The following is a 115,343-nucleotide window of genomic DNA, read 5'->3' as shown; positions in this document are numbered from 1 at the left end:
ATAGGTTCGAGGTGGAAGCATAGCGATATGTGGAGCTGACGAATACTAATCGATCGAAGACTTAATCAAATATTAAACCAGTTTTGATTGGTAAATTTTAAATTTTACTTACTATTCAGTTTTGAATGTATAATTTCATACATTTCATTGTCTGGTGACAATGGCAAAGAGGTCACACCTGTTCCCATGCCGAACACAGAAGTTAAGCTCTTTAGCGCCGATGGTAGTCGGACTTACGTTCCGCGAGAGTAGGACGTTGCCAGGCAGTCCATTTTGACCTTCGGGTCGTTTTTTCATGGAAGTTTTACCCTTTTACAATTTAATTTAAAAAAGTTATTGACTTTCTAAGTCAAAACCTGTAAAATTAATTCTTGTGTTGAAGAAATGAACATTGAAAACTGAATCGCAATATGTCAACGTTAATTCCGAACACAACATTAAATTGTTGGTTCAAACGTGTTAGAGATAACACACAAATTAGTATTTTATGAGCTAATCAAACATCATAATCATTTATGGAGAGTTTGATCCTGGCTCAGGATGAACGCTGGCGGCGTGCCTAATACATGCAAGTCGAGCGAACGGATAAGGAGCTTGCTCCTTTGAAGTTAGCGGCGGACGGGTGAGTAACACGTGGGTAACCTACCTATAAGACTGGAATAACTTCGGGAAACCGGAGCTAATGCCGGATAACATATAGAACCGCATGGTTCTATAGTGAAAGATGGTTTTGCTATCACTTATAGATGGACCCGCGCTGTATTAGCTAGTTGGTAAGGTAATGGCTTACCAAGGCGACGATACATAGCCGACCTGAGAGGGTGATCGGCCACACTGGAACTGAGACACGGTCCAGACTCCTACGGGAGGCAGCAGTAGGGAATCTTCCGCAATGGGCGAAAGCCTGACGGAGCAACGCCGCGTGAGTGATGAAGGTTTTCGGATCGTAAAACTCTGTTATTAGGGAAGAACAAATGCGTAAGTAACTGTGCGCATCTTGACGGTACCTAATCAGAAAGCCACGGCTAACTACGTGCCAGCAGCCGCGGTAATACGTAGGTGGCAAGCGTTATCCGGAATTATTGGGCGTAAAGCGCGCGTAGGCGGTTTCTTAAGTCTGATGTGAAAGCCCACGGCTCAACCGTGGAGGGTCATTGGAAACTGGGAAACTTGAGTGCAGAAGAGGAAAGTGGAATTCCATGTGTAGCGGTGAAATGCGCAGAGATATGGAGGAACACCAGTGGCGAAGGCGACTTTCTGGTCTGTAACTGACGCTGATGTGCGAAAGCGTGGGGATCAAACAGGATTAGATACCCTGGTAGTCCACGCCGTAAACGATGAGTGCTAAGTGTTAGGGGGTTTCCGCCCCTTAGTGCTGCAGCTAACGCATTAAGCACTCCGCCTGGGGAGTACGACCGCAAGGTTGAAACTCAAAGGAATTGACGGGGACCCGCACAAGCGGTGGAGCATGTGGTTTAATTCGAAGCAACGCGAAGAACCTTACCAAATCTTGACATCCTTTGAAAACTCTAGAGATAGAGCCTTCCCCTTCGGGGGACAAAGTGACAGGTGGTGCATGGTTGTCGTCAGCTCGTGTCGTGAGATGTTGGGTTAAGTCCCGCAACGAGCGCAACCCTTAAGCTTAGTTGCCATCATTAAGTTGGGCACTCTAGGTTGACTGCCGGTGACAAACCGGAGGAAGGTGGGGATGACGTCAAATCATCATGCCCCTTATGATTTGGGCTACACACGTGCTACAATGGACAATACAAAGGGCAGCTAAACCGCGAGGTCATGCAAATCCCATAAAGTTGTTCTCAGTTCGGATTGTAGTCTGCAACTCGACTACATGAAGCTGGAATCGCTAGTAATCGTAGATCAGCATGCTACGGTGAATACGTTCCCGGGTCTTGTACACACCGCCCGTCACACCACGAGAGTTTGTAACACCCGAAGCCGGTGGAGTAACCATTTTATGGAGCTAGCCGTCGAAGGTGGGACAAATGATTGGGGTGAAGTCGTAACAAGGTAGCCGTATCGGAAGGTGCGGCTGGATCACCTCCTTTCTAAGGATATATTCGGAACATCTTCTTTAGAAGATGACAGAGGGATAACATTGACATATTGTATTCAGTTTTGAATGCTCATTGGAGTATTCAGTGCATAATTTGTACATTGAAAACTAGATAAGTAAGTAAAATATATAGATTTTACCAAGAAAAACCGAGTGAATTAGAGTTTTAAATAAGCTTGAATTCAAAAAGAAATAATCGCTAGTGTTCGAAAGAACACTCACAGATGAATAACATTTTGGGATTTTAACCGACTTTGTCGTGTTAAAAGTCAAAAAAGATTAAGTTATTAAGGGCGGACGGTGGATACCTTGGCACTAGAAGCCTATGAAGGACGTTACTAACGACGATATGCTTTGGGGAGCTGTAAGTAAGCTTTGATCCAGAGATTTCCGAATGGGGAAACCCAGCACGAGTTATGTCGTGTTATCGATATGTGAATACATAGCATATTCGAAGGCAGACGCGGAGAACTGAAACATCTTAGTACCCGCAGGAAGAGAAAGAAAAATCGATTCCCTGAGTAGCGGCGAGCGAAACGGGAAGAGCCCAAACCAACGAGCTTGCTTGTTGGGGTTGTAGGACACTCTATACGGAGTTACAAAAGAACAAATTAGACGAATCATCTGGAAAGATGAATCAAAGAAGGTAATAATCCTGTAGTCGAAAGTTTGTTCACTCTTGAGTGGATCCTGAGTACGACGGAACACGAGAAATTCCGTCGGAATCCGGGAGGACCATCTCCCAAGGCTAAATACTCTCTAGTGACCGATAGTGAACCAGTACCGTGAGGGAAAGGTGAAAAGTACCCCGGAAGGGGAGTGAAATAGAACTTGAAACCGTGTGCTTACAAGTAGTCAGAGCCCGTTAATGGGTGATGGCGTGCCTTTTGTAGAATGAACCGGCGAGTTACGATTTGATGCAAGGTTAAGCAGTAAATGTGGAGCCGTAGCGAAAGCGAGTCTGAATAGGGCGTTGAGTATTTGGTCGTAGACCCGAAACCAGGTGATCTACCCATGACCAGGCTGAAGTTCAGGTAACACTGAATGGAGGGCCGAACCGACTTACGTTGAAAAGTGAGCGGATGAGTTGTGGGTAGCGGAGAAATTCCAATCGAACCTGGAGATAGCTGGTTCTCTCCGAAATAGCTTTAGGGCTAGCCTCAAGTGATGATTATTGGAGGTAGAGCACTGTTTGGACGAGGGGCCCTTATCGGGTTACCGAATTCAGACAAACTCCGAATGCCAATCAATTTAACTTGGGAGTCAGAACGCGGGTGATAAGGTCCGTGTTCGAGAGGGAAACAGCCCAGACCACCAGCTAAGGTCCCAAAATATATGTTAAGTGGAAAAGGATGTGGCGTTGCCCAGACAACTAGGATGTTGGCTTAGAAGCAGCCATCATTTAAAGAGTGCGTAATAGCTCACTAGTCGAGTGACACTGCGCCGAAAATGTACCGGGGCTAAACATATTACCGAAGCTGTGGATTGTCCGTAGGACAATGGTAGGAGAGCGTTCTAAGGGCGTTGAAGCATGATCGCAAGGACATGTGGAGCGCTTAGAAGTGAGAATGCCGGTGTGAGTAGCGAAAGACGGGTGAGAATCCCGTCCACCGATTGACTAAGGTTTCCAGAGGAAGGCTCGTCCGCTCTGGGTTAGTCGGGTCCTAAGCTGAGGCCGATAGGCGTAGGCGATGGATAACAGGTTGATATTCCTGTACCACCAAAATTCGTTTTGAGCGATGGGGGGACGCAGTAGGATAGGCGAAGCGTGCTGTTGGAGTGCACGTCCAAGCAACAAGACTGAGTATTAGGCAAATCCGGTACTCTTAAGGTCAAGTTGTGATGGGGAGAGGAAATTTTTTCCTCGAGTCGTTGATTTCACACTGCCAAGAAAAGCCTCTAGCTAGAATTTTGGTGCCCGTACCGCAAACCGACACAGGTAGTCAAGATGAGAATTCTAAGGTGAGCGAGCGAACTCTCGTTAAGGAACTCGGCAAAATGACCCCGTAACTTCGGGAGAAGGGGTGCTCTTTAGGGTTAACGCCCAGGAGAGCCGCAGTGAATAGGCCCAAGCGACTGTTTATCAAAAACACAGGTCTCTGCTAAACCGTAAGGTGATGTATAGGGGCTGACGCCTGCCCGGTGCTGGAAGGTTAAGAGGAGTGGTTAGCTTCGGCGAAGCTACGAATCGAAGCCCCAGTAAACGGCGGCCGTAACTATAACGGTCCTAAGGTAGCGAAATTCCTTGTCGGGTAAGTTCCGACCCGCACGAAAGGCGTAACGATTTGGGCACTGTCTCAACGAGAGACTCGGTGAAATCATAGTACCTGTGAAGATGCAGGTTACCCGCGACAGGACGGAAAGACCCCGTGGAGCTTTACTGTAGTCTGATATTGAAATTCGTCACAGCTTGTACAGGATAGGTAGGAGCCTTTGATACGTGAGCGCTAGCTTACGTGGAGGCGTTGTTGGGATACTACCCTCGCTGTGTTGGATTTCTAACCCGCACCATTTATCATGGTGGGAGACAGTGTCAGATGGGCAGTTTGACTGGGGCGGTCGCCTCCTAAAGAGTAACGGAGGCGCTCAAAGGTTTCCTCAGAATGGTTGGAAATCATTCATAGAGTGTAAAGGCATAAGGAAGCTTGACTGCGAGACTTACAAGTCGAGCAGGGTCGAAAGACGGACTTAGTGATCCGGTGGTTCCGCATGGAAGGGCCATCGCTCAACGGATAAAAGCTACCCCGGGGATAACAGGCTTATCTCCCCCAAGAGTTCACATCGACGGGGAGGTTTGGCACCTCGATGTCGGCTCATCGCATCCTGGGGCTGTAGTCGGTCCCAAGGGTTGGGCTGTTCGCCCATTAAAGCGGTACGCGAGCTGGGTTCAGAACGTCGTGAGACAGTTCGGTCCCTATCCGTCGTGGGCGTAGGAAATTTGAGAGGAGCTGTCCTTAGTACGAGAGGACCGGGATGGACATACCTCTGGTGTACCAGTTGTCGTGCCAACGGCATCGCTGGGTAGCTATGTATGGACGGGATAAGTGCTGAAAGCATCTAAGCATGAAGCCCCCCTCAAGATGAGATTTCCCAACTTCGGTTATAAGATCCCTCAAAGATGATGAGGTTAATAGGTTCGAGGTGGAAGCATAGCGATATGTGGAGCTGACGAATACTAATCGATCGAAGACTTAATCAAATATTAAACCAGTTTTGATTGGTAACTTTTAAATTTTACTTACTATCTAGTTTTGAATGTATAATTTCATACATTTCATTGTCTGGTGACAATGGCAAAGAGGTCACACCTGTTCCCATGCCGAACACAGAAGTTAAGCTCTTTAGCGCCGATGGTAGTCGGACTTACGTTCCGCGAGAGTAGGACGTTGCCAGGCAGCATTATAGGATGCGATGAGCCGAGACCGAGAGGTCTCTTTTTTTTATGCAATTTTTTATTAAGACTTTGACAGTTAACATAATATAAAAAACAAGGGGCCTATTTCATGAGTCTCTTTTTTTGAGCTTATAAAATGTTCGACTAATATCGTTATAAATTATGTTAGAATGTTAACTATTATGAAAAACTATAAAAATTAAAGCTTTTATTTAGTAATAGAAAGTGGGAATATGTGATGCCAAAGCCTTTGACTAATAAGTTTAATGAATTTTTGCGACAATCTCCGATTTCGCTTCATGTACCTGGGCATAAAAATATGACGATTGGCCAATTAGAGCAATTAGATTTTAAAATGGATATGACAGAAATCACAGGCTTAGATGATCTACATCAGCCAGAAGGCATTATATTAAAGAGTATGGAAGGTATATCAAAGCATCCTGACTACGAGGCTTACTATTTAGTAAATGGTACTACTTCAGGTATTTTATCAGTAATTCAAGGCTTTTCAGAGCAAAAGGGAAAATATACTATGGTACGTAATGCACATAAGTCTGTCTTTCATGGATTGGAGTTAACCTGTCAAAATGCGCTATTATTAGAAATGGATATAAGTTTAAAGACAAATCAATATTTAGGACCCGACTTATCTAATTTGCGTGATCAGATACAAGACACTAAATTAGCAATTTTTACATATCCTAATTACTATGGTGAATGTTTTGACATATCATATACTACTATGAAACTAAAAGAGGCGGGTGTTCCAGTTTTAATAGATGAAGCACATGGAGCACATTTTGGTTTAGAAGGCTTTCCGAGTTCTTCATTAAATACTGGTGCTGATTATGTTGTGCAGTCTTACCATAAGTCATTGCCTTCACTTACAATGAGTTCTATAATTTTTATACATAAAGATGCACCGCAACGTAAAAATGTCATTAAATATTTAACTTATTTTCAATCTTCTAGTCCGTCATATCTATTGATGACGAGTTTAGAATTAGCACATGACTTTTATAAAAAATATGATAGCGCCTTATTTTTTGATAAGAGATACGAATTGATAAGTATATTGAAGCAGATTGGCTTGGAAGTTATTGAAGTAGATGATCCATTAAAATTAAATATAAGAGGTAATGGCTATACAGGTTTTGAACTTCAAAAGCTTTTTGAAATGAAAAACATATATATTGAACTTGCTGACAATAATCAAATATTATTGGTATTGCCATTATGGCATGAAGAAGATACGTATCCATTTGAATTACTGTTAGAAAGATTAAAAAGTATTAATTTTGAAAAAAGAAAAGCACGTAAAAAAACAGAAATAGAATACCTTACTGAAAAAGGTGTATATTATTCTGGTGAAATAGATAAGATACGTAACATAAACATTAATAAATCAGTAAATAAAATATTGGCAACACATATTGTTCCATATCCTCCAGGTATTCCCCTCATGTTTAAAGGAGAAAAAATAACTGAAAATATGGTAAAATTAATGAATTATTGGCAAGATAATAATTTGAGAGTAGAAGGAATAAGAAATCATAAAATAGAAATTAAGGATGAGTAATATATGTCAGCTTTTATAACATTTGAAGGTCCAGAGGGTTCAGGGAAAACGACAGTTATACAACAAGTAGCGCAAAAACTAGAATCGAAATACAATGTTGTACTTACTAGAGAACCGGGTGGTGTGAAAACAGGAGAGCAGATACGTGAACTTTTACTTGAAGGCGATGATATGGATGAACGTACGGAAGCCTTGTTGTTTGCAGCATCTAGACGTGAACATCTTGTAGGTAAAGTGATACCATCATTAAATGAAGGTAAAATTGTATTATGTGACCGTTATATTGATAGTTCGTTAGCTTATCAAGGCTACGCACGGGGTATAGGATTAGCAGAAGTGAAATCGATTAATGAATTTGCTATCGATGGATTGTATCCTGATATTACGATTTACCTTGATGTAAGTGTTGATATAGGACGAGAACGTATCCTGAAAAATCAACGAGCGCAAAATCGTTTAGATCAAGAAAATGTAAATTTTCATGAAAAAGTAGTTGAAGGTTATAAAAAAATTATTCATAATGAGTCTGAACGCTTTATCGTAATCGATGCTGATAGAAGTATAGAAGAAGTTGTAAGTGCAGCGTATGAATCTATCAGTAAATATTTAGAAAAATTATGATATAATATTGGGAAGAGGTGTTTAGTTACGAAAATGATTATAGCAATCGTACAAGATCAGGATAGCCAAGAACTTTCGGATAAACTTGTTAAACATAATTTTAGAGCAACAAAACTCGCAACAACAGGTGGATTTTTAAGAGCAGGAAATACAACGTTCTTATCTGGTGTTGAAGATGATCGTGTAGATGAAATGCTAAAGGTAATTGATGATACATGTGGGAATAGAGAACAGCTTGTTTCACCTATCACACCAATGGGCGGCAGCGCGGATTCTTATATCCCTTATCCAGTTGAAGTAGAAGTTGGAGGGGCAACGGTATTTGTAATGCCAGTTGAAGCTTTCCATCAATTCTAAAATCATGGTTGCTATATATAGTTACCTCACAAATTGCATTTAAATCAAAGGAGATGCGAGTAAGACTCTTTTGAAAGGTGCTTTGTAGGGGGATTATGTATAAGCAGCCTTTTTATATAAAGGAGTATCTTTATGATGGATGAACAAGAAAGACTGACAAAAGCATACTATTCAAATAAACTATCACATGCTTATTTATTTGAGGGTGATGATGGTCAGAAAATGCAACAAGTAGCAATTGATTTTGCTAAACTTATCTTATGTAACGAAAACAACCAATGTCAGTTGAAAGTAGAATCATTAAACCATCCGGATTTTATGTATGTATCTTCTGAAGAAACAACAATAAAAAAAGATCGAGTAGAGCAATTGGTACATCATATGAATCAACTTCCAATCGAAGGTGATTATAAAGTTTATATTATAGAATCCTTCGAGAAATTGACTGTACAAGGTGAAAATAGTATTTTAAAATTTTTAGAAGAGCCTCCTGAAAATACCATCGCTATTTTATTATCTACGAAGCCAGAGCAAATTTTAGATACCATCCACTCAAGGTGCCAACATGTATACTTTAAACCGATTAATAAATCACATTTTATTGATAGATTAGTTGAACGTGATATTTCAAGACCTGTAGCTGAGTTACTAAGTACATATACGACGCAAACAGAAATCGCAGTTGCACTTAATGAGGAAGCAGATTTAACAGCACTCCGGAAAACTATTGTGAAATGGTGTCAGTTATTACTGACAAATCGCTCGATGGCACTTATTGCTATTGTAGATTTATTGAAGCAAGCTAAAAATAGACGTTTACAATTACTTACATTGGCAGCAGTTAATGGTTTCTTTGAAGATGTTATGCATGCTAAAGTAGGTATTATGGATGATGTGATTTATCAAGATTTACAAGAAGATATAAAAGAATATACTAAGAAATTAACATATAATCAGATTATTTTGATGTATGATCAAATAACTGAAGCGCATAAAAAGTTGAATCAAAATGTGAATCCAACATTAGTGTTTGAACAGATTGTTATAAAAGGGGTGAAATAACTATGCAAAATGTAGTGGGTATTGATTTTCAAAAATCAGGTAAAATGGAGTATTACGCACCTAAACAATTCGATTTAAAAGTTGGTGATTGGGTCGTTGTTGAGTCTAAAAGAGGCATAGAAATGGGACGTGTAAAGTATGAACCATTAGATGTAGCTGACGAAGATGTGATGTTGCCATTAAAACAAATTGTACGTCTTGCGACAGAAGACGATAAGATGAAATATGAGCAAAATGAATTAGACGCTGAAGAAGCCATGAATTTGTGTAAAGATACCATTCAACAGCAAAATTTAGATATGCGTTTAGTGAATTGTGAATTTACTTTAGATAAATCTAAAGTAATATTTAATTTTACTTCTGATGACCGAGTAGATTTTAGAAAACTAGTGAAGGTACTAGCTCAAAAATTAAGAACTCGTATTGAATTAAGACAAATTGGTGTGAGAGACGAAGCGAAACTATTGGGTGGCATTGGTCCATGTGGCCGTTCGTTATGTTGTTCCACATTTTTAGGTGATTTTGAACCCGTATCTATCAAAATGGCCAAAGATCAAAATTTATCATTAAATCCAACTAAAATTTCTGGTGCTTGTGGCCGTTTAATGTGTTGTTTGAAATATGAAAATGATTATTATGAAGAAGCACGTGCACAATTACCAGATGTTGGCGATGCGATTGAGACACCAGAAGGCAATGGTAAAGTAATAGGATTAAACATTTTAGATATTTCTATGCAAATTAAAGTAGAAGGTTTGGAACAACCACTAGAATATAAAATGGAAGAATTAGAAGCATTAAATTAGGAGGCTTTAACGACATTGAACCGTAGTGACATATTTGAAAAGCTAGCACATTTAGAAGAAAATATTAATCAAATTAATAGTGATATGTTTAATTTGAAAAATCTCACGGTCGAATTGATCGAAGAAAATGTTGCCTTACAAATAGAAAATGAAAATTTAAAAACTTTAATTGATAAAGAAGAAAAACCTAGAAAAGTTGAAAGTGGGAAAAAAGGGCAATATAAACAGCCACTACGCAGTAAAGATAATTTAGCAATGTTGTATAAAGAAGGTTTTCATATCTGTAATGGTGAATTATTTGGTAAACATAGAAAAGGTGATGATTGTTTATTTTGCTTAGAAGTTTTAAGTGAATAAAAGGGCCTTTATAACAAAATAAATGCAAAGTGTGTGAGGATGAGATGTAGTGATAGGCTTGATTATTAAGCATCGCTAGCTTATCCTCTTTTTTGGAGGTTAGTATGAACATGTTAAATAATGGTGAAAGATTTGATTGTTTGATGAAAGAAAATCTTAAAATCATACAAAATGATGAGGTTTTTTCTTTTTCAACAGATGCATTATTACTTGCACATTTTACCAAAGTAAAGAACCGAGACAAGGTATTAGATTTATGTTCCGGCAATGGTGTGATTCCTTTGTTGTTATCAGCTAAAGGCCTACAAAATATTGAAGCGATTGAGATTCAAGAACAATTAGTAGATATGGCCGAAAGAAGTATTAGATTTAATGATTTAGAACAGAGGATTCATGTATATCATATGGATCTTAAACAGGCGCATAAACATTTTAAACCTTCACAATATAATGTGGTGACATGCAATCCACCCTACTTCAAAGTAAATCAACAACATCAACATCAAAAAGATGCACATAAGATAGCGCGACATGAAATCATGTGTACATTAGAAGATTGTTGTTTTGCTGCAAGACATTTATTGAAACAGGGAGGACGCTTCTTGATGGTACACAGAGCGGAACGTCTAATGGATGTCTTAAGCAATATGAGACAGTATCAAATTGAACCCAAAAAGCTTCATTTTATTTATAGTAAACAAGGGAAAGTTGCTCAAACAATTGTGGTTGAAGGTAGAAAAGGTGGTAACCAAGGACTCGATATACAAACACCTTTTTATATTTATAATGAAGATGGAACTTATACGAAAGAAATGAGAGAAATATATTATGGATAAACATTATATATATATTGTTAAGTGCAAAGACGGAAGTTTATATACTGGATATGCAAAAGATATCGCGCAGAGAGTGGCTAAACATAATCGTGGGCAAGGTGCCAAATACACTAAAATAAGACGTCCAGTAGAGTTAGTTTATCAAGAAATGTTTGATACTAAATCGGAAGCGTTAAAAAGAGAATATGAAATTAAAACATATTCAAGAACAAAAAAATTAGACTTAATAAGTGAGGGATAACGTATGGCGACATTATATTTGGTAGGAACACCAATTGGAAACTTAGCGGATATTACATATAGAGCGGTAAAAACTTTAAAAGAAGTGGATTTGATTGCCTGTGAAGATACTAGAGTAAGTAAGAAATTGTGTGCACATTATGAGATAGCAACACCGCTTAAATCATATCATGAACATAACAAGATACAGCAAACAGAATACTTGATAGAACAATTGCAAGAAGGCATTAGCATAGCCTTAGTATCAGATGCTGGACTCCCACTCATAAGTGACCCAGGATACGAACTTGTAGTTGCCGCGAGAGAACACCAAATTAAAGTTGAAACTGTGCCAGGTCCTAATGCAGGTCTGACAGCACTTATGGCGAGTGGGTTACCTTCCTTCACCTATACATTTCTTGGGTTTTTACCACGTAAGGAAAAGCAAAAACAAGAAATTTTAGAAAATCGTATGTATGAAGATAGTACGCTTATTATTTATGAGTCACCACATAGAGTAAAAGACACATTAAAAACTATCCAAAAAATAGATGAAAATAGAAAAGTTTCATTGGGTAGAGAATTAACCAAAAAATTCGAACAAATCACAACGAGCAACGTAGATGATTTGTTAAATCAATTACAAGAAGGGCTTATCCCAACAAAGGGTGAGTTTGTAGTGTTAATAGAAGGTGCTGTAGCAGTTGAAGATACCTCGTGGTTCGAAGAAATGACGATAGCTGAGCATGTTAACTATTATATAGACCAAGATATGAAAACCAAAGCAGCTATTAAACAAGTCGCTGAAATTCGTCATATGAAAACAGGCGAAGTATATGATGTTTATCATAATGTTTAATAATGAAAAACAAGACTAATTGATTTGTTATATTAACAAATTGAGACAAATCGTATGAAATGTTTATATTAACTAGAAAGCGATTAAAGCAAGAAAAAATGATGTGAAAAACTCCCATAACTCATGCGATTTATGGTAATGTAGATAGGATAGAGATTATTAATCATATTTAAATATAAGCTGATTTGAGTAATGAAAAAACTTCAATGTGAATAGTATACTATCATAGACAATTACAGTGATGAATTAATAAAATATAATGAAAACAAACGTCTGTTTCATTGAAAAAGAGAATCAATTTAGATAAATTTAAAGCATAAGAATCGAGGAGGAACATTGATGGCGAAAGAAACATTTTATATCACTACACCAATATATTATCCGAGTGGGAATTTGCATATCGGACATGCATATACAACAACTGCTGGTGATGTAATCGCACGTTATAAAAGAATGCAAGGCTATGATGTTCGTTATTTAACAGGAACGGATGAACACGGGCAAAAAATTCAAGAAAAAGCACATAAAGCAGGGAAATCTGAATTAGAATATTTAGATGAAATGATAGCTGGTATAAAAGAATTATGGAGTAAGTTAGAAATTTCCAATGACGACTTTATACGCACTACAGAAAATCGTCATAAAGAAGTCGTAGAGCAAATCTTTGAACGCTTATTGTCACAGGGAGATATTTATTTAGGAGAATATGAAGGTTGGTATTCAGTTCCAGATGAAACTTATTATACTGAAACACAATTAGTGGATCCTATTTATGAAAATGGGCAAATTATTGGCGGTAAAAGTCCAGATTCTGGTCATGAAGTAGAGCTAGTTAAAGAAGAAAGTTATTTCTTTAATCTATCTAAATACACTGACAGATTATTAGAATTTTATGATGAAAACCCTGAATTTATACAACCTCCTTCAAGAAAAAATGAAATGATTAACAACTTTATTAAGCCAGGTTTAGAAGACTTAGCTGTATCACGTACTTCATTTGACTGGGGCATTCGTGTTAAATCTAATCCTAAGCATGTTGTTTATGTTTGGATTGATGCACTTGTTAATTATATATCATCATTAGGATATTTATCAGATGACGATGGATTATTCAAAAAATATTGGCCAGCAGATATTCATATCATGGCAAAAGAAATTGTAAGATTCCATTCAATTATATGGCCAATCCTATTAATGGCATTAGATATCCCCCTTCCAAAGAAAGTGTTTGCACATGGTTGGATTCTAATGAAAGATGGTAAAATGAGTAAATCTAAGGGAAATGTTGTTGACCCTAATGTCCTTATCGATCGTTATGGTCTAGATGCAACACGCTACTATTTAATGCGTGAGTTACCATTTGGTTCAGATGGTGTGTTTACCCCAGAAGGCTTTGTAGAACGCACAAATTATGATTTAGCTAATGACTTAGGAAACTTAGTCAACCGTACGATTTCAATGATTAATAAATATTTTGATGGTGAATTGCCTGCATACCAAGGGCCAAAACACGAATTAGATGAAGAAATGGAACAAATGGCATTAGATACTGTGAAAACGTTCCATGAAAATATGGATGATTTACAATTCTCTGTAGCACTTTCTACAATTTGGAAATTGATTAGTCGTACAAATAAATATATCGATGAAACATCCCCATGGGTGTTAGCCAAAGATGAAAGCCAAAAAGAGATGTTAGGAAATGTAATGGCCCATTTAGTTGAGAATATACGTATTGCAGCGGTATTATTACGCCCATTCCTTACACATGCGCCAAAACAAATCTTTGAACAATTAAATATTAATTCTCCTGAACTGGCTGAATTGGATAGTGTAGAACAATATGGTGCATTAACTGCACCAATTATAGTGATAGGTAAGCCGCAACCTATCTTCCCACGTTTAGATAGTGACGTTGAAATTGATTATATTAAACAATCAATGCAACCACCGAAGGCAGAAGAAACAGTTGTAGAAGTGCCGAGCAAAGAACAAATCGATATCAAGGATTTTGATAAAGTTGAAATCAAAGCCGCAACGATAATTGATGCAGAACAAGTGAAAAAATCTGATAAATTATTAAAAATACAAGTTGATTTAGACAGTGAACAACGTCAAATCGTGTCAGGTATCGCAAAATTCTATCAACCAGAAGATATCATCGGTAAAAAAGTTGCAGTCGTAACAAACTTAAAACCTGCGAAATTAATGGGTAGAAAATCAGAAGGTATGATTTTATCTGCTGAAAAAGATGGTGTACTAACACTTGTGAGTCTACCTAATGCGATTCCTAATGGTTCAATAATTAAGTAATTAAAATTTAAGGGAGCGATATAGTATGCTAATTGATACACATGTTCATTTAAACGCCGAGCAATATGACGAGGATTTAGAAGCGGTCATTGAGCGAGCTAGAGAAAATGGGGTGGATCGTATGTTTGTGGTGGGTTTTGACACACCTACGATTGAACGTACGATGGAACTTATTGATCAATATGAATTTATCTATGGCATAATTGGATGGCACCCTGTGGATGCAATTGATTGTACAGAAGAGCGTTTGGAATGGATAGAACAACTTGCTTCCCACCCAAAAGTAATAGGTATAGGTGAGACAGGATTAGACTATCATTGGGATAAGTCTCCTAAAGATATACAACAAGCTTTATTCAGAAAGCAAATTGCTTTAGCTAAGCGTGTTAATCTGCCAATTATCATACACAATAGAGAAGCAACGCAAGATTGTGTTGATATATTAAAAGAAGAGCACGCAGAAGAAATTGGCGGTATTATGCATAGTTTTAGTGGTTCTCCTGAAATTGCAGATGATGTAATTAATAAATTGAATTTCTATGTGTCATTAGGCGGGCCTGTTACATTTAAAAATGCGAAGCAACCAAAAGAGGTAGCAAAGCATGTCCCGTTCGATAGATTATTAGTTGAAACAGATGCACCATTTCTATCACCACATCCATATAGAGGTAAAAGGAATGAGCCTGCACGTGTGACGCTCGTAGCTGAGCAAATCGCTGAATTACGTGGTGTGAGTTATGAGGAAGTTTGCCAACAAACAACTAAAAATGCAGAACAATTGTTTAAATTAAAGGCATAGAGATAGAACAAGAAAGATGTCGGTCTGAGATGTGGCTTAGTTTTTAGAGCGAATACTAAGTGGAAACCATTATTGGCACCGGCATCTTTTTATTTTTACCAAAATCGAATGAAATTTATGAAAGGTGAAACAATAAATGAAGATAAACGAATTTATTGTAGTAGAAGGTAGAGACGATACCGAGCGAGTTAAAAGAGCTGTCGAATGTGACACGATTGAAACAAACGGCAGCGCAATTAATAAAGAGATTTTAGATGTGATTGCACAGGCTTTTGAGACGAGAGGTGTTATCGTGTTTACTGATCCAGATTTCCCGGGTGATAAAATACGAAACACAATTCAGAAAAATATACCTGGTGTGAAACATGCGTATATAGATAAAGAAAAAGCAAAGAATAAACGTGGTAAAATTGGCGTAGAAAATGCAAAGCTTTCCGATATCAAAGAAGCGTTAATGAATGTAAGTACACCTTTTGAAGAAGGGTGCGAAACGATTAGTAAAGATGTGTTAGTTGATTTAGGATTAATAGTTGGAAAAGATGCTCGAAGAAAGAGAGAAATCCTTGGACGCAAGCTACATATCGGGCATTCTAATGGTAAACAGTTAATAAATAAACTCAATGCATTTGGTTATACAGAAATGGACGTTAGAAATGCATTAAGTGATAATGAAGGAAGTGAAATATAAATGGATATTAAAGATATTGCTACACCATCCCGCACAAAAGCACTACTGAATCAATATGGTTTTAATTTCAAAAAAAGTTTAGGTCAAAACTTTTTAATTGATGTTAATATTATTCATAACATTATTGACGCAAGTGATATAGATGAAAATACTGGCGTAATAGAGATTGGACCAGGAATGGGATCATTAACTGAACAATTGGCTAAAAGTGCGAAAAAAGTTATTGCTTTTGAAATTGATCAACGTTTGATCCCTGTGCTTAAAGATACCCTATCCCCTTATGATAATGTGACGGTTATTAATGAAGATATATTAAAGGCTAACATTGCGCAGTATGTATCTGAAAATCTTGAAGATTGTGACAAGATTATGGTTGTTGCAAACTTGCCATATTACATTACAACGCCTATATTACTTAATTTAATGCAACAGCGCTTACCGATTGATGGTTACGTGGTGATGATGCAAAAAGAAGTAGGCGAAAGATTGAATGCACAAGTAGGAACGAAAGCATATGGATCATTATCAATTGTTGCACAATACTATACAGAAACAAGCCAAGTATTGACTGTGCCGAAATCAGTATTTTTACCACCGCCCAATGTAGACTCGATTGTTGTGAAACTAATGAAACGAGATGTGCCAGAAGTTGAAGTAGACAATGAGGATAAATTTTTCAAAATGACTAAATCTGCCTTTAGCCAAAGACGAAAAACGATAAATAATAACTACCAAAGTTTGTTCGTTGAAGGAAAAAATAAGAAAGAAGTTATTTTAAAATGGTTAGAAACAAGTGGTATAGATCCAAGACGTCGTGGAGAAACGCTTTCAATAAAAGAATTTGCAAATTTATATAATGAATTGAAAAATTTCCCAGAATTAGAATTTTAAATTATTGACAAGTGCGCTTTACCTTGCTAAAATTGATGTTTTGTTTGACAAAAACACGCTATTTGTGTTATTATACATCTTGTAGCGAGGTGGAGCAATATGCCAAAATCTATTGGAGACATCAAAAATAAACTTGATTGTCAATTAGGAAACCGTATTGTACTAAAAGCGAATGGTGGACGCAAAAAAACTATTGAACGTAGTGGTGTGTTAAAAGAAACATATCCTTCAGTATTTGTTGTTGAGCTAGATCAAGATAAACATAATTTTGAGCGTGTGTCATATACATACACTGATGTTTTGACTGAAAACGTACAAGTTTCTTTCGAAGAAGATAATCATCATGAAGCAGTTGCACACTAAATAATAGTGATATAAAGTAAAGTTTGGCTACAAAGTCGAACTTTTTAATTTTAACTTTAATATTATAATGATAGATAAAAAGGTATGTTGGCGCAATTACGCTGATATACCTTTTTCTTTACCCTGATTTATCAAGTGGTTATAATTTTATTGAAAACTAAGTATGTTGTAGAATAATAAATTAAGAAATGATTTTACAATACTTCATAATTATATATCAATATAAATTACTGAGAATGATGTTGTAACAGATTTAGTTTTAAAAAACTGACAAATCAACTATAACAATATGTTAAAATCATTTTATTACCATATCGAAATTGAAAGAGGGTGGACATATGATTTATGAAACAGCTCCGGCTAAGATTAATTTCACGCTGGACACACTCTTTAAACGAGATGATGGTTTTCATGAAGTTGAAATGATTATGACAACAATAGATTTAAATGATCGTTTGTCATTTGAACTACGTAAAGACAATCAAATTGTTGTCGATGTAGAGCAAACTTATGTTCCCTCCAATAGTAAAAATTTGGCATATAAAGCTGCAGAATTAATGAAGAAGAATTATAATTTAGAACAAGGTGTTACAATCAGCATAGATAAAAATATACCGGTATCAGCTGGTCTTGCTGGTGGTTCGACAGACGCTGCAGCGACAATGAGAGGGATGAATCGCCTATATAATTTGAATCGTCCATTAGAAGAATTGTGTGAACTTGGAGTTACCATAGGTACGGATATTCCATTTTGTGTTTTTGGAAAAACGGCATTGTGTAAAGGGAAAGGTGAACAAATTAACTTTCTGAATAAGCCACCTTCAGCGTGGGTGGTTGTGGCCAAACCCAATATAGGAATATCATCACCTGAGATTTTTAAAGTGTTAGATCTAAAACAAACACATAATGTCGATACTAAAGCGTGCGAATCAGCTTTAAATACAGGAGATTATGAACTACTATGTAAGAGTCTTTCAAATCGATTGGAGCCTATCTCAAATCAGTTGTGTCCTGAGATTTTAAAAATAAAAGAGAACATGTTAGATAACGGTGCAGATGGTGCTATGATGAGCGGAAGCGGTCCTACTGTTTATGGTCTCACACAAAAAGAACGACAAGCAAGGCATGTATACAATGCTGTCAATGGCTGTTGTAATGAAGTATATATAGTAAGATTATTAGGATAAGAGAAGGGATGAGTTTAATGCGCTATAAAAGAAGTGAACGAATTGTATATATGACTCAATATTTAATGAATAATCCAAATAAATTGATACCTTTAACTTATTTTGTGCAAAAATTCAAGCAGGCGAAATCGTCAATAAGTGAAGACGTCCAAATTATTAAAACTACTTTTCAAATGGAAAAACTTGGGACAGTTATTACGACAGCTGGAGCGAGTGGTGGCGTTACATATAAACCTGAGATGAGTAAAGAAGAAGCAAGTGAAGTTGTAGAAGATATTATTGAGCAGCTTCAAGAAAAAGACCGTTTGTTACCAGGAGGGTATTTATTCTTATCAGACTTAATGGGAAACCCGACTTTGCTGAATAGAGTGGGGAAATTGATTGCTACACTATATATGGATGAAGAACTAGATGCTATCGTAACGATTGCTACGAAGGGTATTTCTCTTGCTAATGCAGTAGCTAATGTATTGAATATACCAGTCGTAGTCATTAGAAAAGATAATAAAGTAACTGAAGGTTCTACAGTATCAATAAATTACGTATCTGGTTCTTCACGAAAAATTGAGACAATGGTTCTTTCAAAGAGAACTTTACCTGAAAATTCAAACGTACTTGTGGTCGATGATTTCATGAGAGCTGGTGGTTCTATCAACGGCGTAATGAATTTAATGAATGAGTTTAAAGCTCATGTGAAAGGGGTATCCGTACTAGTAGAATCAAAAGAAGTTAAGCAAAGGTTAATTGAAGATTATACTTCCTTAGTGAGATTATCTGATGTAGACGAATACAATCAGGAATTTAAGGTAGAAAAGGGTAACAGTTTAAATAAATTTTCTTAAAGGAGCGATAACGGCAGCATGAAAACGATTAATACAAACAAGGCGCCTGAAGCGTTAGGCCCATACTCACATGCAACGCAAATTAATGGTCTAGTGTTCACATCTGGACAAATCCCATTAAACTTAGATGGCGAAATTGTCAGTGATGATGTAAAAGAACAGACAAAACAAGTCTTAGAGAATTTAAAGGTTGTTTTAGATCAAGCTGGATCAGACATAGATTCAGTTATTAAAGCTACTATTTTTATTGCTGATATGAATGAATTTCAAAATATAAACGAAGTTTATGGCAAATACTTTGACACTCATCAACCAGCAAGAAGTTGTGTTGAGGTAGCAAGGTTACCTAAAGATGTTAAAGTAGAAATCGAAGTAATAGCAGAAGTTAAGTAAGGATTTATAATTTTTGATGAAATTGTTAAGCTTCTAACAAAGAGATACTAGGGGGGCTCACTACATGAAAGTGACAGATGTAAGACTTAGAAAGATACAGACAGATGGAAGAATGAAAGCGCTCGTTTCAATCACTTTAGATGAATCATTTGTGGTTCATGATTTACGTGTCATTGAAGGCAACACAGGTCTATTCGTCGCAATGCCAAGTAAACGTACACCAGATGGTGAATTCCGAGACATCGCGCATCCGATTAACTCAGAAATGAGACAAGAAATACAAGATGCAGTGATGAAAGTATATGAAGAAACTGATGAGGTTATTCCTGATAGAAATGCACAACCATCAGAAGACTCTGGCGAAGAAGCTTAATAAAATTTGTGATAATCATTATAATTCAAATAATATATAAAAAGAAGATTGAACTTCTGTATGACAGAAATTCAATCTTCTTTTTTTGTGAAAAAGTAAAGGAATTTATAATTTTTTTAATTTAATGTAAATGTGTAAAGGTGACAAAAATTATCTATTATATAATTATATTGAATATGCTCGACAAAACAATTAGAAATTTGGATTTATTCATATCTAAATAATGAATGGAAATACATGTTAAAGCATATATTGATAAAATATAGTGAATGATTATAGTAGAGTGAGAAAAATATTGTATATTAATGAAGCGTTTTCTAATACTTATAAAGATGACAAATAGTAAATAGAATAATTTGATTTATGACGATTTCAATCTTCTTATTATTTAATATTGACGCTTTGATCCTTGAAAGTGGGGCTAGCGTTAAATTATAATAAGGAGGAAGTGTATATTTTAATGGAGGGTTAACATACATGCAAAGACGTGCAATAGTACTCGCAGCCGGCAAGGGTACACGTATGAAATCAAAGAAATACAAAGTACTACATGAAGTTGCAGGCAAATCGATGATTGAACATGTTGTTGATAACGTTAAGCAATCTGGAGTAGAACAACTTGTAACAATTGTTGGTCATGGCGCAGAAAGCGTGAAAGAAACTTTAGGTGACGCGTCACTTTATAGTTTTCAAGAAGAACAATTAGGAACTGCACATGCTGTGAAAATGGCGAGTGAACATTTACAAGATAAACAAGGCACAACGCTTGTTGTCTGTGGTGATACACCATTAATTACTACAGAAACATTGAAAGCTTTAGTTGATCACCACGAGCAAAATCAAGCACAAGCTACAGTATTGTCTGCTACAGCACCAAATCCATTTGGATATGGGCGCATTCTTCGTGATTCAGATAACCATTTAGTTAAAATCGTTGAACAAAAAGACGCAACAGAAAATGAAAGAGAAATTAATGAAATTAGTTCTGGTATTTTTGCTTTTGATAATCAAGTGCTATTTGATAAATTAAATCATGTGAAAAATGATAATGTACAAAGTGAATATTATTTGCCAGATGTACTTTCATTAATTTTAGAAGATAAAGGTAGCGTTGAGGTATATCATACAGACGATTTTGATGAAATTATGGGTGTGAATGACAGATTGATGTTGAGCGAAGCTGAAAGCGCATTTAGACAGCGCATCAATGAATATCACATGAAAAATGGCGTAACGATTATTGACCCAACATCTACTTATATTGGTGTAAACGTGAAGATTGGTGAAGATACTGTAATTGAACCAGGCGTGAAGCTTGTAGGTTATAGTGAAATTGGTGAAGACGTTATCATTGGACAATATACAGAAATTACAAACAGTAGTATAGGATCTAATGTTACAATTAAGCAGTCAGTCATCAATGAATCAAAAGTGGATGATTATGCAACAATTGGACCGTTTGCGCAACTAAGACCAGGCGCTGATCTTGGCAAGAAAGTGAAAGTCGGTAATTTTGTTGAAGTTAAAAAATCGATAATTAAAGACGGTGCTAAAGTACCACATTTAAGTTATATTGGTGATGCTGAAATTGGTGAACGTACAAATATTGGCTGTGGCTCAATTACAGTTAACTATGATGGCATCAATAAATTCAAAACAAGTATCGGTGATGATGTATTTATCGGTTGTAATACAAATCTTGTTGCGCCTGTAACGTTAGGAAATCGTGCTTTTGTAGCAGCAGGCTCTACTATAACTGATAACGTGCCAAATGATAGTCTAGCGTTAGGAAGAGCTAGACAAACGACTAAAGAAGGTTACTTGAAAAAATAAAATGCACAACGTTTAGATAATTAAGCTACAACTGTTAAACTCAATGTAACTAAATTTGTTACGAACTTGGAAGCTTTTATGTTGATAAATAATATAATGTTGCCTTGTATATAAATTAAACTAATTGAATGAATTAATTGGAGGACTATAAATGTTAAACAATGAGTACAAGAACTCTGCTTTGAAAATATTTTCTTTGAAAGGAAATGAACCGTTAGCCCAAGAAGTAGCAGATCATGTTGGAATTGAACTTGGAAAGTGTTCTGTAAAACGTTTCAGCGATGGAGAAATTCAAATCAATATAGAAGAAAGCATTCGTGGTTGCGATGTATTTATTATTCAACCCACTTCAAATCCAGTCAACTTGCATTTAATGGAATTATTGATAATGATCGATGCTTGTAAACGTGCATCAGCAGCGAATATTAATATCGTTGTACCTTATTATGGTTATGCACGTCAAGATAGAAAAGCGCGTAGTCGTGAGCCGATTACTGCTAAATTAGTAGCAAACTTAATCGAAACGGCTGGAGCAGATCGTATGATTGCTTTAGATTTACATGCACCACAAATTCAAGGGTTCTTTGATATTCCAATTGATCACTTAATGGGTGTGCCAATCTTAGCGGAATACTTCAAAAATGACACAGATCTTGATCTTGAAGAGTGTGTTGTAGTTTCTCCAGACCATGGTGGTGTGACAAGAGCACGTAAACTTGCAGACATCCTTAAAACACCAATTGCTATTATTGATAAACGTCGTCCAAAACCAAACGTAGCAGAGGTTATGAATATTGTTGGTGATATCGATGGTCGTACAGCAATTATTATCGATGATATTATCGATACAGCAGGTACAATTACATTGGCAGCACAAGCATTAAAAGATAAAGGGGCAAAAGACGTATATGCATGTTGTACTCACCCTGTCCTCTCTGGTCCAGCAAGAGAACGTATCGAAAACTCAGCAATTAAAGAGTTAGTAGTAACGAATTCAATTCAATTAGAAGATAGTCGTAAACCAAATAATACAAAAGAATTATCAGTAGCAGGTTTATTATCACAGGCAATCATTCGTGTATACGAACGTGAATCTGTTAGTGTGCTATTTGACTAATAAACATAACGAATGTATAATGGTTTCGTTCGTGGTTTCGCGAGCATTTGAAAATAAACACTTGCAAGCAACGATAAGTTGATGGGCAAGTGAGGGGCTCTTGTATAGAGCAAAGATGAAAGGTGGAAATGAATATGACTGCATTAAAGTCAATTATTCGTCAAGGTAAACAAACACGTTCTGACCTTAAAACATTAAGAAACACTGGTAAAGTACCTGCAATCGTATATGGTTTCGGTACAAAAAATACTTCTGTTAAAGTAGACGAAGTAGAATTTATCAAAGTTATCCGTGAAGTTGGACGTAACGGTGTCATCGATTTAGGCGTAGGTTCTAAAACTATCAAAGTAATGGTTTCAGACTACCAATTCGATCCACTTAAAAACCAAATCACTCACATTGATTTCTTAGCAATCAATATGACTGAAGAACGTACTGTTGAAGTACCAGTTCAATTAGTAGGAGAAGCAGCAGGAACTAAAGAAGGTGGCGTTGTTGAACAACCATTATTCAACCTTGAAGTTACAGCTACTCCTGATAACATTCCTGAAGCAATTGAAGTTGAAATTAGTGAATTAAACATTAACGATAGTATTTCAGTAGCAGATATTAAAGTATCAGGCGACTTTACAATCGAAAATGAAGGTACTGATTCAGTAGTAACTGTAGTTGCTCCAACTGAAGAACCAACTGAAGAAGAAATCGAAGCAATGGAAGGCGATTCAGAAACTGCTGAGCCTGAAGTTGTAGGCAAAGAAAAAGAAGAATAATAATATTTTCTACCCTTTAAATTTTCTTGTGCATTGACGTTGTCAATGCTACAGCATCTTATAAAAAAGCACCGTGCTTAATACGTTAAGCAGGTGCTTTTTTATGTTATTATAGTGAATGATACGGAAAATAATTTGTGTATGTACATAAGAATGTGCAAACTTTTTAGAAAAAAAGTGCTATAAAAGTGAGAACAACAATTGGAGGTAACATAATGAAATGTATTGTAGGTCTAGGCAATATAGGTAAACGCTTTGAACAAACAAGACATAATATTGGTTTTGAGGTTATAGATTATATGTTAGACCAAAATCAATTCAAGCTAGATAAACAAAAGTTTAAAGGTGCCTATACTATTGAACGAATTGCAGGAGAGAAAGTCATGTTTATCGAACCGATGACAATGATGAATCTATCCGGCGAAGCTGTAGGTCCATTGATGAAATATTACAATATTGAAATAGATGAATTATTAGTGTTGTATGATGACTTAGATTTACCACAAGGCGAAATACGTTTAAGACAAAAAGGTAGTGCTGGCGGTCATAATGGTATGAAATCAATTATTCAAGTATTGGGAACAGACCAATTTAAGCGTATTCGAATCGGGGTAGATCGTCCATCAAATGGTATGGCCATTGTTGACTATGTATTGCAAAAATTTTCAAAACAAGAAATGGAAACGATGGATAAAGTAATAGACCATTCTGCACGTGCGGTTGAGGCTTTTATAGAAAGTTCTAGATTTGATCGTGTGATGAATGAATATAATGGTGAAGTCAATTGAAATCAATAATTACAGAATATATAAATGGAGATAAGCGTTATCAAGAATTAGACGCAGTATTTGGCAAAGAGAATGTTTTAGTAACAGGGCTGTCTTCGGCGGCTAAGGCAACAATTATATCTGAAAAGTTTTTGCATACTTCAAAACAATTATTAGTTGTGACCAACAATTTATATCAAGCAGATAAGTTAGAAAGTGATTTATCACAATTTGTAGATGCAGAAGATATATATAAATATCCAATGCAAGATATCATGACTGAAGAATTTTCAACGCAAAGCCCTCAATTTATGAGTGAGCGTGTACGTACACTGACGGCGCTTGCTCAAGAAAAAAGAGGGTTATTTATCGTACCATTAAATGGTTTGAAAAAATGGCTTACCCCTGTAGAAATGTGGAAATCCCATCAATTGTCATTATCGGTAGGTGACGATATTGATACGGATACCCTCTTAAACAAACTGGTGAACATGGGATATCGTAGAGAAAGTGTCGTTTCACACATAGGAGAATTTTCATTACGAGGTGGAATTATAGACATTTATCCACTTATTGGTAAACCAGTAAGGATTGAATTATTTGATACTGAAATAGATTCAATACGTGATTTTGATGTGGAAACCCAAAGGTCAGAGGGGAATATAGATTCGGTAAATATAACTACAGCTAGTGATTATATTATTACGGATAACGTCTTAAAACATACAAAGTTAAAACTTAAAGAAGCGTATGAACATACACGCCCTAAAATAGATAAATCCGTTCGTCAGGAGTTAAAAGAAACTTATGATAGTTTCCAACTCTATGAATCATCAATATTGGATCATCAAGTCTTGCGTCGCCTAGTAGCATTTATGTATGAACAACCAGCGACGATTATAGATTATTTTAAAAATGATGCTATCGTAGCGATTGATGAATATAATAGAGTTAAAGAAAGTGAAACATCACTTTTAACGGAAGCGGATGACTTTATACAGAATTTAATAGAAAGTGGTAAGGGATTTATCGGGCAAAGCTTTTTACAATATGATGGATTCGAGACATTACTCAAATCCCACCCGCTAACTTATTTCACATTATTCACAGCAACTATGCCGGTTCAGTTAAACGAAATTATTAAGTTTTCGTGTAAACCTGTACAACAATTTTATGGACAATATGATATTATGCGTTCGGAATTTCAGCGCTATATTCAAAATGATTATACAGTAGTCGTCTTGGCAGAAACTGAAGTGAAAAAAGAACGTATACAAGAGATGCTAAATGAAATGCATATACCGACATTTATCGATACCCCAAGTCATCGTAGCAATGGTGGAAGTGCAATTATTACTGAAGGCAGCCTGTCAGAGGGGTTTGAATTGCCTTATATGCAACTTGTTGTCGTTACAGAACGTGAACTTTTTAAATCTAAACAGAAGAAAAAGCCAAAACAGCAAAAAGCACTCACAAATGCTGAGAAGATCAAGTCTTATCAGGATTTAAAAGTTGGAGATTATGTTGTACATGTTCATCATGGTGTGAGTAGATATTTAGGAGTCGAAACTTTAGAAGTAAGTGGCGTTCATAAAGATTATATCAAATTGCAATACAAAGGTACCGATCAGTTATTTGTACCTGTAGACCAAATGGATCAAGTGCAGAAATATGTGGCCTCAGAAGACAAATCACCAAAATTAAACAAACTTGGTGGTACAGATTGGAAAAAAACGAAAGCTAAAGTACAGCAAAGTGTTGAGGACATTGCAGATGAACTAATTGATTTATATAAAGAGCGTGAAATGTCTGTTGGCTATAAGTATGGGCCAGATACGGCTGAACAAAATGATTTTGAATTGGATTTCCCATATGAACTAACGCCTGACCAAAGTAAATCCATTGATGAAATTAAACAGGATATGGAAATAGAACGTCCAATGGATAGATTGCTATGTGGTGATGTTGGTTATGGCAAGACAGAAGTAGCTGTTCGAGCTGCGTTTAAAGCTGTCATGGAAGGTAAGCAAGTTGCTTTCTTAGTTCCAACGACAATTCTTGCCCAACAACATTACGAAACATTAATAGAACGCATGCAAGATTTTCCCATTGAAGTTCAACTGATAAGTCGCTTTAGAACGACTAAAGAAGTTAAAGAGACGAAAGAAGGTTTGAAATCAGGCTTTGTTGATATCGTAGTAGGAACACATAAATTACTTGGCAAAGACATCCACTATAAGGATTTAGGGCTACTTATTGTGGATGAAGAACAGCGTTTTGGTGTACGTCATAAAGAAAGAATTAAATCACTTAAAACCAATGTGGATGTCTTGACGTTGACAGCGACACCTATTCCACGCACATTGCATATGAGTATGTTAGGTGTACGTGATTTATCTGTTATTGAAACACCACCAGAAAATCGATTTCCAGTACAAACCTATGTGTTAGAACAAAATACAAACTTTATAAAAGAAGCGCTAGAAAGAGAAGTATCACGTGAAGGACAAGTTTTTTATCTGTATAATAAAGTGCAGTCTATCTATGAGAAACGTGAACAGTTACAAATGTTAATGCCTGATGCGAACATTGGTGTAGCGCATGGCCAAATGAGTGAGGGCGATTTAGAGGAAACGATGCTAGGATTTATCAATCATGAATATGATATTCTTGTAACGACCACTATCATTGAAACAGGGGTAGATGTCCCTAATGCAAATACGCTTATCATTGAAGATGCAGATCGTTTTGGCCTTAGCCAACTGTATCAATTGAGAGGACGCGTAGGTCGTTCTAGTCGTATCGGCTATGCATATTTCTTGCACCCAACTAATAAAGTATTGACTGAAACTGCAGAAGATCGTTTGCAAGCAATTAAAGAATTTACTGAATTAGGTTCAGGATTTAAAATTGCTATGAGAGATTTGAATATTCGTGGTGCGGGTAATCTATTAGGAAAGCAACAACATGGATTTATCGACTCTGTTGGTTTTGATTTATACTCTCAAATGCTTGAAGAAGCAGTTAATGAAAAACGCGGTGTAACAGTAGAAACTGAAGATGCGCCAGAAGTTGAAATAGAACTTAATATCGATGCTTATTTACCAGCTGAATATATTCAAAATGAACAAGCGAAAATTGAAATTTATAAAAAATTACGTAAAATCGAGACACAAGATCAACTGATGGATGTCAAAGATGAGTTAATAGATCGTTTCAATGATTATCCTGTAGAAGTTGAGAGATTGTTAGATATGATGGAAATTAAAGTGCATGCATTACATGCAGGTGTCACTGCAATTAAAGATGTTAATAAACAAGTAGAGATTTATTTATCCGAAAAAGGAACGACAGATATTAACGGAGAAACATTGTTCAAACAAACGCAACCACTTGGTCGTACAATGAAAGTTGGCGTACAAGATGGTAAAATGAAATTAACATTAAATAAAACAGGCGCATGGTTAGATAATTTGAAATTCTTAGCTAAATGTTTAGAAGAAAGTATGGTTATAGTAGATGAAGTCTAAGTCTGATAAACATGCGGCCTTTAATGGCGTAGTTGCACTGACTTTAGCGCTTGTTATAGTGAAAATCTTAAGTGCTATTTATCGCGTACCATATCAAAATATATTGGGTGATGAAGGGTTATACGCATATCAACAAATATATCCTATTGTTGCTTTAGGTGTTATTTTGACAATGAATGCGATTCCGAGTGCAGTTACACAATCATTTGATACTGTAGGTCAAGCGAAACAATATACGAAAGTATTGATAACCCTACAAATGATTAGTGCTGCGTTTTTCTTGATTTTACTTGTAAGTGCCAAATGGGTCGCCTTGTTAATGGGTGATATCAACTTGACACCAATGCTTAGAGCGGCCAGTTTTAGTTTTTTATTTATTGGAATATTAGGTGTATATAGAGGTTACTATCAAGCACAAAAACTGATGAATGCACCTGCATTATCACAAGTGATTGAGCAATTTGTACGTGTATCGATTATAATGATAGCTGTTGTATTATTTATGACGCAACACTGGTCGATATATGCTGCAGGTACTTTAGCAATTGCAGGTTCGGCTGCAGGATTTTTAGCTTCTAGTATATTTCTAATAAAACAAAAGCCGTTTAAACTGACAAGACCAGATGCTCAGTCAAATATTGAATGGCGAAAACTCGCATTGGCAATTATCGTTTTCGCAGTCAGTCAACTGATTGTTATTGTCTGGCAAGTAGTAGATAGCTTCACTGTATTACATGCGTTAAAAAGTACAGGCTTGAATTTCCGACAAGCAGCGACCCAAAAAGGGATATATGATAGAGGTGCTTCCTTTATACAAATGGGATTGATTGTAACGACTACATTTAGTTTCGTGCTTATCCCCTTACTGACAGAAGCAATAAAAGAGAAGCACGATATCCTAACTAATCGTTATGCAAATGCGTCTATTAAGATTACGGTTATGTTTAGTGTTGCTGCAGGAGTGGGATTAATTAACATATTGCCGGTTATGAACACTGTATTTTTTAAAAATGATAGTTTAACAGGGACATTAGCTATCTATATGCTTACAGTGATATGTGTCTCACTTATCATGATGGATATTGCATTGCTACAAGTGAAACAACAAGTGCGCGTAGTCTTATTAGCTTTTACGATTGGTGTTATCAGTAAAATTTTACTTAATGTTATATTAATACCTCATCTATTGATGCTAGGTGGTAGTTTGAGTACAGTAATATCATTAATCTTATTTACGCTTATTTTGCATTTTAACGTATTAAAACATTATAAATTTCAAACTATGCGAAAATTTGTACTTAAATTGATATTAACTATGCTTATGTTATCTATAGCTGTACAAGTGACGATGTGGCTTATTCCAACACATGGGCGTATGGGTGGTTTGATAGAATTATTGATAGCGGCATCTATAGGCGTGCTAGTCATCCTATTTGCTACGATTCATTTACAATTATTAAGTTATAGAGAGTTAAAGCATTTGCCTTTTGGTAATAAGCTATATCATATGAAAAGAGGGAAACACTAATGGCACGTCATATTACAATTGTAGGATTAGGGAACTATGGTCTTGATGATTTACCTTTAGGTATATATAAATACTTAAAAAAACAATCGACAGTATATACGCGAACATTAGACCACCCTGTAATTAACGAATTGAAAGAAGATATAGAATTTCGAAGTTTTGACGCTCAATATGAAGCACACAAATCGTTTGATGATGTTTATGATAGTATAGTAAAAAATTTAATAGCAGCTTCGCAGCACGAAAATGTTGTTTATACAGTGCCTGGTCATCCTCGAGTGGCTGAAACAACGACTGTGAAATTAGAAGCATATGCAAAGGCGCATAACGATATTCAAATTGAAGTTTTAGGTGGCAAAAGCTTTATTGATGATATTTTTGAAGCGGTTAAAATAGATCCTAATGACGGCTTTACAATGCTAGATGCAACAGCAATAAAAGCGAATCAATTAAATATTCGTACGCATACACTTATAACTCAAGTATATAGTCCCATGACGGCAGGCGATTTAAAAGTGACGTTAATGGAAAAGTATGATGATGAACAAATCGTGTATATCGTAGATGGCGCAAAAAACAACGATGCAAATGTTATTGAGACACCATTATTTGAATTAGATCATTATGCATCAATTTTTAGTAACTTAACTAGCGTCTTGATTCCTAAAGTTGAGCTAGAAGCGTCTTACTACAGCGATTTCTATTTTGCAGCCAATATCATAGACCAGCTTGTGGATGAAGAACAAGGCTGTCCATGGGATAAAGTGCAAACACATCATACGTTGAAACGTTATTTATTGGAAGAGTCGTTTGAATTATTTGAAGCCATCGATAATGAGGACGATTGGCATATTATTGAAGAATTAGGTGACATACTCTTACAAGTATTATTGCATACAAGTATTGGTAAAAAAGAAGGGTACCTTGATATTAACGAGGTCATTGAAAGCCTTTCAGCTAAAATGATACGTAGACACCCTCATATTTTTGGTGACGCAGATGCACAAGATATAGATGATTTAAAAAATATTTGGGCAGATGCAAAAGCAAAAGAGGGGAAAATACAACGAGTAAAATTCGAAAAAGTATTTGCAGAGCATTTCTTGAAGTTGTATGATAAAACAAAAAATATGTCGTTAGACGAAGATGCTTTAAAACGTCTTTTGGAGCAAGGAGGAGAAGGAATATGAGATTAGATAAATACCTCAAAGTATCGAGATTAGTGAAACGTCGCACATTAGCTAAAGAAATCAGTGATCAAGGGCGTGTGACTGTGAATGGTTCGGTTGCAAAAGCGGGAACAGACGTTAAAGTGACTGATGAACTTACAATTAGATTTGGACAGAAAATTGTAACTATAAACGTAACTGGATTAAGTGAACATGCAACGAAAGAAAATGCGAAAGGCATGTACGAATTAGTTAAAGAAGAAAAAGTTAGTGGAAATTAAACAGGAGGTGACAAGCTATGAGTAAAAAAGTAGAAAATATAGGAAATACGTTTACTTCTGCTGAGAATAAAAAGAAACAAAAGCAGAGAATGAGAAGACGTGTTGTACGTAAACGTATCACATTATTTGGTGGTATTTTACTAGCTATTATTATCATTTTATCCATAATGCTTGTCACTCAAAAGCAAAGTAATAGTGAAGATGCAGTCGAGCGTCAACACAAAGAAGAAAAATATCAAAAACAACAAGATGAAGAACTTGCATTAAAAGAACAATTGAACAACCTTAATGATAAAAGTTATATAGAAAAAGTTGCTCGAGATGATTACTATTTAAGTAATGATGGAGAAGTGGTTTTTAAACTACCAGACGATAAGTCAAAAGCAGAATCCAAATCTGCCAAACAAGATAAATAACAAAATTTATTTTTTTGAATCATAATACCATTGTTAAATTATGCAAACAGGCATATAATAAGGTTAAAATCGAAACAAATCGGGAGGATTTATTTACAATATGTCAATCGAAATAGGAAACAAGCTTAAAGGTAAAGTCACAGGAATCAAAAAGTTTGGCGCTTTTGTCGAACTTCCTGAAGGAAAAAGTGGCTTAGTTCACATAAGTGAAGTTGCAGATAATTACGTAGAAAACGTAGAAGATCACTTATCTGTTGGTGATGAAGTAGAAGTGAAAGTGCTCTCAATTGCTGATGATGGAAAAATTAGTTTATCAATTAAGAAAGCAAAAGATCGTCCGCGTAAACCTCAAAGTAAACCGAGTCACAAACCACCTCAACCAAAAGGTGAAGATTTTGAGAAGAAATTAACAAATTTCTTGAAAGATAGTGAAGATAAATTAACTTCTATTAAACGTCAAACGGAATCTAGACGTGGTGGAAAAGGCGCTAAACGCTAATAAGCATAACCCACATATGTTTCAAAATTGAGCGAGTGCATAACAATCTAAGGCTGTTTTCTTTCTGAAGGAAACAGTCTCTTTTTTATTGTATATTTGCAATAGTACTTTAATAATAGGAAAAAGCTAAAGTAGTGTTTTGTACGGGAGGTAGAAGTATTGAAAGTTAACACTGAAGGATGGTCTGAAAATAATCACGTCGTATTAGCAGTTTCTACTGGTATTGACAGTATGGCGTTGTTACATCAACTCATTTCACGCTTAAAGCATTCATATGCGAAGTTAACTTGTTTGCATGTGAATCATCATATACGTTCCGTTGCATCAGAAGAAGAAGCGTTTATTAAAGCATTTTGCGCTACACATGACATACCATTATATGTTCATCATCTTGATTTATCTAGTGTGATTGCAAAAGGAAATAGTATTGAGAGTGAAGCTAGACATGCACGATATCAATGGTTTGATGAGATGATGTTGAAATTAAATGCAGATGTATTACTCACTGCGCATCATTTAGATGATCAAATCGAAACGATATTTTATAGACTCATGACGGGTCGTTCCACTAGAAGTAGTTTAGGTATGTCACAACATGCATTGAGAGGTCATTATAGTTTATACAGACCACTGTTAACCATTGCTAAAAGTGAAATTCGTAATTACCAAGAGCGATATCAAATTCCCTATTATGAAGATGAAACTAATGCTGAAAATCATTATGTTAGAAATGACATTCGCAATCGAATTTTACCCGAAATTGAAGCGAATCAACATCTCTCGACAGAACAATTATTAAAATTAAAGGACTGGCATGACGAACAATTAGAAGTTATTAGAAATGAAGCACACCAATTTGTTGATAATTCAGTAGAGTTTTGTCAACAGAATACTAAAATTTTGGTTTCGAGGAGTCAATTTTTAAATTTGCGCCATGCTGTGAAAATGGCAGTATTGGATAAAGTCTTTGAAATAGTGTCTCTCGACAGAACAATCACTGAAAAAACATATGATGAATGGTTCAAACAACTGGCTGAAAATGTGTCACAAACTACATTATATACAACAGATAAATGGATAATTCATATAGCTTATGATAAATTTATCATAATGGCAAATTATGAAGCAAAGCTACAACCAACAAAGATTAATCAGCAAGGGATTTACAATTTTGGTCACTATACTATCCAAGTGACTAAGCATGTTCCTTTAGATTGTTTTCCGCTTATTGTACGAACGAGAAAAGATGGAGACAAATTTGCACTCAATGGCAGGGCCGGACACAAAAAGGTGAGCCGATTGTTTATTGATAAAAAGGTGATACAATCTGAACGTGATGAAATGCCTATTATTGTAAATGCACATAATGAAATCATTGCTGTTGGAACGTTGTTTTTAAAGCAAAAATATAAGCAATTAATTTTTATAAGAAATACGGGAGAGGAATGAAATTATGAGAGATGATTTAAAAGAAGTATTATTATCAGAAGAAGATATTGAACAAATTTGTAAGGATTTAGGTGCTGAAATTACAGCGTCGTATAGTGGAAAGCCGTTAGTTTGTATTGGGATTTTAAAAGGTTCTGTAATGTTTATGGCAGACTTAATTAAACATATCGATACGCATTTAGCTATAGATTTCATGGATGTTTCAAGTTATCACGGTGGGACTGAATCAACAGGAGAAGTTCAAATTTTAAAAGATTTAAGTTCATCTATTGAAAATAAAGATGTATTAATAATTGAAGATATCTTGGAAACGGGTACTACTTTGAAGTCGATTACTAAATTACTTGAATCTCGTGGTGTAAACTCACTTGAAATTGTTACACTACTTGATAAACCTAACCGTCGTAAAGCCAATATCGAAGCTAAATACGTAGGCAAAAAAATTCCAGACGAATTTGTAGTGGGTTATGGTTTAGATTACGCTGAAAATTATAGAAATTTACCTTATATTGGCACATTGAAACCAGAAATCTATTCAAACTAAAGCAATACAATTTATTCGTGGGAAAAGTTGTTATATACTATAAGTTCAAGTCAGTTTAAATGGTTAAATGGAAATAGTACAAATATGCTAAAAACATTTTAAATTTAATACATAAACTTAGGTAAGCTTTAAAATATCAAAAATACTTTAACTTAATGGGCGCTTTTTAGTCATATTTAAAGTAAAATGAGAACTAAAATTAAATATAAAACATAAAGAATTGTAAACACAACGCAAAAGTTGAAATACTAGCCTAAAACCGGCGCTTTGTGTTACAATTTTTGTTAGTTTTATTATTGAAGTAGGAGGAAACGACGCATGCAGAAGGCCTTTCGTAATGTGCTAGTTATCGCAATCATTGGCGTTATTATCTTTGGTTTGTTTTCGTGGCTCAACGGAAATGGGAATATGCCAAAGCAACTTACATATAACCAATTTGTGAAGCAATTAGATAAAGGTGATTTAAAATCACTTGAAATCCAACCTGAACAAAATGTGTATATGGTAAGTGGGAAAACGAAAAAAGGTGAAGATTATTCTTCAACAATTTTATATAACAACGATAAAGAGCTCGAAAAAATAACGGATAAAGCACAAAGTCAAGATGGATTGAATTTTACAGTTAAAGAAGAAGAAAAACAAAGTGTGTTTGTTAGTATTTTAACAACATTAATTCCAGTATTAATTATTGCTCTATTATTTATATTCTTCCTTAGCCAAGCTCAAGGTGGCGGCGGTGGCGGCGGTCGTATGATGAACTTTGGTAAATCCAAAGCAAAAATGTACGACAGTCAGAAAAAACGTGTACGCTTCTCAGATGTAGCTGGTGCAGATGAAGAAAAACAAGAATTAATTGAAATAGTAGATTTCTTAAAAGACAATAAGCAATTTAAACAAATGGGATCAAGAATTCCAAAAGGTGTGCTATTAGTTGGCCCTCCAGGTACAGGGAAAACGTTATTAGCACGTGCAGTTGCTGGTGAAGCAGGTACACCTTTCTTCTCAATCAGTGGTTCAGACTTTGTTGAGATGTTTGTGGGTGTCGGTGCAAGTCGTGTACGTGACTTGTTCGAAAACGCTAAGAAAAATGCACCATGTATTATCTTTATAGATGAAATTGATGCGGTTGGTCGTCAACGTGGCGCTGGTGTCGGTGGCGGACATGATGAACGTGAGCAAACGTTAAACCAATTACTTGTTGAAATGGATGGATTTGGTGAAAATGAAGGTATCATTATGATAGCTGCTACTAACCGTCCTGATATTTTAGACCCAGCTTTATTACGTCCGGGTCGTTTCGATAGACAAATCCAAGTAGGTCGTCCAGATGTAAAAGGACGTGAAGCTATTCTTCATGTTCATTCTAAGAACAAACCACTTGATGAAACAGTTGACTTAAAAGCTGTTTCTCAAAGAACACCTGGTTTCTCTGGTGCCGATTTAGAAAATCTTCTTAATGAAGCATCATTAGTAGCAGTTCGTGAAGGTAAGAAGAAAATCGACATGCGTGATATAGAAGAAGCGACAGATAGAGTAATTGCAGGTCCAGCTAAAAAATCACGTGTTATTTCAGAAAAAGAACGTAATATTGTAGCACATCATGAAGCTGGTCATACGATTATTGGTATGGTACTTGATGAAGCAGAAATCGTGCATAAAGTTACAATCGTACCACGTGGCCAAGCTGGCGGTTATGCTATGATGTTACCAAAACAAGATCGTTTCTTAATGACTGAACCAGAATTATTAGATAAAATTTGTGGTCTGCTTGGTGGACGTGTTTCTGAAGATATTAACTTTAATGAAGTATCAACAGGTGCATCTAACGACTTTGAACGTGCAACACAAATTGCACGTCAGATGGTTACAGAATATGGTATGAGTAAAAAACTTGGCCCAATTCAATTTGCCAGCAGTAGTAATGGACAAGTCTTCTTAGGTAAAGATATGCAAGGTGAGCCAGAATATTCTGGACAGATTGCATATGAAATTGATAAAGAAGTGCAACGTATTATTAAAGAACAATATGAGCGTTGTAAAAACATCCTTATAGAACACAAAACACAATTGATACTAATTGCTGAGTCATTATTGACAGAAGAAACATTAGTAGCTGAACAAATCCATTCATTATTCTATGATGGCGTATTACCAGAAGTTGATTACGATGGCGCAGAAGTCGTGCAAAACAAAGATGATAACTTCGATGAAGGTAAATACGGTAAATCTTATGAAGATGTTCGTCAAGAACAATCAAGTAAAGATGGACAAGAAGGTCGTGGAAATTCACAAGATGAGGATAGACAGGACAATGACACAGAACAAACAGGTCATGAACAACCACCTAATATCGATAAACCAAGTGACCCAAGCAACCCAAATGATCCAAGTAATAGAAATTAATGACTGAACATAAATTGCTCTTTCTGCTATCATATTGATAGTAGGAAGAGCTTTTTTCTGCTGAGTACAATCTGGAAAGTTTTGTCAAACAAATGTTTAGCATTTTTTTATAGTAACCAGTACAATAAATTGAATTGAAATAATGAAAAATATTCAATGCGAAATAACCACTTAAATTTAAATGAGATAACGTTAAAAGGAGAAATAAAAATGACGAATGATTATATAGTTAAAGCATTAGCATTTGGAGGGCAAATTCGTGCTTATAGCGCATGGACAACAGACAGTGTTCAAGAAGCACAAACAAAACATTATACATGGCCAACTGCCTCAGCTGCACTAGGGCGTACGATGACAGCAACGGTTATGATGGGCGCTATGTTAAATGACAATCAAAAACTTACGGTAACGGTTGATGGTCATGGACCTATTGGAAAGATTATTGCTGATGCAGATGCACAAGGCAATATTAGGGGGTATGTGACGCATCCGCAAACCCATTTTCCATTAAATGATATGGGTAAATTAGACGTAAGTCGTGCTGTAGGTAATAGTGGCTCATTGACTGTAGTTAAAGATGTAGGTATGAAAGACTATTTTTCCGGTTCTAGTGAATTGGTATCTGGTGAATTAGGTGATGACTTCACTTATTATTTCGCTAAAAGTGAACAAGTCCCATCCTCAGTTGGCTTAGGTGTACTTGTGAATCCAGATAACACAATTAAAGCCGCAGGTGGGTTTATTATACAAGTGATGCCAGGAGCAGCAGAAGAAACAATTACCAAATTGGAAGATGCAATTAATAATATGAAGCCAGTTTCAAAATTAATTGAACAAGGTTTATCTCCAGAAGAAATTCTTTTTGAAATTTTGGGTGAAGAAAATGTACAAATTTTAGATGAATTATCTTCAAAATTCGAATGTAACTGTGGACATGAAAAATTCTTGAATGCAATCAAAGGATTGGGAGAAGCTGAAATTCAAAGTATGATTGATGAAGATAAAGGCGCTGAAGCAGAATGTCACTTCTGTAGAACAAAATATCAATTTTCTGAAAGTGAACTACAGGAATTATTAGAAAAAATAAAGTAAAACGGTTACAATAAATGGGAATAAACTTCTAATTAAAGTAATATATATAAATTCGGGTTTCATAGTTGTATTTACAGAAAAATCTGATAAAATAAAAGTATATCCGATAGAAAAAGTAGGTTTTTAAAACTTTTTAATGAAAAGGAGCAATACTTATGACAAGTAAACCAGTAGATAATATCGTAAAAGTAATCGGTAATACACCGGTAGTTAAGTTAAACAACGTTGTGGGAGAAGATGCAGCAGACGTATATGTAAAACTTGAATATCAAAATCCAGGCGGTTCTGTAAAAGATCGTATCGCTTTAGCAATGATTGAAGAAGCTGAACAAGCAGGTAAGATTAAACCAGGTGATACGATTGTTGAACCTACAAGTGGTAATACAGGTATCGGTCTTGCTTTCGTATGTGCAGCTAAAGGGTACAAAGCTGTATTCACTATGCCTGAAACGATGAGTCAAGAACGCCGTAACTTATTAAAAGCATATGGCGCCGAAGTTGTGTTAACACCTGGTTCGGAAGCGATGAAAGGTGCTATCAAAAAAGCTAAAGAATTAAAAGAAGAGTTTGGTTACTATGAACCGCAACAATTCGAAAACCCTGCTAACCCTCGTGTACACGAATTAACAACAGGTCCTGAATTAGTGGAACAATTTGATGGCCAAACAATTGATGCATTCTTAGCTGGTGTAGGTACTGGTGGAACATTAAGTGGCGCTGGAAAAGTTTTAAAAGAAAAATATCCAGATATTAATCTTGTAGCAATTGAACCTGAAGATTCACCTGTTTTAAGTGGTGGAGAACCAGGTCCGCATAAATTACAAGGTTTAGGTGCAGGATTTATTCCAGACACATTAAATACAAATATTTATGATGAAATTATCAAAGTAGGTAATGAAACTGCTATGGATATGTCACGTAAAGTAGCTAAAGAAGAAGGTATCTTAGGTGGTATTTCTTCAGGAGCGGCAATTTATGCGGCGATTGAAAAAGCTAAATCACTTGGTAAAGGTAAAACAGTTGTGACTGTATTACCAAGTAATGGTGAACGTTATCTTTCAACGCCATTATATTCTTTCGAAGACTAAAATATGAGAATTCAATAAATACCGGACACATTTTTATTGTGTGGCCGGTATTTATTTTGCTCTTTTTAAGTTTCTAAGCATTATAGTAGTATGAATAACAGGGCAGACAATGATTTTAAGTATTGGGTACTGAAAAAAATAATAAATAACGTTATTATAGAATAGTAATAAGAATGACTGGGCGAAAATCATTTTATAAAATGAAAGGAAGAAGAATGAATATGGCGCACACAAAAATTATGGGGATATTAAATGTAACTCCGGATTCCTTCTCAGATGGTGGTAAATATAATACTGTGGAAAGTGCTGTTAAGAGAGCGAAAGCAATGGTTGATGAAGGTGCTGATATTATTGACATCGGTGGTATATCCACACGTCCTGGTTATGATGAAATTAGTGTGGAAGAAGAAATGAATAGAGTGATTCCTGTTGTGAAAGCATTGAAAGATCTTGATGTCACACTATCAGTCGATACATATAGAAGTGAAGTAGCTGAAGCTGCATTGAAGTTTGGGGCTACGATGATTAATGATCAATGGGCAGGGCTATATGATGAACGTATCTTTGATGTCGTGGCCGAATATGAAGCTGAAATTGTCTTAATGCATAATGGAAATGGTGAAAGGTCAGAACCTGTAGTTGATGAGATGTTAGTTTACTTATTAAAACAAGCTAATATAGCTGAGATGAAGGGAATACCTAAGGATAAAGTGTGGATTGATCCTGGTATTGGCTTTGCTAAGACACGCGACGAAGAGAAGGAAGTTATGGCTCGATTAGATGAACTTGTTGCCACGGAATATCCTGTACTATTAGCGACGAGTAGAAAAAGATTTATTAAAGAAATGATAAATTCAGAAACAACACCTATCGAAAGAGACGAAGCAACTGCTGCAACTACGGCATATGGTATAATGAAAGGTATAAAAGCTGTCAGAGTACACAACGTCGTATTAAATGTTCGTTTAGGACAAAGCATGGATTATTTAAAGGAGAATGATAATGAGCGACACGATTTTTCTTAATGGTATGAGGTTTTACTGTTATCATGGCGCCCTTAAAGCTGAAAATGAAATTGGGCAAATTTTTATTGTAGATATAACTATGAAAGTAGAATTGCATACTGCAGGTCATTCTGATGATGTGGCTGATACAGTTCATTATGGAGAAGTCTTTAATGATGTAAAAGACATTATGGAGGGGCCTCCTGTAAATTTATTAGAGCATCTAGCTGAACGTATTGCAAAACGTATAAATTCACACTATAATCGTGTAATGGAAACGAAAGTTAGAATCACTAAAGAAAATCCACCTATACCAGGACATTATGATGGTGTTGGGGTTGAAATAGTGAGGGAGAATCACTAATGATATACGCATATTTAGGATTAGGAAGTAACATTGGAGATAGAGAAGTACAACTTGAAGAAGCTATTCGTATTTTAGATACATATGAAGGTGTTCAAGTTACACAAAAATCACCAATTTATGAAACAGAGCCAGTAGGTTATGTGGATCAGCCACAATTTTTAAATCAATGTGTTGAGATTCAAACTACTTTAAAACCACACGACTTATTACAAGTGTGTCTCAATACTGAACAGCAACTATATCGTGTGAGAGACATACGGTGGGGGCCAAGGACTTTAGATGTTGATATTCTATTATATGGTAATCAGATTATCGAAGAAGAAGATTTAATTGTGCCGCATCCACGTATGTTGGAACGTGCATTTGTATTAATTCCTTTAAATGATATAGCAGCAGATGTTATTGAACCTCATTCTAATAATAAAATTGGAAATTTAGTGATGACAGATAATTCAGTAAGGAAGTATAAAGATTGAGATGTAATAAATATGTGGAAATTGGAGGTGTAGAGATAAATCATAGTGTAGTTCTTGCTCCTATGGCTGGTGTCTGCAGTTGTGGAACGTGTGAACAAACCAGTAACGTCCAAGATCCACATTAGTTATGATTGCGAGAGAAGTGTTAAGGAAGCCAAGGATGATTTATCGGTGAACCTATAGTTGAAGATAAAGATGAAATTGCTTTATTACATTTGCGCCGTCTAGTAGAATTGAAGTATGAAACGGTTGGCACAATGGAAATACGTAAACATGCTTCATGGTATCTTAAAGACGTTCGTGGTAACGATAAGTCTAAAAAGCTTTGAACCAAGCTGAGACAGGACAACAAATAATAGATATACTCCAAGAATTTCAAAAAGAAATAAATGCAAAAGATAATGAAAAAGTAGAACAAGAAGCATAAAGGAGAGACAGTTATGTCAGAAGAAATGAATGACCAAATGCAAGTCCGCCGTCAAAAATTACAAGAATTATACGATTTAGGAATCGATCCATTTGGACAAAAGTTTGAACGTACCTCAACTGCAGTAGTATTACATGAGGACTGGGATCAATTTACAAAAGAAGAATTACATGAGAAAGAAGAAGAAAGTCATGTAAGTATAGCAGGCCGTTTAATGACTAAACGAGGTAAAGGTAAAGCTGGATTTGCACATGTTCAAGACTTATCTGGCCAAATTCAAATATATGTGAGAAAAGATCAAGTAGGCGATGAGCAATTTGAATTGTGGAATGCTTCTGACCTTGGGGACATCGTTGGTATAGAAGGTGTAATGTTCAAAACGAATACAGGTGAATTATCTGTTAAAGCTAAATCATTTACATTATTAACTAAATCCTTACGTCCGCTACCAGATAAATTCCATGGTTTGCAAGATATTGAACAGCGCTATCGTCAACGTTACCTTGATTTAATCACAAACCAAGATAGTACACAGACATTTATTAATCGTAGTAAAATATTACAAGAAATGAGAAGTTACCTAAATGAAGCGGGATTCTTAGAAGTAGAAACGCCAATGATGCACCAAATTGCTGGTGGAGCTGCTGCCCGTCCATTTGTTACACATCATAATGCACTTGATGCTACATTATATATGCGTATTGCGATTGAATTACATCTTAAACGTTTAATTGTTGGTGGATTAGAAAAAGTCTATGAAATTGGACGCGTATTTAGAAATGAAGGTGTATCAACAAGACATAATCCTGAGTTTACTATGATTGAATTATATGAAGCTTATGCTGATTACCATGACATTATGGATTTAACTGAGAATATGATTAGACATATATCTGAAAAAGTACTTGGTTCTGCCAAAGTCAGCTATGGAGAAGAAACAATAGACTTAGAATCCGATTGGAAACGAATCCACATGGCTGATGCTGTTAAAGAGGCTACAGGTGTAGACTTCTTTGAGGTAGAAAGCGATGAAGAAGCTAAAACGTTAGCTAAAGAACATGGTATAGAAATAACTAGTACCATGAAATATGGTCATATATTAAATGAATTCTTTGAACAAAAAGTTGAAGAAACATTGATCCAACCGACATTTGTTTATGGACATCCAATTGAAATATCACCATTGGCTAAGAAAAACCCAGAGGATCCTAGATTCACTGATCGTTTCGAATTATTTATTGTAGGTAGAGAACACGGTAATGCCTTTACTGAGTTAAATGACCCGATTGATCAAAAAGAAAGATTTGAAGCTCAATTAGTAGAAAAAGAACAGGGTAATGATGAAGCGCATGAAATGGACGAAGACTTTATCGAAGCATTAGAATACGGAATGCCGCCAACGGGTGGTTTAGGTATCGGAATCGATAGATTAGTAATGTTACTTACTGATTCAGCTTCTATACGCGATGTATTACTGTTCCCTTATATGAGACAAAAATAGGATTTTAATAATATAACTCAACTTGAACAGATCAAATGCTGAATATTCCGTAGCGTCGGGATAAAGCACTTGATCTGTTTTTTTCTTTTTAATAGCTAAATATCTTCGAAAAATAGAGGGAATATGAATATTATACAAGTAATAAGCAATTTAATTTAGTAATAAGATACAATTAAGTAATATAATACTAATAAAATATAAAAATATACTAAAAAAGGTATAGCATATGGTCTTTCTATATGATAAACTTATTCAAGTCGAGTTAAGGAAACGAAACAAGACAAGTACGATGAATCAGTAATCCAATATTAATTTATAAAAATTAATAAAAGGTATTGACTTAAAAGAGAAAATGAATTATCATAATAAAGTCGTCAAAAACAAGTGATGACAAACGCAACACTCAGCGTAAACACAATGTAAAAAACATTAACATAGTGTAAAATTGACTATTGCAAATGATCATTAAACATTGTATCATTAGTTGAGTAAGTTATTTTGTCTGGTGACAATGGCAAAGAGGTCACACCTGTTCCCATGCCGAACACAGAAGTTAAGCTCTTTAGCGCCGATGGTAGTCGGACTTACGTTCCGCGAGAGTAGGACGTTGCCAGGCTTTATACATAATTTAATTCGGAGGATTAGCTCAGCTGGGAGAGCATCTGCCTTACAAGCAGAGGGTCGGCGGTTCGAACCCGTCATCCTCCACCATTTCAATTTAATAGCCGGCCTAGCTCAACTGGTAGAGCAACTGACTTGTAATCAGTAGGTTGGGGGTTCAAGTCCTCTGGCCGGCACCATTTCATGAGCCATTAGCTCAGTTGGTAGAGCATCTGACTTTTAATCAGAGGGTCAGAGGTTCGAATCCTCTATGGCTCATTCAGTTCCATGTTGCAGAAGTAGTTCAGCGGTAGAATACGACCTTGCCAAGGTCGGGGTCGCGGGTTCGAATCCCGTCTTCTGCTCCATTATTTTGCCGGGGTGGCGGAACTGGCAGACGCACAGGACTTAAAATCCTGCGGTAAGTGATTACCGTACCGGTTCGATTCCGGTCCTCGGCACCATTATTTTAATAAAGCGCCCGTAGCTCAACTGGATAGAGTACTTGACTACGAATCAAGAGGTTATAGGTTCGACCCCTATCGGGCGCACCATTATTAAAATTAGTGTAGTTCAACTGAATTTTGTACGGGAAGTAGCTCAGCTTGGTAGAGCACTTGGTTTGGGACCAAGGGGTCGCAGGTTCGAATCCTGTCTTCCCGACTCTTTTAAAAATGATATGGGGGCTTAGCTCAGCTGGGAGAGCGCCTGCTTTGCACGCAGGAGGTCAGCGGTTCGAACCCGCTAGTCTCCACCATTAATATCTAATAACCATTGAAGAAATGAACATTGAAAACTGAATCGCAATATGTCAACGTTAATTCCGAACACAACATTAAATTGTTGGTTCAAACGTGTTAGAGATAACACACAAATTAGTATTTTATGAGCTAATCAAACATCATAATCATTTATGGAGAGTTTGATCCTGGCTCAGGATGAACGCTGGCGGCGTGCCTAATACATGCAAGTCGAGCGAACGGATAAGGAGCTTGCTCCTTTGAAGTTAGCGGCGGACGGGTGAGTAACACGTGGGTAACCTACCTATAAGACTGGAATAACTTCGGGAAACCGGAGCTAATGCCGGATAACATATAGAACCGCATGGTTCTATAGTGAAAGATGGTTTTGCTATCACTTATAGATGGACCCGCGCTGTATTAGCTAGTTGGTAAGGTAATGGCTTACCAAGGCGACGATACATAGCCGACCTGAGAGGGTGATCGGCCACACTGGAACTGAGACACGGTCCAGACTCCTACGGGAGGCAGCAGTAGGGAATCTTCCGCAATGGGCGAAAGCCTGACGGAGCAACGCCGCGTGAGTGATGAAGGTTTTCGGATCGTAAAACTCTGTTATTAGGGAAGAACAAATGCGTAAGTAACTGTGCGCATCTTGACGGTACCTAATCAGAAAGCCACGGCTAACTACGTGCCAGCAGCCGCGGTAATACGTAGGTGGCAAGCGTTATCCGGAATTATTGGGCGTAAAGCGCGCGTAGGCGGTTTCTTAAGTCTGATGTGAAAGCCCACGGCTCAACCGTGGAGGGTCATTGGAAACTGGGAAACTTGAGTGCAGAAGAGGAAAGTGGAATTCCATGTGTAGCGGTGAAATGCGCAGAGATATGGAGGAACACCAGTGGCGAAGGCGACTTTCTGGTCTGTAACTGACGCTGATGTGCGAAAGCGTGGGGATCAAACAGGATTAGATACCCTGGTAGTCCACGCCGTAAACGATGAGTGCTAAGTGTTAGGGGGTTTCCGCCCCTTAGTGCTGCAGCTAACGCATTAAGCACTCCGCCTGGGGAGTACGACCGCAAGGTTGAAACTCAAAGGAATTGACGGGGACCCGCACAAGCGGTGGAGCATGTGGTTTAATTCGAAGCAACGCGAAGAACCTTACCAAATCTTGACATCCTTTGAAAACTCTAGAGATAGAGCCTTCCCCTTCGGGGGACAAAGTGACAGGTGGTGCATGGTTGTCGTCAGCTCGTGTCGTGAGATGTTGGGTTAAGTCCCGCAACGAGCGCAACCCTTAAGCTTAGTTGCCATCATTAAGTTGGGCACTCTAGGTTGACTGCCGGTGACAAACCGGAGGAAGGTGGGGATGACGTCAAATCATCATGCCCCTTATGATTTGGGCTACACACGTGCTACAATGGACAATACAAAGGGCAGCTAAACCGCGAGGTCATGCAAATCCCATAAAGTTGTTCTCAGTTCGGATTGTAGTCTGCAACTCGACTACATGAAGCTGGAATCGCTAGTAATCGTAGATCAGCATGCTACGGTGAATACGTTCCCGGGTCTTGTACACACCGCCCGTCACACCACGAGAGTTTGTAACACCCGAAGCCGGTGGAGTAACCATTTATGGAGCTAGCCGTCGAAGGTGGGACAAATGATTGGGGTGAAGTCGTAACAAGGTAGCCGTATCGGAAGGTGCGGCTGGATCACCTCCTTTCTAAGGATATATTCGGAACATCTTCTTTAGAAGATGACAGAGGGATAACATTGACATATTGTATTCAGTTTTGAATGCTCATTGGAGTATTCAGTGCATAATTTGTACATTGAAAACTAGATAAGTAAGTAAAATATATAGATTTTACCAAGAAAAACCGAGTGAATTAGAGTTTTAAATAAGCTTGAATTCAAAAAGAAATAATCGCTAGTGTTCGAAAGAACACTCACAGATTAATAACATTTTGGGTTTTTAACCGACTTCGTCGTGTTAAAAGTCAAAAAAGATTAAGTTATTAAGGGCGCACGGTGGATACCTTGGCACTAGAAGCCTATGAAGGACGTTACTAACGACGATATGCTTTGGGGAGCTGTAAGTAAGCTTTGATCCAGAGATTTCCGAATGGGGAAACCCAGCACGAGTTATGTCGTGTTATCGATATGTGAATACATAGCATATTCGAAGGCAGACGCGGAGAACTGAAACATCTTAGTACCCGCAGGAAGAGAAAGAAAAATCGATTCCCTGAGTAGCGGCGAGCGAAACGGGAAGAGCCCAAACCAACGAGCTTGCTTGTTGGGGTTGTAGGACACTCTATACGGAGTTACAAAAGAACAAATTAGACGAATCATCTGGAAAGATGAATCAAAGAAGGTAATAATCCTGTAGTCGAAAGTTTGTTCACTCTTGAGTGGATCCTGAGTACGACGGAACACGAGAAATTCCGTCGGAATCCGGGAGGACCATCTCCCAAGGCTAAATACTCTCTAGTGACCGATAGTGAACCAGTACCGTGAGGGAAAGGTGAAAAGTACCCCGGAAGGGGAGTGAAATAGAACTTGAAACCGTGTGCTTACAAGTAGTCAGAGCCCGTTAATGGGTGATGGCGTGCCTTTTGTAGAATGAACCGGCGAGTTACGATTTGATGCAAGGTTAAGCAGTAAATGTGGAGCCGTAGCGAAAGCGAGTCTGAATAGGGCGTTGAGTATTTGGTCGTAGACCCGAAACCAGGTGATCTACCCATGACCAGGCTGAAGTTCAGGTAACACTGAATGGAGGGCCGAACCGACTTACGTTGAAAAGTGAGCGGATGAGTTGTGGGTAGCGGAGAAATTCCAATCGAACCTGGAGATAGCTGGTTCTCTCCGAAATAGCTTTAGGGCTAGCCTCAAGTGATGATTATTGGAGGTAGAGCACTGTTTGGACGAGGGGCCCTTATCGGGTTACCGAATTCAGACAAACTCCGAATGCCAATCAATTTAACTTGGGAGTCAGAACGCGGGTGATAAGGTCCGTGTTCGAGAGGGAAACAGCCCAGACCACCAGCTAAGGTCCCAAAATATATGTTAAGTGGAAAAGGATGTGGCGTTGCCCAGACAACTAGGATGTTGGCTTAGAAGCAGCCATCATTTAAAGAGTGCGTAATAGCTCACTAGTCGAGTGACACTGCGCCGAAAATGTACCGGGGCTAAACATATTACCGAAGCTGTGGATTGTCCGTAGGACAATGGTAGGAGAGCGTTCTAAGGGCGTTGAAGCATGATCGCAAGGACATGTGGAGCGCTTAGAAGTGAGAATGCCGGTGTGAGTAGCGAAAGACGGGTGAGAATCCCGTCCACCGATTGACTAAGGTTTCCAGAGGAAGGCTCGTCCGCTCTGGGTTAGTCGGGTCCTAAGCTGAGGCCGATAGGCGTAGGCGATGGATAACAGGTTGATATTCCTGTACCACCAAAATTCGTTTTGAGCGATGGGGGGACGCAGTAGGATAGGCGAAGCGTGCTGTTGGAGTGCACGTCCAAGCAACAAGACTGAGTATTAGGCAAATCCGGTACTCTTAAGGTCAAGTTGTGATGGGGAGAGGAAATTTTTTCCTCGAGTCGTTGATTTCACACTGCCAAGAAAAGCCTCTAGCTAGAATTTTGGTGCCCGTACCGCAAACCGACACAGGTAGTCAAGATGAGAATTCTAAGGTGAGCGAGCGAACTCTCGTTAAGGAACTCGGCAAAATGACCCCGTAACTTCGGGAGAAGGGGTGCTCTTTAGGGTTAACGCCCAGGAGAGCCGCAGTGAATAGGCCCAAGCGACTGTTTATCAAAAACACAGGTCTCTGCTAAACCGTAAGGTGATGTATAGGGGCTGACGCCTGCCCGGTGCTGGAAGGTTAAGAGGAGTGGTTAGCTTCGGCGAAGCTACGAATCGAAGCCCCAGTAAACGGCGGCCGTAACTATAACGGTCCTAAGGTAGCGAAATTCCTTGTCGGGTAAGTTCCGACCCGCACGAAAGGCGTAACGATTTGGGCACTGTCTCAACGAGAGACTCGGTGAAATCATAGTACCTGTGAAGATGCAGGTTACCCGCGACAGGACGGAAAGACCCCGTGGAGCTTTACTGTAGTCTGATATTGAAATTCGTCACAGCTTGTACAGGATAGGTAGGAGCCTTTGATACGTGAGCGCTAGCTTACGTGGAGGCGTTGTTGGGATACTACCCTCGCTGTGTTGGATTTCTAACCCGCACCATTTATCATGGTGGGAGACAGTGTCAGATGGGCAGTTTGACTGGGGCGGTCGCCTCCTAAAGAGTAACGGAGGCGCTCAAAGGTTTCCTCAGAATGGTTGGAAATCATTCATAGAGTGTAAAGGCATAAGGAAGCTTGACTGCGAGACTTACAAGTCGAGCAGGGTCGAAAGACGGACTTAGTGATCCGGTGGTTCCGCATGGAAGGGCCATCGCTCAACGGATAAAAGCTACCCCGGGGATAACAGGCTTATCTCCCCCAAGAGTTCACATCGACGGGGAGGTTTGGCACCTCGATGTCGGCTCATCGCATCCTGGGGCTGTAGTCGGTCCCAAGGGTTGGGCTGTTCGCCCATTAAAGCGGTACGCGAGCTGGGTTCAGAACGTCGTGAGACAGTTCGGTCCCTATCCGTCGTGGGCGTAGGAAATTTGAGAGGAGCTGTCCTTAGTACGAGAGGACCGGGATGGACATACCTCTGGTGTACCAGTTGTCGTGCCAACGGCATCGCTGGGTAGCTATGTATGGACGGGATAAGTGCTGAAAGCATCTAAGCATGAAGCCCCCCTCAAGATGAGATTTCCCAACTTCGGTTATAAGATCCCTCAAAGATGATGAGGTTAATAGGTTCGAGGTGGAAGCATAGCGATATGTGGAGCTGACGAATACTAATCGATCGAAGACTTAATCAAATATTAAACCAGTTTTGATTGGTAACTTTTAAATTTTACTTACTATCTAGTTTTGAATGTATAATTTCATACATTTCATTGTCTGGTGACAATGGCAAAGAGGTCACACCTGTTCCCATGCCGAACACAGAAGTTAAGCTCTTTAGCGCCGATGGTAGTCGGACTTACGTTCCGCGAGAGTAGGACGTTGCCAGGCAGTCCATTTTGACCTTCGGGTCGTTTTTTTATGGAAGTTTTACCCTTTTACAATTTAATTTAAAAAAGTTATTGACTTTCTAAGTCAAAACCTGTAAAATTAATTCTTGTGTTGAAGAAATGAACATTGAAAACTGAATCGCAATATGTCAACGTTAATTCCGAACACAACATTAAATTGTTGGTTCAAACGTGTTAGAGATAACACACAAATTAGTATTTTATGAGCTAATCAAACATCATAATCATTTATGGAGAGTTTGATCCTGGCTCAGGATGAACGCTGGCGGCGTGCCTAATACATGCAAGTCGAGCGAACGGATAAGGAGCTTGCTCCTTTGAAGTTAGCGGCGGACGGGTGAGTAACACGTGGGTAACCTACCTATAAGACTGGAATAACTTCGGGAAACCGGAGCTAATGCCGGATAACATATAGAACCGCATGGTTCTATAGTGAAAGATGGTTTTGCTATCACTTATAGATGGACCCGCGCTGTATTAGCTAGTTGGTAAGGTAATGGCTTACCAAGGCGACGATACATAGCCGACCTGAGAGGGTGATCGGCCACACTGGAACTGAGACACGGTCCAGACTCCTACGGGAGGCAGCAGTAGGGAATCTTCCGCAATGGGCGAAAGCCTGACGGAGCAACGCCGCGTGAGTGATGAAGGTTTTCGGATCGTAAAACTCTGTTATTAGGGAAGAACAAATGCGTAAGTAACTGTGCGCATCTTGACGGTACCTAATCAGAAAGCCACGGCTAACTACGTGCCAGCAGCCGCGGTAATACGTAGGTGGCAAGCGTTATCCGGAATTATTGGGCGTAAAGCGCGCGTAGGCGGTTTCTTAAGTCTGATGTGAAAGCCCACGGCTCAACCGTGGAGGGTCATTGGAAACTGGGAAACTTGAGTGCAGAAGAGGAAAGTGGAATTCCATGTGTAGCGGTGAAATGCGCAGAGATATGGAGGAACACCAGTGGCGAAGGCGACTTTCTGGTCTGTAACTGACGCTGATGTGCGAAAGCGTGGGGATCAAACAGGATTAGATACCCTGGTAGTCCACGCCGTAAACGATGAGTGCTAAGTGTTAGGGGGTTTCCGCCCCTTAGTGCTGCAGCTAACGCATTAAGCACTCCGCCTGGGGAGTACGACCGCAAGGTTGAAACTCAAAGGAATTGACGGGGACCCGCACAAGCGGTGGAGCATGTGGTTTAATTCGAAGCAACGCGAAGAACCTTACCAAATCTTGACATCCTTTGAAAACTCTAGAGATAGAGCCTTCCCCTTCGGGGGACAAAGTGACAGGTGGTGCATGGTTGTCGTCAGCTCGTGTCGTGAGATGTTGGGTTAAGTCCCGCAACGAGCGCAACCCTTAAGCTTAGTTGCCATCATTAAGTTGGGCACTCTAGGTTGACTGCCGGTGACAAACCGGAGGAAGGTGGGGATGACGTCAAATCATCATGCCCCTTATGATTTGGGCTACACACGTGCTACAATGGACAATACAAAGGGCAGCTAAACCGCGAGGTCATGCAAATCCCATAAAGTTGTTCTCAGTTCGGATTGTAGTCTGCAACTCGACTACATGAAGCTGGAATCGCTAGTAATCGTAGATCAGCATGCTACGGTGAATACGTTCCCGGGTCTTGTACACACCGCCCGTCACACCACGAGAGTTTGTAACACCCGAAGCCGGTGGAGTAACCATTTATGGAGCTAGCCGTCGAAGGTGGGACAAATGATTGGGGTGAAGTCGTAACAAGGTAGCCGTATCGGAAGGTGCGGCTGGATCACCTCCTTTCTAAGGATATATTCGGAACATCTTCTTTAGAAGATGACAGAGGGATAACATTGACATATTGTATTCAGTTTTGAATGCTCATCGGAGTATTCAACAAAAGAATGGGCCTATAGCTCAGCTGGTTAGAGCGCACGCCTGATAAGCGTGAGGTCGGTGGTTCGAGTCCACTTAGGCCCACCATTTTTTTATTTGTACATTGAAAACTAGATAAGTAAGTAAAATATATAGATTTTACCAAGAAAAACCGAGTGAATTAGAGTTTTAAATAAGCTTGAATTCAAAAAGAAATAATCGCTAGTGTTCGAAAGAACACTCACAGATTAATAACATTTTGGGTTTTTAACCGACTTCGTCGTGTTAAAAGTCAAAAAAGATTAAGTTATTAAGGGCGCACGGTGGATACCTTGGCACTAGAAGCCTATGAAGGACGTTACTAACGACGATATGCTTTGGGGAGCTGTAAGTAAGCTTTGATCCAGAGATTTCCGAATGGGGAAACCCAGCACGAGTTATGTCGTGTTATCGATATGTGAATACATAGCATATTCGAAGGCAGACGCGGAGAACTGAAACATCTTAGTACCCGCAGGAAGAGAAAGAAAAATCGATTCCCTGAGTAGCGGCGAGCGAAACGGGAAGAGCCCAAACCAACGAGCTTGCTTGTTGGGGTTGTAGGACACTCTATACGGAGTTACAAAAGAACAAATTAGACGAATCATCTGGAAAGATGAATCAAAGAAGGTAATAATCCTGTAGTCGAAAGTTTGTTCACTCTTGAGTGGATCCTGAGTACGACGGAACACGAGAAATTCCGTCGGAATCCGGGAGGACCATCTCCCAAGGCTAAATACTCTCTAGTGACCGATAGTGAACCAGTACCGTGAGGGAAAGGTGAAAAGTACCCCGGAAGGGGAGTGAAATAGAACTTGAAACCGTGTGCTTACAAGTAGTCAGAGCCCGTTAATGGGTGATGGCGTGCCTTTTGTAGAATGAACCGGCGAGTTACGATTTGATGCAAGGTTAAGCAGTAAATGTGGAGCCGTAGCGAAAGCGAGTCTGAATAGGGCGTTGAGTATTTGGTCGTAGACCCGAAACCAGGTGATCTACCCATGACCAGGCTGAAGTTCAGGTAACACTGAATGGAGGGCCGAACCGACTTACGTTGAAAAGTGAGCGGATGAGTTGTGGGTAGCGGAGAAATTCCAATCGAACCTGGAGATAGCTGGTTCTCTCCGAAATAGCTTTAGGGCTAGCCTCAAGTGATGATTATTGGAGGTAGAGCACTGTTTGGACGAGGGGCCCTTATCGGGTTACCGAATTCAGACAAACTCCGAATGCCAATCAATTTAACTTGGGAGTCAGAACGCGGGTGATAAGGTCCGTGTTCGAGAGGGAAACAGCCCAGACCACCAGCTAAGGTCCCAAAATATATGTTAAGTGGAAAAGGATGTGGCGTTGCCCAGACAACTAGGATGTTGGCTTAGAAGCAGCCATCATTTAAAGAGTGCGTAATAGCTCACTAGTCGAGTGACACTGCGCCGAAAATGTACCGGGGCTAAACATATTACCGAAGCTGTGGATTGTCCGTAGGACAATGGTAGGAGAGCGTTCTAAGGGCGTTGAAGCATGATCGCAAGGACATGTGGAGCGCTTAGAAGTGAGAATGCCGGTGTGAGTAGCGAAAGACGGGTGAGAATCCCGTCCACCGATTGACTAAGGTTTCCAGAGGAAGGCTCGTCCGCTCTGGGTTAGTCGGGTCCTAAGCTGAGGCCGATAGGCGTAGGCGATGGATAACAGGTTGATATTCCTGTACCACCAAAATTCGTTTTGAGCGATGGGGGGACGCAGTAGGATAGGCGAAGCGTGCTGTTGGAGTGCACGTCCAAGCAACAAGACTGAGTATTAGGCAAATCCGGTACTCTTAAGGTCAAGTTGTGATGGGGAGAGGAAATTTTTTCCTCGAGTCGTTGATTTCACACTGCCAAGAAAAGCCTCTAGCTAGAATTTTGGTGCCCGTACCGCAAACCGACACAGGTAGTCAAGATGAGAATTCTAAGGTGAGCGAGCGAACTCTCGTTAAGGAACTCGGCAAAATGACCCCGTAACTTCGGGAGAAGGGGTGCTCTTTAGGGTTAACGCCCAGGAGAGCCGCAGTGAATAGGCCCAAGCGACTGTTTATCAAAAACACAGGTCTCTGCTAAACCGTAAGGTGATGTATAGGGGCTGACGCCTGCCCGGTGCTGGAAGGTTAAGAGGAGTGGTTAGCTTCGGCGAAGCTACGAATCGAAGCCCCAGTAAACGGCGGCCGTAACTATAACGGTCCTAAGGTAGCGAAATTCCTTGTCGGGTAAGTTCCGACCCGCACGAAAGGCGTAACGATTTGGGCACTGTCTCAACGAGAGACTCGGTGAAATCATAGTACCTGTGAAGATGCAGGTTACCCGCGACAGGACGGAAAGACCCCGTGGAGCTTTACTGTAGTCTGATATTGAAATTCGTCACAGCTTGTACAGGATAGGTAGGAGCCTTTGATACGTGAGCGCTAGCTTACGTGGAGGCGTTGTTGGGATACTACCCTCGCTGTGTTGGATTTCTAACCCGCACCATTTATCATGGTGGGAGACAGTGTCAGATGGGCAGTTTGACTGGGGCGGTCGCCTCCTAAAGAGTAACGGAGGCGCTCAAAGGTTTCCTCAGAATGGTTGGAAATCATTCATAGAGTGTAAAGGCATAAGGAAGCTTGACTGCGAGACTTACAAGTCGAGCAGGGTCGAAAGACGGACTTAGTGATCCGGTGGTTCCGCATGGAAGGGCCATCGCTCAACGGATAAAAGCTACCCCGGGGATAACAGGCTTATCTCCCCCAAGAGTTCACATCGACGGGGAGGTTTGGCACCTCGATGTCGGCTCATCGCATCCTGGGGCTGTAGTCGGTCCCAAGGGTTGGGCTGTTCGCCCATTAAAGCGGTACGCGAGCTGGGTTCAGAACGTCGTGAGACAGTTCGGTCCCTATCCGTCGTGGGCGTAGGAAATTTGAGAGGAGCTGTCCTTAGTACGAGAGGACCGGGATGGACATACCTCTGGTGTACCAGTTGTCGTGCCAACGGCATCGCTGGGTAGCTATGTATGGACGGGATAAGTGCTGAAAGCATCTAAGCATGAAGCCCCCCTCAAGATGAGATTTCCCAACTTCGGTTATAAGATCCCTCAAAGATGATGAGGTTAATAGGTTCGAGGTGGAAGCATAGCGATATGTGGAGCTGACGAATACTAATCGATCGAAGACTTAATCAAATATTAAACCAGTTTTGATTGGTAACTTTTAAATTTTACTTACTATCTAGTTTTGAATGTATAATTTCATACATTTCATTGTCTGGTGACAATGGCAAAGAGGTCACACCTGTTCCCATGCCGAACACAGAAGTTAAGCTCTTTAGCGCCGATGGTAGTCGGACTTACGTTCCGCGAGAGTAGGACGTTGCCAGGCAATTTGAGACCCTAAAGGGTCTCTTTTTTTATTATAAAAAGTAGTTTAATATCATTTGAGACTCTTAGGAGTCTCTTTTTATTTATAATAAAACATAAATACAACTATTTCTAATCTCAATAAATTGAGAAGTATAACTTTGGGGAATACCTGAGCTAAAGCTCATGCATAAGAACCACTAATCTCAATAAATTGAGAAGTGGTTCTAAAAAGTTAATGACTTAATGAGTTCATCAATATGAGGTTTGAGTTTGGAAAAAGGGATGCCTCCAAATCCGAGTATGAATTTTGCTGATTGTTCTGTAGGATCATATTTGGTGAATGGTGTGATTTTTAGATTGTGTTTCTCAGCATTTTTAAGGCATTGTTCTAAAGTTAGGCCGTTTGTAACTGTTAATGTAAAATGCATTCCAGCTAAGGCACCATCAATTTTTAGTTGATTTTGAAAAGGTTTAAGTTCATTTAAAATAAATTTTAATTTCTCACTATAAACATTTCTCATTTTATTCAAATGTCTCTCGAAGCTTCCTGACTCCATAAAGTTTGCAACCATTTTTTGTATATGTGCAGGAACAGTATTGCCTTCTTTGTTAGGTAATATATTATAAAGCGTTAATAAATTTTGAGGCAGTACAAGATATGCAATTCTACAACTTGGAAATAAAGATTTAGAAAAGGTACTGATATAGATAACTTTATCTTGAGTATCTAAACTTTGTAATGCAGGAATAGGTTTACCAAAGTAACGAAACTCTGAATCATAATCATCTTCTATAATATATCTATCTTTACTTTGCTGTGCCCAATTTATAAGTTGGGTACGTTTTTTTAAATTCATTACATAACCAGTAGGAAACTGATGTGATGGTGTGACATAGGCAATGTTGTTATCAAATTCATTAAAGTAATGCAGTTCAATACCCGTTTGATTTACAGGTATTTGTTGATATTTAAATTGTTTTTTATCTAAGACTTGTTTAATTGGAGGATAGCTTGGATTTTCAATATAAAACTGAGCATCATTTAGGATATCGGTTAGTAAATTAATGAGTTGTTCTGTGGATGACCCAATGATAATTTGGTCTGGATGACAAGATACACCACGACTATTAAATAAATAATGTGCAATTTCTTGTCTTAGCCCCCATTGTCCTTTAGGGTTTGTGTGCTGTAAGAGATTTAATTGATTATCTTCAAAAGCATCTCGTGCATATTTCCTAAATTGTTGCATTGGAAAGTACTCAGCGTCTATTTCTGATAAATTAAATGCAAAATCATATGTATGATTAATGTTATTTTCAAAATGATCAGGATTAGATAGATTTGAAGAGTGCATATTTCTATTAATAATAGGTAAGGTTTCTATGTCTGATACAAAATAGCCAGAACGTGGTTTAGAATATATGTAACCCTCATCTAATAGAAATTGGTAAGCATGTTCAATTGTTGTATTACTGACCGAAAGATGTTCGCTTAGCGCACGTTTTGAAGGGAATTTATCCCCAGAATGATATTGTCCTTCGATGATTTGTCTTTTTAAATTTTCATATAAATCAATATAGAGATGTTTTTTAGCCATTTTATTCTGACCCCTTAAATTATTTTGGAATTGCCCCTTTTTAAATACCAGTTTATCTTTTAAAATGAATTTAATCAACTAAGTAAAGGGGTAAAATAAATATGTCTAAAGTTACTGGATCCGAAAGAGTTAAAAGAGGAATGGCAGAAATGCAAAAGGGCGGCGTTATCATGGACGTTGTTAATGCAGAACAAGCTAAGATTGCTGAAGAAGCAGGAGCTGTTGCTGTAATGGCATTAGAACGTGTACCATCTGACATAAGAGCAGCTGGTGGCGTTGCAAGAATGGCCAATCCTAAAATCGTAGAGGAAGTTATGAATGCAGTATCTATACCTGTAATGGCTAAAGGACGTATCGGCCATATTACTGAAGCACGTGTTTTAGAATCAATGGGTGTTGACTACATTGATGAATCAGAAGTATTGACGCCTGCTGACGAAGAATACCATTTACGAAAAGATACTTTTACAGTTCCATTTGTATGTGGTTGTCGTAATTTAGGTGAAGCTGCGAGACGTATTGGTGAAGGTGCTGCGATGTTACGTACAAAAGGTGAACCAGGTACAGGTAATATTGTAGAAGCTGTGAGACATATGCGTCAAGTCAATTCAGAAGTAAGTCGTTTAACTGTTATGAATGATGATGAAATTATGACTGAGGCTAAAAATATTGGTGCTCCATATGAAGTATTAAAAGGTATAAAAGAAAATGGACGTTTACCAGTTGTTAATTTTGCTGCTGGTGGTGTAGCAACACCTCAAGATGCAGCATTAATGATGGAATTAGGAGCAGATGGCGTATTCGTAGGATCTGGTATCTTTAAATCAGAAGATCCTGAAAAATTTGCAAAAGCAATTGTACAAGCGACAACACATTATCAAGATTATGAATTAATTGGCCGTTTAGCTAAAGAACTAGGTTCTGCTATGAAAGGTTTAGATATCAATGAATTATCATTAGAAGATCGTATGCAAGAGCGTGGATGGTAATATGAAAATTGGTGTTTTAGCATTACAAGGTGCCGTTAGAGAACATATACGTCATATTGAACTGAGTGGTCATGAAGGCCTAGCAGTTAAACGTGTGGAACAATTAAATGAAATTGATGGTTTAATATTACCTGGTGGAGAATCAACGACTTTACGTCGATTGATGAATCTTTATGGCTTTAAAGAGGCATTACAACAATCTACATTACCTATGTTTGGTACCTGTGCTGGACTTATTGTAATGGCTAAGCATATTGCTGGAGAAGAAGGATATTTAGATAAACTAAATATCACCGTCGAAAGAAATTCGTTTGGTAGACAAGTAGATAGCTTCGAAAATGAACTAGATGTTAAGGGGATTGCTAAGGATATTGAAGGTGTGTTTATTAGAGCCCCACATATTGCCGAAATACATGAAGGTGTAGAATTACTTAGTACTGTTGGTGAAAAAATTGTTGCTGTGCAAGAAGGACAGTACCTAGGTGTATCATTCCATCCAGAGTTGACTGATGATTATAGAGTGACACAGTACTTTATAGATCATATTGTAAAATCAGCGCTGACTGAAACAGTATAATCAGTATGCAGAAGCACTTGAAGGTATAGTATATGTATAAGGACTATCGTTTCATATACTTCGGGGAACAATTCTAATCGTAAAAATAAACAGAGCATGTAAGGTTCATAAACCTTACATGCTCTGTTTTGTATTAAATAAAGAATCCTGCAATTGCTGCTGAAATAAATGAAACGAGTGTAGCACCGAACAATAGTTTTAAACCAAAGCGTGCAACCATATCGCCTTTTTCATTATTAAGTGATTTGATTGCCCCCGAAATAATACCGATTGAACTAAAGTTTGCAAATGAAACTACAAACACTGAAATAACACCTTTTGCGTGATCACTCATATCTTTAACAGTGCTAAGACTTTGCATGGCAACAAATTCATTTGATAATAATTTCGTTGCCATAATTGAACCTGCTTGTACCGCATCGTTCCAAGGTATACCTATTAAGAATGCGAATGGTGCAAATACAAAGCCAATAAGCGTTTGGAAATCCCAAGTAATGCTTCCTCCCGAAATGCCTGTGAAAATAGCACTTACGACACCATTAAGTAATGCGATAATAGCGATGTAACCGATCAACATTGCTCCAACAATGATTGCGACTTTAAATCCATCTAAAATATATTCGCCTAACATTTCGAAGAAAGATTGTTTCCCAGATTCACTTTCTTCAACGATTAACTTATCTTCTTTTGCTTCTACTTTATAAGGATTAATGATAGAAGCGATAATAAAACCACCAAAGAGATTTAAAGCTACTGCTGTCACGACGTAACGAGGTTCAATTAACGTGAAGTATGCACCAATAATTGAAGCTGAAACAGTAGACATAGCCGAAGCAGTTAATGTATAAAGACGTTGCCTTGGTATATGTGCTAATTCTTTTTTCAATGAAATAAATACTTCTGATTGTCCCAAAATAACTGCCGCAACAGCATTGTATGATTCTAAACGGCCCATGCCGTTAATTTTCGATATTGCTAAGCCTAATACATTGATAATCCATGGAAGAATACGTGTATATTGTAAAATACCAATTAATGCTGAAATAAAAACAATTGGTAGTAATACATTAAAGAAAAATGGTGGGTTTTTCGGATCGACAAATTCAAATCCGCCAAACACAAAATTTACACCTTCTGCTGCTTTTGCTAACAAATAATTAAATCCTTCTGAAATTCCACCAATGACAGTGATACCAAATTTTGTTTTTAGCAAAATAAAGGCAAAAACAAGCTGTATTACGAGTAAAAGTCCTACGTATTGCCAGCGAATATTTTTTCTGTCGGAACTAAAAAGAAACGCTAGGCCGAGAAATACTGCAATACCGATCAAACCTATGATAATATGCATAATTACTTCATCCCTTTTATTTTTTCTTAATACCTATAATACAACAAATTAAGGACGTCTAACATCCATAATTAAAAATTTTTAAAACATATTGGTTGAAAAAGGTCAAAGTTGGTCATATAATATAGTCAAAGAAGGTCAAAAGAGGTGATAATCATGCACAACATGTCTGACATCATAGAACAGTACATTAAGAAATTATTTGAAGACGCCAATGAAGACGTTGTAGAAATTCAGCGTGCAAATATTGCACAACGCTTTGACTGTGTGCCTTCACAATTGAATTATGTAATTAAAACACGATTTACAAATGAACATGGCTACGAAATTGAAAGTAAAAGAGGTGGCGGTGGCTATATTCGAATCACGAAAATTGAAAATAGAGACGAAACAGGTTACATTAATCACTTACTGCAACTTATAGGGCCATCAATATCTCAACAACAAGCGTACTATATTATAGATGGTTTACTGGATAAAGAATATATCAATGAAAGAGAAGCGAAGATGATTTCGGCTGTGATTGATAGAGAAACATTAAAAATGGATGTATTATCGAGAGATATTATACGGGCTAATATTTTAAAAAGATTATTGCCTGTAATAAATTATTATTAAAAAGTGAGGTGTTTAGTCGTGCTATGCGAAAATTGTCATTTAAACGAAGCAGAAGTAAAAGTAGCTGTGAAAGGACAAGAAGGCGTTAATGAAAAATGGGTCTGTCCAACATGTGCGCAAGGAGGTAACCCTTGGACACAAAATCAACATATACAGTCCCAAGACGACATTGAAGGTGCTTTTGTTGTAAAACAAATATTACAGCACTTAGCTGCTAAACATGGTATTGATTTTGATGAAATTGCTTTTAAAGAAGAAAAAAGATGTCCTACGTGCCGCATGACTTTGAAAGATATTGCGCATGTCGGTAAATTTGGATGTGCAGATTGCTATGCTACATTTAAAGATGACATTATCGATATTGTACGACGCGTGCAAGGTGGCCAAATTGAGCACATAGGTAAAACACCTCGATCTTCATATAGAAAGTTAGCTTTAAAAAAGAAAATCGAAGAAAAAACAACACATTTAAACCAACTTATTGAAGATCAAAACTTTGAAGAGGCCGCCGTTGTCCGAGACGAAATCAAAGCATTAAAAGAGGATAGCGAGGTGAGTAGTGATGAGTGAAAATAATATCAGCGCATATATGAGTGAATGGATGCGCGATAAAGATGAAAGCCCGATTGTAATGTCTTCAAGAATACGATTGGCTAGAAATTTAGAAAATCATGTTCATCCGCTCATGTTTCCGTCCGAGCAAGAAGGTTTTAGAGTAATTAACGAGGTTCAAGATGCGCTTCCAGATATGTTTATACAACGTTTAGACACTATGGATCAACAAAGTAAATATAAACTGGTTGCCAAACATCTTATCAGCCCAGAACTTATTAGACAACCTGCTTCTGCAGTGTTATTAAATGAAGATGAATCTTTAAGCCTCATGGTCAATGAAGAAGATCATATCCGTATACAAGCAATGGGCAATGATTTATCATTACAAACCTTATTTGAAAAAGCTTCTAAATTAGATGATACTTTAGATAGTGAATTGGATATTAGTTTTGATGAACATTTAGGTTATTTAACGACATGTCCAACTAATATTGGTACAGGAATGCGAGCAAGTGTGATGTTGCATTTACCTGGTTTAACGATTATGAAGCGTATGAATCGTATCGCTCAAACAATTAACCGATTTGGTTTTACAATAAGGGGTATATATGGTGAAGGATCGCAAGTTTATGGCCATATATATCAAATTTCAAATCAACTGACTTTAGGTAAAACAGAAGAAAATATTATAGAAAGTTTAACCGAAGTTGTTCAGCAAATTATTAACGAAGAAATGCAAATTCGTGAACGTTTAAATGAACATAATCATACCGAAACGTTAGATAGAGTATATCGTTCGTTAGGAATATTAAAATATAGTAGACTAATATCTATGGAGGAAGCTTCTCTGAGATTAAGTGAAGTTAAACTTGGCATTGATTTAGGCTATATTGAATTAGAAGATTTCAAATTTAATGAATTGATGATTGCGATACAATCACCATTCTTATTAGATGATGAAGATGAAAGAGTAGTAAATGAAAAAAGAGCAGATATTTTAAGAGAACATATAAATTAGGAGGTCATGCTATTATGCTATTTGGTAGACTGACAGAACGTGCGCAGCGCGTACTAGCACATGCTCAAGAAGAAGCAATTCGCTTAAATCATTCAAATATTGGAACAGAACATTTACTTTTAGGATTGATGAAAGAACCTGAAGGTATTGCAGCAAAAGTATTAGAGCAATTCGATATTACTGAAGAAAAAGTAGTAGAAGAAGTAGAAAAATTAATCGGTCACGGACAAGAGCAAATGGGTGCATTACATTACACACCTAGAGCGAAGAAAGTAATCGAATTATCCATGGATGAAGCAAGAAAATTACATCACAATTTTGTAGGTACAGAGCACATTTTACTTGGCTTAATTCGTGAAAATGAAGGCGTAGCTGCACGTGTATTTGCTAATTTAGATTTAAATATCACAAAAGCACGTGCACAAGTAGTTAAAGCTTTAGGTAGTCCTGAAATGAGTAATAAAAATGCGCAAGCAAATAAATCAAATAACACGCCAACACTAGACGGTCTTGCACGTGATTTAACTGTTATTGCAAAAGATGGCACGTTAGATCCTGTGATTGGTAGAGACAAAGAAATCACTAGAGTTATTGAAGTATTAAGCCGTCGTACTAAGAATAATCCAGTGTTAATCGGTGAACCTGGTGTAGGTAAAACGGCAATTGCTGAAGGTTTAGCTCAGGCAATTGTGAACAATGAAGTGCCTGAAACGTTAAAAGGTAAACGTGTGATGTCACTTGATATGGGGACAGTAGTAGCTGGAACTAAATATCGAGGTGAATTTGAAGAACGTCTTAAAAAAGTAATGGAAGAAATCCATCAAGCAGGAAATGTGATTCTATTTATTGATGAATTACACACATTAGTAGGTGCCGGTGGAGCTGAAGGTGCTATTGATGCATCCAATATTTTAAAACCAGCGCTTGCACGTGGAGAATTACAATGTATCGGTGCAACAACTTTAGATGAATATCGTAAGAACATTGAAAAAGACGCTGCGTTAGAACGTCGTTTCCAACCTGTTCAAGTTGCTGAACCAACAGTTGAAGATACTATTGAAATTTTAAAAGGATTGCGTGATCGTTATGAGGCACATCACCGTATTAACATTTCTGATCAAGCATTAATTTCAGCAGCAAAACTAAGTGACCGTTATATATCAGATCGTTTCTTACCTGATAAAGCTATCGATTTAATTGATGAAGCAAGTTCTAAAGTGAGATTGAAAAGTCATACAACACCGCCAAACTTGAAAGAAATCGAACAGGAAATTGAACAAGTTAAAAATGAAAAAGATGCTGCAGTACATGCACAAGAATTTGAAAATGCAGCTAACCTTCGTGACAAACAAACTAAATTAGAAAAACAATACGAAGAAGCAAATGACAAATGGAAGAACACGAAAAACGGTGAAAACACTTCTTTATCTGAAGATGATATAGGTGAAGTTATTGCAGGATGGACAGGTATACCATTAACTAAAATTAATGAAACAGAATCAGATCGTCTACTTAATTTAGAAGATACACTTCATCATAGAGTCATTGGTCAACAAGCTGCGGTAACTTCAATAAGTAAAGCAGTAAGACGTGCACGTGCTGGATTAAAAGATCCGAAACGCCCAATTGGAAGCTTTATTTTCTTAGGTCCTACAGGTGTAGGTAAGACTGAATTAGCACGTGCTTTAGCAGAATCTATGTTTGGTGAAGATGATGCAATGATTCGTGTTGACATGAGTGAATTCATGGAAAAACATGCAGTCAGTCGTTTAGTTGGTGCCCCTCCAGGCTATGTAGGCCATGATGATGGTGGACAATTAACTGAAAAAGTAAGACGTAAACCATATTCAGTAATCTTATTTGATGAAATTGAAAAAGCACATCCTGATGTCTTTAATATACTATTACAAGTATTAGATGATGGACATTTGACTGATACGAAAGGGCGTCGTGTTGATTTCCGTAATACTGTAATTATCATGACATCAAATGTTGGTGCACAAGAGTTACAAGATCAACGTTTTGCAGGATTTGGTGGTGCCTCAGAAGGCGAAGACTACGAAACAATCCGTAAAACAATGATGAAAGAATTGAAAAATGCTTTCCGCCCTGAATTCTTAAACCGTGTAGACGATATCATTGTATTCCATAAACTTTCTAAAGATGAATTGAAAGAAATTGTTACAATGATGGTTAATAAACTTACTAAACGTTTATCTGAGCAAGATATAAACATTGAGGTTTCAGAAGCGGCTAAAGAAAAGATTGCAGAAGAAGGGTACGACCCAGAATATGGTGCTAGACCATTAATTCGTGCAATTCAAAAAACAGTAGAAGATAACTTGAGTGAATTAATTTTAGATGGCAACCAAATCGAGGGCAAAGCAGTTAAGATCGATCATGATGGTAAAGAATATAAATATGACATTCAAGAAAGACAAGCACCATCAAAAGATAAAGAAATAACAGAATCATAATATTAAAATATGTGAAAAAGTGCGCTTCTCAAATGTGTGAAATTCGTTTGGGAAGCGTATTTTGTTGTGCGTATTTTAAGAATCATTATGTGGACAATGTGTATGTGATTGCGTTATTGATATGCACACTTATAAAGGGGGATATGCTATATTTCCCAGTAAATATATATAATATTGTTGGTACTATTAAGAAAAGCGTGATATTTTATTTAAATAGTTATTGTAGATAGGCATACATCAACAAAGCGCAAATATATCTCACGATAAAAACGCGTAAATTAAAAACAAAAATAATATGTTCATGATTAAAGTTTGTTTTTAATCAAAGAGAAGTATAAAATAGATTTGTTCAAAGAAAGATGGAGGTGCAATTTTGGCCAAAAAGAAAGTGATTTTCGAATGTATGGCGTGTGGTTATCAGTCACCAAAATGGATGGGAAAATGTCCAAATTGTGGTGGTTGGAATCAAATGGAAGAGGTTGTCGAGCAAAAGACAGCAAGTCCGAAGCACGGCGTACGAACTCGCGATAATGTTTCTAAAGTACAGAAGTTAAACGACATCAAACAAGAAACTACACCACGTGTTAAGAGTAAGTCAGATGAATTTAATCGCGTGTTAGGTGGCGGGATTGTAAATGGTTCATTAGTCTTGATTGGTGGGGACCCTGGTATAGGGAAATCCACATTATTATTACAAATTTGTGCAGCGTTATCACAGTCACATAATGTCTTATATATCACTGGTGAAGAATCATTAAGCCAAACGAAATTGAGGGCAGAAAGATTGGATGAGGATTCAAGTCAGTTAAATGTGTTTGCTGAAACAGATTTGGAAATTATACATGAAACCGTAAAACAATTAAAACCTGATTTACTTGTTGTCGATTCTATCCAAACGATATTTCATCCTGAAATTAGTTCAGCACCTGGTTCCGTTTCGCAAGTCAGAGAGAGCACCCAAAGCCTTATGAACATTGCTAAACAAATGAATATCGCAACATTTATTGTCGGGCATGTTACAAAAGAAGGTCAAATTGCTGGTCCCCGCCTATTAGAACACATGGTGGATACTGTTCTATATTTTGAAGGTGATGAACATCATGCCTATCGTATTTTAAGAGCGGTAAAAAACCGTTTTGGTTCTACAAATGAAATGGGTATTTTTGAAATGAAGCAAAGTGGATTAAAAGGCGTTGCAAACCCTTCTGAAATGTTTTTAGAAGAACGGTCAACTAACGTGCCAGGTTCTACAATTGTTTCTACTATGGAAGGTACGAGACCGTTATTGATAGAAGTACAAGCATTAGTCACTCCTACTACTTTTAATAATCCACGACGTATGGCTACAGGTATTGATCATAATCGTTTGAGTTTACTCATGGCTGTATTAGAAAAGAAAGAAAATTATTTACTTCAGCAACAAGATGCTTATATTAAAGTTGCTGGTGGTGTAAGATTAACCGAACCGGCAGTCGACTTAGGTATCGTTGTAGCCACAGCTTCAAGCTTTAAAGATCAAGCCGTAGATGGTTTAGATTGCTTTATCGGTGAGGTCGGCTTGACCGGAGAAGTAAGACGTGTATCACGCATTGAACAACGTGTACAAGAAGCGGCGAAATTAGGTTTTAAACGTGTCATTATTCCAGAGACAAATATAGGCGGTTGGCAATTTCCAAGTGATATTAAAGTTATAGGTGTCAAAAGTGTAAACGACGCTTTGAGATACGCTTTAGCTAAACAATAAGGCTATAATAAATTTAAGAGCTTACAGATGACTCAAGTTAAGTCTAGCTAGTTTGCTTGAGAAGGGAGAATGAAAACTTGAACATGTTAAGACTCATTGTAATCTTGTGCTATGTTATTTTAGGTGCAAGTTTAGGTGTATATTTCATCCCTGAAATCACAATTGATGCTGGTTTAGCTGACTATACACTATTAACGAACAACTATTTCAATGGTCTACTAGGGATTTTAATATTCTTTTTAATCTTTGGATGGTTTATTAAAAGAGTAACTTTAGCATTGAAAGAATTAGAACAAACAATTATGCGTCAAAGTGCTGTAGAAATTTTATTTGCTACAATTGGGCTGATTATTGGTTTGCTTATTTCTGTTATGATATCTTTCATTTTTCAAATCATCGGCAACACTGTATTAAATCACTTTGTACCCATTATTATTACAATTATTCTGGGTTATCTTGGATTCCAATTTGGCTTACGTAAGCGTGATGAAATGTTGCTATTCTTACCAGAAAATATGGCGCGCTCAATGTCTATTAATGCTAGAAATGCAGTACCTAAGATTATCGATACGAGTGCGATTATAGATGGTCGTATTTTAGATATTATTGAATGCGGATTTATTGATGGAGAGATATTGATTCCACAAGGTGTTATTAACGAATTACAATTTGTTGCAGATGCAAATGATAGTGTGAAACGTGAAAAAGGTCAGCGTGGGTTAGATATTTTAAATAAACTTTATGATACAGACCACCCTACGAGGATTATACATCCGACTAAGTCACATAGCGATATTGATGCAATGTTAATTAAGTTAGCGCAACATTATAGAGCGCACATTATTACCACAGACTTTAATCTGAATAAAGTGTGCCATGTGCAAGGGATTCAAGCACTAAATGTTAATGATTTATCTGAAGCTATTAAACCCTCAGTGCATCAAGGTGATCGTTTTAGTCTATTACTCACGAAAATGGGTAAAGAATCGGGCCAAGCGGTAGGATACTTAGATGATGGCACGATGGTAGTAGTTGATAACGCTAAGAAACATATTGGGGAGCATATTGATATTGAAGTTATCAGTTTATTACAAACTTCATCAGGAAGAATTATTTTTGCTAAAAAGCTAAACTAGATGAGTTATTAAGGTTTCAAATGAATTGATCACTATAATTTCATTTGAAACCTTTTTATTATTGAGAAAGAGTGAATTTAAGCACAGTGATATCATAATAGGCCTTAAAGTGCTACAATAGATAGCGAAATTGTATTACTATATGATGTGTTGAAGTCATAAAATGAAGTGTTAATAGATTGTATAGTAGTGCTTTAAAAAAATATAAGCTATGGTATTATTAATAGGCGACAGAATAACAACTTTATGAAGCGTTAGTACTAAATTTATTATGAATTTTCAATGTGTTGGGTTAAAAATCATTTAACGTAATAAACAAGAATATGTAATGAATTTTAAAACGCAATATGCTATTAAAATTACTAATAATATTATTAAACAGGAGTGAACATAATGAGTGATCGTGTAAGAGTTAGATATGCACCAAGTCCAACAGGCTACTTGCATATTGGTAATGCAAGAACTGCATTATTCAACTATTTATTTGCTAAACATTATGATGGGGATTTCGTAATTCGCATTGAAGATACGGATAGTAAGCGTAATTTAACAGATGGTGAGTCTTCTCAATTTGAAAATTTAAAATGGTTAGGTATTGAATGGGATGAATCTATAGATAAAGATAAAGGCTATGGCCCATACCGTCAGTCGGAACGTGCTGAAATCTATAATCCGTTAATTCAACAACTATTAGATGAAGATAAAGCTTATAAATGTTATATGACTGAAGACGAATTAGAAGAAGAACGTCAACAACAAATTGAACGTGGAGAAATGCCACGTTATGGCGGTAAACATGCACACTTAACTGAAGAAGAACGCCAACAGTTTGAAGCTGAAGGACGTCAACCTTCTATTCGTTTCCGTGTGCCTAAAGATACCACATTCTCATTTGACGACATGGTTAAAGGTGAAATTTCATTTGATTCAAATAATATTGGTGATTGGGTTATTGTTAAAAAAGATGGTATTCCAACGTATAACTTCGCAGTAGCAATTGACGATCATTATATGGAAATTTCTGATGTTATCCGTGGAGATGACCATATTTCAAATACGCCAAAACAATTGATGATTTTTGAAACATTTGGTTGGGAAGCGCCAAGATTCGCGCACATGTCACTTATTGTTAACGAAGAACGTAAGAAACTAAGTAAACGTGATGGACAAATCTTACAGTTTATCGAGCAATATCGCGATTTAGGATACTTGCCAGAAGCTTTATTTAATTTCATTACGCTATTAGGCTGGTCACCAGAGGGTGAAGATGAAATTTATTCTCAAGAAGAATTCATTAAAATCTTTGATGAAAAACGTTTATCAAAATCACCAGCGTTTTTCGACAAACAAAAATTAGCATGGGTTAACAACCAATATATGAAACAAAAAGATACTGAAACTGTGTTTGATTTAGCGTTACCACATCTTATTAAAGCAGAACTACTTCCTGAAAATCCAAGTGAAGCAGAATTAGAGTGGGGTCGTAAACTAGTTGCGTTGTATCAAAAAGAGATGAGTTATGCTGGAGAGATTGTTCCACTTTCTGAGTTATTCTTCCGTGATGAGCAAATATTAGGAGAAGATGAGCAAGAAATCATTGAAGGTGAACAAGTGCCTGAACTAATGACGCATCTGTATAGCAAACTAGAAGCGCTTGAACCATTTGAAGCGGCAGAAATTAAGAAAACAATTAAAGAAGTTCAAAAAGAAACAGGTATTAAAGGTAAGCAATTATTTATGCCAATACGTGTTGCTGTTACTGGCCAAATGCATGGACCAGAATTACCAAATACTATCGAAGTATTAGGTAAAGATAAAGTGTTGTCACGTTTGAAAAAATACGTTTAAATAAGTTCGGTATGTAACGGAAAAGTATTGGGGAGTTAATACTTGAAAAATTACAATAAACCACCTATTATTAAAACTGAAAATAGCAAAGGATTAGTAGGTAATGGATTGTGTCAAGAGAGTGTGCGGTTGCTGCGAGCACACCACTGAAATTACGGAATGCACCTTTGTATGAATATTAATTTAATAACTTTGATGAGTGAATATGAGTTGGGAAGCAATGATTAAATCATAAATATGGTTTATAGTGAGGACTTGTATATAAAATAAGAGTGGAACCGTGCAAAAGCGCCTCTAACAAGTGAGTTAGAGGTGTTTTTTTAATAGGGAGGTAGCAACCTTGTTTAAGATTTTAAAAAGAGTAAAAGATGATGTGAATATGGTGTTCGAACAAGACCCAGCCGCACGTACAACATTAGAAGTTATTACTTCATATGCGGGCATACATGCAGTTTGGAGCCACCTTGTCGCACATGAATTATACAAAAAAAAGAAATATGTTCTAGCGAGGTTGATTTCTCAAGTCACTCGCTTTTTCACTGGAATTGAAATACATCCAGGCGCTCAGATAGGTAGACGTTTATTTATTGATCATGGTATGGGCGTAGTTATTGGGGAAACATGTAGAATTGGAGATAATGTCACAATTTATCAAGGTGTCACATTAGGTGGTACGGGTAAAGAAAAAGGTAAACGTCATCCTGACATCGGCGACAATGTTTTAATCGCTGCTGGTGCCAAAGTATTAGGTAATATTAAAATTGAATCTGACGTAAACATAGGCGCTAATTCTGTAGTATTAAGTTCGGTACCAAGCTATTCTACTGTAGTTGGTATACCAGGCCATATTGTTAAACAAGATGGCAGACGCACAGGTAAAACGTTTGATCACCGCAATTTACCAGATCCGCTTTTCGAGCAATTAAAAGAATTAGAGAAACAACTTGAGAAAACAAGAAATGGAGAGATACAAGATGATTACATTATATAATACGCTAACACGTCAAAAAGAGACGTTTGAGCCTATTGAACCAGGAAAGGTTAAAATGTATGTTTGTGGACCTACTGTATACAATTACATTCATATAGGTAACGCAAGACCGGCTATCAATTACGACGTAGTAAGAAGATACTTTGAATATCAAGGTTACGAAGTGATTTTTGTATCAAATTTCACAGATGTTGATGATAAATTAATCAAACGTTCTAAAGAATTAAATGAATCTGTATCAGATATTGCCGATAGATATATTGAAGCATTCTATGAAGATGTTGGTGCACTAAATGTAAAGAAAGCAACTTCTAATCCACGTGTAATGAACCATATGGATGACATTATTAAGTTTATTGAAGATTTAGTGAATGAAGGTAATGCGTATGAAAGTGGCGGAGATGTTTATTTTAGAACACGTAAATTTAAAGATTATGGTAAGTTAAGTCATCAATCTTTAAATGATTTAAAAGTGGGCGCACGTATAGAACAAGGTGAACAGAAAGAAGACGCATTAGATTTCACGTTATGGAAAAAGGCAAAACCGGGTGAAATCAGTTGGGATAGTCCATTTGGTGAAGGCAGACCTGGATGGCATATCGAATGTTCAGTAATGGCTTATCATGAATTAGGAGCAACAATTGATATTCATGCAGGTGGTGCTGACTTACAATTCCCACACCATGAAAATGAAATTGCGCAATCAGAAGCTCATAATCACGCTCCGTTTGCTCATTATTGGATGCATAATGGCTTTATCAATATTGATAATGAAAAAATGAGTAAATCATTAGGTAACTTTGTATTAGTTCATGACATCATTAAGCAGATAGATCCAGATGTTTTACGTTTCTTTATGATTAGTGTGCATTATAGAAGTCCAATCAACTATAATGTGGAATTAGTTGAAGCAGCAAAAAGTGGCTTAGAGCGCATACGTAATAGTTATAAAGCGATTGAAGACCGTGAAGCAATTGCGACAGATATTGCAGAACAATCAGCATATATCGATGACCTTAACGCTATATTAAAACAATTTGAAACCGTCATGAATGATGATTTTAATACTGCTAATGCTATAACTGCATGGTATGATCTGGCGAAATTAGCTAATAAATATGTGTTAGAGAACACAACATCTACAGAAGTAATAAGTCGTTTCAAAGAAGTATATAAAATTTTCAGTGATGTACTAGGTGTACCATTAAAAGGCAAGGAAAGTGATGTTTTGTTAGATGCAGACATCGAAGCGCTTATAGAAGAAAGAAATAATGCTAGAAAGCAAAAAGATTTTGCTCGCGCTGATGAAATCCGTGATGAACTAAAAGCACAGAATATAATTTTAGAAGATACGGCACAAGGCGTGAGATTTAAACGTGGTTAATATGGACAATAAATTATTAAATCCTTTGACATTGGCATATATGGGTGACGCTGTATTAGATCAACATGTAAGAGAATATATTGTGTTGAAGCTAAAGGCGAAACCTAATCGATTGCACCAAGAAGCGAAGCGCTATGTTTCAGCTAAAAGCCAGGCACAAACACTCGAATATCTTATGGAGCACAATTGGTTCAGTGAAAGCGAACAGGATATTGTTAGACGTGGTAGAAATGCTAAAAGTTATACCAAAGCTAAAAATACAGACATACAAACATATAGAAAAAGTTCAGGCCTAGAAGCGGTCATTGGTTTCTTATATTTAGAAAAAGAGTACGACCGCCTATCGGCATTGTTAGAGGCTATTATACAAAATGTAAATGAGAGGAAGTGATACTGTGGAAGATATAGTTATAGTTGGTCGTCATGCAGTAAAAGAGGCGATTGTCTCAGGACATACTATTAATAAAATTTTAATACAAGATACTATTAAAAAGGGACAAATAAATGAAATTTTAAAATTAGCAAATAGTCATAAAATCATCGTTCAATCAGTACCAAAATCAAAAATAGATAATTTGTCAGATGCGCCACATCAAGGCATTGCGGCGTATATTGCTCCGTATGAATATACGGAATTTGATGATTTTTTAGCTTCACAAAAGACGAAAGAAGCCTTGTCCACGGTCCTAATATTAGACGGCTTAGAAGATCCTCATAATTTGGGGTCTATTTTGAGAACTGCAGATGCTTCTGGTGTCGATGGAGTGATTATACCTAAGAGACGCTCAGTAGCGCTGACGCAAACGGTTGTTAAAGCTTCCACTGGGGCAATTGAGCATGTGCCAGTTATTCGGGTAACTAATCTTGCTCAAACAATTGAAGAATTAAAAGACAATGGATATTGGGTAGTTGGTACAGAAGCGGAAAATGCTACAGATTATAGAGAAATGGATGCGGCAATGCCTCTAGCGATAGTTATAGGAAGTGAAGGGCAAGGTATGAGTCGTTTAGTTAAAGATAAATGTGATTTCTATATTAAAATTCCAATGGTTGGGCATGTGAATAGTCTTAATGCTTCTGTTGCTGCTAGTTTAATGATGTACGAGGTATATCGTAAACGTCACCAGATTGGAGATAAGACATGAAAGATCGTTACTTAATCATTGATGGTTATAATATGATTGGACAGTCGCAGGAACTCAGTCGCATAGCTAAGGATAATCTTGAAGAAGCGCGCGATCAATTACTTACTGCAATCGCAAACTACAATGCTGTTATAGCAGATGAAGTCGTTTGTGTATTTGATGCTTATGAGCAATCCGGCGCGCATTCAGAATATATGTACCATGGGGTTAAAACGATATTTACAAAAGAAAAAGAAACTGCCGACAGTTACATTGAACGATATGTTTATGATTTATATGATAAACATACGAGACATATAACGGTTGTAACGAGTGATATGAGTGAACAACATGCAATATTTGGCGCGGGCGCTTACCGTGTTTCTTCAAGAGAAATGTGGAGAGATTTGAGAGAAAATGAAATATCAGTATCAAAAGAGCTGGATGGTTTTAATGAACAAAAACCACGTACACGCATAGAACTGTCAAATGAGATACTTGAAGAATTTGAAAAATTAAGACGCGGTGACAATCACAAACACTAGTATTGTAGTCTTGATTTTTGGTGTGCAACTATGTATCCTATGCTTACTTTTAAGGAAAGGATACAAGTCATGTTTGAAAGTCTACTCAACAACGAACTTACCTCACGAACACCGCGCGATTTAAACAGTACACAAGTAACACTTAAAATGATCGAGGCTGTCTTACCTATGATAAAACAAAGGCTAAATCATTTTACCATTCATCCGAATGATAAAGAAGATTTGTGTCAAGAAGTGCTATTAAAATTATTACGAGTACTCAGTGGTTTCGATTTCGCTAAAAGCACACCATTTGAGCATTATGTGAATCGAGTTATTACAACGGTAAAAAACGACTATCTTCGTAAGAAAGTGTATACACAGCAACGACAGGAATTATTAGTGAACGAGTTCAAAGTTAAGTATCAATATGCGACAAATGTATACTTAACAGAGCAACAGATCATAGCTGATGAAATTGCTAATGACTTACACCGTGTGTTAGAAAAGTTGACCGAGCTTGAACAAAGTGTGATTGTTTATATTTTGAAAGAATATAAACCACAAGAAATTGCGAAAATATTAAATGTGAAAATCAAAGTAGTTTACAATACGATACAGCGCTGTAAAATGAAAATAAGACGTTATTTGAAGTGATAGGCATAGCCACGAAATATGAAAAATGACGTACTATGATTACAAAACAGTACACTTTACTATATGAGCGAAGATTGACAATTGACTTACAAGTTATGTATAGTAGATTGGTATTATAATGAGTAAGGTGAAGACAAATGAAAAAAGTACCGATGAACTGTGAAGTGTGTGGCAGTAGAAATTACAATATTCCGAAACAAAGCAATCTTACATCGAGATTGGAATTGAAAAAATACTGTCCAAGATGTAATGCACATACGTTGCATAAGGAATCGAAATAATTAAGACGACATATTTAGTGTGATCGGTTGAGTAAATATATCATTCCAACTAAGTTGAGAGTATTGTATTTGCTTGATTTGTTGTATGGAATAAGCAAATAAGGAATAACGAAATAATACGGAGGTCTTGTTAATGGCTAAAAAAGAAAATTTCTTCCAAGGCGTTAAGTCAGAAATGGAAAAGACAAGTTGGCCAACGAAAGAAGAATTATTTAAATACACAGTCATTGTTGTAGCTACGGTAGTATTTTTCTTAGTATTCTTCTATGCCTTAGACTTAGGAATTGGTAGAATTATAGAGTTAATTAAATAGTTAGGAGTGACGACATGTCTGAAGAAGTTGGCGCAAAGCGTTGGTATGCTGTGCATACTTATTCTGGTTATGAGAATAAAGTTAAAAAGAATTTAGAAAAACGTGTTGAATCTATGAATATGACTGAACAAATATTCAGAGTTGTAATACCTGAAGAGGAAGAGACACAAGTTAAAGATGGTAAATCTAAAACTTTAACTAAAAAAACATTCCCTGGTTATGTCTTGGTTGAATTAGTAATGACTGACGAATCATGGTATATAGTAAGAAATACGCCTGGTGTTACTGGATTTGTTGGCTCAGCAGGTGCTGGTTCTAAACCTAATCCACTACTTCCTGATGAGGCACGTTTCATCCTTAAACAAATGGGCATGAAAGAAAAAACAATTGATGTTCAACTTGATTTAGGTGAACAAGTTAGAATTAAATCAGGTCCATTTGCAAATCAAGTAGGCGAAATTCAAGAAATTGAAGTAGAAAAATTCAAACTTACAGTTCTTGTAGACATGTTTGGTAGAGAAACGCCAGTAGAAGTTGAATTTGATCAAGTAGAAAAATTATAATAATAAAAAGGAAATAAAAATATAATATTAGTTCGAAAATAACAAATCAACTATTGATTTATAAATCGATTTAGTGTTATAATACTGTGGTCGCGCTTTTAGAGCGTTCATTTCGTCACGAAATGTAGAAGAGTGGGAGGGCAAAACTTAGTCCTGTGACCACATCACGATATCAAGGAGGTGCACATCGTGGCTAAAAAAGTAGAAAAAGTAGTTAAATTACAAATTCCTGCAGGTAAAGCGAACCCAGCACCACCAGTTGGACCAGCATTAGGTCAAGCAGGTGTGAATATTATGGGATTCTGTAAGGAATTCAACGCACGTACACAAGAAGACGCAGGTTTAATCATTCCGGTAGAAATCAGTGTTTATGAAGATCGTTCATTTACATTTATTACAAAAACACCACCGGCTCCAGTATTACTTAAAAAAGCAGCAGGCGTTGAAAAAGGTTCAGGCGAACCTAATAAAAACAAAGTTGCTTCAGTAACTAAAGATCAAGTACGTGAAATTGCAAACCAAAAAATGCAAGATTTAAATGCTGCAGACGAAGAAGCAGCTATGCGTATTATCGAAGGTACTGCACGTAGTATGGGAATCACAGTTCAATAATTATAACAGTAATGAAATCATAGATAGACAAAGTAGCAGATGACGGAAATGACAAACATGATGACAGCGTTCAATATTGTCGTAGTATGAGGGAAAATGTCATTTATTTAGGATTTAGTTCCTATGATAAAATACAATTTTGAACCTCACTGTCATCTGCTCTTAACTTGTGAAAACAAGTAAACGTGGGAGGAAATTCCGCTAAAACCACTAAAGGAGGAACATGAAATGGCTAAAAAAAGCAAAAGATATCAAGAAGTAGCTAGTAAAATCGACCGCACAAAACAATACGATGTTGAAGAAGCGGTTGCATTAGCTAAAGAAACAAGTATCGCTAACTTTGACGCTTCAGTTGAAGTAGCATTCCGTTTAGGTATTGATACTCGTAAAAATGACCAACAAATCCGTGGAGCAGTAGTGCTTCCAAATGGTACTGGTAAATCACAACGTGTATTAGTATTCGCAAAAGGTGACAAAGCAGCTGAAGCAGAAGCAGCAGGTGCAGATTTTGTCGGTGAAGGTGAATATGTAGAAAAAATCCAACAAGGTTGGTTCGACTTTGATGTTGTAGTAGCTACACCAGATATGATGGGCGAAGTTGGTAAATTAGGTAGAGTATTAGGACCTAAAGGTTTAATGCCAAACCCTAAAACTGGAACAGTTACAATGGACGTTAAAAAAGCTGTTGAAGAAATTAAAGCTGGTAAAGTTGAATACCGTGCTGAAAAATCAGGTATTGTTCATGCATCAATTGGTAAAACATCATTTGATACTGACAAACTTGTTGAAAACTTCAGAACGTTACAAGACGTTTTATTAAAAGCGAAACCATCATCAGCTAAAGGTACTTACTTCAAATCCGTTACTGTTACAACAACAATGGGTCCTGGAGTTAAAGTTGATACTTCAAGTTTCAAACTTTAATTTTTAAAATTAAATAAAACTAAAGTCTGAAGATATAATGCTTCAGTCTTTAAATAAAATATTGACATAATACATGAGACCAGTTATATTGGTTAATGTATTATTTTACCTAAGACAGTAGGAGTTAGAGATAACTTAAAAGTAAAATCCTGCCGAGGCTAAAATTGACTTGAACGTGAAGATTTCAGATCTTTCAAGCACTTTTTGCCACGGGTAGAAAGTGCTTTTTTTATTGAGCGTTGAGCATATAGTTTACACTGCATGGCAATGTTTCAAGATTAAAAGCACCAAATTAAAATCAATGGAGGTGTCTAAATGTCTGCTATCATCGATGCAAAAAAACAAGAAGTTGATATTATTGCTGAACAACTTAAAAACTCAGTATCTACAGTTATCGTTGACTATCGTGGTCTTAGCGTTGCTGAAGTAACTGAATTACGTTCACAATTACGTGAAGCTGGTGTTGAGTATAAAGTATACAAAAACACAATGGTTCGCCGTGCAGCTGAAAAAGCTGGTATTGACGGATTAGATGAATTCTTAGTAGGTCCTACAGCGGTTGCAACATCAACTGAAGATGTTGTTGCTCCAGCAAAAGTTATTGCAGGATTTGCAAAAGAACATGAAGCTTTAGAAATTAAAGTTGGTGTTATGGAAGGCAGTGCTATCTCAGCAGAAGAAGTTAATACTGTTGGTACATTACCATCACATGACGGTCTTGTTTCTATGCTTTTATCAGTATTACAAGCTCCAGTACGCAACTTCGCTTATGCGGTTAAAGCTGTTGGAGAAGAAAAAGAACAAAACGAAGAAAGCGCTGAATAATTGCGCATAACTATTAAAAATTAATGGAGGAATATTAAAATGGCTAATCATGAACAAATCATTGAAGCAATTAAAGAAATGTCAGTTTTAGAATTAAACGACTTAGTAAAAGCAATTGAAGAAGAATTTGGTGTAACTGCAGCAGCTCCAGTAGCAGCAGCAGGTGCAGCTGGCGGCGCAGACGCAGCAGCTGAACAAACTGAATTCGATGTTGAATTAACTTCAGCTGGATCTTCTAAGATCAAAGTTGTTAAAGCAGTTAAAGAAGCAACTGGTTTAGGATTAAAAGACGCTAAAGAATTAGTAGACGGAGCTCCTAAAGTAGTTAAAGAAGCTTTATCTAAAGATGATGCTGAAAAACTTAAAGAACAATTAGAAGAAGTTGGCGCTACAGTAGAATTAAAATAATTCTTGCTGGCTAACAGTTAATAATTATATATTGAAGGTTATTTAAATGATTTAACACATTAACTGCTTCGGTACGTTAATCTTAAGTCGATAAAAATACCTGAAATCTTTGAGAAATGAAAACCCCGTTATCACTATAACGGGGTTTTATCTTATTTGATCTATATCTAGTAAAGCAAGTCCTAGTTTTATAACTATTTTACTTATCAAATTGGGTATAGTATTAATCTAAACGAATAAGATTAAAAGAGGTGTAGTCATGAGTCACTATTATGATGAGAATCCTGAAGTAGAAAGTGATGAGTCGCTTTTTACATACTCCTACGATAACCATAATTTAGAACTAATATCAGATGCGGGTGTATTTTCAAAAGGGAAAATAGACTTTGGGTCCGATTTATTAGTGAAAACTTTTTTGAAAACATATCCCCCAGGTCCTACGAAAAATATCATAGATGTTGGTTGTGGCTATGGTCCTATTGGTTTAATGATTGCTAAAGTTTCCCCACATCACGAAGTAATGATGGTTGATATTAACCAACGTGCATTATCATTATCTAGAAAAAACAAAAAAAAGAACCAAATAGAAAATGTGGAAATCAAAGAAAGTGATGGTTTATCACAGGTAGAAAATAACGCTTATGATTTTGTGCTTACTAATCCACCGATTAGAGCAGGAAAAACAGTTGTTCATAGCATTTTAGTAGATGCTTATGAAAAGTTGAAAGATGGTGGTGCACTTTGTGTTGTAATTCAAAAAAAACAAGGTATGCCGTCTGCAAAACAAAAAATGCAAGACACATTTAATAACGTGGAAGTATTAGAAAAAAGTAAAGGCTATTACATTTTAAGAAGTGTAAAAGGTTGAATTAAGAGCTGGCTTCTGATATAGTTATAGAATGTAAAAATTTATGTTCAATAAGTGTGTACTTTTACGTACGAATTAACATAGTATATAAGATAGAATAGAAAATGGTGTCATCAGGTGTGCTACCGTTTTCTTTTTGTCTAATTATATTTGGTATTTCAGTAAAAGTAAACACACAATTTTTGAGGGGTGAATCTGTTTGGCAGGTCAATTTGTCCAATATGGAAGACATCGTAAACGTAGAAACTATGCGAGAATTTCAGAGGTATTAGAATTACCGAATTTAATTGAGATTCAGACTAAGTCTTACGATTGGTTCTTAGAAGAAGGTTTATTAGAAATGTTTAGAGACATTTCTCCGATTGAAGATTTCACAGGCAATCTTTCTTTAGAGTTTGTAGATTATAGACTCGGAGAACCGAAATATGATTTAGAAGAATCGAAAAACCGTGATACAACGTATGCTGCGCCTTTACGTGTGAAAGTACGTCTAATCATCAAAGAAACTGGCGAAGTGAAAGAGCAAGAAGTGTTTATGGGTGATTTCCCATTAATGACAGATACAGGTACATTCGTAATTAACGGTGCTGAACGTGTTATCGTATCACAATTAGTTCGTTCACCATCTGTATACTTCAATGAAAAACTAGATAAAAACGGTCGTACAAACTTCGATGCAACAATTATTCCTAACCGTGGTGCATGGTTAGAATATGAAACTGATGCTAAAGATGTTGTTTATGTACGTATTGATAGAACAAGAAAATTACCATTAACTGTATTATTACGTGCTTTAGGTTTCTCTACTGATCAAGAAATTGTTGATTTATTAGGTGAAAGTGAATACTTACGTAATACATTAGAAAAAGATGGTACTGAAACTACTGATCAAGCATTATTAGAAATCTATGAGCGTTTACGCCCTGGTGAACCACCTACAGTTGAAAATGCTAAAAGTCTTTTATACTCACGTTTCTTTGATCCGAAACGTTATGACTTAGCAAGTGTAGGTCGTTATAAAGCTAATAAAAAACTTCATTTAAAACATCGTTTGTTTAATCAAAAATTAGCAGAACCTATTGTTAATACTGAGACAGGCGAAATTGTTGCAGAAGAAGGTACAGTCCTAGATCGTCGTAACTTAGATGAAATTATGGACGTATTAGAAGCTAATGCTAACAGTGAAGTGTTTGAGTTAGAAGGCAGTGTTATTGACGAACCTGTTGAAATACAATCAATTAAAGTTTACGTTCCGAATGACGAAGAAGAACGTACAACAACAGTAATTGGTAATGCACTTCCAGATACAGAAGTGAAATGTATTACACCAGCAGATATTATTGCGTCTATGTCTTACTTCTTTAACTTATTAAGCGGTATTGGCTTTACAGATGATATTGACCATTTAGGTAACCGTCGTTTACGTTCAGTAGGTGAATTGTTACAAAATCAATTCCGTATTGGTTTATCAAGAATGGAACGTGTTGTACGTGAAAGAATGTCAATTCAAGACACAGAATCAATCACGCCACAACAATTAATCAATATTCGTCCTGTTATTGCATCAATCAAAGAATTCTTTGGTAGTTCTCAATTATCACAATTCATGGACCAAGCGAATCCATTAGCTGAGTTAACACATAAACGTCGTTTATCAGCATTAGGACCGGGTGGTTTAACACGTGAGCGTGCTCAAATGGAAGTACGTGACGTTCACTACTCTCACTATGGCCGTATGTGTCCAATTGAAACACCAGAGGGACCAAACATTGGACTTATCAACTCTTTATCAAGTTATGCGCGTGTAAATGAATTTGGTTTCATTGAAACACCATATCGTAAAGTTGATCTTGAAACACATTCTATCACAGACAAAATTGATTACTTAACTGCTGACGAAGAAGACAGCTATGTAGTAGCACAAGCAAACTCTGTTTTAGATGAAAATGGTCGTTTCGTAGATGATGAAGTTGTATGTCGTTTCCGTGGTAATAACACTGTTATGGCTAAAGAAAAAATGGATTATATGGATGTATCGCCTAAACAAGTTGTTTCAGCTGCGACAGCATGTATTCCTTTCTTAGAAAACGATGACTCTAACCGTGCTTTAATGGGTGCAAACATGCAACGTCAAGCAGTGCCATTGATGAATCCGGAATCACCTTTTGTAGGTACTGGAATGGAGCACGTGGCAGCACGTGATTCTGGTGCAGCAGTAGTAGTTAAACGCAAAGGCCGTGTTGAACACGTTGAATCTAATGAAATCCTTGTTCGTCAACTTATTGAAGAAGACGGTCAAGAATACGAAGGCGAATTGGATCGTTATCCATTAGCGAAATTCAAACGTTCAAATACTGGTACTTGTTATAACCAAAGACCAATTGTAAGTGCTGGAGACGTAGTGACTAAAGGCGAAATTTTAGCTGATGGTCCGTCAATGGAACTTGGTGAAATGGCACTAGGTAGAAACGTAGTGGTTGGTTTCATGACTTGGGATGGTTATAACTATGAGGATGCTGTAATCATGAGTGAGCGCTTAGTTAAAGATGACGTTTATACTTCTATTCATATCGAAGAATATGAATCTGAAGCACGTGATACTAAACTAGGACCTGAAGAAATCACGCGTGATATTCCTAATGTTTCAGATAGCGCACTTAAAAACTTGGATGACCGTGGTATTATATACGTCGGTGCTGAAGTTAATGATGGCGATATCTTAGTTGGTAAAGTAACACCTAAAGGTGTAACTGAATTAACTGCAGAAGAACGTTTATTACACGCAATCTTCGGTGAAAAAGCACGTGAAGTTCGCGATACATCATTACGTGTACCACATGGTGCAGGCGGAATTGTTCTAGATGTTAAAGTCTTTAACCGTGAAGAAGGAGACGATACATTATCTCCAGGTGTAAACCAACTCGTACGTGTATATATTGTTCAAAAACGTAAAATACATGTCGGTGACAAAATGTGTGGTCGTCATGGTAACAAAGGTGTCATTTCTAAGATTGTTCCAGAAGAAGATATGCCTTATTTACCAGACGGTACACCAATTGACATCATGTTGAATCCACTTGGTGTTCCATCACGTATGAATATCGGACAAGTATTAGAGCTACACTTAGGTATGGCTGCTAAAAACTTAGGTATTCACGTAGCATCACCAGTATTTGATGGTGCCAGTGATGAAGATGTATGGTCAACTATTGAAGAAGCTGGTATGGCTCGTGACGGTAAGACAGTATTATATGACGGTCGTACGGGTGAACCGTTCGATAACCGAATTTCAGTCGGCGTTATGTACATGCTGAAACTTGCACACATGGTTGATGATAAATTACACGCACGTTCAACTGGACCATACTCACTCGTTACGCAACAACCACTTGGTGGTAAAGCACAATTTGGTGGACAACGTTTCGGTGAGATGGAAGTATGGGCACTTGAAGCTTACGGTGCCGCATATACACTTCAAGAAATCTTAACTTATAAATCTGATGATACGGTAGGTCGTGTTAAGACATACGAAGCTATTGTTAAAGGTGAGAATATTGCTAAACCTGGTGTTCCAGAGTCATTCAGAGTATTGATGAAAGAATTACAAAGTTTAGGATTAGACGTTAAGATTATGGACGAACATGACAATGAAATTGACATGCACGATACAGAAGAAGAAGAAGTTGTTGAACGTAAAGTAGATCTTCAACAAAAAGACGCTCCAGAATCACAAAAAGAAATCACTGACTAATCGCATTTAAGTTTATAAGGGTATAAACCAAATTGAGGTGTATTACACGACTGTAATCATCTCAATATTGGTTATTCCATTTATTGATATAGAGCAATCAATCAATTTGCACAGCTAATCTAAATTGAAGGAGGTAGGCTCCTTGATTGATGTAAATAATTTCCATTATATGAAAATAGGACTTGCTTCACCTGAAAAAATCCGTTCATGGTCTTTTGGTGAGGTTAAAAAGCCAGAAACAATTAACTATCGTACTTTAAAACCAGAAAAAGATGGTCTTTTCTGTGAAAGAATATTCGGACCTACAAAAGATTGGGAATGTAGTTGTGGTAAATACAAACGTGTACGTTATAAAGGTATGGTTTGTGACAGATGTGGAGTTGAGGTAACTAAATCTAAAGTGCGCCGCGAAAGAATGGGACACATTGAATTAGCTGCACCAGTATCACACATTTGGTACTTCAAAGGTATTCCAAGTCGTATGGGTCTATTATTAGACATGTCTCCAAGAGCATTAGAAGAAGTTATTTATTTCGCTTCTTATGTTGTTGTTAAACCAGGTCCAACTGGATTAGAACAAAAGACATTGTTATCTGAAGCAGAATTCAGAGACTATTACGACAAGTTCCCGGGCCAATTCACGGCTAAAATGGGTGCTGAAGGTATTAAAGAATTACTTGAAGAAATAGACTTAGATGCTGAACTTAAATCATTACGTGATGAGTTAGAGTCTGCAACAGGTCAAAGACTTACTCGTGCAATCAAACGTTTAGAGGTAGTTGAGTCATTCAGACATTCTGGAAATAATCCAGCGTGGATGATTTTAGATGTACTTCCAATTATCCCGCCTGAAATTAGACCAATGGTTCAATTAGATGGTGGACGTTTTGCTACAAGTGATTTAAATGATTTATATCGTCGTGTTATTAACCGTAACAATCGTTTAAAACGTTTATTAGACTTAGGTGCTCCTGGCATCATAGTTCAAAATGAAAAACGTATGTTACAAGAAGCTGTTGATGCACTTATCGATAATGGTCGTCGTGGCCGTCCGGTAACAGGACCAGGTAACCGTCCATTAAAATCACTGTCACATATGTTAAAAGGTAAGCAAGGACGTTTCCGTCAAAACTTATTAGGTAAACGTGTTGACTATTCAGGTCGTTCAGTTATTGCAGTTGGACCAAGCTTGAAAATGTATCAATGTGGTCTACCTAAAGAAATGGCACTTGAATTGTTCAAACCTTTCATTATGAAAGAACTTGTACAACGTGAAATTGCTACTAACATTAAAAATGCTAAGAGTAAGATAGAGCGTATGGATGATGAAGTTTGGGATGTATTAGAAGATGTTATTCGTGAACACCCAGTACTTTTAAACCGTGCACCTACACTTCACAGATTAGGTATCCAGGCATTTGAACCAACATTAGTTGAAGGGCGTGCAATACGTCTACATCCACTTGTAACAACAGCTTACAACGCGGACTTTGATGGTGACCAAATGGCTGTCCATGTACCGTTATCTAAAGAAGCGCAAGCTGAAGCACGTATGTTAATGTTAGCTGCACAAAATATCTTGAACCCTAAAGACGGTAAACCAGTTGTTACGCCATCACAAGATATGGTACTTGGTAACTATTACCTTACTTTAGAGCGTAAAGATTCAGTCAATACTGGTACAATTTACAATGATACGAACGAAGTATTAAAAGCTTATGCTAATGGTTATGTTCACTTACATTCTCGTATTGGTGTTCATGCGGGTTCATTCAACAATCCAACGTTCACTGAAGAGCAAAACAAAAAAATCTTATTAACTTCTGTTGGTAAAGTAATATTCAATGAAATCATTCCAGAGTCATTTGCTTATATTAACGAACCAACTCAAGCCAATTTAGAAGGTGTAACACCTGATAAATACTTTGTTACTGCAACTGAACTTGGAGAAGATGGATTGAAAGCCTACTTCGATCAAGCGCCGTTAATTGAACCATTTAATAAAAAATTCTTAGGTAATATCATTGCTGAAGTATTTAACCGTTTCAGCATTACAGATACGTCTATGATGTTAGATAGAATGAAAGACTTAGGTTTCAAATTCTCATCTAAAGCAGGTATCACTGTTGGTGTATCTGATATCGTGGTTTTACCAGATAAAAAAGATATCTTAGACGAGCATGAAAAAATTGTTGATAATATAACTAAACAATTTAACCGTGGTTTAATCACTGAATTTGAACGTTATAACGCAGTAGTTGAAACTTGGACAGCTGCTAAAGATCAAATTCAAGGTGAATTAATGCAATCACTTGATAAAACCAACCCAATCTTTATGATGAGTGATTCCGGTGCCCGTGGTAACGCATCTAACTTTACACAGTTAGCTGGTATGCGTGGACTAATGGCAGCACCATCAGGTAAGATTATAGAATTACCAATCACATCTTCTTTCCGTGAAGGTTTAACGGTGTTAGAGTACTTCATCTCTACCCATGGTGCGCGTAAAGGTCTTGCCGATACAGCACTTAAAACTGCCGATTCAGGTTACCTTACTCGTCGTCTTGTTGACGTTGCACAAGATGTTATCGTACGTGAAGAAGATTGTGGAACTGACCGTGGTTTATTAGTTTCTGATATCAAAGAGGGTACAGAAATGATTGAACCATTTATCGAGCGTATCGAAGGTCGTTATTCTAAAGAAACAGTTCGTCATCCAGAAACTGATGAAATTATCATCAAACCAGATGAATTAATTACTGCAGAAATAGCGAAACAAATTACGGATGCTGGTTTTGAACAAATGTATATTCGCTCAGCATTTACATGTAATACACGTCATGGTGTATGTGAAAAATGTTATGGTAAAAACCTTGCAACTGGTGAAAAAGTTGAAGTTGGTGAAGCAGTTGGTACAATTGCTGCCCAATCAATTGGTGAGCCAGGTACACAGCTTACAATGCGTACATTCCATACAGGTGGTGTAGCAGGTAGTGATATCACACAAGGTCTTCCACGTATCCAAGAGATTTTCGAAGCACGTAACCCTAAAGGTCAAGCAGTGATTACTGAAATCGAAGGTGTCGTAGATGACATCAAACTTGCGAAAGACCGTCAACAAGAAATCGTTATTAAAGGTGCAAATGAATCAAGATCATACCTTGCTTCAGGTACATCAAGATTGAAAGTTGAAATTGGTCAAAGCGTCGAACGCGGTGAAGTTCTAACTGAAGGTTCTATCGAGCCTAAGAACTATTTATCAGTTTCAGGTTTGAATGCAACAGAAAGTTATTTACTAAAAGAAGTTCAAAAAGTTTACCGTATGCAAGGTGTGGAAATTGATGATAAACACGTTGAGGTTATGGTAAGACAAATGTTACGTAAAGTACGTATCATTGAAGCTGGAGATACTAAGTTACTTCCAGGTTCATTAGTAGATATTCACAACTTTACTGATGCAAACCGTGAAGCATTTAAAGAGCGTAAACGCCCTGCAACAGCTAAACCGGTATTATTAGGTATTACAAAAGCGTCTCTTGAAACAGAAAGTTTCTTATCAGCAGCTTCGTTCCAAGAAACAACGCGTGTACTTACTGATGCTGCAATTAAAGGTAAACGTGATGACTTACTCGGTCTTAAAGAGAATGTTATCATCGGTAAATTAATTCCAGCTGGTACTGGTATGAGACGTTACAGAGACGTTAAATACGATAAAAAAGCACCTGAACAAACAGTTTCTGAAGAAATTCAAACAACTGAAGTATAATTTCAGTAAGTGCACAAACAATGTGATCGAAATAATATATTTCGGTCACTTGTTTTTTTAATTTTTTTCAAAAATAATAGCAATAGAAGTTGACTCAAAGGTAACTAAGATGTTATTATTGTTAAGGTTGATGCAAGCAGAGCTTTGGAGGATATTTTGATGTCTAATGAAAAAGTTGCACGCTTTAACAAACAACATCATGTTATTGGTCTTAAACAAACGCTCAAAGCTTTGAATAAAGATCAAGTTACATCATTGATTATCGCTGAGGACGTTGAAGTTCATTTATTGACTCGCGTGTTAAGCCAAATCAATCACAAACCCATACCTGTTTCATTTTTCGAAAGCAAGAAAGCTTTAGGAGAATATGTAGGTATAAACGTTAGTGCAACAATTGTTGCATTATTGAAATGAGATTAGTAAGAATAATTCTTACTAAATTTTATTTACCCTTAAAATGAACCACCTGGATGTGTGGGATTATAAATCAAGAGAGGAGGAACATTCAATGCCAACTATTAATCAATTGGTACGTAAACCAAGACAAAGCAAATCAAAAAAATCTGATTCACCAGCATTAAACAGAAACTTCAATAGTAAACAGAAGAAATTTACTACTTTGAACTCTCCACAAAAACGTGGCGTTTGTACTCGTGTAGGTACAATGACACCTAAAAAACCTAACTCAGCGTTACGTAAATATGCTCGTGTACGTTTGTCTAACAATATCGAAATCAATGCGTATATCCCTGGTATCGGACATAACTTACAAGAACACAGTGTTGTACTTGTACGTGGTGGACGTGTAAAAGATTTACCTGGTGTACGTTACCACATCGTACGTGGTGCACTTGATACTTCAGGTGTTGATGGACGTAGACAAGGCCGTTCATTATACGGAACTAAAAGACCTAAAAAATAAGGTTAAGATTGCGTAAATTTTCGCATTGAAAATTGAAAATATATTATAATAGGAAGGGAGGATTTACATTATGCCTCGTAAAGGATCAGTACCAAAAAGAGACGTATTACCGGATCCAATTCATAACTCAAAATTAGTTACAAAATTGATTAACAAAATCATGTTAGATGGTAAACGTGGAACAGCTCAAAGAATTCTTTATTCTGCCTTCGACCTAGTTCAAGAACGTAGTGGTCGTGAAGCTGTAGAAGTATTTGAAGAAGCTATCGACAACATCATGCCTGTATTAGAAGTTAAAGCTCGCCGTGTAGGTGGTTCTAACTATCAAGTACCAGTTGAAGTTCGTCCAGAACGTCGTACAACATTAGGTCTTCGTTGGTTAGTTAACTATGCGCGTCTTCGTGGTGAAAAAACTATGGAAGAACGTTTAGCTAACGAAATCTTAGATGCAGCTAACAACACTGGTGGTGCAGTTAAGAAACGTGAAGACACTCACAAAATGGCTGAAGCAAATAAAGCATTCGCTCACTATCGTTGGTAGGATAGAAGCTTTCTCCCTGAGCATGTTCCGTATTGGTAGATTACTATCATTGGCGCATGTTTAGGGTATCGCCATATTTATAGTATTTATTCGCAGTTATACTGGAAGGAGAAAAATACATGGCTAGAGATTTTAGTTTAGAAAGAACTCGTAATATTGGTATCATGGCTCATATCGACGCTGGTAAAACAACTACGACTGAACGTATTCTTTACTACACTGGACGTATCCACAAAATTGGTGAAACTCATGAAGGAGCTTCACAAATGGACTGGATGGAACAGGAGCAAGACCGTGGTATTACAATTACTTCTGCCGCTACTACAGCGCAGTGGGATGACCACCGTGTAAACATCATTGATACACCAGGACACGTAGACTTCACTGTTGAAGTTGAACGTTCATTACGTGTACTTGATGGTGCGGTAACAGTACTTGATGCACAATCAGGTGTTGAGCCTCAAACTGAAACAGTTTGGCGTCAAGCAACAACTTATGGTGTACCTCGTATCGTATTCGTAAACAAAATGGACAAATTAGGTGCTAACTTTGAGTATTCAGTAAGCACGATTCATGACCGTTTACAAGCGAATGCACAACCAATCCAATTACCAATTGGTGCGGAAGACGAGTTTGAAGCAATCATCGACTTAGTTGAAATGAAATGTTTCAAATACACAAATGACTTAGGAACTGAAATTGAAGAAATTGAAATTCCTGAAGATCATAAAGAAAGAGCTGAAGAAGCTCGTTCAGCATTAATCGAAGCTGTAGCTGAATCTAATGATGAATTAATGGAAAAATATCTTGGTGACGAAGAAATCAGTATTGATGAATTGAAAAATGCTATTCGTCAAGCAACTAACGACGTAGAATTTTATCCAGTTCTTGTTGGTACTGCTTTCAAAAACAAAGGTGTTCAATTAATGCTTAATGCAGTAATTGACTACTTACCATCACCATTAGATGTTAAACCAATTATTGGTCATCGTGCTGAAAATCCAGAAGAAGAAGTTATCGCAAAAGCTGATGACAGTGCTGAGTTCGCTGCTTTAGCGTTCAAAGTTATGACTGACCCTTATGTTGGTAAATTAACATTCTTCCGTGTTTATTCAGGTACATTATCATCAGGTTCATATGTTAAGAACTCAACGAAAGGTAAACGTGAACGTGTAGGTCGTTTACTACAAATGCACGCTAACTCTCGTCAAGAGCTTGATACAGTATATGCAGGAGATATCGCAGCTGCGGTAGGTCTTAAAGATACTGGAACAGGTGATACTTTATGTGGTGAGAAAAATGACATTATCTTGGAATCTATGGATTTCCCAGAGCCTGTTATTCACTTATCTGTTGAACCAAAATCTAAAGCCGACCAAGATAAAATGACTACTGCGTTAGTTAAATTACAAGAAGAAGACCCAACTTTCCATGCACACACAGACGATGAAACTGGACAAGTTATCATTGGTGGTATGGGTGAGCTTCACTTGGATATCTTAGTAGACCGTATGAAGAAAGAATTTAACGTTGAATGTAATGTTGGTGCTCCAATGGTTTCATACCGTGAAACATTCAAGCAATCAGCTCAAGTTCAAGGTAAATTCGCTCGTCAATCTGGTGGTCGTGGTCAGTATGGTGACGTTAAAATTGAATTCTCACCTAATGAAACTGGTGGCGGTTTCGAATTCGAAAACGCTATCGTTGGTGGTGTAGTTCCTCGTGAATACATTCCATCAGTTGAAGCAGGTCTTAAAGATTCAATGGAAAACGGTGTATTAGCTGGTTACCCATTAATTGATGTTAAAGCTAAACTTTATGATGGTTCATACCATGATGTCGATTCATCAGAAATGGCCTTCAAAGTTGCAGCATCATTAGCACTTAAAGAAGCAGCTAAAAAATGTGAACCAGTTATCTTAGAACCAATGATGAAAGTAACAATCGAAATGCCTGAAGAGTACATGGGCGACATCATGGGTGACGTAACATCTCGTCGTGGACGTGTTGATGGTATGGAACCTCGTGGTAATGCACAAGTTGTAAATGCTTTTGTACCACTTTCAGAAATGTTTGGTTATGCTACATCATTACGTTCTAACACTCAAGGTCGCGGTACGTATACTATGTACTTTGATCACTATGCTGAAGTTCCAAAATCAATTGCTGAAGAAATTGTTAAGAAAAACAGTGGAAATAAAGGCGAATAATTAAACTTGTGTCGTACGACATCTGTCTGTACAATACATTTAAAGCTTAGTTATGTAGCTTATAGTTTTATCAATTGATTTTTTGGGAAAAATGCATTATAAAGGTACTATATGGTCCTTTATTCCAAAAAATGAAAGATCTTCTCATGATGGTGAGAAACTGTCATGAGAGATAAATTCAAAAATTAATTTTCTAACAGAATAGGAGAGATTTTATAATGGCTAAAGAAAAATTTGATCGCTCAAAAGAACATGCCAATATTGGTACTATCGGTCACGTTGACCATGGTAAAACAACTTTAACAGCTGCAATTGCAACTGTATTAGCAAAACATGGTGACTCACTTGCTCAATCATACGACATGATTGACAATGCTCCAGAAGAAAAAGAACGTGGTATTACAATTAATACTTCACACATCGAGTATACAACTGAAAAACGTCACTATGCTCACGTAGACTGCCCAGGACACGCTGACTATGTTAAAAACATGATCACTGGTGCTGCTCAAATGGACGGAGCTATCTTAGTAGTATCTGCTGCAGATGGTCCAATGCCACAAACTCGTGAACACATTCTTTTATCACGTAACGTTGGTGTTCCAGCATTAGTAGTATTCTTAAACAAAGTTGACATGGTTGACGATGAAGAATTATTAGAATTAGTAGAAATGGAAGTTCGTGACTTATTAAGCGAATATGACTTCCCAGGTGACGATGTACCTGTAATCTCTGGTTCTGCATTAAAAGCTTTAGAAGGCGACGCTGACTATGAGCAAAAAATCTTAGACTTAATGCAAGCTGTTGATGATTTCATCCCAACACCAGAACGTGATTCTGACAAACCATTCATGATGCCAGTTGAGGACGTATTCTCAATCACTGGTCGTGGTACTGTTGCTACAGGCCGTGTTGAACGTGGTCAAATCAAAGTCGGTGAAGAAATCGAAATTATCGGTATCACTGAAGAATCAAGTAAAACAACTGTTACTGGTGTAGAAATGTTCCGTAAATTACTAGACTACGCTGAAGCTGGCGACAACATTGGTGCGTTATTACGTGGGGTTTCACGTGACGATGTACAACGTGGTCAAGTTTTAGCTGCTCCTGGTACTATTACACCACATACAAAATTCAAATCTGAAGTTTACGTTTTATCAAAAGATGAAGGTGGACGTCATACTCCATTCTTCACTAACTACCGCCCACAATTCTATTTCCGTACTACTGATGTAACTGGTGTTGTAAGTTTACCAGAAGGTACTGAAATGGTTATGCCTGGCGATAACGTTGAAATGGAAGTTGAATTAATTTCACCAATCGCTATTGAAGATGGTACTCGTTTCTCTATCCGTGAGGGTGGACGTACTGTTGGATCAGGCGTTGTAACTGAAATCATCAAATAATTTCTATTCTAAATAGAATTTTTGGAGTCTCCTTTGGGAGACTCCTTTTTTTATAGGGCACCTTATCTCTATAGAACTCTGCTTTAATAAAATGAGCGTTCTATAGAGATTAGGTGCCCTTAATGCAATAGCAAGGCTATTGTAAACCAAATTAAGAACTCTATAGAACTCTGCTTTAATAAAATGAGCGTTCTATAGAGATTAGGTGCCCTTAATGCAATAGCAAAGGCTATTGTAAACCAAATTAAGCCTTTAGATCATCTTCATAGATGAGTGATTGAAATAACTTGAATAAAAAAAGCAAAGCACTCATTGAGCGCTTTGCTTTTTTTAACTTAAAATACGATGGAATTTTTATTGGTTAGGTGCTTTGAAAACATTTTCTAATTCTAATATTTTTAAAAATTCACTTACTGCATATTTCATCGCTTTTTCATCAATATCAAACTTAGGACTATGGTGGGGGTAGTCTGTGCCTTTTTCTGAATTGCCACAACCCGTTAAAAAGAATGCACCTGGACGTACTTTTAAATAATGTGAAAAGTCTTCACCAACCATCATGAGTTCTGACTCATTATAGCGAAGGTTAATATCATTCGCTGCTTGTTTAATGACATCTGAACAATAAGGATTATTGTTTACAGGTAAGTAACCTTTAATATAGTCCATAGAATATGTGATATCATTTGCGAGAGATAGACCTTGTAATATTTTATCGAGTTTCGTCATAACATGATTTTGAATTTCTGTATCAAATGTACGCACAGTGCCTCTACAAATTGCTGAATCAGGTATAACGTTATCTGCAGAGCCTGCTTGAATCATACCAAAACTTACTACTGCTTGTTTTACAGGGTCAATCGTACGTGAAACGATTTTTTGTGCACTCATAATAAATTCAGCCATAATTACGACCGGATCGATAGTTTCATGAGGTTTCGCCCCATGTCCACCCTTACCATGTATTGTAATGTTAAATTCATCTGGTGATGCCATCATCGGGCCTGGGCGCGAATAAATCGTACCAGTTGGATAGCCACTCCATAGGTGATTACCATATATTCTATCTACATCTTGTAAACAAGCATCATCAATCATTTCTTGTGAGCCACCGGGCATAATTTCTTCACCATATTGGAATATAAGTACCACGTTGCCATTTAGTGATTGTAAGTGGGATTCTATAATTTCTGCGACGCCAAGTAAGATGGCAGTGTGACCATCATGTCCACAAGCATGCATCACACCAGCATTTTTAGATTTGTATGAAACATCATTTAATTCATCAATAGGTAATGCATCAAAATCAGCACGTAAAGCGATGGTTGGTCCATCGCCACGACCTGTAAAAGTTGCTACTATTCCATTGCGTCCTACAGGTGCACGCACTTCACATGGCAATTGACTCAATTGATTCATGATATAGTCGTGTGTATGATGTTCTTCAAATGATAATTCAGGATATTGATGTAAATAACGGCGTACTTGCACCATTGCATTTTCTTTGTCATTTGCTAGTTGAAACCAATCAAACAACTTCAACCCTTCTTCCTTATACTTTTTAATTAGTATACCATTTAAAATTGCTTAACTGTAGGGACAAATCATGTTCTTAAATGGAATTCAAGGAAAGGCTTTCTTCTCAGATGTTATTCTACTTTCCTCAAATATCAAAATAGGTTATGATTAGATTAAACACAAAGACAATTCAAAGGGGGACTTGCAGTGGTTCAATCACTACATGGCTTTTTAGATGAAAATATTCAGTATTTAAAAGATAACGGTTTATATAACGAAATTGATACGATTGAAGGTGCAAATGGCGCTGAAATTAAAATCAATGGGAAAAGTTATATTAACTTGTCATCAAATAATTATTTAGGACTAGCAACAGATGAAGATTTAAAGCAAGCTGCTAAAGATGCAATTGATACACATGGTGTAGGTGCAGGTGCAGTACGGTCAATTAATGGTACATTAGATTTACATGATGAATTAGAAGAAACACTTGCGAAATTTAAAGGTACAGAAGCAGCAGTAGCGTACCAATCAGGTTTTAATTGTAATATGGCTGCAATTTCTGCGGTAATGAATAAAAATGATGCGATTCTTTCTGATGAACTTAACCATGCTTCAATTATTGATGGATGTCGTTTATCTAAAGCAAAAATTATTCGTGTGAATCATTCTGATATGGAAGATTTGAGAGCCAAAGCGAAAGCAGCAGTAGAATCAGGCCAATATAATAAAGTTATGTATATCACAGATGGTGTATTTAGTATGGATGGAGATATTGCTAAATTACCAGAAATCGTTGAAATTGCTGAAGAATTTGGTTTGATAACGTATGTAGATGACGCACATGGTTCAGGTGTTATGGGTAACGGTGCAGGAACTGTCAAACACTTTGGTTTACAAGATAAAATTGATTTCCAAATTGGGACTTTATCTAAAGCAATTGGGGTTGTTGGAGGTTATGTAGCAGGTACACAATCATTAATTGATTGGTTAAAAGCACAATCAAGACCGTTCTTATTTTCAACATCATTAGCTCCTGGTGATACTAAAGCTATTACAGAAGCAGTTAAAAAATTAATGGCTTCTACGGAATTACATGATAAACTTTGGGAAAATGGTAATTATTTAAAAGCCGGATTAAAATCATTAGGGTTTGATATCGGTAATTCAGAATCACCAATCACGCCTGTAATTATTGGTGATGAGAAAGAAACTCAAGAATTTAGCCGTCGCTTAAAAGATGAAGGTGTATACGTGAAATCTATCGTATTCCCAACAGTTCCTAAAGGTACAGGACGCGTGCGTAACATGCCAACTGCAGCGCATACGAAAGAAATGTTAGATCAAGCTATTACTGCTTTTGAAAGAGTTGGAAAAGAGTTAGGCACAATTTAAGCATAAACATTTAATGATTATGTGAAAAGACCAATTTAAATATAAAAAAGTTCGAAGCGTAACTGTCTTCGGGCTTTTTTTCATAATAATAGGAGTGGATTAATGACGAAATTCATTATTATTAGAGGTAATTCTGGCAGTGGCAAGACAGTTATTGCAAGAAATCTGCGTAATGTAGTAGAAGGGCGCGTCTTATTAGTAGAGCAAGATATGGTTCGTAGACACATGTTAAATGTACGTGATAAACCGAACAATACGGCTATTCAATTAATTGAGACAATTACTTTATATGGTTTTATACATTGTGATTATGTGATTTTAGAAGGTATTTTAAATAAGAAAAAATATGGTGATATGTTAAACGGATTAATAGAATATGAAGGGATAGAAACATATGCCTACTATTTTGATTTGTCCTTTAAAGAAACGGTGCGTAGGCATCTAATGAAAAAAGACACTGACTTTGGTGAAGAAAAAATGGCTGAGTGGTTTGTTGCTAACGACTTTTTAGGTTTAGAGCATGAAAAGACTATTACATCAGAAATGAGTATAGAGGATATTATCTTAAAAATACAAAATGATATAAAATAAATAGAAATAAAGATAAACAAAACCATGCGGCATAAAATATCCAACATGGTTTTGAAAGTGTTAATGGTTAAGCTATATACAGAATGGTTGATAATGACTTAGTTATGATATAGTAACTAGCTTGTTAATTTTTTACGTTTATTTTTTAAGTCTTCATGTTTTTCTTTATTTTGCATAAATGGAATAGCAAACCATAAGATATGAATCATGATTGCTAAAATCAGCAGTACAATCGGTATAAATATTTCAATAATGCTAATATCTACGACAAATGAAATAATAATGAACGCTGCAATAGAAGGCAGGGCACATACAACAACTACAGTTAATAGTACAAATTGCATGATTTGAGTAGCCGTTGTACTATAAATGTCAAGTACTAAAAGACCAATATAAAAAAGTGTAATTAATACCAGTAATACAACAATCCAATTTGCAGATAAACCACTTTGACTTTCGATATACTTTTGGTACGGTGTCAAAATAGGCAAAACAAATAATATCATTGTTGATAACCATGCTAAAATTCCGAAAAAGGTGAAGAGTAATTTAGATGTATTACTATTCATAGTAACAACCTCCTTAATATAAAAATTCGCTCATCCTACGTTTTATAGAGGTAATTTTATGCTAAAGGTAAAATCTAAATAAAGAAGTACGAGCTTCAAATGATAATGTTTTCATATAATATATACCCGTATACATAAATTTAACGCAAAGCTGAGCAAGATGTATTAAGACATAGAATATAGCGTATGTGAGATTCTACAGAAGAGAGATGAAAGATATGTTAAAACCTATAATTTACTAATAAATGGTGTTATAGTTTGTATAATAAGTTTGTGCTTGAAGGAGATTCTAAATGACTAAAAATTTAAGGTTGCATTTCACTACACAACGTCTTATCATTAGACCGTTGGAAGAAAATGATTACGAATCATGGCTTAGTGGCTTTGTAAACCGTAAGCCATCTCAACACAAGCATGACAGAGGTCACATTGATATGTCAGAAGCAACAGAGCCGTGGTTTGCAGCGCTTGTAGAACGTCAACGACAAGAGATTAAAGCAGACGATTTATACATCTTTGGTATATTTGATAAAGTAACAAGGCAGCACATAGGCATGTTAGATATTAAGAACCTGAGCAGAGATAATTTTCAATGGGGCGAAATAGGATATTTTATACACAATCAATTTTGGCGTCAAGGTTATGCTTTTGAAGCGTTAACAGAATTAGTTAAACAAGCACGAGATACCTTGCAATTCCATAGAATTGAAGCGCATATCAATTTAGATAATCCACAGTCGTTACATTTAATAGAGAAATTAGGCTTTCAATTTGAATGTATACGCCAAGGATTTATATTTGAAAATGGTTCATGGACGGATCAATATGTATATTATCTTAATACACACAACAATACATTAAATGAGTATTTGTAAAGGAAAGGAGTGTCAACATGGTTGAATTTAGAGAATTAACAATGGGTGACGAATCGTTATATTGTGATTATATGGGTGAGTGGATTGATCACGATGAAAAAATAGTTCCTGCTATAACAAACATTACTAAATATAATAATTTTGAAGAATTAGTACATGAATTAGCAGATAATAAATCACATGATGAAACCGTGGATAATACGACGTTATTTTTAATTGATGATGATGAAATCATTGGTGCAGCAAATATTCGTCATAATTTAAATGACAAACTAAAAAAAGTAGGCGGCCATGTTGGCTACGGCATTCGAAAGAAATATCGTGGCAAAGGTTACGGTAATAAACTATTAAAAAAATCTCTAGACTATCTATCAAGAATAGGTGTTCAAGAAGCATTAATCACATGTGATAAAGAGAATGAAGCTTCAGCAGCAGTAATTAAGCATAATGGTGGGGAAGAAATTGAGCCATCTACATTAGAAGATGGTACAGTAATACGCCGTTTCCAAATTGAAATAGCTTAAATCATTGATAGCATTAACATGATATAAAGTTTGTGATATAAACCGCTATACTTAAAAAGCACACCTCCATTTAAAAAAGGAGGTGTGCTTTTTTTGATGAACTTTAAAATAGTGCAATTTTAAGCATGTGTTTACTTAGGTAAAAGATTCAAATCTTGTAATCTCTGATACGATGTCTCTAGGGATTGTCACATTATCAGCAAAATAGAAAGGTGTATAACAATAATTAAAGATACAATGCTCTAACCATTTTTGTGGAAATAAACAAAAGTATGATTTAAAGAATTCAATTCTATTTTCAAGTATAATCGAATTTAGTACTAGGTATTAAAAACATAAGATGAAACGAGGGGTATTATGTCGAAAGTAATAGAAGATATAAATATGGCGTTTGATGATTTAAATGATGGTATGACAATATTAGCAGGAGGATTTGGCTTATGTGGCATACCTGAACATGCAATAGAAGCGATACGTACGAAAGGTACGAAAGACCTCACTGTTGTTAGTAATAACTGTGGTGTAGATGATTTTGGTTTAGGTCGCTTATTAGAGAAACAACAAATTAATAAAATGATAAGTTCTTATGTAGGTGAAAATAAAATATTTGAACAACAATTAATTAATGGAACGTTAGATGTAGAGTTAACGCCTCAAGGTACTTTAGCTGAGAAATTACGTGCGGGTGGTGCAGGCATTCCGGCCTTTTATACACAAACTGGTGTGGGAACGCTCGTTGCTGAAGGCAAAGAAGCACGTGAATTTGATGATGAAATGTATATTATGGAACGCGCAATTAAGGGAGATTTTGGAATAGTTAAAGCACAGAAGGCAGACACTTTTGGTAATTTAGTATTTGAAAAAACAGCACGCAATTTCAACCCATTATGTGCGATGGCTGCTAAAATCACAGTAGTTGAAGTTGAAGAATTAGTTGAATTAGGTGATATTGATCCAGATGAAGTACATATGTCAGGTGTATATGTAGACTATATCTATTTAGGAGAAAAATTTGAAAAAAGAATTGAAAAGCGTACGGTTAAGGAGGATGTTCATGGATAAACATACAAAACGCAATAATATTATTCAGCGTGCAGCACAAGAGATTAAAAGTAATATGGTAATTAATTTAGGTATTGGAATGCCCACTCTTGTAGCTAATGAAATGAACGACCATGTAGAAAATGTATTCTTTCAATCTGAAAATGGCTTATTAGGTATCGGTCCGTATCCTACAGATGCGGAAGTAGATCCAAACCTTATTAATGCTGGAAAAGAAACTGTAACGGCAGCGAAAGGTGCTTCTTATTTTGATAATGCTGAATCCTTTGCTATGATTCGTGGCGGACATATTGATTTAGCGATTTTAGGCGGAATGGAAGTATCAGAAACAGCAGATTTAGCTAATTACATGATCCCAGGCAAATTAGTTAAAGGTATGGGAGGCGCTATGGATTTAGTTGTTGGTGCCAAGAAAGTTGTAGTAATCATGGATCATATGAATAAGCATGGTGATTCTAAAATTAAAGCGCAATGTGAACTTCCTCTAACAGGAGTAGGTGTAGTAAATACACTCATTACAGATTTAGCTGTATTTCAATTTGAAAATAGTGTGATGAAGCTTGTTGAATTACAACCCGGTGTAACGTTAGAACAAGTTGAAGCAAATACAAATGCACGTTTTGAAAATCATTTAAAGTAGGTGGAACAATAGTGGAAGATAAGGTAATGATTATGACTGGAGCTGCAAGTGGAATAGGTTTAGGCATAGCAAAAGTCTTCTTAAATAAAGGTGCAAAAGTAGTCTTAGCAGATCTAGATAAAGATAAGTTAAACCAAGAAGTAGCACAATTAAAGAGACAAGGCTTTGATTGTATAGCTATACAAGTTGACGTTACAGAGGAAAATGAAATGGCGCAAATGATAGAAGCAACAATCAAGCACTATGGTCGATTAGATATACTATTTAATAATGCAGGTTTACAACACGTTAGTCCCATTGAATCATTTTCTACAGACAAATTCCGACAAATGGTTGATATCATGCTTACTGGCAGCTTTATCGGTACAAAATATGCTTTACCTATCATGAAAGAACAAGGATATGGTCGAATATTAAATATGTCATCTATTAATGGAATCATCGGTTTTGCTGGTAAAGCAGCTTATAATAGTGCAAAACATGGAATCATTGGATTGACGAAAGTGGCAGCATTGGAAACAGCAACAGAAGGCATTACTGTTAATGCTCTTTGTCCAGGGTATATCGATACACCACTTGTACGCAATCAGATGGAAGATTTGGCCAGCCATAGAGGTGTGTCTTCTGAACAGGTATTAGAAGAAGTGTTATTTCCATTAATCCCACAAAAACAACTCATCGACATACAGGATGTTGCAGATTATGCGCTATTCTTATGTAGTGATGGCGCAAAAAGTGTGACAGGCCAAGCAATCTTAATTGACGGTGGTTATACAGCTCAATAATGCACACATAGAATAATTATGAACAGACAATTATCAGTGAACTAAATTATGATATGTTTAAAGAAACTAATGATGAATAGAGGTGCTACTTATGTTATTTATAGATGAAAAAGAACAAGCTGCCTTATTAAATATGGAAGAAATTGTCGAAGTAGTTGCAGAATCATTACGCGCATATTCAGAAGGTAAGACGGCTACGCCTTTGAGGTATGTTTTACCATTTAATGAATCAAATCGTTATTTAGTCATGCCGGCCTTATCAGATGAATTAAAAGTTGTAGGATTAAAAACAGTAACAGTTGCGCCTAATAATGTTAAATCAGGTAAAAGTACCATAGTAGGTTCTGTCATTTTATCAGATTATGAAACAGGAGAAACTTTAGCTGTGCTTGAAGGTTCTTATTTAACTAAAATTCGAACAGGGGCTATTACAGGCGTAGCAACGCAATATCTCGCACGCCAAAATGCCGAAACATTATGTGTGATAGGCACTGGCGATCAAGCCCAAGGCATAATAAAAGCAGTCTTAGCGGTCAGAGATATTAAACGTATCCAATTTTATAACCGGACATATGAAAAGGCAATTCGTTTTGCGAAACAAGTTCAAAGTGAACATACGAATATAGATGTAGAGGTATTTGATCATGTCGATAAAGCGATTGAGCATGCAGATGTGATTGTTACTGCGACGAATGCGACGCGCCCCGTATTTAATTGCGGATTAGAACCTGGGGTCCATGTTAACGCTGTTGGTTCATTTAAACCTGACATGCAAGAGTTGCCCTCACATGCGATTGCTAAGGCAGACAAGGTCGTAGTTGAAGCAGTAGAGGCAGCAATGGAAGAAACAGGTGATCTCATTACGCCAGTGTCAGAAGGTATATTTACTAAAGCGGATTTATATGGGGAATTAGGAAATATTGTAGCATCTAAAATAGAAGGACGGTTAACTGAATCGGAAATCACTGTATTTAAGTCAGTAGGTGTAGCGATTGTAGATATTGTAGTTGCCAATTATTTCTATCAAAAAGTGCTAGAACAACAAAAATAAATATATTGAAAATAGATAGTTAAAGTATATTTTTCTAATAAAAATTAACTATTGAAATTGATAAGTAGCATAGTAATATAGTGTTAAGATATAAAATGAATAGGGATGATATGTTTGAATAAAATCACAAAATATACAGCAGTATTAACATTAGCTAGTGCAATGACTTTTGCCTCCACATCAACTGCTGAAGCAACTACTGCAGAGCTAACACAAGCACCACAGCAAGTAAATCTAGGGTCTGAAAATATTATGTCAGTGGCATGGTATCAAAATTCGGCAGAGGCTAAAGCCCTTTACTTACAAGGCTATAATAATGCAAAGACTAATTTAGATGAAGCGCTCAAAAAACATAAGGGAAAAGAAAAATTAGCCATTGCGCTTGATATTGATGAAACAGTCTTAGATAATTCACCATATCAAGGATACGCAGCATTACATAATCAACCTTATCCTGAAGGATGGCATGAATGGATTCAATCCGCTCAAGCTAAACCTGTATACGGAGCGAGGTCATTTTTAGAATATGCAGATAAGAAAGGCATTGATATTTACTATATTTCTGATCGAGATAAAGAGAAAGATTTTAAAGCGACAAAGCATAACCTTAAATCAGAAGGTTTGCCACAAGCTAGTGATAAACATATTATGCTTAAAGATAAAAATGATGAGAATAAATCATCACGTAGAGAAGCGGTTAAAAAGGACCATAGATTGATTATGTTATTTGGAGATAATTTATTAGACTTTGATGATCCTAAGCAGCCGACGCAACAATCTCGAGAAGCATTAGTAACCAAACATAGTAAAGATTTCGGTAAGAAATATATTGTTTTCCCAAATCCAATGTATGGTAGTTGGGAGTCTACACTTTATGAAAATGATTTTAGCAAGTCAGATACACATAAAGATCAATTACGCAGACAATCTATACAATATTTTGATCCTGATACAAAAGAGGTTAAGCAAGGTAAATAATTTAAAGCTCAAAAGAGGGAATGTAAGCTCACTTTTATATGTAGTCTATGTATAACTATATCATATAGGGTGTGTTATTTTAAAATTATTAGTAAGTTATTGTTTATATAAAGGGGGACATAGCATGAAATCTATATTACTTATAGGACAGTCTAATATGGCTGGACGTGGATTTGTTGATAATGTGAAGCCGATTCTTGATGAGCGTATTCAAGTATTGAAAAATGGACGATGGCAGATGATGGATGAACCTATTCATAGTGATCGTACAGTAGCAGGTATTGGACCAGCAGCTTCCTTTGCCAAATTGTGGTTAGATGAACATCCAGAGGAAACGATTGGATTAATTCCATGTGCAGATGGTGGGACATCTATAGAGGATTGGGCAGAAGAACAACCCTTAACGAGACATGCAATTTCAGAAGCAAAGTTTGCGATGGAAACAAGTGAACTTATAGGAATATTATGGCATCAAGGTGAAAGTGATAGTATGGATGGTAAGTATCAAGATTATGCCCCTAAACTTAGTCGGTTAATACAACATTTTAGAAATAGATTAAATGTACCCACTGTACCTTTTATCATGGGATTATTAGGCGATTATTTAGGGCGTGAAGGTTTTGGACAAAGTGCTACAGAATTTGCACAAATTAACGCGCAAATTATAGATGTAGCAATAAAACATTCGAATTGTTATTACGTAACAGGTGAGCAATTGTCACCCAACCCTGACGGTATACATATTAACGCTCAATCTCAACGATTATTAGGCATAAGATACTTCGTAGCCTTTTCGAAAGAACGAGATGTCACTGTACCATTGCCAGAAGAAGCATACGCAGAGCAACTTTTAGATAAGCATGAATATACTAAAAATGAAAAAATGTATCAGCTTGTTGCTGAATTCTCTCAAAATAAAATATCCTTTGAAACATTTGGAGAACGTATGACAAAATTACAGCAAACATAGTTTATAGATGCATTGCTTATATAAAATTCATTTAAAAAATGATATAAATGGCACTGAAATAAACCTTTCAAAATCATCAAATGTGATTTATTGAAAGGCTTATTTTTGAGTAATTGAAAAGGTTAAATTAGTAGATACGGCCATGCGTGATTTTTGTTAATGTCTCGTTAATTGTAAATATCTTAGCATTGACTTCGTTTATACCCATTGATGCGAGACGTTTAGAATGCATTGTCAGATAGTTTTGAGCATCGTTTTCAGTTTCAAATGCATAGATTCCGCCAGCTTCTTTGTTATTTTCACTTTCAGTCCATATTTTCCATAAAAAACCAGGTTCTTTATTAATGGACTTAGCTAAATCTGAAAATTGATGAGCCATTTCATCGCTAAAAGGCCCTTCCATAGAAAAATCTACTTGTAAAATATATACCAAAATAAACATCCTTCCTACAAAATGATACAATCATTAACTTTTTTAATATATTAGTATAGAGATGGACTACTATATATTAATTTTAGAGTAAATTATATTCTAAATCAATAAAGCGGTTTCATACAAATGATATAATAAGATAAGAAAAACTTGCAATTGTTCTAAATAGGAGTATGATTAAGGTGAAATATTACGCAGTGATTCGGAAGTGTATTTGATTATTAAATCCCTTAAAAATAGCTTTTCCATGAATTTGTTAAAAGTATATTGAATCTAGTTATTTTACCAAGGTAATTAAACTACAAAGTACGTGTAATGATAATAAGCATGTGGGCTTTGTGAGGTAAGTAGATTTTGTTGGATACATTAAAGGGGAATGAAACATTTTCATAATAAAGGTAACATATTTGTAGATAATGAGCGCATTAAATAAGCTGGTTTTTTAGCCAATAGGGATACTACAAAATGGGGAGTGATTTACTATGAACAAAATTGTTAAAGTGTTATCTTCAACAGCTATTGTATCAGCACTTGTCGTAGGTTCTTCCGCAGCGTATGTATCAACGAATGGTCATGAGGCGCAAGCAGAGCAAAAAGTAAATAAAGAAGCAACTTGGGGTTACGGTAAGAGTGGTATGAGTCTGAAAGCAGAAATTCCATGGTATAAATATGAAGGTTATACAACTTATAATGCAGCATTTACACAAGATTATAATTTTGTAAGAGCATTAAAATACGATAATGTCACAATGAATGGTTATAAAGTAGATCAAGACGCTAAAAAAGAATTCGATCATACTAAGGAACTATATGATACTTCAGTCAGTTTTAATAGCGATGATGAAGTTGTACAAATCACTTTCTTCACTAAACCTAATACTGTATCCAAAGCAACATTTAAGGATGCACACAGTTCAAATAAAATCATAGAAGAAGGTAAACTCGGTAATGAAGACGGCACATATGTAACTTATGAGACAAATGATGGCAATTACACAGCATTCTTTGATTCAAAAGGAAAATTGATGGAAGTAACAATTGCTTAATAAGCGAAGCGATAAAAAGTGAATAGCAATGCTTGAACCTCCACTATTGATAATAGTTAATGTGGAGGTTTTACTATGATAAAAAAGACATAACATTCATTGTAATCTATCGTAGTGATCACTATAATGAATTTGAATAAAAATTCATTTCGAAAGAATTATAGTTAAAGGGGATGTATCATGAAAAAAATATTATATAGTGCATTAATTTGTTTATCCGTTGCAACTTTAAGTAGTAAAGTTGCTTCAGCCAATGAATTCGATCAGTTGGAAAAAGAAAATAGTACCACAGTAGGGGTCTATGGGATTAATACTGAAAGTGGAGAAGAAATTAATCATCATTCGGATGAAAGGTTTGGGTATGCATCTACATTTAAAGCGATAGCTAGTGGCGTCTTATTAAATAATTATACTGAGAAAGAGTTAAATAAAAAAATACAAATTCAGCAAAAGGATATTGTGGCATATTCACCAGTTACGGAAAAATATGTAGGTAAGCAAATGAGCCTCAAAGCATTAATAGAAGCTGCGATGTTAAAAAGTGATAATACTGCTAATAATTATATTATAGGAGAGATAGGTGGCATTTCGTCCTTTAAAGCAGCCTTACAACAACTAGGTGATCATGTATCAGATCCGCAACGATTGGAACCCAAACTAAATGATTATGAGCCAACAAGTACGGCAGACACAACAACGCCAAGAGCAGCAGCTCACACATTAAATGAATTATTAACAAGTCATCAAATGAATACTAAAAATTTAAAATTACTTAAGCGCGTAATGATAGAGAATGAGACTGGAGACCAATTAATTAAAGCTGGTGTACCTAAGCACTACTTAGTAGGAGATAAAAGTGGTCAAGGCACAACATATGCAACCCGAAATGACATTGCCTTTATTTATCCTAAAAAAGACGATAAACCTATCATCCTTGCAGTATATACTAAAAAAGATGATAAAGAGGGAACGCCAGATGATAAAGTCATAGCAAAGGCAGCACAAATTGCAATTAAACAAATACAGTAAATAGTTCACTGTATAGTATGATGATATTTGAAAAAACACTACTCAAATTTCAAGTTAAAGATTATAACACAATTTAGAGGAGCATCATATGGAAATAAAACAAATGAAATATTTTGTGGAAGTCGTTAAAAATGGTGGAATGACTCAAGCTTCAGAACACTTATTTATAGCACAATCTACAATCAGTAAAAATATTAAAAGTATTGAAGATGAATTTAATATTACTTTATTTGATCGAAGTAAAAAACATATTGTCCTGACAGATGTAGGGCGTGTTTTTTATGAAAAATGTCAAAAAGCTATGGCTGCGCTTGATGATTTGGCACTTGAGATGGGTGACGTTACCAATCTGGAAAGAGGCCATATTCGAATAGGTATTTCCGCCATTATGAATGTCAGGTTGTTTACAGAAAGCTTAAACCAATTCCATCACAGATTTCCGAATGTCACTTATGAAGTGATTGAAGGTGGTGGGAAAGCAGTTGAATTTTATTTGAATAATGATGAAATCGATGTAGGTATCACTACGTTGCCAGTTGATGATGACATATATCATGCCATTCCATTGTACAAAGAAAATTTATTGCTTGTTGTAGCTAAAAATACCGAATTAGCAAGTCATACAACTGTGTATCTTGGCGATTTAAAAAGAGAAAGTTTTATTATGTTTCACGATGATTATTATTTAAAAGATCAAATTATAGAAAGTTGTAGAAAGGTGGGATTTCATCCTAAAACGGTAGCCAAGATGTCTCAAATTACTTTCATAGAAAATATGATACGTGATGGCATAGGCGTGAGTATACTGCCGGAAAGTATTGTAAACGTATTGAGTGAAGATGTTGTTGGCGTCCCGCTTCATGGAGCAGATGTATCATGGAATTTAGGCGTGATTTGGAAAAAGGAAAGTTATATTAATTATGTTACGGATGAATGGATTAAATTCTTAAACGACATAAGACAATAGTACGGATAGGAAAAGTATAGAGATTCCAAGTATTCCTCTGAGGAATGTAAAATATTCCAACTATGTATTTTAATCATATAATACACAGTAATATAATAGATAACGTAGAGGGTTATGAGTGCTGATGCATTGTCATTAGATATTGATGAAGTAAGTATTTCGAGACAGATTAATATCATAGTAGAGTAAATACGTGTGTTTATATCGCAAACATAAATTAACTATCAGGACTCATAACTGAAGCATTTTAATGATACTAAAGGAGTCTTTCAGAGAAGTGGCAATATGTTGAGAAACACGCACAGGTTAGAGATGGTGCATTGAACCTTTGCGCGTTGATTTATTGATAACCTCAGAGTTATAGATGAATCATGATTATATGTAGTGACACTATATAAGCCTTGAAAGTCAATTGGCTATGAGTGAGAGACAATAATTTAATGATTCTATTCATGTTTTTAAATGCTTATAAATCAAGTAGAACAATAATATATTAGACTAACCCTCTAGATAAATATCTCTCTCAAATAAAGCGACTATAACTACACCGTCCAATGTAGTCATAGTCGCTTTGTTGAATTATAAATGAGTGAACAATTTAATTAATACGTATCTTGTAATGTGGGATGTAAATGGTAAGTCTGTTCTGTCGGTAAGTCATTAATGACTTTATCTAAAGTCTCCACAATGGCTTGTGCTATAACACTTGTCGGTACACCAATTGCATGAACAGGGTAATCTAATTTTTTGATTTGAGGTATATTATCATACGAATAAATGATTGGTCGTTGTGTTGTGCCTATCGCATTGATTGTACCTACTGTAATGTCATAGCTCCCACAAATAACGCCTGGTGCAAGCGCGTCGTGTTGTAGGAATTTTTTGATCGATGCTTCAGCTTCTATAGCGTTTAAGCCATTCGAATCAATGATTCTATGATTGATATTTTGTTGTTTGCAATATTGTAGAACGGCATCTTTTTTAGCGATTTGGCGTACATCTGTAGTATCAACCGCGCCAATGTAATCAATTTGTTGAATACCGTGCGCTAATAAACGTTTAATAGCCATAATCATCGCTTCAGCATGATTGACATTAATGATGGGATAAGGTGTTACTCTATCTACACCATAAGCGACAACAGGTATATTATTGTAAATTTCAGGTGGCAAATCTGTATGATTTCCTTCATCAAAGATAACAATACCGTCACAGCCAAATTCTACAAATTTCTTTGATGCAACTGAAACATCATCAATAGATACAAACATGACATAACCTAATGCTTTAATCGCATGATTGATCTCTGATATTAGGTGCGTTACGGCTACACGATCTACAGAAGGCCATATTAATCCAATAGTGCCACTTTTCTTAGAAACAAGGGCCCTTGCAGATTGATTGGCAATATAATTCATTTCTAGTGCTTTTTGTTGAATCATTTGTTTCGTTTCAGGTTTAACGAGTTGAGAATTTTTCAATGCTTTACTGACTGTGGAATAGCTGACACCACAGGCTTCGGCAACATCTTTTAAAGTCACAGCCATAAAACTTCTCCTTGATATTGATTGATTTAATTTAGAATTAATTATACCATAGTGATAAGTCATACAATATTTTTTTGACTAAAAATAACAACGTTGTTATTTTTAAAGTTGTAATTAAATAATACTATAACTCATAAGGGGATGAAGATATGAAATCCACGAAAGTCTTGAAAATGATTCATGAAGGTCAGCATATTGCGGTTATGCGTACAGATCATGCTGAATCATTCGTAGATATTGCTAATATCATTATTGACCAGGGGCTTAATATTATTGAAGTTACCCTAACCACGCCAGACGCGATGCATATCATTGCACAATTATCGAAAAGAGAAGATGCTTTAATCGGCGTAGGTACTGTACTTGATAGCGTATCTGCGAGAACAGCTATATTAAACGGTGCTAAGTTTATTGTCAGTCCTTCCTTTGACGAAGAAACGGCAAAAGTCGCTAATTTATACGATGTTCCTTATATTCCTGGTTGTATGACAGTTAAAGAAATGGTTGAATCGTTACAATTTGGTTGTAAAGTATTGAAATTGTTCCCAGCAACACAGTTTTCACCTAATGCGCTTAAAGACTTTAAGGGTCCATTACCTCAAATTGAAATTATACCAACAGGTGGTATTGGTAAAAATAACCATAAAACATGGTTAGAGGCGGGCAGCTTTGCTGTAGGAATAGGGAGTGAAATCACTAAAATTTATACACAAGAAGGAAAATTAGCATTAGAGCAATATATTTCAGGATTGAAAAGTGAGGTATAACAATGACGGTATATGGATTTGGTGAAATATTATTACGCTATACGCCACCACAGTATGAACAATTAAAAGATGCACACAACTTTGATGTGAAGGTGGGTGGTGCAGAGCTGAATGCACTTGTAACATTGGCCCAATTTGGTCATCCAACTGAAATGGTTACAGTATTACCACCTCATGCATTAGGAAGTATTGCTTCACAAAAAATAGCTCAATCAAATGTTGGTGCGCAATTTGTAAAACAAATGGACGGACGTATAGGAACTTACTATATGGAAGAAAGTTTTGGTTTTAGAAGTGGCAATATTATTTATGATCGCGAACATTCTACCTTTGCCCAACATGGGGACTTAGCGTTAACCGAATTAAATAGTAAGCTACAAAGTGGTGATTATTTTGTATTTACAGGTATTACACTTGCAGTAAATGAAAGTTGTCGTAATCAAATTGTACAAATACTTACAACATTAAAACAACAAGGTGTTTTCATTGTCTTTGATATTAATTATAGAAGTAATTTATGGTCAAAATCTGAAGCATTATCAGTTATTCAATCAGTGTTACCGCTAGTTGATATATTATTTTTCGGGAAAAAAGACGCTACACATTTATTAGAAATTAATTCAATGGATGACGATATTAAAGTTTGTGCGAAAACAATCCAAGCTCAATATGAGATACCAATCATCGCTTCTAGTAATAGGAACATTGAACAGAGCACGCTCCAAGGCATTGTATTATCTGATGAAATTTATATTCAAGGACAAGCATACCCATATACAGTACTTAATCGCATAGGTGCAGGTGATGCATTTATGGCAGGGGTCTTACACGGTTTGATTCATCAATGGGAACTGAAAGAAACGATAGACTTTGCTTCAAAATGTTCTGTAATGCAACATACAACAACTGAAGATGCGTTGTCTGTTAGCGAAAATGACGTGTTAAAATTATCTTCACATTTTGGGGAATTAAAACGATAAAGCGATGGCGTAAAATAGTGTAGAAGGTAAAAAAATTTGGCGCATTTTGTAAGCGTATACAAATTCAAAAGAATTAGAAACTGATAAATTTTAAAAATAAGTAATAGTAAGGAGAAAAATTATGGCGTTAATTAATGATAATTTTTTATTGAACAGTAAAACAGCTATTAAATTGTATAAAAAAATAAAAGAGATACCGATTTATGATTTTCACTGTCATTTAGACCCAAAAGAAATTTATGAAAATAAAAATTATGATACTATCACACAATTATGGTTAGGAGGAGATCATTATAAGTGGCGTCTCATGAGAGCATATGGTATTGAAGAGGATTATATTACTGGAAATGCAGAGGATTATGATAAATTCAAAGCATTTATGCAAATGTTACCTTATGCTGCTAGTAATCCGATGTACCATTGGTGTGCGCTAGAATTAAAACGTTATTTTAATCAAGATACAGATCTAGATCAAGTGAATATTAAAAAGCTATATAAATCTTTGAATCGCACATTGGCAAAGTCGACACATACACCACAAGCATTGATTAAGAGGAGTAATGTTTCTGTAGTATGTACCACTGATGATCCATGTGATGACTTGAAATACCATCAATTGTTAAACCAAGATAAAAAAGTGACATTTAAAGTTTGTCCTACATTTAGGCCAGATAGTTATATATTTCTAAACGACACATCCGTTAAGGATAAAGTTGAACAACTCGACAAGGTAACAGATTGTACGATTAATAATTTAGAAAGCTATATTAATGCACTTAAATCACGAGTATATTATTTTGACAGACAGGGTGCTAAAAGTGCTGATCAGAGTTTTGAAAAAATCCCATTAATGAGCATGACAAGTGAAAAAGCGAACCAAGTCTTTGAGGATTTATTAAAGGGACACGTCATATCAGAAATACAACAATACGAACTTGCAGGGTACATTTTAACAGAAATTAGTAAAGTCTATAAAGAACTAGGCTGGGTTGTACAATTCCATTTAGGACCAATTAGAAATAATAATTCGAAAATGTTTCAACTCGTTGGTCCAGATAGTGGTTTTGATAGTGTTGGTGAGCAGTTGAGTGCGAAAGCATTAAATGCAATGTTAAACCATCTTGAACATCATCACGCATTATCTAACACGATTATTTATCCTAATAATGGTAACGACCATTTGATGGTTCAAGCGACTGCAGGTAATTTTACGAATAGTGAACATAAAGTTCAATTAGGTGCAGCATGGTGGTTTAATGATACTAAAGAGGGCATGGAACAACATCTCATAGATTATGGAAATATAGGATTGTTGTCACAATTCGTAGGTATGTTAACAGACTCACGAAGCATGATTTCCTATACGCGCCATGAATATTTCAGAAGAATATTATGTAATTTTATTGGAAGTAAAATTGAAAAAGGTGAAATTGCATTGTCTGAAGATACAGTAGAAGCAATGCTGAAAAATATTTGTTATAACAATGCCCTAAATTTATTCAAAATTGAAGGCGTTAAGGAGGTATAAATATGGAATTATCATTTCGTTGGTATGGCGTAGATGACCCAGTAACATTAGCACATATTAAACAAATACCTGATATGAAACACATCGTCTCAGCGATATATGATGTGCCGGTTGGAGAGGTTTGGACCAAATCCAAGATTGCACAATTAAAAGCAACGATAGAAGCAAGTGGACTAAAATTTGAAGTCGTAGAAAGCTTGCCTGTTAGTGAATCAATTAAATTGGGGACACCACAGCGTGATGTACTCATAGAAAACTATAAAACATCTTTAGCTAATTTAGCAGCTCATGGGATAAAAACTGTGACATATAATTTTATGCCTGTCTTTGATTGGACTCGATCTCAATTAGATTATCAATTTGCTGATGGTTCAAATACATTAATATATAAGCATGACCAAATTAAAGACATTGACCCATTAACGACTGATTTAAATTTACCTGGCTGGGATGAAAGTTATACACGCGAAGAGATGAATCAGCTTATCTCGGCGTATCGAGAAATGTCGGATGATCAATTATGGGATAACTTAAAATATTTCTTAGAAGGTGTCTTACCAACAGCAATTGAACATGATATTAATTTAGCTATACATCCGGATGATCCGCCGTGGTCTATTTTTGGAATTCCACGTATTATAAGAAATAAAGAAAGTTATCATCGTTTGTTATCAATTAATAAAGACACACATAACGGTATTTGTTTCTGTACAGGATCACTTGGATCACTTGCAGAAAATGATTTGCCAGCAATGATTAGGATGTTTGGAGATTATATTCATTTTGTACACATGCGTAATGTGAAACGATTGGATGAACATTCATTTGTAGAAACGGGTCACTTATCTAAAGATGGCTCTGTTGATATGAAAGCTGTAGCAGAAGCATTAAGAGATATTCGTTTTAAAGGAACGATTAGACCAGACCACGGCCGTATGATTTGGGGAGAAACTGGAAAAGCTGGCTACGGATTATTTGATAGAGCGTTAGGTGCAACATATATAAATGGTTTGATTGAAGGAGTGAGTAAATCATGACGTTACAATTTAAAGGTGTGAATGTAGTGATCACTGGTGCGACAGGCGTTATAGGTTCTACGTTTGTGAGAGCACTAGTTGCTAAAGGTGCCAATGTAGGTATCTTAGGACGCTCTGAAGACAAAATGATTCAACTACAAGATGAAATTGATAAAGATAGAATACAAACGGTTAGGCTAGTAGCAGATGTTTTAGATAAGTCAGCACTCGTTCGAGCTAAAGCCATTTTTAATGATAAGTTTGGTAAAGTCACAGTTCTGATTAATGGTGCCGGTGGTAATGATGCAAATGCGACTACTAATGACGAAACGTATGATGAAGCAGGTGATCATACTTTCTTTGATTTGACTGAAGAGGGTGTTGATAAAGTATTTAAATTAAACTACTCAGGCACATTTTTGCCGGCACAAATCTTTGGTAAAGATGTCGTAGAATCTGAAAAGGGTACAATCATTAACATATCTTCAATGAATGCATTCACACCGCTAACGAAGATACCAGCTTATAGTGGTGCTAAGGCTTCAGTAAGCAATTTCACGCAATGGTTAAGTACGTATTTTGCTGGTAACATACGGGTGAATGCCATTGCTCCTGGTTTTTTTGAAACAAACCAAAACAAAGCATTATTAAGAAATAAAGATGGCTCTTATTCAACGCGAGCCGCCAAAATTCTATCGCAAACGCCTATGAATCGTTTTGGTGAACCCGAAGAAATTCTAGGTACTTTATATTGGCTCATGGATCATGACATGAGTGGGTTTGTCACAGGCATTGTAGTACCAGTGGATGGTGGATTTTCATCATATTCAGGCGTATAACCCCCATTAGTTTTGAACTAATTGGTATTGCTTTATAAATAATGCCTCACATAACATGCGTAAGTGAGATAGAGATAAATAGCTGACAGTGAGTTAATTTGAGCAAGACTCAAAAAGACGAACAATCAGCTATTATTTATGTACCTTCATATAACTTGTTCACCTGTTAATGATGCCTGAAATAAAGCGCATTTACAGCAATCATTATTTGGATCTATGTGTATATTGGATCTAGTGGATATCTTGATTTGTTATAGCAATGATGGACAACGCAATAGTGTTAGGTGAAACATGATGCAACGTTACTTGGCTATGCTCAGTATTATTAATAAGAATCTAGCATGCTTTCACTTGTTTAAACAACTCTATTTTTGAGATAATATTAATCAATAATTAAGAAAGCGATTTCTACAAGCCGTGGAGTTGGAGTGATAAGATGACTTTTAGTATAGGTGTAGATTTTGGTACGAGTTCGGGACGCGTGTTTCTTGTAAATACTGAAAATGGGGAAATTATAAGTAAATATATCAAAAGGTATTCACATGGGATAATTGAAGGAGAACTAAATGGAAGGGAATTACCATCGAGTTATGCATTACAAAATGCCAATGATTATATGGAAGTAATTGAAGCGGGCATTCCAAAAATTGTAGAAGAAGCAAATATTGCACCTTCTGAAATTGTCGGTATAGGCATTGATTTTACTTCATCTACGGTTATGTTTGTCGATGAACATATGGAACCTATCCATAACAAATTAAAATTTAAAAATCATCCACACGCTTATGTGAAATTATGGAAACATCATGGTGCACAAGCAGAAGCTGATTTGTTATTTCAAACAGCATTAGCAGAAAAAAAGCATTGGTTAGGTTATTATGGTTTCAACGTGAACAGTGAATGGATGATACCTAAAATTATGGAAGTTAATAATAAAGCACCAGAAATCATAGTTGAGACAGCTTATATTATGGAGGCTGGTGATTGGATAGTAAATAAGTTAACAAATCAAAATATTAGATCTAATTGTGGTTTAGGATTTAAAGCGTTTTGGGAAGAAACATTAGGCTTTCATTATGATTTATTCGACAAAGTGGATGATAAACTTTCTGAAATTATAAGTTCAAAAGTCGATGCTACTATCATCAATATAGGAGAGTCTGTAGGTACAATGAGTGAAGCGATGGCTCGAAAATTGGGACTTTCTCCAGATACTCAAGTCAGTCCATTTATAATTGATGCACATTCGAGTTTATTAGGTATTGGCTCAACCCAAGAAAAAGAGATGACTATGGTTATGGGAACGAGTACATGTCATCTTATGCTAAATAAAGCGCAACATAAAGTGCCGGGTATTTCTGGATCAGTTAAAGGTGGGATTATACCAGAATTATATGCATATGAAGCAGGACAAACAGCAGTCGGAGATTTATTTGAATACGTAGCCAAACAAGCACCATATGAATACGTCATAGAGGCAAATAGACGCGATATTTCTATATTGGAACTATTAACTGAGAAAGCTGAGCGATTATATCCTGGAGAAAGCGGGCTTATCGCATTAGACTGGCATAATGGAAATCGCAGTGTATTAAGTGATAGTCATTTAAAAGGGTGCTTATTTGGAATAGGATTACAGACAAAACATGAAGAGATTTATCGAGCATATATGGAAGCAACTGCTTTTGGAACAAAGATGATTATGCATCAATACCAAGGGTGGAATATGGAGATCGATCGCATTTTTGCTTGTGGTGGTATTCCAAAAAAGAATAAATTACTTATGGATATTTACGCGAACGTATTAAATAAGCCCATTACTATTATAGATAGTGAATATGCACCTGCTATTGGTGCTGCTATTTTAGGTGCGATAAGTGGTGGTACATATCGTACGTTTAATCAAGCAATTGATGCAATGAAAGAGCCAGTTTTATACACAGTAGAGCCAGAACAACAAAAAGTAAGGCGTTATACACAACTATTTTCTGCTTATAAAGAACTTCATGATTTGCATGGCTATAAGAAAGTACGCATTATGCGTAATGTAAGTCAATTAAAGTGAAAGTTTAAAAATATAGATTATTAACAATAAACTTATGGTCTAAAGATTCGTTTGAACATAGACTATTATTACGATTCAAGATATTAAAATAAAAAGTAAGTGAACTATGCTAAAATAGCGCAGTTTCACTTACTTTTTATTTATGCCTTGTATTTATAATACTAGGAACTTAGCTTTTTAAATTAAGTAAAAGTTATGATTAGGAAATCATCATATTTAAAGAATCAACGAGACTGTATAAACCTAAGAATGATACTACTAAAACAACGAACCCGCCTATAATATTGAGCCATATTGTATTGACGTAACGACCCATTAAATTCTTTTTATTGATGATAATAAAGATGAGTATAGCTATTACAGGTAATATAATACCATTTAGCGCTTGTGCCACAAGTAATACTTGAAGTGGCTCGAAACCTAAAGCAGATGTGATGATTCCGACAATAATAATTAAAGTGAATACATATTTATATTTTTTACTTTCCATGCCGCCTTTCCAACCTAATAAACTACTGATTGTGGCAGCAGCTCCAGTCGGAGAAGCAATTGCGGAAGATAATCCGGCTGCAAATAAACCAATACTAATTGTCACAGGTGCAGCATCGCCGAGGACAGGTTTTAATGGCCCAGCAAGTTGTATAACACTTGTGATTTCTTTTCCGTGCATGAGTGTCGCGGCTGCAATTAAGATTGCAGCTGAAATAATACCGCCTATGGTAATTGAAATAATTGTATCCCATCTCGCAAATTTTAATGCTTTGATGTCACCAAACCGTTCATGCACAGCTGTTGAATGTATAAAAAAATTATATGGAACCACTGTTGTTCCGATTAAGGCAATGACTGTAATAATTGAGCCATTTGGAATTGTAGGGACGAAGATACCTTTTAGAATACCTAGGATATCAGGTTTAATGACAATCATTGTGGTGATAAATATGGCCCCCATGACGACCATAAGAAGAATCATAATTTTTTCTAAGAAACGATAATTTCCAAATAAACCAATAAGTAAAATAATTACACCAATAATTGGTGCAACAACATTTTCGGGTATATTAAGTAAATAGGAAGCACCAAGAGATGTACCAATCAAATCTCCGCTAATATATGCAGCGCAACCTATAGTAACAGCAATTAAAGTGAACCATACAATGATTAGTTTACCAATTTTATTTGAAAATAATTCTTGAATCGCTTCACCTAATCCTTCACGTGTCACTAGAGATAAACGAATAATCATTTCTTGAAGTACAATTGTGGCAATGATTGAAAAGACCACAGCCCATAGCAGACTATATCCAAATCCGGCACCACCTTGAGACATTGTTGTGACTGTACCGGGGCCAATGAATGAAGCAGTGATAATCATACCAGGGCCAATTGATTTTAAAATCTTTCCTGCATTTTTAAACATGCCAACCACTCCTCGGGTTATTTGACGTTATTGAGATAATCGACGTGGCCAGCAAGTACATATAAGACTGCTGTAGAAACAAAGTGTGCAGAATTTTGATTTGAATCTTTCATTGGATAGACTTCTACATAATCCATACCACAAAGACCTAAAGATGCAAATTCGTAAATCATTGTAAGTAATTCATAAGAAGTGATCCCATTGCCATCGACCGGTCCACCCGGATTAAAAGCGAAGTCTAGCACATCACTGCATATAGTTAAATATACAACATCAACTTCTTCACTTGCTTGATTATAGATATCACGGGAAAATTGTTTTAAATCTTTTGCATTACGAATATCGTTAATGGTTAATGTAACAGCACCAGATGCTTGTGCGAAACGACCAGTTTCAGGTTTGTTTCTAGGACCGTGAATGCCGGTATGAATAATACTTTCATTACGTACACCTTCAGTTTCATAGAGCCTCATAAATGGCGTATTACGTGCATAAGTTTCACCTTCATAATCTGGCATGTTGTCATAGTGCGCATCTAAATGAATAATACCGACTTTTTTGCCTGTTTCAGTTAAGGATTTGAGAATAGGATAAGTCACACCATGTTCTCCTCCAAATCCTACTAAAAATTTATTACTTTCCCATAATGGTTTAGTGAAGTCAGCTATATTGTCATAGCTTTGTTTATTGTCATGCGCAACAAATGGTACATCGCCTACATCACCAATGGTTAAATGTTCGCTGATATCAATATGA

The 115,343-nt window shown here is 36.5% G+C and carries 94 protein-coding genes, 9 tRNA genes, 12 rRNA genes and 1 other annotated feature (2 of these 116 running past the window's edge); of the genes, 107 read left to right on the top strand and 8 right to left on the bottom strand.

Going from position 1 to position 115,343, the window contains the following annotated elements:
• The 58 genes from QMO72_RS12125 to rrf (QMO72_RS11840) form a co-directional block, all read left to right on the top strand.
• A 23S ribosomal RNA gene (locus QMO72_RS12125) occupies positions 1-69 on the top strand (it extends 2,853 nt beyond the left edge of the window).
• Positions 70-150: 81 nt separating this feature from the next.
• A 5S ribosomal RNA gene (gene rrf, locus QMO72_RS12120) occupies positions 151-265 on the top strand.
• A gap of 247 nt (positions 266-512) precedes the next feature.
• Positions 513-2,066 (top strand): 16S ribosomal RNA (locus tag QMO72_RS12115).
• 285 nt (positions 2,067-2,351) lie between these two features.
• Positions 2,352-5,273 (top strand): 23S ribosomal RNA (locus QMO72_RS12110).
• A gap of 81 nt (positions 5,274-5,354) precedes the next feature.
• Positions 5,355-5,469: ribosomal RNA gene (gene rrf / locus QMO72_RS12105) — 5S ribosomal RNA — on the top strand.
• Together the 16S, 23S and 5S rRNA genes form the textbook arrangement of a ribosomal RNA operon.
• 237 nt (positions 5,470-5,706) lie before the next feature.
• On the top strand, positions 5,707-7,050 hold the full coding sequence (locus QMO72_RS12100; protein ID WP_103267962.1) for an Orn/Lys/Arg family decarboxylase: 1,344 nt from the start codon (positions 5,707-5,709) through the stop codon (positions 7,048-7,050).
• Between the two features lie 3 nt (positions 7,051-7,053).
• A complete protein-coding gene (tmk, locus tag QMO72_RS12095; protein ID WP_103267961.1) occupies positions 7,054-7,671 on the top strand; it encodes a dTMP kinase in 618 nt (205 codons plus the stop codon).
• A gap of 33 nt (positions 7,672-7,704) precedes the next feature.
• The gene (darA, locus tag QMO72_RS12090; protein WP_103267960.1) at positions 7,705-8,028 is read left to right on the top strand and encodes a cyclic di-AMP receptor DarA; all 324 of its coding nucleotides are present in this window, start codon (positions 7,705-7,707) and stop codon (positions 8,026-8,028) included.
• Positions 8,029-8,163: 135 nt separating this feature from the next.
• On the top strand, positions 8,164-9,090 hold the full coding sequence (locus QMO72_RS12085; protein WP_103267964.1) for a DNA polymerase III delta subunit-related protein: 927 nt from the start codon (positions 8,164-8,166) through the stop codon (positions 9,088-9,090).
• 2 nt (positions 9,091-9,092) lie between these two features.
• Complete coding sequence (locus QMO72_RS12080; RefSeq protein WP_103267959.1) at positions 9,093-9,896, top strand: PSP1 domain-containing protein; 804 nt, start codon at positions 9,093-9,095, stop codon at positions 9,894-9,896.
• Positions 9,897-9,911: 15 nt separating this feature from the next.
• Positions 9,912-10,253 carry a DNA replication initiation control protein YabA gene (gene yabA / locus QMO72_RS12075; RefSeq protein WP_069822747.1) on the top strand — a complete coding sequence of 114 codons (342 nt, stop codon included), beginning with the start codon at positions 9,912-9,914 and terminating at the stop codon, positions 10,251-10,253.
• A gap of 110 nt (positions 10,254-10,363) precedes the next feature.
• Positions 10,364-11,089 (top strand): tRNA1(Val) (adenine(37)-N6)-methyltransferase, encoded by a 726-nt coding sequence (locus QMO72_RS12070; RefSeq protein ID WP_103267963.1) that lies wholly within the window; start codon positions 10,364-10,366, stop codon positions 11,087-11,089.
• On the top strand, positions 11,082-11,330 hold the full coding sequence (locus QMO72_RS12065; RefSeq protein WP_103267958.1) for a GIY-YIG nuclease family protein: 249 nt from the start codon (positions 11,082-11,084) through the stop codon (positions 11,328-11,330). The genes QMO72_RS12070 and QMO72_RS12065 overlap by 8 nt, the downstream gene beginning before the upstream one ends.
• Before the next feature lie 3 nt (positions 11,331-11,333).
• Entirely contained in the window at positions 11,334-12,167 is an 834-nt protein-coding gene (gene rsmI / locus QMO72_RS12060) for a 16S rRNA (cytidine(1402)-2'-O)-methyltransferase (RefSeq protein WP_103267957.1), read from the top strand.
• A gap of 339 nt (positions 12,168-12,506) precedes the next feature.
• Complete coding sequence (gene metG / locus QMO72_RS12055; RefSeq protein WP_103267956.1) at positions 12,507-14,480, top strand: methionine--tRNA ligase; 1,974 nt, start codon at positions 12,507-12,509, stop codon at positions 14,478-14,480.
• Between the two features lie 25 nt (positions 14,481-14,505).
• Positions 14,506-15,279 carry a TatD family hydrolase gene (locus QMO72_RS12050; protein WP_103267955.1) on the top strand — a complete coding sequence of 258 codons (774 nt, stop codon included), beginning with the start codon at positions 14,506-14,508 and terminating at the stop codon, positions 15,277-15,279.
• A 136-nt stretch (positions 15,280-15,415) separates the two neighbouring features.
• Entirely contained in the window at positions 15,416-15,967 is a 552-nt protein-coding gene (gene rnmV / locus QMO72_RS12045) for a ribonuclease M5 (RefSeq protein ID WP_103267954.1), read from the top strand.
• Positions 15,968-16,858 (top strand): 16S rRNA (adenine(1518)-N(6)/adenine(1519)-N(6))-dimethyltransferase RsmA, encoded by an 891-nt coding sequence (rsmA, locus tag QMO72_RS12040; protein ID WP_103267953.1) that lies wholly within the window; start codon positions 15,968-15,970, stop codon positions 16,856-16,858. It begins immediately after the preceding gene.
• Positions 16,859-16,957: 99 nt separating this feature from the next.
• On the top strand, positions 16,958-17,221 hold the full coding sequence (veg, locus tag QMO72_RS12035; protein WP_046837955.1) for a biofilm formation stimulator Veg: 264 nt from the start codon (positions 16,958-16,960) through the stop codon (positions 17,219-17,221).
• A gap of 338 nt (positions 17,222-17,559) precedes the next feature.
• Positions 17,560-18,408, top strand: a complete 849-nt coding sequence (gene ispE / locus QMO72_RS12030; protein ID WP_103266132.1) for a 4-(cytidine 5'-diphospho)-2-C-methyl-D-erythritol kinase — start codon at positions 17,560-17,562, stop codon at positions 18,406-18,408.
• A 17-nt stretch (positions 18,409-18,425) separates the two neighbouring features.
• Complete coding sequence (gene purR, locus QMO72_RS12025; protein ID WP_073505038.1) at positions 18,426-19,250, top strand: pur operon repressor; 825 nt, start codon at positions 18,426-18,428, stop codon at positions 19,248-19,250.
• Between the two features lie 18 nt (positions 19,251-19,268).
• On the top strand, positions 19,269-19,643 hold the full coding sequence (locus QMO72_RS12020) for a RidA family protein (protein WP_069822738.1): 375 nt from the start codon (positions 19,269-19,271) through the stop codon (positions 19,641-19,643).
• Between the two features lie 64 nt (positions 19,644-19,707).
• Positions 19,708-20,016, top strand: a complete 309-nt coding sequence (gene spoVG, locus QMO72_RS12015; protein WP_046837959.1) for a septation regulator SpoVG — start codon at positions 19,708-19,710, stop codon at positions 20,014-20,016.
• A 477-nt stretch (positions 20,017-20,493) separates the two neighbouring features.
• Positions 20,494-21,849: a bifunctional UDP-N-acetylglucosamine diphosphorylase/glucosamine-1-phosphate N-acetyltransferase GlmU gene (gene glmU, locus QMO72_RS12010; RefSeq protein WP_103266131.1), complete on the top strand. Its 1,356-nt coding sequence runs from the start codon at positions 20,494-20,496 to the stop codon at positions 21,847-21,849.
• Between the two features lie 151 nt (positions 21,850-22,000).
• A complete protein-coding gene (locus QMO72_RS12005) occupies positions 22,001-22,966 on the top strand; it encodes a ribose-phosphate diphosphokinase (RefSeq protein ID WP_069822736.1) in 966 nt (321 codons plus the stop codon).
• A gap of 134 nt (positions 22,967-23,100) precedes the next feature.
• On the top strand, positions 23,101-23,736 hold the full coding sequence (locus QMO72_RS12000; RefSeq protein ID WP_103266130.1) for a 50S ribosomal protein L25/general stress protein Ctc: 636 nt from the start codon (positions 23,101-23,103) through the stop codon (positions 23,734-23,736).
• Between the two features lie 215 nt (positions 23,737-23,951).
• Complete coding sequence (gene pth, locus QMO72_RS11995; protein ID WP_069822734.1) at positions 23,952-24,524, top strand: aminoacyl-tRNA hydrolase; 573 nt, start codon at positions 23,952-23,954, stop codon at positions 24,522-24,524.
• Between the two features lie 5 nt (positions 24,525-24,529).
• On the top strand, positions 24,530-28,033 hold the full coding sequence (gene mfd, locus QMO72_RS11990) for a transcription-repair coupling factor (RefSeq protein ID WP_433963177.1): 3,504 nt from the start codon (positions 24,530-24,532) through the stop codon (positions 28,031-28,033).
• Positions 28,023-29,561: a polysaccharide biosynthesis protein gene (locus QMO72_RS11985; protein ID WP_103266128.1), complete on the top strand. Its 1,539-nt coding sequence runs from the start codon at positions 28,023-28,025 to the stop codon at positions 29,559-29,561. Before mfd ends, QMO72_RS11985 begins: the two co-directional genes overlap by 11 nt.
• Entirely contained in the window at positions 29,561-30,751 is a 1,191-nt protein-coding gene (locus tag QMO72_RS11980) for a MazG nucleotide pyrophosphohydrolase domain-containing protein (RefSeq protein WP_103266127.1), read from the top strand. Before QMO72_RS11985 ends, QMO72_RS11980 begins: the two co-directional genes overlap by 1 nt.
• Entirely contained in the window at positions 30,748-31,011 is a 264-nt protein-coding gene (locus QMO72_RS11975) for an RNA-binding S4 domain-containing protein (RefSeq protein WP_103266126.1), read from the top strand. Before QMO72_RS11980 ends, QMO72_RS11975 begins: the two co-directional genes overlap by 4 nt.
• A 17-nt stretch (positions 31,012-31,028) precedes the next feature.
• The gene (locus QMO72_RS11970) at positions 31,029-31,427 is read left to right on the top strand and encodes an FtsB family cell division protein (RefSeq protein WP_069822730.1); all 399 of its coding nucleotides are present in this window, start codon (positions 31,029-31,031) and stop codon (positions 31,425-31,427) included.
• Between the two features lie 100 nt (positions 31,428-31,527).
• Positions 31,528-31,926: a S1 domain-containing RNA-binding protein gene (locus tag QMO72_RS11965; RefSeq protein ID WP_046837969.1), complete on the top strand. Its 399-nt coding sequence runs from the start codon at positions 31,528-31,530 to the stop codon at positions 31,924-31,926.
• Between the two features lie 159 nt (positions 31,927-32,085).
• Complete coding sequence (gene tilS / locus QMO72_RS11960; RefSeq protein ID WP_103266125.1) at positions 32,086-33,375, top strand: tRNA lysidine(34) synthetase TilS; 1,290 nt, start codon at positions 32,086-32,088, stop codon at positions 33,373-33,375.
• A gap of 4 nt (positions 33,376-33,379) precedes the next feature.
• On the top strand, positions 33,380-33,919 hold the full coding sequence (gene hpt / locus QMO72_RS11955) for a hypoxanthine phosphoribosyltransferase (protein ID WP_046837971.1): 540 nt from the start codon (positions 33,380-33,382) through the stop codon (positions 33,917-33,919).
• A 318-nt stretch (positions 33,920-34,237) separates the two neighbouring features.
• Entirely contained in the window at positions 34,238-36,322 is a 2,085-nt protein-coding gene (gene ftsH / locus QMO72_RS11950; protein WP_103266124.1) for an ATP-dependent zinc metalloprotease FtsH, read from the top strand.
• Positions 36,323-36,532: 210 nt separating this feature from the next.
• The gene (gene hslO, locus QMO72_RS11945; RefSeq protein ID WP_103266123.1) at positions 36,533-37,414 is read left to right on the top strand and encodes an Hsp33 family molecular chaperone HslO; all 882 of its coding nucleotides are present in this window, start codon (positions 36,533-36,535) and stop codon (positions 37,412-37,414) included.
• Positions 37,415-37,569: 155 nt separating this feature from the next.
• Positions 37,570-38,502, top strand: coding sequence for a cysteine synthase A (gene cysK / locus QMO72_RS11940; protein ID WP_046837974.1), 933 nt, complete (start codon positions 37,570-37,572; stop codon positions 38,500-38,502).
• A 221-nt stretch (positions 38,503-38,723) separates the two neighbouring features.
• On the top strand, positions 38,724-39,527 hold the full coding sequence (folP, locus tag QMO72_RS11935; protein WP_103266122.1) for a dihydropteroate synthase: 804 nt from the start codon (positions 38,724-38,726) through the stop codon (positions 39,525-39,527).
• Complete coding sequence (folB, locus tag QMO72_RS11930) at positions 39,505-39,870, top strand: dihydroneopterin aldolase (protein WP_103266121.1); 366 nt, start codon at positions 39,505-39,507, stop codon at positions 39,868-39,870. Before folP ends, folB begins: the two co-directional genes overlap by 23 nt.
• Positions 39,870-40,349, top strand: a complete 480-nt coding sequence (folK, locus tag QMO72_RS11925) for a 2-amino-4-hydroxy-6-hydroxymethyldihydropteridine diphosphokinase (RefSeq protein ID WP_103266120.1) — start codon at positions 39,870-39,872, stop codon at positions 40,347-40,349. The genes folB and folK overlap by 1 nt, the downstream gene beginning before the upstream one ends.
• A 440-nt stretch (positions 40,350-40,789) precedes the next feature.
• On the top strand, positions 40,790-42,277 hold the full coding sequence (gene lysS / locus QMO72_RS11920; RefSeq protein ID WP_103266119.1) for a lysine--tRNA ligase: 1,488 nt from the start codon (positions 40,790-40,792) through the stop codon (positions 42,275-42,277).
• Between the two features lie 501 nt (positions 42,278-42,778).
• Positions 42,779-42,893, top strand: a 5S ribosomal RNA gene (gene rrf / locus QMO72_RS11915).
• Between the two features lie 19 nt (positions 42,894-42,912).
• Positions 42,913-42,988, top strand: a tRNA-Val gene (locus tag QMO72_RS11910).
• A gap of 13 nt (positions 42,989-43,001) precedes the next feature.
• Positions 43,002-43,077: transfer RNA gene (locus QMO72_RS11905), tRNA-Thr, on the top strand.
• A gap of 6 nt (positions 43,078-43,083) precedes the next feature.
• Positions 43,084-43,156: transfer RNA gene (locus QMO72_RS11900), tRNA-Lys, on the top strand.
• Positions 43,157-43,170: 14 nt separating this feature from the next.
• Positions 43,171-43,245: transfer RNA gene (locus tag QMO72_RS11895), tRNA-Gly, on the top strand.
• A 7-nt stretch (positions 43,246-43,252) separates the two neighbouring features.
• Positions 43,253-43,341, top strand: a tRNA-Leu gene (locus QMO72_RS11890).
• 13 nt (positions 43,342-43,354) lie between these two features.
• Positions 43,355-43,431: transfer RNA gene (locus QMO72_RS11885), tRNA-Arg, on the top strand.
• Between the two features lie 35 nt (positions 43,432-43,466).
• Positions 43,467-43,540, top strand: a tRNA-Pro gene (locus QMO72_RS11880).
• Between the two features lie 18 nt (positions 43,541-43,558).
• A tRNA-Ala gene (locus tag QMO72_RS11875) sits at positions 43,559-43,634 on the top strand.
• Positions 43,635-43,787: 153 nt separating this feature from the next.
• A 16S ribosomal RNA gene (locus QMO72_RS11870) occupies positions 43,788-45,340 on the top strand.
• A gap of 285 nt (positions 45,341-45,625) precedes the next feature.
• Positions 45,626-48,547, top strand: a 23S ribosomal RNA gene (locus QMO72_RS11865).
• Between the two features lie 81 nt (positions 48,548-48,628).
• Positions 48,629-48,743, top strand: a 5S ribosomal RNA gene (rrf, locus tag QMO72_RS11860).
• Positions 48,744-48,990: 247 nt separating this feature from the next.
• Positions 48,991-50,543, top strand: a 16S ribosomal RNA gene (locus QMO72_RS11855).
• Between the two features lie 103 nt (positions 50,544-50,646).
• Positions 50,647-50,723, top strand: a tRNA-Ile gene (locus QMO72_RS11850).
• A gap of 192 nt (positions 50,724-50,915) precedes the next feature.
• Positions 50,916-53,837, top strand: a 23S ribosomal RNA gene (locus QMO72_RS11845).
• Positions 53,838-53,918: 81 nt separating this feature from the next.
• Positions 53,919-54,033, top strand: a 5S ribosomal RNA gene (rrf, locus tag QMO72_RS11840).
• A gap of 205 nt (positions 54,034-54,238) precedes the next feature.
• On the opposite strand, the gene pdxR is transcribed toward rrf (QMO72_RS11840), so the two are convergent.
• Complete coding sequence (pdxR, locus tag QMO72_RS11835) at positions 54,239-55,612, bottom strand: MocR-like pyridoxine biosynthesis transcription factor PdxR (protein WP_103266066.1); 1,374 nt, start codon at positions 55,610-55,612, stop codon at positions 54,239-54,241.
• A 101-nt stretch (positions 55,613-55,713) separates the two neighbouring features.
• Here pdxR and pdxS point away from each other — a divergent pair, with 101 nt between their 5' ends.
• On the top strand, positions 55,714-56,601 hold the full coding sequence (gene pdxS, locus QMO72_RS11830) for a pyridoxal 5'-phosphate synthase lyase subunit PdxS (RefSeq protein ID WP_046837684.1): 888 nt from the start codon (positions 55,714-55,716) through the stop codon (positions 56,599-56,601).
• Position 56,602: 1 nt separating this feature from the next.
• Complete coding sequence (pdxT, locus tag QMO72_RS11825; RefSeq protein ID WP_103266067.1) at positions 56,603-57,178, top strand: pyridoxal 5'-phosphate synthase glutaminase subunit PdxT; 576 nt, start codon at positions 56,603-56,605, stop codon at positions 57,176-57,178.
• A gap of 133 nt (positions 57,179-57,311) precedes the next feature.
• On the opposite strand, the gene QMO72_RS11820 is transcribed toward pdxT, so the two are convergent.
• Positions 57,312-58,526 carry a NupC/NupG family nucleoside CNT transporter gene (locus QMO72_RS11820; protein ID WP_046837686.1) on the bottom strand — a complete coding sequence of 405 codons (1,215 nt, stop codon included), beginning with the start codon at positions 58,524-58,526 and terminating at the stop codon, positions 57,312-57,314.
• 156 nt (positions 58,527-58,682) lie between these two features.
• Between QMO72_RS11820 and QMO72_RS11815 the strand changes: the two genes are divergently transcribed.
• The 28 genes from QMO72_RS11815 to tuf all read left to right on the top strand — a co-directional run bounded on the left by QMO72_RS11815 (position 58,683) and on the right by tuf (position 89,992).
• Positions 58,683-59,144 (top strand): CtsR family transcriptional regulator, encoded by a 462-nt coding sequence (locus QMO72_RS11815; RefSeq protein ID WP_046837687.1) that lies wholly within the window; start codon positions 58,683-58,685, stop codon positions 59,142-59,144.
• 18 nt (positions 59,145-59,162) lie between these two features.
• A complete protein-coding gene (locus QMO72_RS11810) occupies positions 59,163-59,714 on the top strand; it encodes a UvrB/UvrC motif-containing protein (protein ID WP_046837688.1) in 552 nt (183 codons plus the stop codon).
• Positions 59,707-60,717: a protein arginine kinase gene (locus QMO72_RS11805; RefSeq protein WP_103266068.1), complete on the top strand. Its 1,011-nt coding sequence runs from the start codon at positions 59,707-59,709 to the stop codon at positions 60,715-60,717. Before QMO72_RS11810 ends, QMO72_RS11805 begins: the two co-directional genes overlap by 8 nt.
• Before the next feature lie 14 nt (positions 60,718-60,731).
• Positions 60,732-63,194, top strand: a complete 2,463-nt coding sequence (locus QMO72_RS11800) for an ATP-dependent Clp protease ATP-binding subunit (RefSeq protein WP_069824874.1) — start codon at positions 60,732-60,734, stop codon at positions 63,192-63,194.
• Positions 63,195-63,567: 373 nt separating this feature from the next.
• A complete protein-coding gene (radA, locus tag QMO72_RS11795) occupies positions 63,568-64,938 on the top strand; it encodes a DNA repair protein RadA (protein ID WP_103266069.1) in 1,371 nt (456 codons plus the stop codon).
• 77 nt (positions 64,939-65,015) lie between these two features.
• Entirely contained in the window at positions 65,016-66,074 is a 1,059-nt protein-coding gene (locus QMO72_RS11790) for a PIN/TRAM domain-containing protein (protein ID WP_103266070.1), read from the top strand.
• A gap of 393 nt (positions 66,075-66,467) precedes the next feature.
• A complete protein-coding gene (gene gltX, locus QMO72_RS11785) occupies positions 66,468-67,922 on the top strand; it encodes a glutamate--tRNA ligase (protein ID WP_103266071.1) in 1,455 nt (484 codons plus the stop codon).
• A gap of 349 nt (positions 67,923-68,271) precedes the next feature.
• A complete protein-coding gene (cysE, locus tag QMO72_RS11780) occupies positions 68,272-68,913 on the top strand; it encodes a serine O-acetyltransferase (protein WP_069824881.1) in 642 nt (213 codons plus the stop codon).
• Positions 68,897-70,297 (top strand): cysteine--tRNA ligase, encoded by a 1,401-nt coding sequence (cysS, locus tag QMO72_RS11775; RefSeq protein WP_103266072.1) that lies wholly within the window; start codon positions 68,897-68,899, stop codon positions 70,295-70,297. The genes cysE and cysS overlap by 17 nt, the downstream gene beginning before the upstream one ends.
• 1 nt (position 70,298) lies before the next feature.
• Entirely contained in the window at positions 70,299-70,688 is a 390-nt protein-coding gene (locus tag QMO72_RS11770) for a Mini-ribonuclease 3 (protein WP_069824869.1), read from the top strand.
• A gap of 4 nt (positions 70,689-70,692) precedes the next feature.
• On the top strand, positions 70,693-71,442 hold the full coding sequence (rlmB, locus tag QMO72_RS11765; protein ID WP_103266073.1) for a 23S rRNA (guanosine(2251)-2'-O)-methyltransferase RlmB: 750 nt from the start codon (positions 70,693-70,695) through the stop codon (positions 71,440-71,442).
• Complete coding sequence (locus tag QMO72_RS11760) at positions 71,439-71,966, top strand: NYN domain-containing protein (protein ID WP_069824867.1); 528 nt, start codon at positions 71,439-71,441, stop codon at positions 71,964-71,966. The genes rlmB and QMO72_RS11760 overlap by 4 nt, the downstream gene beginning before the upstream one ends.
• Before the next feature lie 69 nt (positions 71,967-72,035).
• The gene (locus QMO72_RS11755; RefSeq protein ID WP_103266110.1) at positions 72,036-72,602 is read left to right on the top strand and encodes a sigma-70 family RNA polymerase sigma factor; all 567 of its coding nucleotides are present in this window, start codon (positions 72,036-72,038) and stop codon (positions 72,600-72,602) included.
• 137 nt (positions 72,603-72,739) lie between these two features.
• Positions 72,740-72,883 carry a 50S ribosomal protein L33 gene (gene rpmG / locus QMO72_RS11750; protein WP_073505020.1) on the top strand — a complete coding sequence of 48 codons (144 nt, stop codon included), beginning with the start codon at positions 72,740-72,742 and terminating at the stop codon, positions 72,881-72,883.
• 133 nt (positions 72,884-73,016) lie between these two features.
• On the top strand, positions 73,017-73,196 hold the full coding sequence (gene secE / locus QMO72_RS11745; protein WP_002484168.1) for a preprotein translocase subunit SecE: 180 nt from the start codon (positions 73,017-73,019) through the stop codon (positions 73,194-73,196).
• 14 nt (positions 73,197-73,210) lie between these two features.
• Complete coding sequence (gene nusG / locus QMO72_RS11740; RefSeq protein WP_046837698.1) at positions 73,211-73,759, top strand: transcription termination/antitermination protein NusG; 549 nt, start codon at positions 73,211-73,213, stop codon at positions 73,757-73,759.
• Between the two features lie 189 nt (positions 73,760-73,948).
• Positions 73,949-74,371, top strand: a complete 423-nt coding sequence (gene rplK / locus QMO72_RS11735; RefSeq protein ID WP_046837699.1) for a 50S ribosomal protein L11 — start codon at positions 73,949-73,951, stop codon at positions 74,369-74,371.
• A 228-nt stretch (positions 74,372-74,599) separates the two neighbouring features.
• On the top strand, positions 74,600-75,295 hold the full coding sequence (gene rplA / locus QMO72_RS11730) for a 50S ribosomal protein L1 (RefSeq protein ID WP_046837700.1): 696 nt from the start codon (positions 74,600-74,602) through the stop codon (positions 75,293-75,295).
• 90 nt (positions 75,296-75,385) lie between these two features.
• Positions 75,386-75,534: a sequence feature (ribosomal protein L10 leader region), on the top strand.
• A 76-nt stretch (positions 75,535-75,610) separates the two neighbouring features.
• A complete protein-coding gene (gene rplJ / locus QMO72_RS11725) occupies positions 75,611-76,120 on the top strand; it encodes a 50S ribosomal protein L10 (RefSeq protein ID WP_103266074.1) in 510 nt (169 codons plus the stop codon).
• 39 nt (positions 76,121-76,159) lie between these two features.
• Positions 76,160-76,528, top strand: coding sequence for a 50S ribosomal protein L7/L12 (rplL, locus tag QMO72_RS11720; protein WP_069824865.1), 369 nt, complete (start codon positions 76,160-76,162; stop codon positions 76,526-76,528).
• Positions 76,529-76,787: 259 nt separating this feature from the next.
• On the top strand, positions 76,788-77,396 hold the full coding sequence (locus QMO72_RS11715; protein WP_103266075.1) for a class I SAM-dependent methyltransferase: 609 nt from the start codon (positions 76,788-76,790) through the stop codon (positions 77,394-77,396).
• Positions 77,397-77,595: 199 nt separating this feature from the next.
• Positions 77,596-81,147 (top strand): DNA-directed RNA polymerase subunit beta, encoded by a 3,552-nt coding sequence (gene rpoB, locus QMO72_RS11710; protein WP_069824863.1) that lies wholly within the window; start codon positions 77,596-77,598, stop codon positions 81,145-81,147.
• A gap of 169 nt (positions 81,148-81,316) precedes the next feature.
• Entirely contained in the window at positions 81,317-84,913 is a 3,597-nt protein-coding gene (gene rpoC / locus QMO72_RS11705; RefSeq protein WP_199196637.1) for a DNA-directed RNA polymerase subunit beta', read from the top strand.
• 159 nt (positions 84,914-85,072) lie between these two features.
• Complete coding sequence (locus QMO72_RS11700) at positions 85,073-85,327, top strand: ribosomal L7Ae/L30e/S12e/Gadd45 family protein (protein WP_046837706.1); 255 nt, start codon at positions 85,073-85,075, stop codon at positions 85,325-85,327.
• Positions 85,328-85,421: 94 nt separating this feature from the next.
• Positions 85,422-85,835 carry a 30S ribosomal protein S12 gene (rpsL, locus tag QMO72_RS11695; RefSeq protein WP_046837707.1) on the top strand — a complete coding sequence of 138 codons (414 nt, stop codon included), beginning with the start codon at positions 85,422-85,424 and terminating at the stop codon, positions 85,833-85,835.
• A gap of 70 nt (positions 85,836-85,905) precedes the next feature.
• Entirely contained in the window at positions 85,906-86,376 is a 471-nt protein-coding gene (gene rpsG / locus QMO72_RS11690; protein WP_042737969.1) for a 30S ribosomal protein S7, read from the top strand.
• Positions 86,377-86,495: 119 nt separating this feature from the next.
• On the top strand, positions 86,496-88,586 hold the full coding sequence (gene fusA / locus QMO72_RS11685) for an elongation factor G (RefSeq protein ID WP_103266077.1): 2,091 nt from the start codon (positions 86,496-86,498) through the stop codon (positions 88,584-88,586).
• 218 nt (positions 88,587-88,804) lie between these two features.
• On the top strand, positions 88,805-89,992 hold the full coding sequence (tuf, locus tag QMO72_RS11680; RefSeq protein ID WP_046837709.1) for an elongation factor Tu: 1,188 nt from the start codon (positions 88,805-88,807) through the stop codon (positions 89,990-89,992).
• Between the two features lie 354 nt (positions 89,993-90,346).
• Here the strand turns inward: tuf and QMO72_RS11675 are convergent, their stop codons facing one another.
• On the bottom strand, positions 90,347-91,528 hold the full coding sequence (locus QMO72_RS11675; protein ID WP_103266111.1) for a M20 family metallopeptidase: 1,182 nt from the start codon (positions 91,526-91,528) through the stop codon (positions 90,347-90,349).
• Positions 91,529-91,717: 189 nt separating this feature from the next.
• Here QMO72_RS11675 and QMO72_RS11670 point away from each other — a divergent pair, with 189 nt between their 5' ends.
• On the top strand, positions 91,718-92,905 hold the full coding sequence (locus tag QMO72_RS11670; protein ID WP_103266078.1) for a glycine C-acetyltransferase: 1,188 nt from the start codon (positions 91,718-91,720) through the stop codon (positions 92,903-92,905).
• A gap of 102 nt (positions 92,906-93,007) precedes the next feature.
• On the top strand, positions 93,008-93,496 hold the full coding sequence (locus tag QMO72_RS11665; RefSeq protein ID WP_103266079.1) for a P-loop NTPase family protein: 489 nt from the start codon (positions 93,008-93,010) through the stop codon (positions 93,494-93,496).
• Positions 93,497-93,612: 116 nt separating this feature from the next.
• On the opposite strand, the gene QMO72_RS11660 is transcribed toward QMO72_RS11665, so the two are convergent.
• Positions 93,613-94,065: a hypothetical protein gene (locus QMO72_RS11660; RefSeq protein ID WP_103266080.1), complete on the bottom strand. Its 453-nt coding sequence runs from the start codon at positions 94,063-94,065 to the stop codon at positions 93,613-93,615.
• Between the two features lie 293 nt (positions 94,066-94,358).
• Between QMO72_RS11660 and QMO72_RS11655 the strand changes: the two genes are divergently transcribed.
• The 8 genes from QMO72_RS11655 (at position 94,359) to QMO72_RS11620 (ending at position 100,950) form a co-directional block, all read left to right on the top strand.
• Entirely contained in the window at positions 94,359-94,940 is a 582-nt protein-coding gene (locus tag QMO72_RS11655) for a GNAT family N-acetyltransferase (RefSeq protein WP_103266081.1), read from the top strand.
• Positions 94,941-94,957: 17 nt separating this feature from the next.
• The gene (locus tag QMO72_RS11650; protein WP_069823412.1) at positions 94,958-95,464 is read left to right on the top strand and encodes a GNAT family N-acetyltransferase; all 507 of its coding nucleotides are present in this window, start codon (positions 94,958-94,960) and stop codon (positions 95,462-95,464) included.
• A gap of 357 nt (positions 95,465-95,821) precedes the next feature.
• Positions 95,822-96,526, top strand: coding sequence for a CoA transferase subunit A (locus tag QMO72_RS11645; protein ID WP_103266082.1), 705 nt, complete (start codon positions 95,822-95,824; stop codon positions 96,524-96,526).
• On the top strand, positions 96,519-97,166 hold the full coding sequence (locus QMO72_RS11640) for a 3-oxoacid CoA-transferase subunit B (RefSeq protein WP_103266083.1): 648 nt from the start codon (positions 96,519-96,521) through the stop codon (positions 97,164-97,166). The genes QMO72_RS11645 and QMO72_RS11640 overlap by 8 nt, the downstream gene beginning before the upstream one ends.
• Positions 97,167-97,174: 8 nt before the next feature.
• Positions 97,175-97,951, top strand: coding sequence for a 3-hydroxybutyrate dehydrogenase (locus QMO72_RS11635; protein WP_103266084.1), 777 nt, complete (start codon positions 97,175-97,177; stop codon positions 97,949-97,951).
• 91 nt (positions 97,952-98,042) lie between these two features.
• Positions 98,043-99,002, top strand: coding sequence for an ornithine cyclodeaminase family protein (locus QMO72_RS11630; protein WP_103266085.1), 960 nt, complete (start codon positions 98,043-98,045; stop codon positions 99,000-99,002).
• Between the two features lie 114 nt (positions 99,003-99,116).
• A complete protein-coding gene (locus QMO72_RS11625; protein WP_103266086.1) occupies positions 99,117-99,980 on the top strand; it encodes a 5'-nucleotidase, lipoprotein e(P4) family in 864 nt (287 codons plus the stop codon).
• Between the two features lie 124 nt (positions 99,981-100,104).
• The gene (locus QMO72_RS11620; RefSeq protein WP_103266087.1) at positions 100,105-100,950 is read left to right on the top strand and encodes a sialate O-acetylesterase; all 846 of its coding nucleotides are present in this window, start codon (positions 100,105-100,107) and stop codon (positions 100,948-100,950) included.
• A 127-nt stretch (positions 100,951-101,077) separates the two neighbouring features.
• On the opposite strand, the gene QMO72_RS11615 is transcribed toward QMO72_RS11620, so the two are convergent.
• Positions 101,078-101,383, bottom strand: a complete 306-nt coding sequence (locus QMO72_RS11615) for a monooxygenase (RefSeq protein WP_103266088.1) — start codon at positions 101,381-101,383, stop codon at positions 101,078-101,080.
• A gap of 482 nt (positions 101,384-101,865) precedes the next feature.
• On the opposite strand from QMO72_RS11615, the gene isaB reads away from it, so the two are divergent.
• The 3 genes from isaB to cidR all read left to right on the top strand — a co-directional run bounded on the left by isaB (position 101,866) and on the right by cidR (position 104,425).
• On the top strand, positions 101,866-102,429 hold the full coding sequence (gene isaB / locus QMO72_RS11610; RefSeq protein WP_103266089.1) for an immunodominant staphylococcal antigen IsaB family protein: 564 nt from the start codon (positions 101,866-101,868) through the stop codon (positions 102,427-102,429).
• A gap of 180 nt (positions 102,430-102,609) precedes the next feature.
• A complete protein-coding gene (bla, locus tag QMO72_RS11605) occupies positions 102,610-103,458 on the top strand; it encodes a class A beta-lactamase (RefSeq protein ID WP_103266090.1) in 849 nt (282 codons plus the stop codon).
• A gap of 88 nt (positions 103,459-103,546) precedes the next feature.
• Entirely contained in the window at positions 103,547-104,425 is an 879-nt protein-coding gene (cidR, locus tag QMO72_RS11600) for a cidABC operon transcriptional activator CidR (protein WP_103266091.1), read from the top strand.
• A gap of 602 nt (positions 104,426-105,027) precedes the next feature.
• Here cidR and QMO72_RS11595 read toward each other — a convergent pair.
• Positions 105,028-105,972, bottom strand: coding sequence for a LacI family DNA-binding transcriptional regulator (locus QMO72_RS11595; RefSeq protein WP_103266092.1), 945 nt, complete (start codon positions 105,970-105,972; stop codon positions 105,028-105,030).
• Positions 105,973-106,121: 149 nt separating this feature from the next.
• Between QMO72_RS11595 and eda the strand changes: the two genes are divergently transcribed.
• The 6 genes from eda (at position 106,122) to QMO72_RS11565 (ending at position 113,167) form a co-directional block, all read left to right on the top strand.
• Positions 106,122-106,739 (top strand): bifunctional 4-hydroxy-2-oxoglutarate aldolase/2-dehydro-3-deoxy-phosphogluconate aldolase, encoded by a 618-nt coding sequence (gene eda / locus QMO72_RS11590; protein WP_103266093.1) that lies wholly within the window; start codon positions 106,122-106,124, stop codon positions 106,737-106,739.
• 2 nt (positions 106,740-106,741) lie between these two features.
• A complete protein-coding gene (locus QMO72_RS11585; RefSeq protein ID WP_103266094.1) occupies positions 106,742-107,719 on the top strand; it encodes a sugar kinase in 978 nt (325 codons plus the stop codon).
• Between the two features lie 121 nt (positions 107,720-107,840).
• A complete protein-coding gene (gene uxaC / locus QMO72_RS11580) occupies positions 107,841-109,247 on the top strand; it encodes a glucuronate isomerase (RefSeq protein WP_103266095.1) in 1,407 nt (468 codons plus the stop codon).
• A 2-nt stretch (positions 109,248-109,249) separates the two neighbouring features.
• The gene (locus tag QMO72_RS11575; protein ID WP_103266096.1) at positions 109,250-110,284 is read left to right on the top strand and encodes a mannonate dehydratase; all 1,035 of its coding nucleotides are present in this window, start codon (positions 109,250-109,252) and stop codon (positions 110,282-110,284) included.
• Positions 110,281-111,102, top strand: coding sequence for an SDR family oxidoreductase (locus tag QMO72_RS11570; RefSeq protein ID WP_103266097.1), 822 nt, complete (start codon positions 110,281-110,283; stop codon positions 111,100-111,102). Before QMO72_RS11575 ends, QMO72_RS11570 begins: the two co-directional genes overlap by 4 nt.
• A gap of 436 nt (positions 111,103-111,538) precedes the next feature.
• On the top strand, positions 111,539-113,167 hold the full coding sequence (locus QMO72_RS11565) for a ribulokinase (protein ID WP_103266098.1): 1,629 nt from the start codon (positions 111,539-111,541) through the stop codon (positions 113,165-113,167).
• Positions 113,168-113,366: 199 nt separating this feature from the next.
• Here the strand turns inward: QMO72_RS11565 and QMO72_RS11560 are convergent, their stop codons facing one another.
• Both QMO72_RS11560 and QMO72_RS11555 read right to left on the bottom strand, forming a co-directional pair.
• Positions 113,367-114,587 (bottom strand): Nramp family divalent metal transporter, encoded by a 1,221-nt coding sequence (locus QMO72_RS11560; protein ID WP_103266099.1) that lies wholly within the window; start codon positions 114,585-114,587, stop codon positions 113,367-113,369.
• A gap of 17 nt (positions 114,588-114,604) precedes the next feature.
• A protein-coding gene (locus tag QMO72_RS11555) for an agmatinase family protein (protein WP_103266100.1) crosses the window boundary here: on the bottom strand, positions 114,605-115,343 show its 3' portion. It continues 206 nt past the right edge of the window; 739 of the gene's 945 nt are visible here — the last part of the coding sequence; its start codon lies beyond the right edge, outside the window — the gene reads right to left on this strand; it ends in the stop codon at positions 114,605-114,607.

This window comes from Staphylococcus casei (assembly GCF_030294405.1).
Taxonomy (GTDB): Bacteria; Bacillota; Bacilli; order Staphylococcales; family Staphylococcaceae; genus Staphylococcus; species Staphylococcus succinus.
This window is presented reverse-complemented; position numbering and strand designations above follow the sequence as displayed.

Excerpts from the sequence above, each read along its gene's own strand:
- QMO72_RS12100 (WP_103267962.1), top strand. The coding sequence starts at position 5,707 with ATGCCAAAGCCTTTGACTAATAAGTTTAATGAATTTTTGCGACAATCT.
- tmk (WP_103267961.1), top strand. The coding sequence starts at position 7,054 with ATGTCAGCTTTTATAACATTTGAAGGTCCAGAGGGTTCAGGGAAAACG.
- darA (WP_103267960.1), top strand. The coding sequence starts at position 7,705 with ATGATTATAGCAATCGTACAAGATCAGGATAGCCAAGAACTTTCGGAT.
- QMO72_RS12085 (WP_103267964.1), top strand. The coding sequence starts at position 8,164 with ATGGATGAACAAGAAAGACTGACAAAAGCATACTATTCAAATAAACTA.
- QMO72_RS12080 (WP_103267959.1), top strand. The coding sequence starts at position 9,093 with ATGCAAAATGTAGTGGGTATTGATTTTCAAAAATCAGGTAAAATGGAG.
- QMO72_RS12070 (WP_103267963.1), top strand. The coding sequence starts at position 10,364 with ATGTTAAATAATGGTGAAAGATTTGATTGTTTGATGAAAGAAAATCTT.
- QMO72_RS12065 (WP_103267958.1), top strand. The coding sequence starts at position 11,082 with ATGGATAAACATTATATATATATTGTTAAGTGCAAAGACGGAAGTTTA.
- rsmI (WP_103267957.1), top strand. The coding sequence starts at position 11,334 with ATGGCGACATTATATTTGGTAGGAACACCAATTGGAAACTTAGCGGAT.
- metG (WP_103267956.1), top strand. The coding sequence starts at position 12,507 with ATGGCGAAAGAAACATTTTATATCACTACACCAATATATTATCCGAGT.
- QMO72_RS12050 (WP_103267955.1), top strand. The coding sequence starts at position 14,506 with ATGCTAATTGATACACATGTTCATTTAAACGCCGAGCAATATGACGAG.
- rnmV (WP_103267954.1), top strand. The coding sequence starts at position 15,416 with ATGAAGATAAACGAATTTATTGTAGTAGAAGGTAGAGACGATACCGAG.
- rsmA (WP_103267953.1), top strand. The coding sequence starts at position 15,968 with ATGGATATTAAAGATATTGCTACACCATCCCGCACAAAAGCACTACTG.
- veg (WP_046837955.1), top strand. The coding sequence starts at position 16,958 with ATGCCAAAATCTATTGGAGACATCAAAAATAAACTTGATTGTCAATTA.
- ispE (WP_103266132.1), top strand. The coding sequence starts at position 17,560 with ATGATTTATGAAACAGCTCCGGCTAAGATTAATTTCACGCTGGACACA.
- purR (WP_073505038.1), top strand. The coding sequence starts at position 18,426 with ATGCGCTATAAAAGAAGTGAACGAATTGTATATATGACTCAATATTTA.
- QMO72_RS12020 (WP_069822738.1), top strand. The coding sequence starts at position 19,269 with ATGAAAACGATTAATACAAACAAGGCGCCTGAAGCGTTAGGCCCATAC.
- spoVG (WP_046837959.1), top strand. The coding sequence starts at position 19,708 with ATGAAAGTGACAGATGTAAGACTTAGAAAGATACAGACAGATGGAAGA.
- glmU (WP_103266131.1), top strand. The coding sequence starts at position 20,494 with ATGCAAAGACGTGCAATAGTACTCGCAGCCGGCAAGGGTACACGTATG.
- QMO72_RS12005 (WP_069822736.1), top strand. The coding sequence starts at position 22,001 with ATGTTAAACAATGAGTACAAGAACTCTGCTTTGAAAATATTTTCTTTG.
- QMO72_RS12000 (WP_103266130.1), top strand. The coding sequence starts at position 23,101 with ATGACTGCATTAAAGTCAATTATTCGTCAAGGTAAACAAACACGTTCT.
- pth (WP_069822734.1), top strand. The coding sequence starts at position 23,952 with ATGAAATGTATTGTAGGTCTAGGCAATATAGGTAAACGCTTTGAACAA.
- QMO72_RS11985 (WP_103266128.1), top strand. The coding sequence starts at position 28,023 with ATGAAGTCTAAGTCTGATAAACATGCGGCCTTTAATGGCGTAGTTGCA.
- QMO72_RS11980 (WP_103266127.1), top strand. The coding sequence starts at position 29,561 with ATGGCACGTCATATTACAATTGTAGGATTAGGGAACTATGGTCTTGAT.
- QMO72_RS11975 (WP_103266126.1), top strand. The coding sequence starts at position 30,748 with ATGAGATTAGATAAATACCTCAAAGTATCGAGATTAGTGAAACGTCGC.
- QMO72_RS11970 (WP_069822730.1), top strand. The coding sequence starts at position 31,029 with ATGAGTAAAAAAGTAGAAAATATAGGAAATACGTTTACTTCTGCTGAG.
- QMO72_RS11965 (WP_046837969.1), top strand. The coding sequence starts at position 31,528 with ATGTCAATCGAAATAGGAAACAAGCTTAAAGGTAAAGTCACAGGAATC.
- hpt (WP_046837971.1), top strand. The coding sequence starts at position 33,380 with ATGAGAGATGATTTAAAAGAAGTATTATTATCAGAAGAAGATATTGAA.
- ftsH (WP_103266124.1), top strand. The coding sequence starts at position 34,238 with ATGCAGAAGGCCTTTCGTAATGTGCTAGTTATCGCAATCATTGGCGTT.
- hslO (WP_103266123.1), top strand. The coding sequence starts at position 36,533 with ATGACGAATGATTATATAGTTAAAGCATTAGCATTTGGAGGGCAAATT.
- cysK (WP_046837974.1), top strand. The coding sequence starts at position 37,570 with ATGACAAGTAAACCAGTAGATAATATCGTAAAAGTAATCGGTAATACA.
- folP (WP_103266122.1), top strand. The coding sequence starts at position 38,724 with ATGGCGCACACAAAAATTATGGGGATATTAAATGTAACTCCGGATTCC.
- folB (WP_103266121.1), top strand. The coding sequence starts at position 39,505 with ATGAGCGACACGATTTTTCTTAATGGTATGAGGTTTTACTGTTATCAT.
- folK (WP_103266120.1), top strand. The coding sequence starts at position 39,870 with ATGATATACGCATATTTAGGATTAGGAAGTAACATTGGAGATAGAGAA.
- lysS (WP_103266119.1), top strand. The coding sequence starts at position 40,790 with ATGTCAGAAGAAATGAATGACCAAATGCAAGTCCGCCGTCAAAAATTA.
- pdxR (WP_103266066.1), bottom strand. The coding sequence starts at position 55,612 with ATGGCTAAAAAACATCTCTATATTGATTTATATGAAAATTTAAAAAGA.
- pdxS (WP_046837684.1), top strand. The coding sequence starts at position 55,714 with ATGTCTAAAGTTACTGGATCCGAAAGAGTTAAAAGAGGAATGGCAGAA.
- pdxT (WP_103266067.1), top strand. The coding sequence starts at position 56,603 with ATGAAAATTGGTGTTTTAGCATTACAAGGTGCCGTTAGAGAACATATA.
- QMO72_RS11820 (WP_046837686.1), bottom strand. The coding sequence starts at position 58,526 with ATGCATATTATCATAGGTTTGATCGGTATTGCAGTATTTCTCGGCCTA.
- QMO72_RS11815 (WP_046837687.1), top strand. The coding sequence starts at position 58,683 with ATGCACAACATGTCTGACATCATAGAACAGTACATTAAGAAATTATTT.
- QMO72_RS11805 (WP_103266068.1), top strand. The coding sequence starts at position 59,707 with ATGAGTGAAAATAATATCAGCGCATATATGAGTGAATGGATGCGCGAT.
- QMO72_RS11800 (WP_069824874.1), top strand. The coding sequence starts at position 60,732 with ATGCTATTTGGTAGACTGACAGAACGTGCGCAGCGCGTACTAGCACAT.
- gltX (WP_103266071.1), top strand. The coding sequence starts at position 66,468 with ATGAGTGATCGTGTAAGAGTTAGATATGCACCAAGTCCAACAGGCTAC.
- cysS (WP_103266072.1), top strand. The coding sequence starts at position 68,897 with ATGATTACATTATATAATACGCTAACACGTCAAAAAGAGACGTTTGAG.
- QMO72_RS11770 (WP_069824869.1), top strand. The coding sequence starts at position 70,299 with ATGGACAATAAATTATTAAATCCTTTGACATTGGCATATATGGGTGAC.
- QMO72_RS11760 (WP_069824867.1), top strand. The coding sequence starts at position 71,439 with ATGAAAGATCGTTACTTAATCATTGATGGTTATAATATGATTGGACAG.
- QMO72_RS11755 (WP_103266110.1), top strand. The coding sequence starts at position 72,036 with ATGTTTGAAAGTCTACTCAACAACGAACTTACCTCACGAACACCGCGC.
- rpmG (WP_073505020.1), top strand. The coding sequence starts at position 72,740 with ATGAAAAAAGTACCGATGAACTGTGAAGTGTGTGGCAGTAGAAATTAC.
- secE (WP_002484168.1), top strand. The coding sequence starts at position 73,017 with ATGGCTAAAAAAGAAAATTTCTTCCAAGGCGTTAAGTCAGAAATGGAA.
- nusG (WP_046837698.1), top strand. The coding sequence starts at position 73,211 with ATGTCTGAAGAAGTTGGCGCAAAGCGTTGGTATGCTGTGCATACTTAT.
- rplA (WP_046837700.1), top strand. The coding sequence starts at position 74,600 with ATGGCTAAAAAAAGCAAAAGATATCAAGAAGTAGCTAGTAAAATCGAC.
- rplJ (WP_103266074.1), top strand. The coding sequence starts at position 75,611 with ATGTCTGCTATCATCGATGCAAAAAAACAAGAAGTTGATATTATTGCT.
- rplL (WP_069824865.1), top strand. The coding sequence starts at position 76,160 with ATGGCTAATCATGAACAAATCATTGAAGCAATTAAAGAAATGTCAGTT.
- QMO72_RS11715 (WP_103266075.1), top strand. The coding sequence starts at position 76,788 with ATGAGTCACTATTATGATGAGAATCCTGAAGTAGAAAGTGATGAGTCG.
- rpoC (WP_199196637.1), top strand. The coding sequence starts at position 81,317 with ATGAAAATAGGACTTGCTTCACCTGAAAAAATCCGTTCATGGTCTTTT.
- QMO72_RS11700 (WP_046837706.1), top strand. The coding sequence starts at position 85,073 with ATGTCTAATGAAAAAGTTGCACGCTTTAACAAACAACATCATGTTATT.
- rpsL (WP_046837707.1), top strand. The coding sequence starts at position 85,422 with ATGCCAACTATTAATCAATTGGTACGTAAACCAAGACAAAGCAAATCA.
- rpsG (WP_042737969.1), top strand. The coding sequence starts at position 85,906 with ATGCCTCGTAAAGGATCAGTACCAAAAAGAGACGTATTACCGGATCCA.
- fusA (WP_103266077.1), top strand. The coding sequence starts at position 86,496 with ATGGCTAGAGATTTTAGTTTAGAAAGAACTCGTAATATTGGTATCATG.
- tuf (WP_046837709.1), top strand. The coding sequence starts at position 88,805 with ATGGCTAAAGAAAAATTTGATCGCTCAAAAGAACATGCCAATATTGGT.
- QMO72_RS11665 (WP_103266079.1), top strand. The coding sequence starts at position 93,008 with ATGACGAAATTCATTATTATTAGAGGTAATTCTGGCAGTGGCAAGACA.
- QMO72_RS11660 (WP_103266080.1), bottom strand. The coding sequence starts at position 94,065 with ATGAATAGTAATACATCTAAATTACTCTTCACCTTTTTCGGAATTTTA.
- QMO72_RS11655 (WP_103266081.1), top strand. The coding sequence starts at position 94,359 with ATGACTAAAAATTTAAGGTTGCATTTCACTACACAACGTCTTATCATT.
- QMO72_RS11650 (WP_069823412.1), top strand. The coding sequence starts at position 94,958 with ATGGTTGAATTTAGAGAATTAACAATGGGTGACGAATCGTTATATTGT.
- QMO72_RS11645 (WP_103266082.1), top strand. The coding sequence starts at position 95,822 with ATGTCGAAAGTAATAGAAGATATAAATATGGCGTTTGATGATTTAAAT.
- QMO72_RS11640 (WP_103266083.1), top strand. The coding sequence starts at position 96,519 with ATGGATAAACATACAAAACGCAATAATATTATTCAGCGTGCAGCACAA.
- QMO72_RS11630 (WP_103266085.1), top strand. The coding sequence starts at position 98,043 with ATGTTATTTATAGATGAAAAAGAACAAGCTGCCTTATTAAATATGGAA.
- QMO72_RS11620 (WP_103266087.1), top strand. The coding sequence starts at position 100,105 with ATGAAATCTATATTACTTATAGGACAGTCTAATATGGCTGGACGTGGA.
- isaB (WP_103266089.1), top strand. The coding sequence starts at position 101,866 with ATGAACAAAATTGTTAAAGTGTTATCTTCAACAGCTATTGTATCAGCA.
- bla (WP_103266090.1), top strand. The coding sequence starts at position 102,610 with ATGAAAAAAATATTATATAGTGCATTAATTTGTTTATCCGTTGCAACT.
- cidR (WP_103266091.1), top strand. The coding sequence starts at position 103,547 with ATGGAAATAAAACAAATGAAATATTTTGTGGAAGTCGTTAAAAATGGT.
- QMO72_RS11595 (WP_103266092.1), bottom strand. The coding sequence starts at position 105,972 with ATGGCTGTGACTTTAAAAGATGTTGCCGAAGCCTGTGGTGTCAGCTAT.
- eda (WP_103266093.1), top strand. The coding sequence starts at position 106,122 with ATGAAATCCACGAAAGTCTTGAAAATGATTCATGAAGGTCAGCATATT.
- QMO72_RS11585 (WP_103266094.1), top strand. The coding sequence starts at position 106,742 with ATGACGGTATATGGATTTGGTGAAATATTATTACGCTATACGCCACCA.
- uxaC (WP_103266095.1), top strand. The coding sequence starts at position 107,841 with ATGGCGTTAATTAATGATAATTTTTTATTGAACAGTAAAACAGCTATT.
- QMO72_RS11575 (WP_103266096.1), top strand. The coding sequence starts at position 109,250 with ATGGAATTATCATTTCGTTGGTATGGCGTAGATGACCCAGTAACATTA.
- QMO72_RS11570 (WP_103266097.1), top strand. The coding sequence starts at position 110,281 with ATGACGTTACAATTTAAAGGTGTGAATGTAGTGATCACTGGTGCGACA.
- QMO72_RS11565 (WP_103266098.1), top strand. The coding sequence starts at position 111,539 with ATGACTTTTAGTATAGGTGTAGATTTTGGTACGAGTTCGGGACGCGTG.
- QMO72_RS11560 (WP_103266099.1), bottom strand. The coding sequence starts at position 114,587 with ATGTTTAAAAATGCAGGAAAGATTTTAAAATCAATTGGCCCTGGTATG.